Origin of the sequence: Arthrobacter sp. 135MFCol5.1, assembly GCF_000374865.1 — a bacterium.
GTDB lineage: Bacteria > Actinomycetota > Actinomycetes > Actinomycetales > Micrococcaceae > Arthrobacter.
The window spans coordinates 170976-286318 of the sequence record NZ_KB895454.1; the positions used below are offsets into that span (position 1 = coordinate 170976).

Here is a 115343-nt window from a genome sequence, read left to right on the forward strand (position 1 = left end):
GGCCCGGTGGGCAGTCAAAGCAGGGATGCCGAGTGAGGCGCCGGCGTCAAAGGACTCTCCGTCCGGAAGAGGCACAACCTTTCCGGCCGGGACAGTGACGTACTCCTGTGCGGTGCCTTCGTTGCCGCCCCACGCGACATCCCAGAGCCAGACACGGTCCCCGACGCCGAACCTGGCTACCCCGGCACCTACGGCATCGATCACCCCGGCTCCGTCCTGGTTGGGAACCTTGGGCGCGTCCAGTTTCCTGCTCCCGCCGCCGGAGCGTGACTTCCAGTCAGTAGGGTTCACTCCGGACACCAGCAGCCGGACCCTGACCTCGTCCTGGCCGGGGTCCACCAAGGGCCTGTCGCGGAGCTTCAGGACCGCCGATGGGCCCGTCTCTTCGTACACGATGGCCTTCATGTCTTCTCCCTATCCACGTTCGGCTGTAAGTACCGCTCCAACTTACCGCGCCCGCACAGTGCCACTGCAGGTTGTTCGTGCCGCGTGGCCCCCGTTGCGTGGCCCGAAACCTTCCCGCTTCCGGCGCCTAGAACCGGTCTGTGCCGCGGAGGGACCGAGGGCGCCCGTCCGGGTCCACGACAAGCCGGTACAGGGGATCGGCCCAGAGCCGGTGGAGGGGCGGCAGGGGCTCTATGGTGTGGCGCTGCACCTGTCCGGGAGGCCGAGGAGCGCGGCGCCCGTTTCGGTGCCACTGCGCAAGGGCATCGGCAGTGCTGTTCCACAAGTCCAGGCCGGCCGTCGGCTCAAGGAGCCGCGGGTCGTCGGGGTCCAGCCCCAGGTGCTCGGTCCACAGCTGGATCCGTAGCTCCCTGGCCAACGGCCCGGATCGGGCAGGTTGGCCGGCCTCGCCGGGGCTGCCTCTTTCCGGTTGGGAGGTATCGACGACGGCGCACGTCAGTTCGCTGTCAGTGGTCCAGGACCGGCGGTTGAAATTGTCCGATCCGCAGGTAAACCAGGTGTCGTCGATAATGCAGATTTTGGCGTGGACGTAGATCGGCGTGCTGTCGCTGTTCTCCAGGTCGAAGACGCCAACCCGGTCCGGTGCGGCCCGCCGGAGCATGGAGACGGCACGCTGTTGGCCCAGCCGCCTGGGCGGGCCGCCCAGCCGACCGTCAGAGTCCGGATAGCGGGGGACGACGATGATCACCTGGAGCGAAGGGTTGCGCTCCAACGCGGTTGCGATTCCGGCCGCGACATCTGTTGACCACAAATACTGGTCCTCGATGTAGATGAGGGAACGGGCCTGCGAGAAGGCTTTCGCGTAGGCGCGGGCAATGCTGCGCTCGCCGTTGGGAGCGAACGGGAAGGGTGGATGCTTCCGGCCGTACGTACGCAGCAGCTGGACCGCGTGCGGGCCCGCCGGCGGCGGGGGTGGGGCAGCGTCAGGCAGGGGCCGGGGGTGACGGGGCATCCGGGCCAGGCGCTGCAGCAACATGCGGTATGGCGTGTGCCGGTCCAACGGGTGGGGATCGTTCCAGCGTTCAGCGAAGACCGCCAGGACATCAGCCACTACGGGGCCACGCAGCTCCAGCGCGGCGTCGTGCCAGGGGGGCCGCTGACCGTACTTGGGGTCCATCTTCACCGCCTGCGGGTCACCGCCATGGCGGGCGTCATCCCGGCGGCTGTGTGAGAGGTCCAGCCCGCCAACGAAAGCGACGTCCTTCGATGGGTCGTCGCGACGGCGGATCACCACCAGTTTCTGGTGATGGGAACCGAAGAGGCGCACCCGCTGGTCCAGCAGCGCTTCGCCGCCTGAATCGTTGATTCGCCTGCTGAGCAGTTCGTTGGAGCGTCCACTGATGGGGGCCGATATCCGCTCTCCATGGGACCGCCAAACGAGTCCACGGACTTCCACCCCTGCCCGGGCCAGCTCCGCCAGCACCGTGCCAATCGTTGGGCCGTCAGCGGAAAGCCGCTCATCGGCATCCCCCCGCCAGTCCGTGAACCACACCCGGTCACCGGCCTTGAGAGCCGACAATTCCCCGTGCAAGCGGGAAAAGTAGGACGCCCCGTGAATCAAGGGCCGCACCAGGTTTCCCTCCGACCACGCTGGTGATCCGTCGTTCAACGCTTGCACGGCACTGGCAGGATTTCCGCGCTCGGACCTGCTCAAAAACCACTTGCGGGCGATGTTGTCCAATCGGCGCTCCTTGTCGGGGCCCCGGGGCAGGCCGCTTCGTTCCCAAACTAGCCCATGGACGCGGCCCGCGGCGGTATCTCCGGGAGTGGCCGTTTCCTTGTTGTTCCGGGGAAAATTGGGAAAATTGTTACCCCTGTGCAGGTTATTTCGACCGCATCGACAGTACGATGAGCACGTTCCAGTCACTTCTGACACCTGGGGGAAACCTTGAGCTATCCGCAATACCCGTCGCAGCAGCCCTATCCGCCGCAGCAGTATCCGTCCCAGCAGTCCTGGCCCGGCGGGGAACCCCCGCTCTGGGCCCCTTACTATGGCGCCCCGTTCCCGGTGGCGGTCAAGCGGTTCTTCAAGAAGTATGCAGCCTTCTCCGGCCGGGCCAGCAGGAGCGAATACTGGTGGTGGACGCTCGTCGCCATCATCGTCGGCATCGTCCTGAACATCATCATCAGCTCCGGCATGGTGGCGTCAACGTCGACTTACGGCAGCGCTCCGCAGCTGGGTCCTGGAGCAGTTGTCGGACTGATCCTGGTCATGATCTGGGGCCTGGCCACCATCGTCCCGTCGCTGGCCTTGACGGTCCGCCGCCTGCACGACAGCAACAAGAGCGGCTGGCTGATCCTGCTGGGACTCATTCCGTTCGCGGGAGCGATCATCCTGTTGGTCTTCACCCTCATGGGGCCGGACCCGGCCGGGCAGCGGTTCGACCAGCCCACTCAATAACCCAGCTGCCGGCCCGCCGGAAAGGCGGGGGTAAGGAAGAGGGGAAGACCACCATGGTCTTCCCCTCTTTCATGTCTTGGGCCCGTCGCATTCCCGGGTGGCGGCAGGTGCCGGCTGCAGCGTTTGGGATCAGCGATCGGCCGTTGTCCGTGCCAGGTGACCTTGGAGGACATCGCGGACCGAAGTCCACCGGTGCGGCCCGTACCGGTGGTTGTCGACATGGCGGAGTTCGGCCTGGCCGCTGAACATGCTGAAGAAATACTGCATGCCCTGCCAGGCCGGAAAGGTTCCCTCCTTGTCCTTCGAGAAGCGGCGGCCGATCCTGCCCATCGCCGACAGGGTCCCGGTGGTTCCGGCCCACTGCAGCGCAAAGGGCTTTCCCGTGAGTTCGGTCATGCTCCGGGCAACGGAACGGGCAGTGACCCGGTCACCGGCCACTTCGACAACCCGGGGCGCGTCCTTGTCGAGCGCGACAAGCGCGACGACGCGTGCCACATCATCTTTGGTGGTGAAGTCGAGGATTTGGTCGGCTGAGGACCAGTAGAGGACCCGGCGGCGCGAGAACAGGATCATGGGCGCCTGCCCGGTGAGCATGTCCGCAAACGCACCGTTCAGGACGGACGTCACGCGGAGGGGAGCGGCGTCGAGTTCCGCGGCGAAATCACGGCGGAGCTCGAAGTTCCGGTTGCTGCCGGGAGTGACGCGACGGTAGTCGGCGGAGTAATCCGACGGGATGAACCGCGCCACACCTGCCTCGATGGCGGCTGCGAGGAGCGACCTTTGCGCGTCGATGATGACCGGACGCGCCCCGCTGACAGCCGAGATGACCGTGTCGACGCCGGACAGGGCAGAGACGAGGCCGGCGTGGTCCGTGTAGACGGCCTCGCGGACCTGCACGCGATCCGCCCCGCCGAAGACTTTCTGCGCCCTGCCGCTCCCGGGACGGGTAAGGACCCGGACGAGCGTGTCGTGGCGCAGCAGCTCACGAACAATACGTTGGCCGAGATCGCCGGTGGCTCCGGCGACAAGGACGGTACTGGTAGTCATGGCTGCCTTCCCGGTGGGATTGGTGGTGCGACGCCGGGAAGGAACCCCGGGGATCGCCTGGGGTTGCCCGGATACAGAAAAACCCCGGAAAATCATTGATTTTCCGGGGTTTCCCAATGTGCGCGGAGGGGGACTTGAACCCCCACCCCCTTTCGAGGACTAGCACCTCAAGCTAGCGCGTCTGCCATTCCGCCACCCGCGCAGGTGGTATTTCGGGAAGCCGTCCCGCCTTTCAGCGTTTCGCGCCTCTCCGAAGCAGCGAGAAAAACTCTAACATGACTTTTCGGGAAGAACGAATCGGGCCGAATGGGTAGGCTGAGGACAGCGGTTCAGCTCGTGCCACCCAGTCATTCCCTACCAAGGAGATACCAATGCCTGACGTCCTGCCCGAGGATGAAGTTGTCCGGATTTGCCAGGAACTCATCCGGATCGACACGTCCAACTACGGTGACGGATCGGGTCCGGGCGAGCGGGCAGCTGCTGAATACACCGCAGGGCTGATCGAGGAAGTGGGATTGGACGCGGAGATCTTCGAATCCGCCCCGGGCCGCGCCAGTGTTGTGAGCCGCTTGGCGGGGGAGGACCCTTCGGCAAGCGCCCTGGTGGTCCACGGCCACCTGGACGTCGTGCCCGCCCTGCGTGACCAGTGGTCAGTGGACCCGTTCGGCGCGGAACTGAAGGACGGGCTTATCTGGGGACGCGGCGCCGTCGACATGAAGGACATGGATGCCATGATCCTGTCCGTCATGCGCAGCTTCGCCCGGGACGGCAGGAAGCCCAAGCGCGACATCATCTTTGCGTTCTTCGCCGATGAGGAGGCCGGCGGCGTCTACGGCGCCCGGTACGCCGTGGACAACCGTCCCGAACTCTTCGAGGGCGCCACCGAGGCAATCTCGGAGGTGGGCGGTTTCTCCGCCACCATCGGCGGCCAGCGCACCTACCTGCTGCAAACCGCCGAGAAGGGGATCTCCTGGCTTCGGCTGGTGGCCCATGGCAGGGCCGGCCACGGCTCGCAGATCAACACGGACAACGCCATCACCCGACTGGCCGCGGCTGTCACCCGCATCGGCGAGTACAAATGGCCCATCGAGCTCACCCCCACGACCCGCCAGTTCCTTGACGGAGTGACTGAACTCACCGGAGTGGAGTTCGACGCCGACAACCCGGACCTCTTGCTGGACCAGCTTGGCACCGTGGCCCGCTTCGTCGGCGCCACCCTGCAGAACACCACCAACCCCACCCTCCTCAAGGGCGGTTACAAGCACAACGTCATTCCGGAGTCGGCCGAAGCCCTTGTCGACTGCCGCACGCTGCCCGGCCAGGAACAGCAGGTCCTGGAAATCGTCCGCGAGCTCGCCGGCACCGGCGTGGATGTGAGCTATGTCCACAACGACGTCTCATTGGAGGTTCCCTTCGCCGGGAATTTGGTGGACTCCATGATCGATGCCCTCCACAAGGAGGACCCGGGCGCCAAAGTGCTGCCCTACACCCTCTCCGGTGGCACGGACAACAAGTCGCTCAGCCGGCTGGGGATCACCGGCTACGGCTTCGCACCGTTGATGCTTCCGGACGAGCTCGACTTCACCGGTATGTTCCATGGGGTGGACGAGCGGGTCCCGGCCGATTCCCTCAAATTCGGCGCACGGGTGCTGAACACCCTGCTGACCAACTACTAGGGGACGGCTGTGACTCCGGAACAGCTGCTGCCGGACGCTCTCCTGGAGCGGATCCGGCAACGCGCGGCCGGTTACGACCGGGACAACGCCTTCTTCCACGAGGATTTGGAGGAGTTGGCGGCTGCGGGATACCTGAAGCTCTTCGTGCCGGCGTCCGACGGCGGTCCGGGCCTTGGGCTCCGGGCGGCGGCGCAGTGCCAGCGCAGGCTGGCAACGGCTGCCCCCGCCACCGCACTGGCAGTCAATATGCACCTGGTCTGGACCGGCGTCGCATATGTCCTGGCCGCCCGGGGCGACGACTCCTTGTCCTTTGTCCTGGAAGAAGCCGCGCAGGGCGAAGTGTTTGCGTTCGGCAACTCCGAGGCGGGCAACGACTCCGTCCTCTTTGACTCACGGACCATCGCGGCGCCGGCCCCGGACGGCGGGTACACGTTTACCGGAACGAAAATCTTCACGAGCTTGTCGCCTGCCTGGACCCGCCTCGGGATCTTCGGCAAGGACCCTGCGGCCAGGGATGGAGCGGGAGAGCTTGTCCATGGATTCATCCGCCGCGGATCGCCGGGCTACCGGATCCTTGACGATTGGGACACGCTGGGCATGCGGGCCAGCCAGTCCGCCACCACGGTGCTGGAAGGCGCGGCAGTACCGGCGGACCGGATCTTTCGGAAGCTGCCGGTGGGGCCCAACGCCGACCCCCTCATCTTCGCCATCTTCGCCTGCTTCGAGACGCTCCTTGCCGCCGTCTATACGGGGCTGGGGGAGCGTGCCCTGACAGTGGGCGTGGAGACGGCAAAGCGGCGCACATCGTTCAAGAACGGCGGACGCAGCTACGCCCAGGACCCCGACATCCGCTGGAAAGTCGCCGAAGCGGCCATGGCCATGGATGCGCTCTACCCCCAGCTGGACGCCGTGGCGGCGGACGTCGACGCGCTGGCTGATCACGGGTCCCAGTGGTTCCCCAAGCTGGTGGGGCTGAAGGTGAATGCGACCGAAACCGCCAGGCGGGTAGTGGACCTGGCCATCCGGGTCAGCGGCGGATCCAGCTACTTCAGGGGCTCCGAACTGGAGCGGCTGTACAGGGACGTGCTGGCCGGCATGTTCCACCCTTCCGACGATGAGTCAGCCCACAACACCGTCGCCAACGCCTGGCTCGGTCCCCTGGAGGAGTAACCCCGGCGCGGGGCACCTGCTCCTGTTCGTTCCCCCAAGGGCCGCTGGTTCCCCAAAGCCCGCCCTATACGGTGCGTTGGACCTGCATGACCCGGCGGCGCAGCCAAAACCGCCGGCCGCCGCCCATGTAAAGCTTGCTGCGTTCCAATTCCCACTTGCCGTACTCGGAGTGTTCCACCAGGCGGCGCCGCGCCTCCGGCAGGGAATCCTCAGGGCTGAGCGTCAGTACGAGGTATTCGTACTGCCGTAAATAGTCCCGCTCCCGCTGGACTGAGCTGGTGAGAAATTGCTCCTTCATTTGCTCTCCATTTTCGTCCTTTTCCGGCTAACGTGAAGTCATGAGCATCGATCCGCGTGTCGCGCTTTCGTCCCTGACCACCGCTTTGGAAGAACACCTTATAGCAGCATCGAACCGGCGCGGGGACGGTGACCCCTCCGTGGAGGCAGCCTTTTTTGCAGTTGCAGATGCGTTCGAAGTTTATGAAGACGCCCTCTATGAGGCCTACAACGAAGTTACCCCGTTGCAGGTGTTCGACGATGAAGACGACGATGATGAAGCCGACGTGGACGACGACGAAGACCTGGAGATTGTGGAGGAATAGCGCAGCGGGGAAAGACTCTGGAGCCCGCGGGATCCCGGTGGTGGGGCGCTAGGCGGACACGTCTTCCAGCGCCCTGGCAATTTGGGGCGGCAGCGGGGAGAGCTGGGCGTCGAGGATCTCTTTCAACTGCACGTTCGTGCGGGCCCCGGCAACAACTGTGGCGACGCCGTGCTGGGACAGCAGCCAGGACAATGAGACATCATGCGGTGAACGTCCCAGCCCGTTGGCTGCCATGCACACGGCGTCCACGATGCGGGACGGCTTCTCTTCCAGGTAGGGCTCCACGTAATCGGCCTCGCCCGCGGAGGCGCCGCGCGAACCGGCCGGAATGCTGCCCCGGTATTTGCCCGTGAGGACACCCCGGCCCAGGGGACCCCAAGCCATCAGGCCCAGCCCGGCGTCTTCGAGGGCCGGCATGAGTTCCGATTCCGCCGACCTGTTAAGGAACGAATACTCGGCCTGGGCGGCCACGAGCGGAACGCTGCTGATCGCCGCAGCCTTAGCCGCCTGCCAGCCTTTGAAATTGGAGATTCCGGCGTACCGGGCCCGCCCCGACCGGACAGCGAACTCCAGTGCTGCCAGCGTCTCCTCGAGGGGAACGTTTCCGTCCCACTCTTCGGCGAACCAGAGGTCCACGTAATCCGTGCCCAGCCTGGCCAGGCTGGCGTCCAGCCCGGTGAGCATCGCATTCCGTGAGGTATCCACGGCGCGCCGGCCATCCGGCGTCGTCATTCCCGCTTTGGTGGAGATGGAAATTTCCGTGCGGGATACCACGTCGCCCAGCAGCGCGCCCAGGATCGCTTCGGAGCCCCCGCCAGCGTAGGACGCGGACGTGTCCACATGCCGGCCGCCCGCACCAAGGAACGTCCGCAGCATCTCGGAGGCGTCCTGCTCGTCGGTCTCCCGGCCCCAGGAACGGGTGCCCAGGGAGAGGGCTGAAACTCGCAATCCACTGTTGCCGACGTAACGCTGCTGCATAGCAGCAAGCTTACGGGCAGAAGCGCCACCGCCATGCCGTAGGGTCTTAGCGTGAACTGGTTTGAAGCGGCCCTGCTGGGCCTAGTGCAGGGACTGACCGAATTTCTACCGATTTCATCGAGCGCACACCTGCGGATTGTGGGGGAATTCCTTCCCAACGCGCAGGATCCGGGTGCAGCTTTTACGGCCATCACCCAGCTGGGCACAGAAACAGCCGTGCTGATCTACTTCTGGCGTGACATTGTCCGCATCGTCAAAGCCTGGGCAGGCTCACTGGCCGGCAAAGTGCCGCGGCAGGATCCCGATGCCCGCATGGGCTGGCTGGTGATTCTGGGCAGCCTGCCGATCATCGTGCTGGGGCTGCTCTTCCAGGACCAGATCGAATCGGTCCTGCGCAGCATGTGGATCGTTGCCACCATGCTGATTGTCTTTGGCCTCATCCTCGCCGTGGCGGACGCCATCGGCGCCCAGAAGCGGGACCTGGCCCACCTGACCTACAAGCACGGCATCTTTTACGGCCTGGCCCAAGCCATGGCCCTGATCCCGGGCGTGTCACGCTCCGGCGGCACCATTACCGCCGGACTCCTGATGGGCTATACCCGTGAGGCCGCCGCCCGGTATTCCTTCCTGCTCGCCATCCCCGCCGTTTTCGGCAGCGGGCTCTACCAGCTCTACAAAGTGGTCACCAAGGAAGGCATTACGGGGCCGTTCGGTCTGCCGGAGACCGCCCTGGCCACCGTGATCGCACTGGTGGTGGGGTACGTGATCATCGGCTGGTTCCTGAAGTTTGTCTCCACCCGCAGCTACAGGCTGTTTGTCTGGTACCGGATCTTCCTTGGCCTCGCCCTCTACCTCCTCCTCGGTTTCAACGTCATCAGCGCCTAGGACTAGGCTTTACCTGTGAAATCCTGGACTTCCCGCCCCGTTCCCGCCCTGCCCGGAAACATGCCCGCCATCCGGCTGTTCGACACTGCGGCAGGCCGCGAAGTGGCCCTCGAACCGGAGGCCAGGCCCTCCATGTACGTCTGCGGCATCACCCCCTACGACGCAACCCACATGGGTCACGCCGCCAGCTACGTCGCCTTCGACCTGCTGAACCGTTCGTGGCGCGACGCCGGCAGCGAGGTGTCCTATGTCCAGAACGTCACCGACGTGGACGACCCCCTGCTCGAGCGCGCCACCGCCACCGGGGTTGACTGGCGCGATTTGGCCGCACAACAGGTGGAGCTCTTCCAGACCGACATGGAAGCCCTCAACGTCCTGGCGCCGGACCACTACGTTGGCGCTGTTGAGTCCATCGGGCTGATCGTGCCCGAAGTGGAACGGCTGGTGAGCATGGGCCTGGCCTACACAGTGGGCGGCAGCAACGGCGAACCCGACGGAGACGTCTATTACGACGTCGAAGCAGCCGGCAAGCAGTCAACCGCACCTGACGCGTGGGCACTGGGCGCCATTTCCCACCTGGGTGAAAGCGCCATGCTGGAGCTTTTCGCCGAACGTGGCGGCGACCCGGGGCGCGCCGGAAAGCGGCAGGCCCTGGATCCGTTGCTGTGGCGGGTGGCGCGGGACGGCGAACCAAGCTGGCCCGGTGGAAGCCTGGGCCCAGGGCGGCCCGGCTGGCACATCGAATGCACCGTCATCGCGCAGAAGTACCTCCCGTCACCATTCACCGTGCAGGGCGGCGGCTCCGACCTGATCTTCCCGCACCACGAAATGGGCGCCGGCCACGCCTACTCACTGGCTGGAGTCCCCCTGGCGAAGCACTATGCACACGCCGGCATGGTGGGGTTGGACGGCGAGAAGATGAGCAAGTCCAAAGGCAACCTGGTGCTGGTTTCGAAGCTCCGTGCCGCCGGCGAGGACCCGGCTGCCATCCGGCTGGCGATCCTGTCCCACCATTACCGTTCCGACTGGTCGTGGACGGATGAAGGGTTCTCCGCGGCCAAGGCAGACCTCGCGGCATGGCGGACTGCCCTGCAGCATGCCCCCGCAGGTTCGGGGACGGCGCTCCTGGCCGAGATGCGCGAAGCGCTGGCAGCGGACCTCAACGCGCCCGCAGCGGTTGCCGCCGTATCCCGGTGGGCACGCAAAGCCAATGATGCCGGCGCTGCTGCCAGCGCCGCCGACGCCGCCCTGGTCAAGGACGCGGTGGACGCCCTCCTGGGCATCCAGCTGTAACGAACTCCGCTTCGGGCGGCACAAAAAGGGCCTGGCCCGGATTCCTCCGGGCCAGGCCCTTTCCGCGTCCGGCGGGTTTCAGCCCCTGTCCTGGCCCCGCCGCTTCAAATACCGCTCGAATTCCCGGGCAATGGACTCGCCGCTCGCTTCGGGCAGATCGGCGGTGTCCTTGGCTTCCTCCAACTGGCGCACGTAGGCGGCGATCTCCGGGTCCTCCGTGGCCAACTCATCCACCCCGCGCTCCCACGCCTCGGCCTCCTCGGCCAGCTCATGGGTATCCAGGGGCACCTGGAGGAGTTCCTCGATCCGGTGCAGGAGGGCGAGCTGGGCCTTGGGCGAGGGTGCCTGGGCCACGTAGTGCGGTACGGCAGCCCACAAGGACACGGTGGGAATGCCTGCCAGCAGGGACACCTCGGACAGCACGCCGACAATGCCCACTGGCCCTTCGTATTGGGACGCTTCCAAGTCCATCCGCTCCCGGAGCGGGGCGTCGTCGGAGGACGTGCTCACCGGAATCGGGCGGCTGTGCGGGACATCCGCCAGGAGCGCTCCGACGAGGACCACGTAATCCACGTGCAGCGCTTCCGCATGAACCAGGAGCTCAGCGGTGTAGGCGCGCCATTTATAGGATGGCTCGGTGCCCTGCACAAAGATGACATCCACATTGGAATTTGGCGCGCTGGCTTTGTAGATCCGGGTGGAAGGCCACTTGATCTTACGTTCGCCTGCCGCATTCCTGCGGACGGTGGGGCGCGTGAACTGAAAGTCGTAGTACTCGTCAGCATCGATGGAGGCGACTTTCTTGCCGCCCCACAATTTGTTCAGGTAGCGCAACGAATCGCTGGCCGCTTCTCCGGCGTCGTTCCACCCTTCAAAGGCGGCAAGCATCACCGTTACGCGCTGTCCGTCTGCCACCGGCTGGAGGAACCGTTCCCGCTCGGGTCCGGCACCCTCTTCCGCCGTGGCTCCCTCGAAGCTATTCATTTCTTCACCCTACGTCCAAGGTGCTTGGTCGTGCATGGATTGAAGCGCCGCAAATCCCCGTAAACCCGTCCTTGTGGCACCCATGCCGCGTCATATTCGCCAAGGGCGTAGCCCACAGCCTCCGCCCAGCCACGCCCCGTAGACTGGCTATATGTCAATACCTGCCGCCAGTTCACCGCTCAAGGCCGTCCTCTGGGATATGGACGGGACCATCGTGGATACCGAGCCGTACTGGATCGCCGCCGAGCGGGCACTGGTTGAGGCGCACGGAGGAACCTGGAGCCACCAGCAGGCCATGCAGCTGGTTGGACAGTCACTGACTTTTTCTGCCGGACTGTTGCAGCAGGCGGGTGTGGAGCTGGAAATCCGGGACATCATCGACGCCCTGACGGCCCAGGTCATCAGCAACGTCCAGCAGCAGGTGCCGTGGCGGCCCGGTGCCCGTGAGCTGTTGGAAGAACTCCACCAAGCCGGGGTCCGGTGCGCCTTGGTCACCATGTCCGAAGGTCCACTGGCCCGGGAGGTGGTGGCCAACCTTCCCAGGCCCTACTTCGACGTGCTGGTCACCGGTGACACCGTTACCCAGGGCAAGCCGCATCCGGAGGCCTACCTGACGGCAGTGGAGTTGTTGCAGGAAGCCGACCCCGAGCTCGGTATCCACCATTGCGTCGCGCTGGAAGATTCCGTGCCGGGCGTGGCTGCAGCGGTTGCCTCCGGGGTCGCAACGGTGGCAGTGCCGCACATCGTTCCCCTGCCCGACCATGAGAGCTACGAGCTCTGGGACTCCCTGGCCGGCCGGTCACTGGGAGAGCTCGAAGCCCTGCTGGTGGGTGCGGGTTCCCAAGGCCTCGCGGCACCCGCGTCGGGTGATCCCCATGGCTGAGCACAGCACGAAGCCTGGCACCGGCCAGGAGGCCCCCGGGCGCCGCGAAGGGATCCCGCTGGGACGGATCGCCGGCGTCCCCGTGGTCCTGGCCTACTCATGGTTCGTCATTGCGGCCTTCACGGTGATCGTGTACGGGCCGGTACTGGCACGGAACAACCCCGTGCTGGGCGCCAGTGCATACTTCGTCGCTTTCGCCTACGCCGTCCTGCTGTTGATCTCTGTGCTCGTGCATGAACTGGCCCACGCCCTCACCGCGAAAATCTACGGCTGGCCCACCCAGAAAATCGTCCTGAACCTCTGGGGCGGCCACACCCAGTTCGAGAGCTTCACAGCTTCCCCGGGGCGCTCGGTAGTGGTGGCCCTTGCCGGACCGGCGGCCAACTTCGTCCTGGCCGGGGGCGCGTGGCTGGTGCTGGGCACCAACAGCCTGGGGAGCGTCGCCGAAATCCTGACGAACATCTTCATGTGGGCCAACTTCCTCATCGGCGTCTTCAACATCCTTCCTGGCCTTCCGCTGGACGGGGGCCGGATGGTCGAGTCCATCGTCTGGAAAGCCACCGGCAGCCAGGCCAAGGGCACCGTTGCCGCCGGCTGGGGCGGGCGGATCATCGTCCTCGCCATCGCCTACTGGTTCCTGGTACGCCCCTTCCTTGCCGGTGACAGCCCGGACTTCAGTTTCCTGATGATCACCATCCTTGTTGGCGGCTTCCTGTGGATGGGCGCGTCGGCGTCCATCCAACAAGGGACACTGCGCGGCAGGCTCCCACTGGTCAGTGCCGCGGCATTGTCCATGCCCGCTGTCGGCCTGCCTGCGACCGCAACCGCCGGAGACGCCCTGCGCCTCTCGGAGGGAGGGGCAAGGGCAGTGGTGGTCTGCGGACCGGACGGACGGCCGCAAGCCGTGGTGGACCCGGAGGCACTCCAGTCAGTCCCCGCTGCCGCGGCGGATTCGACGCCGGTTGATGCCGTTTCCTTCCCGCTCGCGGGCGGCGCGTACGTTCCCGAGTGGTCCAAGGGACAGGAGCTGGTCCAGTTCCTGTCCCAGGTTGCGGGCCGCCACTATGCGGTGGTGGACCACAATGGACAGGTCACCGGACTGTTGACGCAGGAAGCCGTCCTCGCAACCATCACCGGCAAGAGTCCGCGGAACAATAGCTCCCCTCAGGGCCAGAACCGGTAGAGTTACCTGCCGGTCATGCATTGCCGCCGCCAACGCCAACTGGCGCCCCGAGGGACCAGGGGAGCGCGGCACCACCAGGTTTACAGGAGCGAGGAAAAATCATGAGCAGCGAAACTGCCGTCAACGACGCCAAGGGTGCAGCACCATCCAGTGTTGCCGCCAGCGGCTCGCAGCCGGTGGGAGCCGCCCGTCGCCGCGGCCCTTTCCGCGAGGGCGAACGCGTCCAGCTGACCGACGAACGCGGCCGGATGAACACCATCACCCTGGAGCGTGGCGGCGCTTTCCACACCCACCGCGGCTTCCTTAATCACGACGAGATCATCGGCAAGGTGGATGGCTCCGTCGTGGTGAACAATGTGGGCCAGCAGTACCAGACACTGCGCCCGCTGCTTTCCGACTTCGTCCTCTCCATGCCGCGCGGCGCCGCCGTCGTCTACCCCAAGGACGCGGGCCAAATCGTCACCATGGCGGACATCTTCCCCGGCGCCCGCGTGGTGGAAGCCGGCGTCGGCTCGGGTGCCCTGTCCATCTCGCTCCTGCGTGCGGTCGGCGACAACGGCTACCTCCACTCCTTCGAACGCCGCGAGGAATTCGCCGACATCGCCCGCGGCAACGTGGAAACCATCTTCGGCGGCCCGCACCCTGCGTGGCAGATTTCGCTCGGCGACTTCCAGGAGGAAGTGGTCAAGGCCGAGGCCCCCGGCTCCGTCGACAGGGTGGTCCTGGACATGCTGGCACCTTGGGAATGCCTCGACGCCGTGGCCACGGTCCTCGCCCCCGGCGGCGTGTGGATCAACTACGTCGCCACCGTCACGCAGCTCTCCCGGACGGCTGAGGCCATCCGCGCCGACGGGCGCTTCACGGAACCCGATGCCTGGGAGTCAATGGTCCGCGGCTGGCACCTTGAAGGTTTGGCGGTACGCCCCGACCACCGCATGGTGGCCCACACCGGGTTCCTCCTGGTCACCCGCCGGCTCGCCGACGGGGTCACCGGAATCTCCGTGAAGCGCCGTCCTTCGAAGACCGAATTCAACGAAGAAGACGTCAATGCCTGGACCCCCGGTGCCGTAGGGGAGCGGGCGGTGTCGGACAAGAAACTCCGCCGGGCCGCCCGCGACGCCATTGCCGGCACGAACGTCGTGGACACACCCGAGGTTACGAACTAGTCCATATTTCGGGAGTCTCCATCCCTACCCGCCTTCTTGGGACTAATGTCTTAAGAGAAGCGCAGGAAGGGGCTGATACATCATGGAGACTCCAAACCAGGACTCCGGACGTACACCGGCAGAGCAGTCTGCCGCCAACGACCTCTCGGTTGCTGACCGCCAGGTCAACATACTTCGGGACAAGCTCAGGCACATCGACCGCCAGCTCGCAGCGGCAACCCAGAACAACACCAAGCTGGTCACCATGCTTGAGACCGCGAAAGCGGAAATCCTTCGGCTTAAGAACGCCCTGGACCAGGAAGGACAGCCGCCGTACAGCTTCGGCACCATCCTGCAGATCAATCCCAAACGGCAACCCGCCCCGGGCAGCAGCGGACAGGCCGCCACCGAGGAATCAGTGGACATTTTTAATGCCGGCCGGAAGATGCGGGTGGGCATCAGCCCCCTGGTCAACATCAACCAGCTGGCGGTCGGGCAGGAAGTACTGCTTAACGAGGCGCTCCTGATCGTCGCCGGGCTCGGCTATGAGCGGGCCGGCGAGCTCGCCACGTTGAAGGAGATGCTGGGACGCGACCGCGCCCTGGTGGTGGGCCGTGCGGACGAAGAACGCGTCGTCCGCCTGTCCGGCGCCCTCCTGGCCGAAAAGCTCAGGGTCGGCGATGCCCTTTCCATCGATTCACGCACCGGATATGCGCTGGAAAAGGTTCCGCGTTCCGAGGTGGAGAACCTGGTCCTTGAGGAAGTCCCGGACATCACCTACGAGGACATTGGCGGCCTCGGGCCCCAGATCGAACAGATCCGAGACGCAGTCGAACTGCCGTTCCTGCATCCGGACCTCTACCGGGAGCACGGGCTGAAGGCCCCCAAGGGCATCCTCCTCTACGGTCCCCCCGGCTGTGGCAAAACGCTGATCGCCAAGGCGGTGGCCAATTCCCTGGCCGCCCGGGCGGCAGAGCGGTCCGGGAACGTGGATCTCAAGAGCTACTTCCTCAACATCAAGGGGCCCGAACTCCTTGACAAATATGTGGGCGAAACGGAACGGCACATCCGGCTGATCTTTTCCCGCGCCCGTGAAAAGGCTTCCGACGGCAGCCCCGTAGTGGTCTTCTTCGACGAGATGGACTCGCTGTTCCGTACCCGCGGCACCGGGATTTCGTCCGACGTCGAGACCACCATCGTGCCTCAGCTCCTCAGCGAGATCGACGGCGTGGAACGCCTCGACAACGTGATCGTGATCGGTGCGTCCAACCGTGAGGACATGATCGACCCCGCGATCCTCCGGCCGGGCCGGCTGGACGTGAAGGTCAAGATCCAGCGCCCGGACGCGGAAGCCGCCGCAGACATCTTCAACAAATACATCACACCCGACCTGCCGTTCCACGAATCGGACCTGGCCGAACACAACGGTGACGTCCAGGCGACGGTAGACGCCATGGTCCAGCGCACCGTCGAAGCCATGTACTCCACGGACAAGTCCAACGAGTTCCTGGAGGTCACCTACGCCAACGGTGATACCGAAATGCTCTACTTCAAGGACTTCAACTCGGGCGCCGTGGTCCAAAACGTGGTGGACCGGGCCAAGAAGTACGCCATCAAGGATTTGCTGACCTCGCACCAGAAGGGACTGCGGATCGAACACCTCCTGCGCGCCGTGGTGGATGAATTCCGCGAACACGAGGACATGCCCAACACCACCAACCCTGACGACTGGGCGCGCATCTCCGGGAAGAAGGGCGAACGGATCACCTACATCCGAACCATCGTCCAAGGCAAAGCCGGGCAGGAGCCCGGGAAGTCGATCGAAACCATGCCCACCACGGGACAGTATCTGTGACGGGTGCATCAGGACCCGCCGTCGGGGACGCCCTCCCTGCCGGCGGGGCCATGCGGGTGATGGGAGCGGAAACCGAATACGGCATCCATGCTCCCTCGGCACCCTCGGCCAACGCCACCATGATGAGTGCCCGCGTTGTCCAGGCCTATGCCCAGGTCACCCGGCAGCGGGCCGCCGGGGGAGCGGAAACCCGGTGGGACTACACGGATGAAGAACCCCTGCACGATGCCCGGGGCTGGACGGTAGACCGCGGATCGGCGCATCCCAGCCAGCTGACCGACCAGCCACCGGTGCTTGACGCCGAGTCCGTAGCGTTGGCCTACGGCCGTGAGGAACTTGAGCTCGACGGCCAGGACGAGTCCGGGTCCCTGTTAATGAACATGGTCCTTGGCAACGGGGCACGGCTGTACGTTGACCATGCCCACCCGGAGTACTCAAGCCCCGAGGTCACCAACCCGCGCGATGCCGTGGCCTGGGACGCAGCGGGCGACATGGTCGTCCTGGCCGCTGTCCGGCGCCTGGCAGCCGACCCTGCCCTTCCTCCGGTCAATCTCTACAAGAACAACACCGACAACAAGTCCGTTTCCTATGGGTCGCATGAAAACTACCTCATGCCCCGATCCGTACCATTTGGCGACATTGTCCGTGGACTGACACCCTTCTTCGTCAGCCGTCAGGTGGTGTGTGGAGCCGGACGCTTGGGACTCGGCCAGGACAGTTCCGTCCCCGGTTTCCAGGTCAGCCAGCGGGCCGACTTTTTTGAGGCGGAAGTCGGGCTGGAAACCACCATCCGCAGGCCCATCATCAACACCCGGGACGAGCCGCACGCCACCGCGGACAAGTATCGGCGCCTGCACGTGATCATTGGGGATGCCAACCTCAGCCAGGTGTCCAGCTACCTCAAATTCGGTACCACCGCCCTGGTCCTCAGCCTGATCGAAGCCGGGCTGGCACCAAAAATCGAGGTCTACGAGCCTGTTACCGCACTGAAGACGGTCAGCCACGACACGTCGCTGACCGCCAAGCTGCGCCTCCTGGACGGCCGTCGGGTGACGGCGCTGGACCTTCAGTGGATGTACCACGAGGCCGCCGCAAAACTTGCGCAGGACACCGGCGTGGGTGACGCCGTGGATGGCGACGGCCACACCCACGACGTCCTGGAACGGTGGGCTACCGTCCTGACGCAGCTGGACAACGACCGCACCGCGGCTGCGGGGTCGGTGGAGTGGCTGGCGAAACTCTCCCTGCTGGACGGCTACCGGCAACGCGATGGACTGGAATGGAGTGATGCCCGGCTCGGCTTGGTGGATCTGCAGTGGTCCGACATCAGGCCTGAAAAAGGCCTGTACTACCGCATGCTCGCCAGGGGCCGGATGCAGCGTGTGGTGGACGACTCCGCCATCGCCGCCGCAGTGGCGGAGCCTCCGGAGGACACGCGGGCGTTCTTCCGCGGCAAGTGCATCAGCAGCTTCGGCAAGGACGTCGTGGGCGCCAGCTGGGATTCGGTGATCTTCGACGTGCCGGGTTACGGACGGCTCCAACGCGTGCCCACCCGGGAGCCCTTGAGGGGAACCAAAGAGCTGACCGGAGCGTTGTTTGAGCGCTACCGGGAAGCCGGACCGTTCCTGGGAGAACTGCTGGGACACAACAGCACTCCGCCTGCGGCGTAAACCGCGCCGGAGTGCCCGTCCCGTGGCAGGATGGGGATATCGGAGGATCCGCCGGATCCGCCGGAAGAACGAGGAGGGAAACCGATGGCAGGCCAGGAGCAACAGCAGCCGCAGTCACGTGACAGCCAGGTCGAAGACGACATTCCCGAGGCACCCCCGGCACCGCCCGAGGCGCAGGCATCGGCGTCGACCGAAGGCGTGGACGACCTCCTGGATGAAATCGACGGCGTGCTGGAATCGAACGCCGAAGAATTCGTCCGGGCCTTCGTCCAAAAGGGCGGCCAGTAACCCGGACCCGATGGGTGGCGGAAGCCGCGGCCGGCCGGAATCTGTACCGACGTTGAGGTACCACGTTCAAGGAGTGATGAATGCAGGAATCAACCGCCAACCAGGTAGCCGCCAACGCCACCTCGTCCTTTACCGAGCATCTGCAGCGGGACCGGCCGGAGCTATTACCCTTTAGCCGGTCCTTCTCCGGCAGCGCGTCAGCGGCTGCCCCCGTGCAGGTTCCCCACGCCACCACGATCGTAGCGATGAGCTACACCGACGGTGTCCTGATGGCGGGCGACCGGCGGGCCACCATGGGCAATGTCATTGCCAGCCGGCACATTGAGAAGGTTTTCCCCGCCGACCGCTTCTCGGTCCTTGGCATCGCCGGAACCGCAGGAATTGCTATCGACCTGACCCGGCTCTTCCAGGTTGAACTTGAGCACTACGAAAAGATCGAGGGCACCCAGCTCAGCCTTGAGGGAAAGGCAAACCGGCTGGGCGCCATGATCAGGGGCAATCTGCCCATGGCATTGCAGGGCCTGGCAGTGGTACCGCTCTTCGCCGGCTTCGACACTGGCGCCAACGTGGGCAGGTTGTTCTCCTATGACGTCACCGGGGGCAGGTACGAGGAACACGAGCACCACACGGTGGGCTCGGGTTCAGTCTTCGCCCGCGGGGCCTTGAAGAAGCTTTGGCGGCCCAACCTCACCGCCGCCGAGGCGCTGTCCGTGGCCGTGGAATCACTCTACGACGCGGCGGATGATGACTCCGCCACCGGCGGTCCGGATACCGTCCGGCAGTTGTGGCCGGTGGTCTATACCGTGGACAGGACGGGCGCCCGGCGGGTTCCGGACGCCGAACTATCGGCCGCGTCGCGGAACATCATCGAATCCCGCACCATCGCCGGACGGGAGGCCTGAGATGACGCAGCAGTTCTATGTCTCGCCTGAACAGCTGATGAAGGACCGCGCGGACTTCGCGCGGAAGGGCATCGCCCGCGGCCGCTCGGTGGTAGTGATCAGCTGCGCGGACGGCATCGCGCTGGTCGCCGAGAACCCTTCCCCGTCACTGCACAAGATCGGCGAGATTTACGACAAGATCGCTTTCGCAGCCGTAGGGAAATACAACGAATTTGAAAGCCTCCGCCAGGCAGGTGTCCGCTACGCCGACGTTCGCGGCTACTCCTATGACCGCGAGGACGTCACCGCCCGCGGGCTGGCCAGCGTGTACGCGCAAAGCCTCGGAGCAGTCTTCACCGCCGAGCAAAAGCCCTTCGAGGTGGAGCTTGCCGTCGCCGAGGTGGGCCCCACCCAGGCCGACGACCACCTGTACCGCCTGACCTTCGACGGCTCGATCGCAGACGAACACAGCTTCGTCGTCATGGGTGGGCAGGCCGAGAAAGTCTCCTCCGCCATCGACGCCGGCTGGCAGGCCTCCCTGGGGTTCGCCGACGCCGTCCGCCTGGCCCTGAAAGGGCTGACCCCCGCCGCGGACACGGACCAACCGCCCACCCCGCTGCCCGCAAGCGCCCTCGAAGTGGCGGTCCTGGACAGGCGTTCCGAAAGCTCCCGCGGGACACGGCGCGCCTTCCGCAGGCTGAACGACGCGGACATTACGGCATTGCTGGCCTAGGAGGACCACATGGACAAGAGAATCTTCGGTATCGAAACCGAATTCGGGATCTCGTATTCAAGCCCCGATTCGAGGCCTCTTGCTCCCGAAGAGGTGGCGCGGTACCTCTTCAGGAAGGTGGTCAGCTGGGGACGCTCATCCAATGTTTTCCTCACCAACGGTTCCCGGCTCTACCTCGATGTTGGATCCCACCCCGAGTACGCCACCGCCGAGTGCGATGACCTTGCCCAGCTGATCGCCCACGACCGCGCGGGCGAGCTGATCCTCGACGACCTCGTGGACGAAGCCCAAGCCAGGCTCGCGGCGGAGGGCTTCAATGGCACCGTTTATTTGTTCAAGAACAACACGGACTCCGCCGGGAACTCCTACGGCAGCCACGAGAACTACCTCATCCCGCGGCGCGGGGAATTCTCCCGCCTCGCGGAGATCCTGATCCCTTTCCTGGTGACCCGCCAGCTCATCGCAGGGGCCGGAAAAATCCTCAAGACGCCGCACGGAGCCACCTACGCGTTCTCCCAGCGTGCCGACCACATTTGGGAGGGCGTATCCTCCGCAACCACCCGGTCACGCCCCATCATCAACACCCGGGACGAGCCACACGCGGATGCCGAGTTCTACCGTCGGCTCCACGTCATTGTCGGGGACTCGAACATGTCAGAGGCCACAGCGCTCATGAAGGTGGGCACCGTGGACCTGGTCCTGCGGATGATCGAAGCAGGCGTGATCATGCGCGACATGCGGATGGAAAACCCCATCCGGAGCATCCGCGAAATTTCCCATGACCTCAGCGGCAGGGCACTCGTGCGGCTCGCCAACGGCCGCCAGCTTACCGCCCTGGAGATCCAGCAGGAGTACCTCACCAAGGTCACCGCTTTCGTCCAGGAACATGGCGCGCACAACCCGCACGTTCCAGTAATCCTGGACCTGTGGGAACGGACCCTCCACGCGATCGAGACCGGTGATACCAGGAGCATCGACACCGAAATCGACTGGGCCATCAAGAAGAAGCTGATGGACAACTACCGCGAACGCCATGGCCTGGGCCTGGAGGCGCCACGCATCGCCCAGTTGGACCTGACGTACCACGACATCTCCCGCAGCCGGGGCATCTACTATTTGCTGCAGTCCCGCGGTGCCGTGCGCCGGATCGTTGACGATACCGTCATCAAGGGAGCCGTGGACGCGCCGCCGCAAACCACGCGTGCCAAGCTGCGGGGCGACTTTGTCCGCCGCGCGCAGGAGTTGGGCCGCGACTACACGGTGGACTGGGTGCACCTGAAGCTCAACGACCGTGCCCACCAGACCATTCTCTGCAAGGATCCGTTCCGCAGCGTGGATGAGCGCGTGGATGCCCTGCTCGACTCTATGGGCTGACGTCCAGCTTCAGGGTCTATTCTGGATAAGGTCCTTTTAACGGGACCTGCCACGGCATTGTCCGCTGCCATGCGGAATGCCGTATCCATCTTGCCCCGACGAAAGTTTCCTACGTGCGCCGACTACTAGCAATCCTCCTTCCCGGCCTGCTGCTGCTGACCGCCTGTGGAGGCACAGCTTCACAGCCTGAGCCCACCAGCCAGTCCGCCGGGGAGACTGCAAAGTTCGACTCCCTCAAACTCACGGACAACGGGGACAAGAAGGCCCCGGGCGTGGACTTCGACAAGCCCCTGTCCGTCACTGAACCGACCATCAAGGTCGTTTCCCAAGGCAGCGGCGACGCCGTCAAGGCAAACCAGGTAGCCAAGATTTCGATCCTGGCCCTGAACGGCACCGACGGATCCCAGCTGGAGGACACGTTCCCCAGCGAGCCCGAGAGCCTCGAGCTGACCGACGACCTCAAGACCAGCAGCCCGGTCATCTACAACGCCTTCGTTGGCGCGAAGGTCGGATCCAGCCTGGCCTTGGCCGTCCCCGGCCAGCAAAGTGCCCCGTCAGCCAGCCCCAGCCCGTCCGACGGCGCCAGCCCCAGCCCGAGCGCTGCAGCTGATCCCACCCAGTTGCTGATCATCAAAGTCATTTCCGCTGCCGACTCCACGCCCGTCCTGGACAAGCCCCAAGGCGAGACCGTGACGCCGCCTCCCGGCCTGCCCACCGTGACGGAAAAAGACGGCAAGCCGGAAATCAACGTTGCGGGTGCCCCCGCGCCCACATCCCTCGTATCGCAGGACCTGATCAAGGGCACGGGCGCCACCGTCAAGGAATCCGACACCCTGACCGTGAACTACGTTGGCGTCAACCTCGCCGACGGCACAAAGTTTGATTCCAGCTTCGACCGCGGCCAACCGGCAACCTTCCCGTTGACCGGTGTCATCAAAGGCTGGACCCAGGGCCTGGCCGGCAAGACGGTAGGCTCCCGTGTCCTGCTGGTCATCCCCAAGGACCTGGCTTATGGCGACGCCGGCCAGGGCCAGGCGAAGGGTGACCTTGTCTTCGTAGTGGACATCCTCGGGGTCAAGTAGCAACACTTACAAGGAGGCCGCATCCTTTCGCGGCACCCACCAGTACACTCACGCAGAGGAGCAAACATGTCGTTTGGACAGCGGGAATTCGACCGCCAGAAGCCCGAAATCGATTTTCCGGAAGGCGACGTCCCCACGGAACTGGTCATCACCGACATCATTGAGGGCGACGGCCGGGAAGCCCAGGCGGGCGACACCGTCTCCACCCACTATGTTGGCGTGGCCTGGTCCACGGGCGAAGAGTTCGACGCCTCATGGGGCCGCGGCGCACCGTTGGACTTCCGTGTCGGCGTCGGCCAGGTCATCCAGGGCTGGGACCAAGGCCTGCTGGGCATGAAGGTCGGCGGCCGCCGCCGCCTCGAGATCCCCTCAGAACTGGCATACGGCTCCCGAGGAGCCGGTGGAGCGATCAAGCCCAACGAGGCGCTGATCTTCGTTGTGGACCTCGTCGGGGTCCGCTGACTTTCAGCACACCGCACCAACCACAGGCGCGGCAGCACGGGGATGTTTCCCGGTGCTGCCGCGCTTTCGGTTTAAGGCGGAGGAGTTTAGTAACGTAGCCAAGGTGTCCGTATCCCGCACTGAACGACTCCTCAACCTGTTGATCGCGCTCCTGAATACCCGCTATGGGCTGCGGCGCAGTGAACTGCGGGAGAAGGTCTACCACGACGCCTCCGGCAACGACGTCGCATTTGGACGGATGTTCGAGCGCGACAAAAACGACCTGCGGGCGATGGGCTTCGACGTCGAGACGCTCACGGACACCGGCTGGAGCGAAGACGACCCCGCCACCACGCGCTACCGGATCGGCAAGGAATCCAACAGGCTCCCCGACGTCCAGCTGGCACCAGAAGAATGGACCGTCCTGCTGCTCGCCTCGCAGCTCTGGGAGCGGGCGGCCCTGGGCGCGGCGGCCCAGAGCGCACTTCGCAAAATCCAGGCCTCCGGACAGCTGGCGGACGTTGAACTGCCCGCCGGTGTCCAACCCCGGATCAAGCCCGCCGGACAAGCCTTTGATGACATCGTCACCGCCATGCATGCCCGGCATCCGGTCAGCTTCACCTACCTGGCCGGCAGCACCGGCAAGGAGGAAGAACGGGTGGTGGAACCCTGGGGCCTTGGCAGCCGCTTTGGCCAGTGGTACCTGATGGGGAAGGACCGCATCCGCAACGCGCCCCGGCATTTCCGTCTTTCCCGGTTCACCAGCGCCGTCACGGTACTAAGCAAAGACCAGTACGCCCCGCCCGCGGACTTCAGTATCCGCGCCGCATTGGACCGGCTGCCTGAACTGCCGCTGCGCGCCACCGTCGTGGACGTCAGGAAGGGGCGCCTCCTCGCCTTGCGGAGCCGTGCCGGAGCCGCCGCAACGCAGGTGCCGGGCGGACCGCCCGCCGACGGCTTTGACCGGCTTGTCCTGGAATACCGGGATCCGGAAGTGCTTGCCGAGGAACTCGCCTCCTACGGGCCGGACGCGCTGGTGGTGGACCCGGAAGACCTCGCCGCTGCCGTGCGCCGCCGGCTTAGGGCCGCCGCCGCCTTCAGCGCCGCACCCATCCCCGCCTACACGTTCGTCGACGTCCACGCCCGGGCCGCCCGCAAGCGGACCTCCGAGGACCAGCTCAAGCGCATGCTCCAACTGGTCCCTTTCCTGGTCCACAACCAGGGCCTGCACATCCAGGATGTCGCAAAGCATTTCGGGATCACCCGCGAGGAACTGGAGGCTGATCTCCAGATCCTCATCTGCTCCGGGCTGCCCGAGGGTTACCCGGATGACCTGCTTGATATCCAATGGGAAGACGGCCACGTCTTCATTTCCCAGGATCTGGACTTGAAGCGTCCCGTCCGATTCACCGTGGAGGAAGCCTGCGCACTGCTGACGGGCCTCGAAACGCTCAACGGCCTGCCCGACCTGCCCGGCGGCGGTGCACTGGAATCGGTCACCCTCAAGTTGCTCGCCGCAGCCGGTGAGGAAGGCCTCCAGGCGGCCTCCATTGCCGGACCCCAGGTGGCACCAGCAGACGCCGACACCCATGCCACCATCCGGCAGGCCATTGAAACCCGCTCCCAGCTGCGGCTGACCTACCTCTCGCCCCAGCGGGACGCGGTCACGATCCGGGATGTCGACCCCCTACGGCTCTATTCGCTGGACAACACCTGGTATTTCGAAGCCTGGTGCCACAGCGTGTCAGGACTTCGGAACTTCCGCCTGGACCGGGTGCAGGAGGTGCACCCCAACGGCGCACCTGCAGGCCGCCACGCCACGCCCGGCGGCGGCGTGCCCGCCAAACTCTTCACCCCCAACGACGACGACACCACAGTGATCATCCAGCTCACCCGGCAGGGGAGGGGCCTGGCGGACGACTATTACGCGGAGCGCACCGCGGAATTGCCCGACGGCGGCCTGGTGGCCGAGATCAGGTTTGGCAGCACTGCGTGGCTGCCCATGTTCGTGGCCCAGCACGGGGGCACGGCCAGGATCCTGGCGCCGGCGGAACTTGCCGCGGCGGCAAGCGAGTGGCTCGCGGCGTCGCTGGCAACCTACGACGGATAGACTTCCAGCATGCCTTGGTGGTCCTGGATCCTGATTTGGATAGCGCTTGTTGCGGTGTCCCTGCTGTTCTATGTCCTGTTGGGCATCCGCCTTTACCGCCAGTTCATGGCTACGGTAAGGGACCTCAGCGAGGCTGCCGCCAGGCTGGGAAGCCTGGGTCCGGCCGGATTGCCGGAGGAGCCCGCCGCTCCATTAGGTGTCGCGCCGGGTTCGGCCGTTTTTGCCTCGCCAGCTGTCATGAGACATGATTACGAGGCATCCAAATCGGCCAGGCAGGAAGAACGCCGCCGCCGTCGAGTGCAGCGCAAAAAGGACCGGGGCCAGCCGCAGGCGTTCGGAGATCTCGACTTCACATAGAAGTAGGATGTATTTAGAGGAAAGGATTTCCCGTGGGAAGACTCTTTGATGGCCCCTGGCCAATCGTCATTATCATCGTCGTAGCTTTGCTTCTTTTCGCCGCCCCCAAGCTTCCGGCCATGGCCCGCAGCCTGGGCCAGTCAATGCGGATTATCAAATCCGAGGTCAAGGAAATGAAGAACGACGGAAAAGCCGAGCCCGCCGAGCCCTCCGGGCCGGTGGAAGGCACCATCGTGAACCATCCCAAGGCGAAGCCCGGTGAGCCGACAGACGGCACTGACGTTCCGCCGTCGACCCGCGCCTGACCTCCCGTGGCACTGTCGCGGGCCCGTAAAGCCAACCCAGAGGGACGGATGTCCCTCTGGGAGCACCTCAAGGAGCTGAAGAACCGGCTGATCAAGTCGGCCATCGGCGTCGTTATCGGCGGCATTGGGGGCTGGATACTTTACGATCCGCTGTTGAAGGCGCTGGCCGAGCCGGTCAACAGGATCTCCGATGAAACCGGCGGCCTGGCCGCCATCAACTTCGGGACCATCGCCTCACCCTTTGACTTCAAGCTCCAGATGTCGCTCCTCATTGGGGCAGTGATCTCCAGCCCGATCTGGATCTACCAGCTGTGGGCGTTTATCACCCCCGGCCTGACGTCCAAGGAACGCCGCTACACCCTGGGCTACATGGCCGCCGCCATCCCGCTGTTCCTTGCCGGCATTTGGGTGGGGTGGCTGGTGGTTCCCCAGGTGGTGCATGCGCTGACGCAATTCACCCCCGCGGGCTCCTCAAGTGTGATCGATGCACGCACCTACATCGAATTCGTCACGCGCATGGTGCTGATGCTGGGCCTGGCGTTCCTGGTTCCGGTGGTCCTGGTCGGCGTCAATATGGCAGGCCTTGTGTCCGGCCGCACCATCCTCAAAGCGTGGCGCATCACGGTGTTCCTCGTTTTCGTCCTGGCAGCTATCGCCGCCCCGGGCGCGGATGCCATCTCGATGTTCATGCTCGCCGGGCCCCTGCTGGCGCTGTTCTTTGCCGCCATTGGGATCTGCATCATGAATGACAAGCGGCGTGACCGCCGCCAGGCCAAGCAGGTTGCCGAAACCGAGGCCACCGCAGACGTAGCCACCCCGAGCAGTGAACTCAAGAAGCTCTAGCCTGCCGCTAGGCTTGGGATATGTCTTCCAACACCGGGCCGTTCTCCACCGGGCCCACCGATTCAGAAGAACTGTCTCCCGCTGAAAGGTACCGCGCCAGCGCCGAACGCAGGGCTGAAGCCGCCACGTACCTGGGACAGTTTTCCGGAACCCTCGAGTTCGAGCTTGACGACTTCCAGCGGCAGGCCTGCCGTTCGCTGCAGGAAGGCAGGGGAGTCCTGGTGGCGGCCCCCACCGGCGCGGGCAAAACCATCGTTGGCGAGTTTGCCATCTACCTGGCCCTGCAACGGGGCCTGAAGGCGTTCTACACCACGCCCATCAAGGCGCTCAGCAACCAGAAATTCAGCGAGCTCGCCGCGAAGTACGGCGCGGACAACGTGGGGCTCCTTACCGGCGACACCAGCATCAACGGCGACGCGCAGGTGGTGGTGATGACCACCGAGGTCCTCCGGAACATGCTGTATGCCGACTCTGCCACGCTTGGCGACCTTGGCTACGTGGTCATGGACGAAGTGCACTACCTGGCCGACCGGTTCCGCGGGGCGGTCTGGGAAGAAGTCATCATCCATCTGCCCAGCGAGGTCCAGGTAGCTTCGTTGAGCGCCACCGTCTCCAATGCCGAAGAATTCGGGGCGTGGCTGGACACCGTGCGCGGCGACACAGACATCATTGTCTTTGAGCACCGGCCGGTACCGTTGTGGCAGCACGTCATGGTGGGCCGCCGGATCATGGACCTGTTCGCCGGCGAAACCACCTTCGACGAGATCGCCCCGCCCGGTGGGGACGGGATTGATGAGGCGCCTGCGCAGGCCAAACCCCGCGAAGACGGCAAAGGCCGTGGCTTTGACGTCAACCCTGAACTGCTTGATGTGGCACGCCGCGAAATCCAGCAAAGCTTCCGGAGCCGGCAGGGACCGGGAAAGCGCGGCCAGCGCGGCCGGCGCGGCGATGACCGCCCGGTCCGTGGCAGCGAACCCGCAGGGGTGCGCAGGGCCAGCCGCCCCCAGGTGATCGCCAGCCTCGACCGGATGGACCTCCTGCCGGCCATCACCTTCATCTTTTCCCGTGCCGGGTGTGAGGGGGCAGTCGCCCAATGCGTCGCATCCGGCCTGTGGCTCACCACGGAGACTGAACAGCGGATCATCGCGCAGCGGGTAGACGAAGCCGGGCAGGACATCCCACCGGACGACCTTGATGTCCTGGGCTTTTGGACCTGGCGCGACGGACTGCTCAGGGGTTTCGCTGCCCATCACGCCGGAATGCTGCCCACTTTCAAAGAGGTGGTGGAGAAACTCTTTGCCGACGGACTGGTCAAAGCCGTCTTCGCCACGGAGACCCTTGCCCTCGGCGTGAACATGCCCGCGCGTTCGGTGGTGCTGGAGAAGCTGGACAAGTTCAACGGTGAGGCCCACGTGGACATCACCGCGGGCGAATACACCCAGCTCACCGGCCGCGCCGGCCGGCGCGGCATCGACGTCGAAGGCCACGCCGTGGTGCTGTGGCAGCCCGGGACGGACCCGACGGCGGTCGCCGGCCTCGCCTCACGGCGCACCTACCCGCTGAACTCGAGTTTCCGGCCCACCTACAACATGAGCATCAACCTGCTTGCACAGTTTGGCCGGTCCCGGGCCCGCGAAATCCTCGAATCGTCCTTTGCCCAGTTCCAGGCCGACCGCTCCGTGGTGGGTCTCGCCAGGCAGGTCCGAAGCAGGGAAGAATCCCTTGCCGGTTACGCCAAATCCATGACCTGCCACCTGGGCGACTTCACCGAGTACGCCCGGCTGCGGAGGGAATTGTCGGACGCCGAGAACGCCACGTCCCGGACCAAGTCCCGTGTGCAGAAGTCGCTGAGCGACGACTCGCTGGCCCGGTTGCTGCCCGGAGACGTGGTCAACGTTCCGGGTGGACGCGCGCCAGGACCCGCCGTCGTCCTCAGTTCCGACCACGGCAGCCGCGAACCGCGACCGGCCGTCCTCACGCTGGACAACCAGCTCCGGCGGATCGGCACGGACGACCTTGAGGGTCCCATCGCGCCCGTAACCAGGATCCGGATCCCCAAGTCCTTCAACGCCAAGGTGCCCAAGTCACGCCGGGACCTCGCCTCCTCGGCGCGGAATGCGCTGCGGGAGAACCGCCCACCCGCGCCCGGCCAGAACCGGAACCACGACTTCGGCCGCGGAGCGGCGCTGCCCAACCAGGAAAAGCGCATTGCCGATCTCCGGCGTGCCCTCCGGGCGCACCCCTGCCACGGGTGCAGCGAACGGGAAGACCACGCGCGGTGGTCCGAGCGCTGGTGGAAGCTGCGGCGGGAAACGGATGGCCTGGTCCGGCAGATCCAGGGCCGGACCAACACCATCGCCAAAACCTTCGACCGGGTCTGCGACGTGTTGTCCGCTTACGGCTACCTGGAAGACACGGGAGACGGCCGGCTTGTCATCAGTCCCGACGGGCAGCGGCTGCGCCGGATCTACGGCGAGAAGGACCTGCTCATCTCCCAGTCCCTGCGGCTGGGTGCCTTCGACGACCTTGATGCCACAGAGGTGGCAGCGCTGGCCAGCGTCCTGGTGTACCAGGCCAAGCGGGAGGACCGGGGACTGCGGCCACGGATGCCCAGCGTCTCGCTGGAGACCTCCGTGGACATTGTGGTCAGGGAGTGGTCCGCCCTGGAGGACGTGGAGGAGGAGAACAAGCTTCCGCTGACCGGCGAACCCGAACTTGGACTCGTCTGGCCGCTGTACAAGTGGGCCCGGGGACGGCATCTGCAGGATGTCCTGAGCGGGACGGACCTCGCCGCCGGCGACTTCGTCCGTTGGGTCAAGCAGGTTGTGGACCTGCTTGACCAACTGGCCAAAATTCCCGGCCTTGATCCACGCCTGTCCCGGCTGTGCGTTGAAGCCATCACCCTGATCCGCCGCGGCGTCGTCGCTTACTCGTCTGTTCTCTGATCTTTCTACCCCGCCGGCCGGCGCCGGCCTGTTCACACCCCAGGAGTCCTGCCCACCATGCCCAATCCCGCTGCCACGTCCCGCGCCGCTCCGGTCCTGTACCGCAACGGATCCGTCTACACCGCTGCGGACCCATTCGCGACAGCCATGCTGGTGGATGGCGACACCGTCGCCTGGGTTGGTTCTGAACAGGCGGCTGCGTCCATCGCCGACAGCTCGATGGAGGTCATCGACCTCCGCGGCGCACTGGTGGCACCGGGCTTCGTGGACTCGCACATGCACCTGACGGAAACCGGCATCGCCCTGGACTCCCTGCAACTCGGATCAGCAACGTCTGCCCGGGAGCTCCTGGACGCCGTCGCCGGCGCTAAGGGCGAAGGCACGGTGTTGGGGCACGGCTGGGATGAGACCACATGGGCCGACCCCACGCTGCCCACGGCGGACGAATTGGAGCGGGCGGCCGGAGGCCGGCCGGTCTACCTTTCCAGGGTTGACGTGCACTCGGCGCTCGTCTCACCGTCGCTTGCCCGGTCCGCGGCCCTTCAGGGCCAGGACGGGTTCGACGGCGGAGCCAGGGTCATCCGGGCAGCCCACGCCGCAGCGCGGCTGGCCACACGGAAGCTGCCGGCCGGGGCCCTGAAGCAGCACCAGGCCCGCGCCCTGGCCGAGGCTGCCGCCAACGGGTACGTCGCCCTCGCCGAGATGGGGGCGCCCCACATCGGCGGCCTGGACGATCTCAAGAGCGCCGTCGCATGGAACGCACAGGATGCATCGGCCCGGCCGGTTCCCGAAATCCTGCCGTACTGGGGCGAGGCGGTATCTTCCGAGGAGCAGGCCCGCGCCCTCGTTGCGCAGTTCGGCGGTGGCATCCGCGGGCTCGCCGGGGACCTGAATATTGACGGATCGATTGGCTCCCGGACTGCCGCCCTGCGGGCCGGTTACAGCGACGCCGGCCACGAGCACGGCGCTGCGTACCTTGACGTCGAGCAGGCCGCAGCCCATCTGGCCGCCTGTTCTCTGGCCGGTATCCAAGGCGGTTTCCACGTGATTGGAGACGCCGGGCTGGACGTTGCCCTGGAGGCGCTTGACCGCGCCGCCCAAGCGGTCGGCGCACAGCGGGTGCGTGCCGCCGGCCACCGCTTCGAGCATGTTGAAATGGTGGATGCCGCTGCCGTCGAAAAACTGGCTTCCTATTCGGTGACTGTGAGCGCCCAACCGGCGTTCGACGCAGCCTGGGGCGGACCCGGCGGGCTTTATGAGCGACGACTGGGGGAGCGGAGCCGGTCCATGAATCCGTTCGCCTCGTTCTACTCAGCAGGGGTCCCAGTCTGCTTTGGCAGCGACAGCCCGGTGACCCCGCCGCGTCCTTGGTCCAGTGTCCGCGCGTGCGTGGAGCACCACAACGAGGGCGAAAGAATTTCCGCACGTGCCGCGTTCCTGGGCCACACCCGCGCCGGCTGGAGGGCCGCCCGGCACACCAACCCGATGGCCGGGCAACTCGTCCCCGGAGCCCCGGCAAGTTTCGCCGTATGGGAGGTGGAAGAACTGATGGTCCAGGTGGCTGACGGTCGGGTCCAATCATGGAGCACGGATCCGCGTGCCAGGACCCCGCTGCTGCCGGCGCTGGACACGGGTTCGGATCCCGTGTGCCTCCAAACCGTGAAAGACGGAGCCGAACTGTTTGCCAGCCCGGCCTTGCGTTCCTGAGCCAGGTTTCTACCGCCCTATAATGGGTAGTTGCGCCCACCGCCGGCCAGCCCGGCACCAGGTGCTCCGACCACTTCCACCAGGAAAGGCCCTTCGTGCGCGTCCTTACGATCATTCCCACCTACAACGAACTGGAATCGCTGCCCAAGACGCTCCAGCGCCTGCGGACGGCTGTTCCGGCGTCGGACGTACTGGTGGTCGATGACAACAGCCCCGACGGTACCGGCACCCTGGCCGACGGCTTCGCCGCGGAGGATCCCCAGGTCCACGTCCTGCACCGCAAAGGCAAGGAAGGCCTTGGGGCGGCCTACATCGCAGGTTTCAAGTGGGGACTGGAAGCCGGCTACGACGTCCTCGTCGAAATGGACGCCGACGGCTCGCACCAGCCCGAACAGCTCCCGCAACTCCTTGAAGCCATTGAGCAGGGCGCAGACCTGGCCATGGGCTCGCGCTGGGTCCCCGGCGGCAGCGTGGTCAACTGGCCGCTGTACCGGCAGGCAATCTCCCGTGTGGGCAGCACGTACGCCCGGCTGATGCTCGGCCTCCGGATCAAGGACGTCACCGGCGGCTACCGCGCCTTCCGCCGAAGCACTTTGGAAAAGCTCAACCTGGACCAGGTGGATTCGGTGGGCTACGGCTTCCAGGTGGACCTCGCCTGGCGCGTCGCCAAACTCGGCCTCCGTATCGAAGAACGCCCCATCACCTTCGTCGAACGCGAACTGGGCGCCTCGAAGATGAGCGGCAACATCGTGGTGGAAGCCATGATCAACGTCACCAAGTGGGGACTCGCAGCTCGCTGGAACACGCTCGCCGGCAAAGTGAAAAACACGAACTCGTAGCCCTTACCACGGTTAAAGAAAGGGGGCGTCCCCGCACTGGAAGTGCGGGGACGCCCCCTCGTTTTTGCGTGGCCTAAGCGGAGCGGCGCTCTCCACGGCGTTCGCGCAGAATGGTGAGGCGGTCCTCAAGGATCTGTTCCAGCTCAGGAAGGGACCGGCGTTCCAGCAGCATGTCCCAGTGGGTGCGGACTGCTTTGTCGTTGCTCGTATCCGGCTTTTCGCCGTCTACCAGGAGCGCTTCCTTGCCGGTCTTGGAGACCCATACCGGAGGAATTTCCGCCTCGGAGGAGAACGTGACGAAGACCTGCTCGCCATCCTCGCAACGGTACTCGACCCGCTGGCGCGGAGCCGGCTCAACTCCGGACTCGGTCTCCATGCTCTGCGCACCAAGGCGCATGCCCCGCAGGCTGCGATCGCTCATGATTTCTCCCTCTGGTCGGTTCGCGGATGAAAACTCCGCGACTGCCGGTGGTGACGATGCGCCGCCGGACTCTTGTGTGCACTGTGCTGCATCATTGGATTCAACGCATTGCGAAGCTGTGTTGTTCCAGCTGGTGGTATCCTGCCGGACAAATACACAATTATACGGGCTTTTTGCCGCCGGAACCAAAACAGGGAGGGGCCCGCGGCGCGGGTCCCTCCCTGTTTCAGGGTCTGGTTAGGGCTCGGTCCGCTGGGCCGGAACGTCGTCGAACAGTCCGTTCGCCGCCTGTTCCGGTGCGTTGCCTCCCAAGGCGCTTCCGATTCCCTTCAGGGCCTCACCGATTTCACTGGGGATGATCCACAGCTTGTTTGCCGAGCCTTCGGCCAGTTTCGGCAGCGTCTGGAGGTACTGGTAGGCCAGGAGCTTCTGGTCCGGGTTTCCCTTGTGGATCGCATCGAAGACCTTCTGGATGGCTTGCGACTCGCCGTCTGCCCGGAGGATGGCGGCTTTGGCCTCGCCCTCGGCCTTGAGGATGGCGGCCTGCCGCTGTCCTTCAGCGGTAAGGATGGCGGACTGCTTGGTCCCCTCGGCGGTAAGAATGGCGGCGCGCCGGTCGCGTTCGGCACGCATCTGCTTCTCCATCGAGTCCTGGATGGAGTGGGGCGGATCGATTGCCTTCAGCTCCACCCGGGACACGCGGATGCCCCAGCGGCCCGTCGCCTCATCAAGAACGCCGCGGAGCTGCCCGTTGATCTGGTCACGCGAAGTCAGGGCCTCCTCGAGGTTAAGCCCGCCCACCACATTGCGCAGCGTTGTCGTGGTGAGCTGCTCCACCGCCTGGATGTAGTTGGCGATCTCATAGGTGGCGGCGCGTGGATCGGTGACCTGGAAATAGACCACCGTGTCGATGGACACCACCAGGTTGTCTTCCGTGATCACCGGCTGCGGTGGAAAGGAAACCACCTGTTCGCGCAGGTCCAGCAACGGCAGGAGCCGGTCCACAAAAGGAATCAGGATGGTCAGCCCCGGGTTGAGCGTCCGCTGGTATTTGCCCAGGCGTTCAACGACGCCGGCACGTGCCTGCGGGATGATCCGGACCGACCGGACCAAAACGATGATGACGAACACGATCAGGACCACCAACACAACGGCCAGTGCGGTTCCGCCTGCGTTTTCCATAAAACTCCTTATCCCCCAAATGTCAGGCTGTTTCAGGGCCGGTGGCCGCCGCCGGCGGCACCGAAACCACTGCTGTTGCGCCGTCAATGGCCGAGACGACCACCTTCTGGCCTGCGGGAAGAACTCCCGCCGCGGAGCGTGCGCTCCAAATATCGCCGCCGATTTTCACCAAACCGCCGTCCGAGGTCACGGCCTCCATGACGATTGCGGGTTCGCCGATGAGGCGGTCAACGTTGGTCCGCTGCTCGGACGGGCCCTTCTTCAGGTGCGAGAGTGCCACCGGCCGCACGAACGCGACCATGAGCAGGGATACGATGCAAAAGACCACCACCTGGAGCCAGGGTTCGGCGCCGGCAAAGTCAGCTGCCAGGGCGGCAAGAGCGCCGCCACCGAGCATGATGAAGAACAGGTCAAGGGTGATCATCTCGATCACGGCAAACGCCAGGAACGCCGTGAGCCACAGCGCCCACCAGTTTTCCCCAAGCCACTCGAACATCCTGTTTCCCCCTTCGTCACGGGGGAGCCGCGTCTGCGGACCCGCCTGCAACTGTCTTTTCATCCTAGTCCGGGGACCGGGCAAGCGCGCCGGACGCAGGCGCCGGCCCGGGGATAGTGGCCAAGTCGTTACGCGGCGCCGTGTTTCCTGGGCCGGAACACCATCAGCCTGAACCGTGCGCCGGCCGTCACGGGTTCGGGGCGGCTCTCCAGCCTTTCCGCGATGTGCCCGGGATCCAGGTGGTGTCCCGCCGGTCCCATGAAGGCAAGGTCCGCGGCGGCCGCGCGGGTCAACGTGAGGGCTATGTCGACGTCGGAGGAGCTGTCCAGGTCGAAATAGCCGGCCATGCCCTCCGCCAGGCGGTCATCCTTCCCCTCTTCGATGCCGAGCATCCCGGTGACCGCGGCAAGTTCCGCGAGGTGGCCGGGCCGGGGAGTCACCACCACCAGCGCCCCGGCAGGGCGCAGTACCCGGGCGAATTCGGCCGGGTTCCGCGGGGCAAACACCACCGTGACAGCGTCCACCGAGCCGGTGGCCACCGGAAGGGGCTGCCAGATGTCGCAGACCATGTTGATGGCTTCCGGGTTGAGCCGCGCGGCGCGGCGCAGCGCAAACTTGGATATATCCAGGCCGATGGCCGCCACGTGCCGCCCGCCAGCGTCCGCGGCGTCGAGGATCTCGCGGAGGTAATGGCCGGTTCCGGTTCCGGAATCCAGCACCGCGGCACCTGTTTCCGAGAGATAAGGGACGACGGCGGAAGCTACGGCGCGTGCCAGCGGCAGGTAATGGCCGTTCCCCAGGAAATTGACGCGGGACTGCACCATGGCGGCGCTGTCCGCCTCAAACGACGTTCCCTTGCCAACCAGCAGGTTGAAGTAGCCTTGCCGGGCGGCATCAAAGTGGTGACCGGCAGCGCAAGCCAGCCGGGGTTGCGTCCCGGCGCCGGGTCCGAGGAGTACCAACGGATTCGAGCAGACGGGGCACAGGAGGGGGAGGTCCGCGGATGGCATGGACACCAGTTTATGGTGGCCTGCCCGTCCTGCTGCCCGTTGCTGGGCAGAGGGTGGCCCGCCCGAGGTCAGCCGAGGGATATTCCCGCGGGGCCGGCGTCGAACCCCAACCCGGTGCTTGCCCTGCCGATGCCCGGTTCCGCCCAGTGGGCCGCATATTCCGCATTGCTGCTGAGGGAACGGAGCTGGGCGCGGTCGATATAGAGGATGCCGTTGAGGTGGTCCGTCTCGTGCTGGACGATGCGGGCCTGCCAGCCGGAAAACACGCGCTGCTCCGCCGCGCCGTCGGGCGTCAGGTAGTCCAGCAGCACGGTGTCCGGCCGCGACACCACGGCCTGCAGCCCGTTGAGGGAAAGGCATCCCTCGTAGAACGCTGCCTGCCCGGACCCTTGCGGGGTGTAGCGGGGGTTGAGGATTGCCAGGAATTCCAGCGGGCTCCGGTGCCGCAGCGCTGCGGCGCCGGGGTCGACGTCGTACAGGTCTTCCAGGACCGCGAGTTGCAACGGGATGCCAAGCTGGGGCGCGGCCAGGCCGACACCGGGGGCTTCGTGCATGACCTGGCGCATGACCTCGATGAGGCGGCCAAGCTGCTCCGCCGAAAGTTGGCCGTGGAACTCTGCGGCCTGCTGGCGCAATGCGGGGTGGCCGGCCTGGACGATCGGCGGCAGGGAACCGGTCGACAGGATCCGCTCCACGGCCTCGCGGATTTCGTCGGGTCCGGCAGTCGTCGGGGGAGCACTCTGGATCATGATGACAGCCTACTGGGGGACGGCCTGCGGAAACCTCGGCTAGGGTCGATTGCATGGTTGATGAGTTGGCGCACGGCTCGCCGCTGGCGCGTGTCCTGGAGTTTATCCGTGTCCTTGAAGCGGGAGGTGGCGCCGCTGAAATCCGCCCGTTCCTCTCGGACGGATTTGTCCTCACGGAAGCGCCGCACCTGCTGGCACCGGAGGGATCCACCCGGACGCTGGAGGGCGTGCTTTCCGGTGCTGACCAGAGCCGCCAGGTAGTGGAGGACCAGGAGTTCGTGGTCCGTCGGACGACATGCGAGGGCGGCCGCGTGGCCGTGGAAGCCGATTGGTCGGCCACCCTGCTGATGGATCTGCGGTACTGGGATCGCGGCGAAACCATCCGGGCCAGGACGTCCTCCGTCTTTGAGGTGAAAGACGGCCTTATTGTGAGCCAGGACAGCTACGACTGCTATTTCCGCTAGGCACGCCCCGGCCCACCACTGGTTCATTGCATGGTGAACCGCATGGCTGCCCACCGGTTGACTGCCGGAATGGAGGCGGCAGTACCGAGTGCCGCCGTACGGATTCGAAGCAACGGAGCCGGCAGGGGCCGGCCGAGCGCCATGTTGATTTCGGCCTGGCGGCGCGCACGGACCGCTGCCCTTCGCCGGGCCCTTTCGAAGTCACTGAAGTGGCTGTCCGCAGGGCCGCCGGGGAGGGCCTCGAGAACCAACGGGGCGAGTGCTTCGGCATCAAGCCAGCCCAGGTTCATGCCCTGGCCGCCGATAGGGCTGATTTCATGGGCCGCGTCGCCCAGCAGGATTACCCGTCCGGCCACAGTACGGCCGGCGATGACCGAACTGACGCTGAAGGCGCTCAGCATGGAAGTGGTGGCCGGGTCGAGAACGATTCCGGTCCGCCGGCCCACCAGGCCAGCCAGGTCGGTGGCCGTTGCGGAACCGGCCGGGCAGTCGAGCCGCACCACCCAGCGGCGGATTCCGCCCGGGAGCGGGAACGATTCCACGATGCCCTGCTGCTCGAGGAAGAGGGCAGCCTTTTCACCCAGTCCGCTGTCGTCGTCGAAATCCCCCATGAGGTAATGGTCCTGATACGTCCTGCGGGCGGCAGCCACGCCCAGGGCGCCCCGGAGCCGGGAGCGGGCACCGTCCGCGGCCACCAGCAGCGCGGCCGAGGCCCGGGCCGGCGCGAGCGATGGATGATCCGGGGACTCGAACGCGACGGTGACCCCGGCGCCGTCGTCAGTGAACCCCGTAACGGTTGCGCCCCTGACCAGGGCGTTCGGGTCCAAGGCCAGCACACGGTCCGCCAGGATTTGCTCCGTCTTGAACTGGGGCAGCGCAAGGACGAAGGGAAAGTTGGCGGACACGGTGCCGAAAGCCATGGTGCCGACTGTTCTTCCCCCGCTCAGGGCAACGCCTTCACGGATCCGGACACCCTCCCGAACCAGGGTTGGTACCACGCCGATCCGGCTAAGTGCCTGCAGCGCCGGCGGGTGGATACCGATGGCCCGGGTGTGCTGGTTCCGTGACGTACGCTGTTCCAGCACCTTGACGGTGACGCCCTCCTGGAGCAGGAGCCCGGCAAGGAACAGCCCAACAGGGCCGCCGCCGGCGATGACAACATCGGCAGCCAGCTCAGCCATGTCGCCACGTCAGGACTTGATGGAATGCCGACGACCGTTCCACGAACCAGCCCGGGGGAGCGGCGGCGGACAATTCAGCGGGTTTATAGCTGCGCCGGATGGAGGTCAGGCCGTCCTCGCGGATGAAGGAGTGCCGGAACGGCATTGCGGCAACGCTGAAGAGGGCGAAGGCTGCCGGGCTGCGGATGAGGTCGTTATGCAGCGATGTCCTTTCCGCGAGGATTTCCGAATCTGCCAGCAGGTGCCGGAGCTCTTCGGGAGACAGGTGGTGCAGGACATGGTTGGAAATGACGACGTCGAACCGGGCCTTCTCGCGGACGAGGTCGCTGCTGTGGGCCTGCCGGAAGTCCACACCGGAGGCAGCAGCACGTTGCCGGGCAAAGCGGGCGGCTCGGGGATCCGGGTCGATTCCCGTGATGTGCATCTTCTTCCCGTCCCGGGCGGCCCAGCGGGAGAGCGTGACGGCGAGGTCGCCGCCGCCGCATCCGACATCCAGGATGGTCAGCGGGCGTGGCTGTGGCGGAACGATGGGCCGAAGCTCCCTCGCGTACAGTCCCCGCCACCCGGACAAGACTCTGTTGATGACGCCGAACTGGCGGTAGGTGTTGTCCAAAAGCCGGGCATCACAGTCGGCGCGGTCCATCTGCTCGACGGCAGCAGCAGCGCGGCGGGCCAGCATGAAATCCATCGCCCGGACCCGGTCAGCCGACTGTGGCTGCCTCGGCGGTGGCCGTATCGGACGTCTTTCCGTGTCTTGCAACGGCCTGACGGAGCTTGGTAAACAGGCCTGTTTCCACGGTGAGTCCTGGGCCGAAGGCCATGGAACAAATGCGTTCACCCCCGCCGGTTCCGTCCCGGAGTGGTTGTTCCAGGATGTGCTTGAGGACGAAAAGCACCGTGGCGCTGCTCATGTTCCCGTAGTTGCGAAGGATTTCGCGGGCGGGCACCAGCTGCTCCTCCGTGAGGTCCAGCCGGGACTCGACCTTGTCCAGGATGCTGCGGCCGCCCGGATGGATGGCCCAGTGGGGGATTGAGGTGTAGGGGAGTGCCGCCAGTTCCGGTTCCCGTGCCAGCAGGGGCACCAGGGCGCCCACAATGTGTTCGTCGATGATGTGGGGCACGTAGTTGCCGAGCACCATTTCGAACCCGTTGTCGCCGATGTTCCAGGCCATCGAGTCTTCGCCGACAGGTGTGAGGACCGTTTCGAAGTGGTCCAGGGCGAGCAAAGCGGTGTCGCGGGCTCCGGGCCGGGCCGTGACGACGGCGGCAGCGGCTCCGTCGGCGAACAGCGCTGAACCCATGATGGCATCGGGATCGTTGGACGTGCGCACGTGCAGGGAACACAGTTCCGCGCAGACAACCAGGACGACGGCCTTGGGATCGGCCTCGCAGAACAACTTTGCGGCGCGCAATGCGGGAAATGCCGCGTAGCAGCCCATGAAGCCCAAGTGGTACCGCTGGACGGCCGGGTTCAGCCCCAGCTCCCGGACCACCTTGTAGTCCGGGCCGGGGTTGAAGAATCCAGTGCATGAAACAGTGATGAGGTGAGTTATGTCAAGTAAACCAAGATCCGGGACGGCCGCCAGGGCAGCGCGGGCTGCCTCAATGAAGAGCTTCGTGGCTTCCCGGGCAAAAATATCGTTGCGGACCTTGGTGCTGGGATTCAGCAGGAGTCCGGATTCCTGGTCGTAGAACTGCGGGTTGTCCGAGCGGGATGCGTTCGTCATTTCCTCTACGGCGGTAAACCGTGTCTCGATGGCTGCACCGTCAAAGCAGGTGTTCACCAGCCGGGATCCCAGACGCGACAATCCCGGCTGCGCAGCGAAGACATCGCGGGCTTCGGACTGGATCAGCTTGGTCGTCGGGACTGCAGTTTCCAGGGAACACACGTAGGCCGTCATTGGTTCATTCTTGACGCGCGCCGCACCAAAGACAATGGGCCCCATGCCGATTGACCAGCCGATTCGCGGGATTGGGCCTTGGGGATCCGCCCCGCTCCCGAAGATTCCCAAAGCGCCGATAATCTACATTATGTAAAGTAACGTTTTCGGAGAGCCTGGACTGGAGCGCTTCGCAGCCCTCTCCCGGCTCCCGATTTTGGCGGACGCTCAGTGGCGCCGGCGTATGGAGGCCCCAACCACGCCTCCGAGCGCGAGCCCCACGGCGCAACCCCAGAAAGGGCTCTGAAACAGAGCCAGGCCCAGGCTGAATCCCATAGCGGCCCCGACCAGCGTGCAGATCCATAACGGTTTGTTCACTATCTCTCCGGATGCAGGGAGTGACGTCGATCCCTGCCGACATTACTGCATGCCCCCATAACTGCTTCGAAGAGACAACACCCGCCATTGCAGCAAATAGGTAGCTGCGACTGGTGTGCGGCGGCTCTTTGCGGTCCTATCCTGTTGCACATGGCGGCAAGCCGAAAGGCCTGCTGCGGGCCACACGGTGGAGCGGTTCCTCGGATGCCGTCCTTTTCATGAAGCTGGCGCCGGCGCCCCACACCCCCACGTCTCCCAGGACGCCCGATGCGAGAATTTGCCTGCGTTCAACATTGCCCAGCCTGCCCCGCGAACGGGCAGGCGTGTCATAGCCATTTGCGTGGGGAAGCCCTGAAGCGGGCTCCGGGACGTCCGATCCTGCTACTGCGGCCGGCCCCGGTTAAGGTCCGGTCACTGCGGGCCATCGCCATCGCATAAACAGTCACAGACGTCCTCGTTGAGTGGGATGGTGACGCCGGGTACCAGCTCAGCTGGGAGGCGAGCTGGCTTGTCCGCAGGGTGCGCCGAGCGCCTGCCGGCGACCCCCTTCCGGAGGCACCCTGACCACCCCACTCCCCTGGCCCTGCCTACCAGCCCGGCAGCTGCTCATGCTGCCCCGGACAGCTAGAGTGAAAGCCATGGATTCCCTCAAGACGAAGCCTGCACCATCAGTTGTGGCGCGAACCGTTATCCTTGCCGCCGCGGCTGACCTCATCCTCATCCTGGCATTTGCGGCAATTGGACGCGATGCCCACCACCGGGAAGAACCGGTCCTGGGTGTCTTGCTCACAGCGTGGCCATTCCTTGCCGGCGCAGCCGCCGGCTGGATGGCAGCACGGGCATGGAGGAATCCACTGTCAGCACTCCGTGCAGGAGTTCCCGTATGGGTTGGCAGCCTGGTCGGTGGAATGGTCCTCCGGGCGCTCACCGCCCAGACCGTGGTCCTCCCCTTCATCATCGTGGCCACATTGGCCTTGGCAGTTTTCCTGGTGGGCTACCGGCTGCTGCTTGCCGGCGTGGTACGCCTGCGTCGCAGGTGAAGCCTCAGCTCAACGGGGAAATCCCCAGCCTGGAAGGCATCCGGAAGATGCCCGCCCGTGTAATAGGCTGGCAGCAGGGAAACAGCTGCCGGGCTTAGCCGCGGCGGAACTGATTGAAGGGGTTCAAACGTGGTCACCGCATTTGTTCTGATCAAGACTGACGCCGCACGCATTCCGGAGACGGCCGAGGAAATATCGGCCATTGAGGGCATCAGCGAGGTGTACTCCGTCACCGGGGAATGGGACCTTATCGCCGTGGCGAGGGTGCCAAGGCACGAGGACCTGGCAGACGTCATCGCTGACAAGCTCTCCAAGGTGCCAGCAGTGGTCCACACCACCACGCATATTGCCTTCCGCGCCTACTCGCAGCACGACTTGGACGCCGCATTCTCGCTTGGCTTCGAACAGTAGGCGGACCTAGGCGCGGGACAGCGAAACCCAGCGGTCCAGCACCGCAGCGGCTGCACCGGAATCGATTGAGTCCGCCGCCCGTACGAAAGCCGCCTGCATACGGGCCAGGAACGGACCACTTGCGTCGAGATCGAAGGCGACCAGGCCGGCGGCCGCGTTGACCAGGACCGCGTCCCGGGCCGGACCTGGCTTCCCGGAGAGCACATCCCGGACCACACCGGCATTTGCAGTGGCGTCTCCCCCGCGCAGTTGTTCCACGGTGGCCAGGCTGATGCCCAGGTCTTCAGGTGAGAAACGGAGCTCGCTGACGGCACCGTCGCGGATTTCCCACACGGTCGACGGACCGGTTGTCGTCAGTTCGTCGAGGCCGTCGTTCCCCCGGAACACCAATCCCCTGCTCCCCCGCCGCGCCAGGACGCCGGCCACGAGGGGCGCCATCCTTGCGTTGGCAACGCCGACGGCCGACGCCTGTACGTTGGCGGGGTTCGTCAGAGGCCCCAGGAAGTTGAACGCGGTGGGAATCGCCAGCTCGCGCCGGGGAACGGCCGTGTGCCGGAAGGAGGGGTGGAAGACCTGGGCAAAGCAGAACGTGATGCCGGCTTCCTCCGCATTGCGTGCCACCCGGTCGATAGGCAGGTCAAGGCGGACACCGAGCGCCTCGAGCACATCGGCAGAGCCGGACGACGACGACGCCGCCCGGTTGCCGTGCTTGACGACCTTGGCGCCGGCACCCGCCGCTACCAGGGCGGCCATCGTCGAGATGTTGACAGTGTTAAGTTGGTCACCACCGGTGCCGACGATATCGAGCTTCTCCCCGGAGATTGCCACCGGCTTGGCGTGGGTCAGCATGGCTTCCACCAGGCCGGAGAGCTCGGCCACTGTCTCCCCCTTGGCGCTGAGTGCCACGAGGAAACCGGCGATCTGGGTTGGCGTCGCTTCGCCGGACATGATGGTGTCCATGGCCCACGACGTGTTGTCGGCCGTAAGATCGGCGCCCTTGATCAGCGCCGAGATGAGCCGGGGCCAGGTGTTGCCGGACGCTGCAGATGCCTGTGAAGTCACCTGCTGATGCTATCGAGCGATGGTGCGCGCTGACCAATATGAACGTCGGCCGGAACTTTTCGGGACGAATTCGCGTCTTTGTAGAAAAAGTCCCCCGAAAAGGCGGTTTGCGTTGGGCAGCACGGACTTTTGCAGACATAATGTCTATGTGACATCTGCGACCCATGCCCCCAGTACCCCGGCGCACCCCACGCTGAACCGCCCCAATATGGTTTCTGTCGGAACCGTAGTGTGGCTGTCCAGCGAGTTGATGTTCTTCGCCGGTCTCTTTGCCATGTACTTCACGCTGCGCTCAACGAGCGGTCAGATGTGGGCGGAAGAGACAGCCAAGCTCAACTTCCCCTTTGCGCTCGTCAACACGATCGTCCTCGTGGCCAGTTCCTTCACTTGCCAGATGGGCGTGTTCGCCGCCGAACGGCTGCAACCCCGCCGCGCCGGCGGAGCCCTGCAGTTCGCCCGCTGGGGAATGAACGAATGGTTCACCCTGACGTTCCTGATGGGCGCGTTCTTCGTTGCCGGCCAGACCACCGAGTACGCAATGCTGGTTTCCGAGCACGTCTCGCTCTCCTCCAACGCTTACGGCTCTGCCTTCTACATGACCACCGGCTTCCACGGCCTGCACGTCATTGGCGGCCTGATTGCCTTCCTGCTCATCATGGGCCGGTCCTTCGCCGCGAAGAAGTTCGGACATTTCGAAGCAACGTCCGCAATCGTCACCTCTTACTACTGGCACTTCGTTGACGTCGTGTGGATCGGCCTCTTCCTGGTCATCTACGTACTCAAGTAGCCAGCTTTGATTCTTTTTCTACAAGAGGCAGAATTTCAGGTAGCGGCTCCCGGAGCCGGCGCAGGATCGAATAAAGGAACCACCACGTGAAGGCACTCTCACAAAAGCGGCGTCACCCACTTGCAGCAATAGCGCTGCTCCTGATGGGGCTCCTCATCACTGGTGGGCTCTACGCCGTGGCCACCAGCATGAACGAGGCCAAGGCGAGCACCACCACGGCAAGCGCAAGCGACGTCGAAGAGGGCGGCAAGCTTTTCGCGGCGAACTGCGCCACCTGCCACGGCATGGGTGCCAGCGGTTCCAAGGATGGTCCCTCGCTGGTGGGCGTCGGCGCCGCAGCTGTTGACTTCCAGGTTGGCACCGGCCGCATGCCGATGCAGATGAACGGACCCCAGGCGATGAAGAAGCCTGTCCAGTTCAACGAGCAGCAGACCTCACAGCTTGCAGCCTATGTCGCTTCCCTGGGAGCCGGCCCGGCAATTCCTGCAGACGAGCTGACAAACGGCGGCGGCGACGCTGCTGCCGGTGGAGAGCTGTTCCGCACCAACTGCGCCATGTGCCACAACGCCGCCGCCGCCGGCGGTGCGCTGACCCGCGGCAAGTTTGCTCCTGCTCTTGCCGACGTAACCGGCAAGCACATCTACGAGGCCATGGTCACGGGCCCGCAGAACATGCCGGTGTTCAACGACGCCAACATCACCCCCGAGGGCAAGAAGGACATCATCACCTTCCTGAAGCAGATCGAGTCCACCGGATCCCCGGGCGGAGCCGACCTGGGATCCCTTGGCCCGGTAGCTGAAGGCCTGTTCGTGTGGGTTGCCGGTCTCGGCGTCATCATCGCCTTCACCATCTGGCTGACCTCCAGGACTTCCTGACGTCCCGCAGGACACACAAAACTTCTGCTGCCCTGTCAGCAGCTTGAAATTAGAAACTAACCCGGCAACTGCCGGGACGAGAGAAGGATGAGGCGAATTATGGGCAACCATAGTGACGGCAGTCCGAACCACTCGGGCACCGTAGCTACGGCTGGTCAGAATGAGGTGGAGAAGTTCCAGGATCCTGGGATTCCCCCGCATCGTTTGCGCCTGGCTGACACGGACCCGAGAGCCGCAAAGCGGGCAGAACGGCAGGTCGCCTTACTGTTTGGCATTTCTGTTGTTGGCACCCTGATCTTCCTGGTGGCGTACTTCGCCATCGATCTGGGTGACGACTCCAGCATCGCCACCATCCGGCTCCAGAACGCCCTGCTGGGCATTGGCACTGCCTTTGCCATGTTGGGTATCGGAACCGGCATCGTGCACTGGGCCAAAGCCCTGATGCCCGATCACGAAGTCTCCGAAGAGCGTCACGCGATCCGTTACGAGGAAGACCGCCAGGCTGCGGTCCGCATCGTCGACGACATCGTGGAAGAGACCGGCATCAAGCGCCGCCCGCTGATCCGTAACACCCTCCTGGGTGCGGTGGCCCTGGCTCCGCTTCCTGCAATCGCGATCTTCGGCGACCTCGGACCCCGCCCTGACGACAAGCTTGCACATACCATGTGGGCTCCGCAGGACGGCAAGCGCAAGCGCCTGACCCGCGACCCTGACGGAACCCCTATCAAGGCTTCGGATGTCACCATCGGCTCGGCGTTCCACGTCATCCCCGAGGGACTCAACGAACTCGAGGAAGGCAAGCTCAACGAGAAGGCAAAGTCCGTTGTGTTGCTCATGCGCCTGGATCCCGCCTCGCTGAACCCGTCCAAGGGCCGTGAAGAGTGGGGTTACAACGGCATCGTTGCCTACTCGAAGATCTGCACCCACGTTGGCTGCCCCGTTGCTCTCTACGAGCAGCAGACGCACCACCTGCTGTGCCCGTGCCACCAGTCCACCTTCGACCTCACGCAAGAGTGCAAGGTGATCTTCGGCCCCGCCAGCCGTCCTCTCCCCCAGCTGCCGATCGCAGTTGATGACGAGGGCTACCTCGTCGCTACCAGCGACTTCCATGAACCCGTAGGACCAAGTTACTGGGAGCGTGATTCGCATGAGCGCAGCATCAACAGCTGAGCCGGCTTTCGTCGCCAAAACCAAGACAGGCCGGATCACCGACTTCGTCGACTCGCGTGTCGGCGGTTCGGGGATCCTCCGCGAGTTCGGCCGCAAGGTCTTCCCCGATCACTGGTCATTCATGTTCGGCGAAGTGGCGCTGTACTCCTTTGTCATCCTGCTGCTGTCCGGAACCTTCCTGACGTTCTTCTTCGATCCGTCCATGGCGGAGACCCACTACGACGGGTCCTACGTCCCCCTTAAGGGCGTGGAGATGTCGGTGGCGTACAGCTCGTCACTGAACATCTCGTTCGACGTGCGTGGCGGACTCTTCATGCGCCAGGTCCACCACTGGGCAGCACTGCTGTTCGTGGCGTCGGTGGCCGTGCACATGCTCCGGGTCTTCTTTACCGGCGCGTTCCGCCGCCCGCGTGAGATGAACTGGGTTGTCGGCTGTGTCCTGCTGATCCTGGCCATGGCCGCCGGCTTCACCGGCTACTCGCTTCCCGACGACCTGCTCTCCGGCAACGGCCTGCGCATCATCGACGGCGTGATCAAGTCAATTCCGGTCATCGGCACGTACATCTCGTTCTTCCTCTTCGGCGGAGAATTCCCGGGCACGGCCATCATCAGCCGCCTGTACATGCTGCACATCCTGCTGGTGCCGGCACTCATCCTACTGATGATCGTTATGCACCTCTTCATGGTCGTGGTCCACAAGCACACCCAGTACCCCGGCCCCGGCCGCAACGACAACAACGTCGTCGGCTACCCCCTCGGACCCGTGTACGCCGCGAAGGCCGGTGGATTCTTCTTCATCGTCTTCGGCGTGATCGCTTTGATGGCCGCGTTCTTCACCATCAACCCCATCTGGAACTACGGACCTTATGACCCCTCCCCGGTTTCCGCAGGCACCCAGCCTGACTGGTACATCGGGTTCGTTGACGGCGCCCTCCGGCTCATGCCCGGGACGCTTGGCAACTGGCACGTCGAGCAGATCTTCTTTGGTCACGTGTTCACGTTCAACGTCCTCCTGCCTGCACTGGTACCGGCCGGGATCCTCTTCACCGTGATGTTCACCTACCCGTGGATCGAGCGCTGGGTGACCAAGGACGACCGTGAGCACCACGTCCTCGACCGTCCGAGGAATGCTCCGACCCGTACCGCCATCGGCATGGCCGGCTTCGTCTGGTACTGCGTCATGTGGGCGGCCGCAGGTTCGGACCTCATCGCAACCCACTTCGGTGTCTCCCTGAACGATGTCACCTACTGGCTGCGTGCACTGTTCTTCGTCGGCCCGATCATCGCGTTTATCGTCACCAAGCGCGTGGCTTTGGCCCTGCAGCGCAAGGACCGCGAAATCGCCCTTCACGGCCGCGAGACTGGCCGGATTGTTCGGCTTCCGCACGGTGAGTTCATCGAGGTGCACGCGCCACTGGATGAATACAAGCGGTACAAGCTGGTTGGTTTCGAATCACCCCAGGTACAGCCGGCTGTGCCGAACGAGCACGGCGTGGTCACCCGGAAGGAAAAGCGGCGCGCGCTGCTCTCCCGCTGGTTCTTCGAGGACCGCGTTGCTCCGGCAACCCCCGCGGAGCTGGAAGCAGCACACGGCCACGGCCACGAGGCTGTCGAAGCTGCAGAGGGCACCAAGAGCCTGACGCACTAGGAAACTCCAGCTGTAACGAAGGGCCCGATCCATGCCGGATCGGGCCCTTCGTTTTGTCGTCCGGGCTCTGTACCCTGAACACCGCCGGCAGTACTCCCCCGGGCTGTTTCAGTGGTTGCGCGTCCTGCGGGCACCAGGCCGCTGCAACGGAACCCACAGCTTGTACCGGTCGGCGCGGTAGTACGAAACGGAATAGTCGACCATGGCGCGCGCCACAAACGCATGCCGTTGGATCTTCAACAATGGCGCCCCCACCTCCACGTTCAGCAACCGCGCCGTGGAGGGCGATGCAGCCGTAGCCTCGATCATGTCCTCGCCCCACTCCATCACCAGGCCGAATTGTTCGCTGAGGACGTTGTACAACGACGTGGGAGGTTCGTGGTCAAGCAGGCCAGGGACGCGGTGGGCAGGAATAAAGTTCTCGTCGACACTCATCGGCTCCCCGTCCGCCAGCAGGAGCCGGCGGAACCGTACCACCGGTGTTCCTTCGTCGAGCTGGAGTTCGCGGGCCAGGAAGGCACTGGCTCCTATCTGCTCGAAACTGAGGACTTTTGCCGCGGGAACCATGCCGCGGCGTTGCATCTCTTCGCTGTAGGACGTCAGCTTAACCTGAAGGTCGAGTTTCGGCCGCCGGACGAACGTTCCCAGCCCGACTACACGTTCGATGACCTCCTCCCCCACCAAGGCATCGATGGCTTGCCGGACGGTCATCCGGGCAAGTCCGAATCGTTCGGCAAGGTCACGCTCAGATGGAAGCGCTGAACCCGGAAGGCAGGATTCGGCTATGTACGCCCTCAGGATCTCGCGGAGTTGCACATAGATTGCGGTGCCGCTGGTGCGGTCAATTTCGCCGGTGATAGCGGTGGCGCCAGCTGCCATGGTCCCTCTTCCTGCCGTGGTTGTCTTCCCTCATTTTAGGACGGTCTAGACCAGTGGGTGACCGCTGGCCTTTTTAGTGCCGCGGGTTGCCCGCCCGCTATATTTAGTCAGGAAAATTTGACCGCCGACGGATGGGGCCGTCGTGACGAAGGAGTCCCCTTTGCCAACACTGAAGGCCGTAGTGACAGCACCTCAGGGCCTGCACGCACGCTCTGCCGCCGTGTTCGTCCGTGCCGTTACCGACACAGGGTTTCCCCTGGCCATTCGAAAGGACGGTGGCGGGCTTGTAGACGCACATTCCCTGCTCCAGGTGATGGCGGCCGACTTCCGGCAGGGCTGCGAAGTGGAACTGGTGGTCAGCGACGACGCCTTGGACGGCGCTCAGGACCGCGGGCGGGCGCTGGAAGCACTCAGGGACCTCTGCAGGCTCCTGGAGTCCCAGGGGGCCACCCAGGGCGTCTAGGAAATGCAAAAACGTCGGGCCCCACCGCAAGGTGGGGCCCGACGTCGATATTACTGCAGAGGCCTAGTGCGCGTGGTCACCGCGGCTGTATTCGTAGACCCAGCCGACGAGGGCCACGACGGCAATGCCGCCGGCGATGAAGACGATCCAGAAACCGACTGCCATACCGAGGAAACCGGTGGCGCACGCAATCCCGAGAACCAGGGGCCACCAGCTCCAGGGGCTGAAGTGTCCCTGCTCGCCGGCACCCTCGTGGATCTCGGCATCGCTGCGGTCTTCAGGCCGCAGCCCAACCCGCTTACCGGTGAATCCGAGGTAGGCGCCGATCATGCCTGCCAGGCCGCCGACGAGGAGAATGCCCAGGATGCCGACCCATTCGCTCCAGTTGGTCAGGAAGCCGTAGACCAGGGCGACGGGGACGAAGAAGAAGACTCCAGAGCCAAAGATCCAGGATTCAATTTTCACTGTGCGGTGTCCTTCTGGTCAGCGTTGCCGAGCACTGCGGCTGCGGGGGCAGGCGAATCGACGGTGTGTACCTGTCGGAGTTCCGGGTGGTGGAGGTCCAGCGCAGGACGCTCTGAGCGGATCCGGGGCAGGGACGTGAAGTTGTGGCGCGGCGGCGGGCAGGACGTGGCCCACTCCAGCGACGCTCCGAAGCCCCAAGGATCATCCACCTGGACCTTTTCGGCATTCCGCCACGTGATGTAGACGTTCCAGAAGAACGGAATCAGGGAAGCGCCGAGCACGAAGGATGCCACCGTGGAGAACTGGTTCATCCAGGTGAAGTTGTCCTCAGGCAGGTAGTCGGCGTAGCGGCGGGGCATGCCCATGACGCCGAGCCAGTGCTGGATCAGGAAGGTGCCGTGGAAGCCCAGGAACAGCAGCCAGAAGTGGATCTTGCCCAGGCGTTCGTTGAGCATCTTGCCGGTCCACTTGGGCCACCAGAAGTAGAACCCGGCGAACATGGCGAACACGACAGTGCCGAACACCACGTAGTGGAAGTGCGCAACCACGAAGTAGGAGTCCGATACGTGGAAGTCCAGCGGCGGGGAAGCCAGGATGATGCCTGTCAGGCCACCGAAGAGGAACGTGATGAGGAAGCCGATGCTCCACAGCATGGGGGTCTCGAAAGTCAGCGACCCCCGCCACATGGTACCGATCCAGTTGAAGAACTTCACGCCGGTGGGCACCGCGATGAGCATGGTCATGAACGAGAAGAACGGCAGCAGGACTGCGCCGGTGACGTACATGTGGTGGGCCCAGACGGTCACGGAGAGGGCAGCAATGGCGATGGTTGCGTAAACCAGGCCCTTGTAACCGAAGATCGGCTTGCGGCTGAACACGGGGAAGATCTCAGAGACGATACCGAAGAAGGGCAGCGCGATGATGTATACCTCGGGGTGCCCGAAGAACCAGAACAGGTGCTGCCAGAGGACTGCACCGCCGTTCGCGGGATCGAAGATGTGCGCACCGAACTTCCGGTCCGCGCCGAGGGCGAAGAGGGCTGCGGCCAGCGGCGGGAAGGCCATGAGCACCAGGATCGCCGTGATCAGGGTGTTCCAGGTGAAGATGGGCATCCGCCACATGGTCATGCCCGGGGCGCGCATGCAGATGATGGTGGTGATGAAGTTGACCGCGCCGAGGATGGTGCCGAAGCCGGACAGTGCCAGGCCGAATACCCACAGGTCACCGCCGATGCCAGGGGTAAACGTGGTGTCCGAGAGCGGCGCGTAGGCGAACCAGCCGAAGGACGCAGCACCCTGGGGGGTGATGAAGCCCGACACCGCAATGGTGGAGCCGAAGAGGAAGAACCAGAACGCGAGGGCGTTCAGGCGCGGGAACGCGACGTCGGGGGCACCGATCTGCAGCGGCATGATCACGTTGGCGAACCCGGCAAAGAGCGGGGTGGCGAACATCAGGAGCATGACGGTGCCGTGCATGGTGAACAGCTGGTTGTACTGCTCCTTGGTCTGCAGGATCTGCATGCCGGGCTCGAAGAGCTCGGCACGGATCAGCAGCGCCATCACGCCGCCGAGGCAGAAGAACACAAACGATGCGATCAGGTACATGTACCCGATGGTTTTGTGGTCTGTGGAGGTGATCCAGTTGACGACGATGCGTCCCTTGGATTTTGGTACCACGGGCGCCGACAGGGCTCCCGCGGGTGCGGATTGGGTGTACGTAGCCACGTCGCTCCCCTTACTTGGTTTCGTTCAGGTTCGGGTTGCGGTCGTACTCAGCACCAAGCAGGCCGGTGTTGCCTTCAGCCTTGAGCTGGTCCATGTGTGCCTGGAATTCGGTTTCCGACACCACCTTGACGCGGAACAGCATTTCGGAGTGGTACTCGCCGCAGAGTTCGGCACACTTGCCGTCGTAGGTGCCCTCTTTAGTGGGGGTGAACCGGATGTAGTTGGTCTTGCCGGGGATCATGTCGCGCTTCTGCAGGAAGGCGGGAACCCAGAAGGAGTGGATGACATCGCGGGAATTGAGTTCGAGGTCAACGGACTTGTTGACCGGCAGGTACAGCGTAGGAAGCTGTTCCATGTCGATGTTGTTGCCGGTCAGGTGGGCCTGGACACCGGCCTCGTGGAGGTCTTCCTGGATGACGTCGCCGGACTTGTAGTTGAAGTCCCACGCCCACTGCTTGCCGCGGACGTCGACGACGACGTCGGCAGGCTGCGAACGGTCATCGATCGCCTGCTGGTCACGGTCGGTGAAGTAGAAGAACACCAGGACCATGAAGATCGGGATAGTGAGGTAGAAGACCTCGAGGGGAAGGTTGAAGCTGGTCTGCCGCGGGAAGCCCACGGTTCCCTTGCGGCGGCGGTAGGCCACCAGGCACCAGATGATCAGGCCCCAGGTAATGGTGCCCACCACGAGCGCAGCAATCCATGAGTTGACCCAGAGGTCCATGATGCGGTCGGTGTTGCTGGTGGTGCCACGTTCAGTGGGCATCCACCCTTTCTCTACCTCTGGCGAACATCCGGTCAAAACCAACGCGCCGGCAATAGCCAAGCTTGAGATCGTTGTGATCGTTTTGCGTCGGCTGCCGGTTCGGTTCTGCGAACTCACAGACGGCCCTTCCTACTTGTTGCTGTTGTCCGGGCTGCCATGGGCGCTCCGGGCACACTAAAAGTTTTACTACTCGGTGTAGAGCTTACCGCTCTGCCGGGCGTTTCGCCCACATGTCAGCGCCGAGCCTCCGTGCCGTTTTGGACGGCGGGAAGCTCGGCGCGGACATCGGGCGAAATAACCGGGTTAGTGGAACGAATCACCGCAGGCGCAGGAGCCTCCGGCGTTCGGGTTGTCGATGGTGAAGCCCTGCTTCGAGATGGTGTCCTCGAAGTCGATGCTGGCCCCGCTGAGGTACGGAACGCTCATCTTGTCCACGACGACCTCAACTCCGTCGAAGTCACGGACGGCGTCGCCGTCGAGGAGCCGCTCGTCGAAGTAGAGCTGGTAGATCAGCCCCGAGCAGCCGCCGGGCTGCACAGCCACGCGGAGCCGCAGGTCCGTGCGGCCTTCCTGCTCGAGGAGGCTGCGTACCTTGCCTGCAGCGACGTCGGTCAGGTCAACCTCGTGAACGGGCAGTTCTTCACTGGCCGCAGCGGTGGTCGCGGTGCTGTTTTCGTTGGTTACGGTGCTCATTGGCCTACCTTCTTAGGACGGTCTGGCGGCGCCGCCAGACGGCGCCTGCCCCTACGGATACGGTATGGGCTATAGCTACATGCTACGCGCGGCAGTCCTGTAGCTCTAACTCCTGACGTAACCGTCAAAACCTGCCGGTTGTTCCCTGGGAGCGCCGCCTAGGCCAGGCCTTCGCTGTTGAGCCGGGCCAGCATCAAGGCTTCAGCCAGGACGGCGTTGCGGAAGTCCCCGATGTGCAGGGATTCGTTGGCGCTGTGGGCGCGGGAATCAGGGTCCTCCACACCCGTCACCAGGATCTGCACATCAGGGTAGACCTCCGTCAGGTCGGCGATGAACGGGATGGAACCGCCTATCCCGGTTTCGACGGCGGGAACTCCCCAGGCCTCGCCCAGGGCCCACATGGCCAGCGAAGCGGCGGCCGAAGAGGTGTCGGTGCGGAACGGATTCCCGGCCTCCCCCGGCGTGAAGACCACCTTCGCGCCGAACGGGGCATTCGCTTCCACATGGCGGCGCACCGCTTCCATGGCCTCCGCCGGCGCCTGCCCCGGCGCCAGCCGGAGGCTGAACTTGGCCCGCGCCCGCGGAATCAGGGTGTTCGAGGCGACATCGACGGCGGGCGCGTCGAACCCGATGATTGACAACGCGGGTTTGGTCCACAGCCGTGAGGCGATGCTTCCGGTGCCGGCGAGGCGCACTCCGTCCAGGACCGACGCATCGGCGCGGTAGTCGGCCTCGGGCATCTCGACGGACGCTGTGTCGGCGGCGACCAGCCCCTCGACGGCGACGTTCCCGTCGTCGTCGTGAAGGGTGGCGATCAGGCGGGACAGCAGGGTCGGTGCGTCGAGGACGGGGCCGCCGAACATGCCCGAATGCACGGCATGCTTGAGGACCTGGACCTCGATGACGCCGTCAACCAGTCCGCGGAGGCTGGTGGTCAACGCCGGTATCCCGACTTTCCAGTTGCTGGAATCCGCAACAACGATGACGTCCGCACGCAGCAGTTCGCGGTTGGTCTCCAGGAAGGAACGGAACGTTGGCGAGCCGGCTTCCTCCTCGCCTTCGATGAAGAAGGTCACGCCGAGTCCAAGGGAGTCGGAAAAGACCTCGGAGACGGCAGCATAGGCGGCAATGTGCGCCATGATGCCGGCTTTGTCGTCGGCGGCACCGCGCCCGTACAGCCGGCCGTCCTTTTCGACGGCGGTGAATGGCGCGGTCTCCCACAGGGCTTCGTCACCCACAGGCTGGACGTCGTGGTGGGCGTAGAGCAGGATGGTCGGCTTCCCTTCCGCCGCAGGGCGGCGGGCGACCACGGCGGGGCCGCCGGGGGTGCCGTCCTCCTTGTTAACGGTCAGGACCTGGACCTCGGGCAATCCTGCTTCACGGACCAGGGCGGCGACGGCGTCCGCGCTGCGTTCGAGCGGGGTGCGGTCGAAACTGGGCCAGGCAATGCCTGGAATGGCCACCAGATCCTTGAGCCGGGCGAGGGTCTGGTCGAAGGACCGGTCCACCGCCGAACGGAGATCGTCCGTCCAGCCGGCAGCGCCCTGTCCTGATGTATCTGCAGTGGTGTGCGGGGTCGCCGCAGGTGATGAAGTCATGGCCAAAACATTACCCCCGCCACATTAGGCCGCAGGCCGCCTGCAGCCGGGCGGACAGGCGGCGGGCGTGTTCCCGCAAGGTATTCTTGTCAGGTGTTCGGACGTAGAAAAGAAGCGCCCTCGGCGCAGGAAACAGTAGACCAGCAGGCAGCGGAAGCGGCAGCCCGGCAGAACAGCGCGGTGGGCAAGGGTGCCCCGACCCCCACCCGGAAGGCCCAGGAAGCTGCCCGTAAGCGTCCGCTGGTGCCGGAGGACCGCAAGGCGTCCAAGGCCGCCGAACGCCAGGCTGTCCAGGACCAGCGCTTGAAGATGCGCCGCGCGCTGGACACCGGAGATGAGAGGTTCCTCCCGCTGCGGGACAAGGGGCCGCAAAAGCGTTTTGCCCGGGACTTTGTGGATGCGCGCTTCAATCTCGGCGAATACCTGATGTTCGGTGCGCTGCTCTTCGTCCTGGTGTCCTTGGTGGTTCCGGCCTCGAGCGACATGATGGTCTACGTGCTCGGCGCGTTCTGGGTGATGTTCCTGGCCGTCTTCGTTGACGTTTTCATCCTCTCCCGCAAGCTCCGGAAGAACCTGGCCCAGAAGTTTGGTGAGGTGGAACGCGGAACCGTCTGGTACGGCTCCATGCGCTCCCTGCAGTTCCGCAAGCTGCGCCTGCCCAAACCGCAGGTTGGCCGCGGCCAGTACCCGTCCTGACGCGCGGGACCACTTAAACGCAGGAACCCCGGTGGTCAGCCCACCGGGGTTCCTGCGTTTAACGCTGGGGGTCAGCGGTGCCCGCGCTTCGCCAGCTGCCTGTTGATCCGTGCGGCCCAGAACGGTCCTTCGTACAGGAACGCGGTGTATCCCTGCACCAGGGTGGCCCCTGCGTCGAGCCTGTCCTGGACGTCCTGGGCGGACTCCACGCCACCAACTGACACCAAAGCCAGCGCATCATCAGTGGCGTCTTTGAGCCGCTTCAAGACCTCCAGTGAGCGCTGTTTCAGGGGAGCCCCGGACAGTCCGCCGGCTCCGCACTTTTCCACATCGCCGGCCGCCGAGGAAAGCCCCGTACGGGCGATTGTTGTATTGGTGGCGATGATGCCGTCCAATTTCAGGTCCAATGCAAGCCGGGCAACGTCGTCGATGTCCTCATCGCTTAGGTCCGGGGCGATCTTCACCAGCAGCGGTACGTGCCGCCCGGCGGCCCTGTCGGCTTCCTGCCCCACGGCGACCAGGAGCGGGCGGAGCGTTTCCACGTCCTGGAGCAGCCGCAGCCCCGGAGTGTTGGGTGAACTGACGTTGACCACCAGATAGTCGGCGGCGGGGGCCAGGCTGCGTGCGCTGACGAGGTAGTCGTCCACGGCGTCGGCCAGCTCCACCACCTTCGTTTTGCCGATGTTCACACCGATGACGGGACGAACGTCCGGGTACCGGCGCTGAAGCGCTGCGCGCGCGGCCTTGAGCCGGGGCGCGACGGCTGCGGCGCCGTCGTTGTTGAATCCCATCCGGTTGATCACGGCCCTGTCCTGAACCAGGCGGAAAAGCCGGGGCTTCTCATTGCCGGGCTGTGCCTGGCCGGTGATGGTTCCCACCTCCACGTGGCCGAATCCAAGCTCGCTGAGGGCTTCGATGCCAAGCCCTTCCTTATCGAACCCCGCGGCAAGGCCGAAGGGCGAGGGGAAAGTCACGCCAAACGCGGTGGTCCGCAGTGACGGCGCGGGAGCCGTGAGCTTCTGCAGGACCCTTCCCGCGCCTGTGGCATGCGCGAGCCGGATCCCCTTGAATCCAATTTTGTGGGCGCGCTCGGCGTCCATCCATGAAAAGGCCAGCTTGAAGAAAGTGGGATAAACGCGCATGCCTCCAGTTTCCCGTCTCGTGGCGTCCCACACCAAAACGGAGAAGCGCCCTGGCAGGCGGCCGTACCCGCAGCGCCGGATTAGCATGATGGCATGCACTGGCAGCGGGACATCCTGGGCGGGGACTTCGAGTCCTGTTCCTTCGTGGCGACCAGTGCCGACGGCGTGGAGCGGACGGCAACCTTGGTCCGGCTCCGGCCGGCCGGCGATGTGGCCGCTTCGGATGGCCCGCGACGGTCAGTGCTGTTCCTTCACGGGTGGAGCGACTATTTCTTCAACGCAGACCTGGCCTATTTTTGGGCGCGGGCCGGGTACGACTTCTACGCGCTGGACATGCACAACCACGGGCGCAGCCTGCGGCCGGATTTCCCGGGCGGCTATGTTGGCGACCTGGCCGCCTATGACGCGGAAATACAGGAGGCGTGCAGGCTCATCGCCCGTGCCGGCGGGCCCGGGCCCATGGCACTGATGGGCCACTCCACGGGCGGGCTGGTGGCGGCACTCTGGACGAGCCGCCACCCTGGCGCCGTGTCGCAACTGATCCTCAACAGCCCCTGGCTGGAGATGCACGGGAGTGCACTGGTACGCCGCGCCGCGTCAGGCATGGTGGGGCCGGTGGCCCGGTTCCGGCCCCAGGCGGTGCTCCGGCTTCCCCAGCGGGGCCACTACTGGCGCACCATCAGCAGTGCGGCCGACGGCGAGTGGCCGCTTGACGAGCGGTACCGCCCGCGCATGGCGTTCCCGGTACGTGCCGGCTGGCTGAGGGCTGTCCTCGCCGGCCACGCCCGGGTGGCACGGGGACTGGGGATCCGGGTGCCCATCCTGGTGCTGCTGTCCGCGGGAAGCGCCAACGGGCTCCTCTGGTCGGAGGACATGCGGCGGACCGATGCGGTCCTGGATGTGGCAATCATCGGCGCGCGTGCCCTGACCCTGGGCACCACGGTGACCGTGGAACGAATCGACGGCGCGCTGCACGACGTCTTCCTGTCCCCTGAGGCGGTCCGAACCGACGCCTACGCGCGGCTGGCACGCTGGCTGCGGGCTTACGGCTGAGGCCGTTCCGCTTCTGACCCGGCCGGTGCGGCGGCGTCGACAGCCCCACCGTAGCGGCGGTCCCGGCGCGCATATTCTTCGACGGCGGCCCACAGGGTGCGCCGGTCCACGTCCGGCCAGAGCGTGTCCATGAAGACGAACTCGGCGTAGGCGGACTGCCAGAGCAGGAAGTTGGACAGCCTTTGCTCACCCGAACTGCGCAGGAAGAGATCCACGTCCGGCAGGTCCGGCTCGTCGAGGTACTTCTGGATGGTCCGTTCAGTGATGGAACCCGGTTTGAGCCGTCCCGCGGCCACATCCGCGGCTATCGCCGACACCGCGTCCGTGATCTCAGCACGGCCGCCGTAATTAACACACATGGTCAAATTACAGGTGCTGTTGGCCGCCGTGAACTCCTCGGCTTCCTCCAGTTCGCGGATCACGGACCCCCACAGCCGGGGCCGCCGGCCTGCCCAGCGGATCCGCACGCCCCACTCGTCCAGCTGGTTCCGCTGCCTGCGCAGCACATCCTTGTTAAATCCCATCAGGAAGCGGACTTCTTCCGGAGACCTGCGCCAGTTTTCCGTAGAGAATGCGTAAACACTGACGTACTCGATCCCGAGTTCGATGGCACCGGCCATGACGTCAAGGAGGGCCGGCTCCCCCGCCTTGTGCCCTTCGATCCGGGGAAGGCCCCGCTGGTTGGCCCAGCGGCCGTTGCCGTCCATCACGATGGCCACGTGGCGGGGTATGAACTCCGCCGGGATCTTGGGCGCCACCTCGCCTGAAGGATGCGGGTAGGGTGCCGTTACCGGATGGGTCCGCCTGCGGGCTGCATTGTTCTTCTTACCCAGGGCCACTGTCAGGTACGCTCCACGTGTTTGAGGGATTTCAGGACTCGTTCCAAATGCCATTGCAGGTACGCCGCCACCAGGCCCGCCGCTTCCTTGCGGTGCTGGGCCAACGATGCGTCCGCCGTCGTCCAGTCACCGGTCAGCAGGGCAGCGAGCAGGCCGACGGTCTCGGGCGCCGGGGCAGGGGAACCGGGGGGCCGGCACCGGGCACACACCATGCCGCCAAGGGGCGCCGAAAATGCCGAATGCGGCCCCGGCGCGCCGCAGCGGGAACAATCAGTGAAGCTCGGCGCCCATCCGCCAGTGGACAACGCACGCAGGAGGTAGGAGTCCAGGATCAGGCCGGCAGCATGTTCATCCCGGCTCAACGCAGCCAGGGCACCCACGAGCAGGTTGTACTGCGCCGTGCCGGCCTCGCCGTCGACGTCTGTCAGCTTCTCCGCCGTCTCGGTCATGGCGGCGGCCACCGTGTACCGCCCGTAGTCCGCTGCGATGCTGCCGCCGTAGGCACCCTTGGCCACCGCCTGGGTGACGATATCAAGGGTGCGTCCGGATACCAGTTGCAGGTCAGCCACCATGAACGGTTCAAGCCGGGCACCGAACCGGCTGCTGGTGCGGCGTACGCCCTTGGCCACCGCGCGGACCTGCCCGTGGTGCTTCGTCAGGAGCGTGATGATCCGGTCCGCCTCGCCCAGCTTGTGGGTGCGGAGCACCACGGCGTCGTCCCGGTACGCCCGGGAGGCAAAAGACTGTTGGACCACGCTCTATCTTCCCATTCTGCCCGGCCGTAGGTCGCCAGGACGCGGTTGTGCCGCCGTCGGAACCGGCGGCACAACCTCGCAGGCGTCAGGCCTGGGCGTCGCGGATGGCGCGGTTGACGGCCGAAATGACCGCCTTCAGCGACGACATGCTGGTATTGGCGTCGATGCCGACACCCCACAGGACCCGCTCCCCCACTGCGCACTCGACGTACGCGGCGGCCATGGCGTTGCCGCCTTCGGACAAGGCATGTTCGCTGTAGTCCAGCACCCGGACGTCCACGCCGTCGTCGTGCAGGATGCTCAGCAGCGCGGCGATCGGACCGTTGCCGGTACCGGTGCGCCGGACCTGCGCGCCATCAATGGTGAGCGAGGCGTGAAGCGTCATGCCGCCGTCGTCATCTGTTTCCGTCTTGACGGCACCCAGCGAGTAGCGGCCCCACTGCCCGTCCGCCTGGCCGGAGGGCAGGTACTCGTCCTGGAAGATCTGCCAGAGCTGGGCCCCGCTGACCTCCCCGCCGACAGTGTCGGTGCGCCGCTGGATGACGCCGGAGAACTCGATCTGGGCACGGCGCGGCAGGTCCAGGCTGTGCTCGTTCTTGAGCAGGTACGCAACGCCACCCTTGCCGGACTGGGAATTGACCCGGATCACGGCTTCGTAGCTGCGGCCCAGGTCCTTGGGATCCACCGGCAGGTACGGCACCTGCCAGGTGAAGTCGTCCACGGCCTTGCCGGCCGCAGCGGCATCGCGCTCCAGGGCTTCGAAACCCTTCTTGATGGCGTCCTGGTGGGAGCCGGAGAAGGCGGTGAACACCAGGTCGCCGCCGTAGGGGGACCGCTCCGGGACGGGCAGCTGGTTGCAGTACTCCACGGTCCGGCGGACGTCGTCAATATTGGAGAAATCGATCATGGGATCGATCCCCTGGACGAACAGGTTCAAGCCCAGCGTCACCAGGTCCACGTTGCCGGTCCGCTCGCCGTTGCCGAAGAGGCAGCCTTCGATGCGGTCGGCGCCGGCCATGTATCCCAGCTCCGCGGCGGCGACACCGGTGCCGCGGTCGTTGTGCGGGTGCAGGGACAGGATGATTCCCTCGCGCGGGTGCAGGTGGCGGCTCATCCACTCAATGGAGTCGGCGTAGACGTTGGGCGTCGCCATTTCCACCGTGGCGGGGAGGTTGATAATGACCTGGCGGTCGGCGGACGCCTCGAACACATCGGCGACGGCGTTGCAGACGCGGACGGCGTACTCAAGTTCCGTGCCGGTGAAAGACTCCGGCGAATACTCGTAGGTCACGTGCGTGTCAACGAGCGTTTCCTCATACTTTTTGCAGAGCCTTGCACCCTGCAGGGCGATGTCCAGGATTCCGTCCTCGTCCTGGTTGAACACCACACGGCGCTGCAGGACCGACGTGGAGTTGTACAGGTGCACGATGGCCTGCTTGGCGCCCACCAGGGACTCGTAGGTCCGCTCGATCAGGTGCTCGCGGGCCTGGGTCAGGACCTGGATGGTGACATCGTCAGGAATATGGTTTCCCTCAATGAGCTGGCGGACAAAGTCGAAGTCCGTCTGCGACGCGGACGGGAAACCGACCTCGATTTCCTTGTAGCCCATGCGGACCAACAGGTCGAACATCTTCATCTTGCGCGCCGGGCTCATGGGATCGATCAGGGCCTGGTTGCCGTCGCGCAGGTCCACCGCGCACCAGCGCGGGGCTTTGGTGATGACCTTGTCCGGCCAGGTGCGGTCCGGCAGTTCGACCTTGATCTGGTCCTGGAACGGGGTGTACCGGTGGGCAGGCATTCCGGAGGGCTTTTGTGCGTTACGCATGATGTTCGTGGCCTTTTCTATCGATCTTCAGTGAAAGGGTGGCCGGGCAACACAAACTCCGCAGCGAGGGTGGGCCGTGCGCTAGATAGCGTCTGTGGCCTCGCCGCGGCAGCTAAGGAGAAGGAGCTCTGCACGCACACTTTGAGCGTAACACGGGTGCGTAAGATGAAAGGGCACTACCGTCCGTAAAGTCCAGCATGCAGACGCCTCCGTGTTCGCCCGGCAGCGGCGTCGCAGCAAAAAGGAGTTTCAGTGCCCATTTCGGGGATCGATCTGTCCACCATTGATCACACAGTCCGGCCGCAGGATGACCTGTACCAACATGTGAACGGCGCCTGGTTGAAAGCCACCGAGATTCCCGACGACCGGCCCCTGGAAGGTACGTTCACTGCCCTCCGTGACGGGTCCGAGATCGCCGTCCGGGACATTATCGAGGAAGCGGCGGCCAAGGGCGCGGATGCCACGGGGATCGAACGGAAGATCGGCGACCTCTACAACAGCTTCATGGACGAGGCAACTGTTGAGGGCAAAGGCCTGGAACCCATCCGGGCCCGGCTGGCCGAAGTCTTCGCCACCGCGTCAGTCGAAGAGCTCATGGCGCTGGCAGGCCGGCTCTTCCGCGCCGACGTCGGCGGCCTCTTCTACATCTACCCGGCACCGGACGCGGGTAATCCGGACCGGGTCCTGCTCTACACCGGCCAGGGCGGCCTGGGCCTGCCCGACGAGTCCTACTACCGCGAAGAGAAGTTCGCTCCCATTGTCTCGGCATACACCGGACATCTTGGGAAGATGTTCGAACTGGCCGGCGTGGCTGATCCGAATGGTGCGGCGGACCGGGTGGTCCAGCTGGAAACGAAACTCGCCGCCCACCACTGGGACAACGTCACCCTGCGGGATCCGCAGAAGACCTACAACCTGAAAACGGCAGATGAAGCCACTGCGCTCTTCCCGCTTTTGGGTACCTGGTTTGAGGCAGCCGGGATTGAGCCGGCCAAACGGGCCGAAATCGTGGTGAGCACGCCTGACTTCTTTTCGGGGGCCACCGCGCTCCTGGACGAAGTGCCGCTTTCCACGTGGCAGGAATGGCTGGCGATGCGCGTCGTCAGCGCCGCCGCACCCTACTTGTCCTCGCCTTTCGTGGACGCCAACTTCGCGTTCTACGGCACCACGCTCAGCGGCACCCCGCGGAACAAGGACCGTTGGAAGCGGGGGGTCGCGGTGGTCGAATCCGGTCTGGGCGAGGCCGTGGGCCAGATTTATGTGGCACGGCATTTCCCCGAAACCCACAAGGCCCGGATGCAGACCCTGGTGGCAAACCTGACCGAGGCCTACCGCCGGAGCATCAACGATGTCGCCTGGATGGGTGAGGACACCAAGGCGGAGGCCCTCCGCAAGCTTTCGGCCTTCCGTGCCAAGATCGGCTTCCCGGACGAGTGGATCGACTACTCAGCCGTCGAAATCAAGCCCGATGACCTGCTGGGCAACGTGGAGCGCGCCCACAACGCCGATGTGGACCGGCACCTGGATGAAGTGGGCAAACCCGTGGACCGCAACAAGTGGCTGATGACGCCGCAGACGGTCAACGCCTACTACCACCCGATGATGAACGAAATTGTGTTCCCGGCAGCCATCCTGCAGCCGCCCTTCTTCACGGCCGACGCCGACGACGCCGTCAACTATGGCGGCATTGGTGCGGTGATCGGGCACGAGATTGGCCACGGTTTCGATGACCAGGGTTCCCAGTTCGACGGCGGCGGGGCGCTCCGCAACTGGTGGACGGACGAGGACCGCCAAGCATTCGAGGCCCTGACGGCCCGGCTCGTGGCGCAGTATGACGCCCTGTCCCCCACCGCGGCACCTGGCCACCACGTCAACGGCAGGCTCACGCTGGGCGAGAACATCGGCGACCTGGCGGGGCTCACCATCGCCTACAAGGCTTACCTGATCAGCCTGGACGGTAAGGAACCCGAGGTCCTGGACGGCTTCACCGGGCAACAGCGCTTCTTCGCCTCCTGGGCCGCGGGCTGGCGCCAGGTCATCCGCCAGGAGGAAGCCGTCCGTCGCCTGGCCACGGACCCGCATTCCCCGAACGAATTCCGCACCAACGCGATCGCCAAGAACCTTGACGCATTCCATGAGGCGTTCGACGTGACGGAGGCTGATGGCATGTGGATGCCCGCCGCTGACCGCGTCAGCATCTGGTAGCGGCCGCGCGGGATTCCGGGCGAACAGCAGGCCCCGTCGGTACCGGCGGGGCCTGCTGTTCGTCTGCGGGCGCCTTCGCCTGCTCCGGGCAAAGCGCTGCCTGCTACTGCCGGACGATCAGTGCAGGGTTGGCCTGCTGGCAGACCTTGTCCCCTGCGGTCTGGTTGACGATGTCAGACGGCAGCGCGGGCGCGCCGGAACCGAAGGCAGTGCCGGTGGTGAAGTCACTGCCCACGTACACCTGGACGCCCTGGATGGCCGGCAGCGGAATTACCTGTTCGGCTGGAATGCCCAGCAGGGCGGCGACGTCGGTGGCCACGTCGGCGAAGTTGGGGCCGTAGTAAACGGCCGTCTTGGCCACCGGCTGTGCCTGGAACTGCGACGTTGCGGCGAAGCCGCCGCTGACCAGGGCCTGCACAAGTTCCTGCGCCCTGCCGGGGACGCCACTGCCATTGGCAACGGTGACGGGCTGGATCGCCTTGTTGTACGGGGGTACCGGCGCCGCTGTCTCCGTCGGCGAGGGCGTTGGCGTGGCAGACTCGCCAGGGGCCGGTGCTGTGGTGGTGGGTGCCGTCGGGTCGGTCAGGTCGACGTTCTTCCGGAGCGCGGAGAAAAGCTGGGCGCCCGCAGGTTCGGCGATCACCAGGCGGTTGGGGTCGGTGGGTGCCGGCGTGGTGGGCACGGCCACGAACGCAACCTTGCCGATGTCGATGTTCTTCAACCGGTTGCCGATGGTGAGGAGGGCCGGAACGGAGGCCAGGCCATCGTCCACTGTCAGGTTCTGGGTGACGACGTCAGCGATCTTGAGCATCCTGGCGGGGTCGGACAGCGTCCCCTCGTCCTTGATCTTGCGGGTCAGCGACGACAGGAACCCCTGCTGGGCCTTGATCCGGCCCAGATCGCCGCCGTCGGCGAACGCGTGCCGGGTCCGGAGGTAGGAAAGGGCCATCTCGCCCTGGACGGACGATGTCCCGGCGGGGAGGCGAAGCCCCGAGTCGGGGTCGAAGACGGCGTCGCTGATGCATACCTCCACGCCACCGACGGCGTTGGAGAGTTCCTTGACGGCGTTGAAGTCGGCCATCATGAAGTGGTCCACCTGCATGCCGGTGAGTTTGTTGACGGTATCCACGGCACATCCGATGCCGGCCTCACCCATGGCCTCATTGATCATCACGCCACTGCGGGCAGGGTAGACCTTTTTGGTCTTCTGGTCGGTGCACTGCGGGATGTCGACCAGGAGGTCACGCGGGAAGCTGATGACGTTGACGCGCTTGTTGTCCTCGGAGATGTCCATCAGCATCATCACGTCCGACTTGCCATAGCCGGTGGAATCGTCAGCGGACCCGTACTGGGAGTTCTTCCCGTCCCGGGTGTCCGAGCCGAGAATCAGGATCTGCATCCGGCCCGTGGCATCATTGGCAGGCGATTCGGTACTGCCACCGCCGGCGTTCAATGGGGCCTTGGAAATGTTGCCCTGCAGCCGGAAGAACCAGAAGCCCGCAAAAGCGATCCCGCCCACCAGGACTGCGGCCACCACGCCGGTGAGGATCTTCAGCCACAGGGGCACGGTGCGCAGCGGCCCCAGGTGGCGCGCCGCCCCTGCGGCACCGCCGTCCGCGTGCCGGGATACCGGTCCCGGTCCGGCTGAGAGGTCAGCCTCGTTGTCGCGTTCGTCGCGGCCTCGACCCACGGGGTGAACCTTCCTCTTAGTACAAAGTCCGGTCCATTTTAGTGGTCCAGTCTGGAGATGCGGCAGGACGGCTCCATTGGGCGCCCTGTGGGCTGCTCAGAAACCCAGTTTGACCAGTTGCTTCGGGTCGCGCTGCCAGTCCTTGGCTACCTTGACATGGAGGTCGAGGTAGATGCGGGTTCCCAGGAGCGCTTCGATACCCTTTCGGGCGTTGGTGCCCACTTCACGCAATCGGCTGCCGCCCTTGCCGATAATGATGGCCTTCTGCGAGGGCCGTTCCACGTAAAGGTTGACCCGGACGTCCAGCAGCGGGTTGTCATCGGGACGGTCCTCCCGGGGGACGATCTCCTCGACGACGACAGCCAGGGAGTGGGGAAGCTCATCCCGGACGCCTTCCAGCGCCGCCTCGCGGATCAGTTCGGCCACCATGACGGCCTCGGGCTCGTCCGTGAGCTCACCGTCCGGGTACAGCGGAGGCGACGGCGGCATGTGGCTGATCAGCACGTCGGCCACGGTTTCCACCTGGAAACCGTCAGCGGCTGAGACGGGCACGATGTCTTTCCAGCCGTCCTCCCCCATCACCTCGCGGCCCAGGGCCGCAACGGCGAGGAGCTGCTCAGTCAGAGCCTGCTTGTCCACCAGGTCAGCTTTGGTGACGATGGCGATGACGGGCTTGCGCCCGACGGCGGCAAGCTGTGTGGCGATGAACTTGTCACCGGGGCCGATCTTCTCGTTGGCCGGCAGGCAGAATCCGATGGCGTCAACTTCGGACAGGGTGTCGGCGACGAGGTCGTTGAGGCGCTTGCCCAGCAGGGTGCGTGGCCGGTGCAGTCCAGGGGTGTCCACAAGGATCAGCTGGGCGTCTTCACGGTGGACGATGCCCCTGATGGTGTGCCGTGTGGTCTGCGGTTTGGCCGAGGTGATGGCCACCTTCTTGCCCACCAGCGCGTTGGTCAGGGTGGACTTGCCGGCGTTCGGCCTGCCGACGAGGATCGAAAACCCTGCGCGGAAGCCGCCGAAATCGTCCGGCGCCGCGTCCTTATTTTTCTTGCTCACGTGGAACTCCCTGCTGGGTTGTTTCGGCCTCTTCCAGGAGGCCTTCAAAGTCAGTCTCTACTCTTGGTACGGGCGCCGCAATGATGTGGCTGACCCTGTTGCGCCGGCCTTCCAGCCGCTCAGCGCGAAGGGACACTCCCTGTACTTCCACGCTGCTGCCCACGATCGGGACCCGGCCAAGTGCCTTGGCCAGCAAGCCACCGACGGTGTCCACCTCGTCGTCGTCGAGCTCCAGGTCGAAAAGTTCGCCAAGATCGTCGATGCCCATCCTGGCGCTGACCCGGTAGGAGCCGTCACCCAGCGCCACAGCCTCGGCACTTTCGGTGTCGTATTCGTCCACGATCTCGCCGACGATTTCCTCGATCAGGTCTTCCAGCGTGACCAGGCCTGCGGTACCGCCGTACTCGTCGATCACGATTGCCACGTGGGTGGATTCCTTCTGCAATTCGCGCAGGAGGTCACTGACGGGTTTGGACTCTGGCACGTAGCGCACTTCCCGGGCCAACGCCTCAACGACGGGTGGCTCCTCACCGGTTTCCAGCTGGTGGATGACCGCTGCGACGTCCTTGAGGTAGATGATGCCCAGGATGTGGTCGGTGTTTTCGCTGATCACCGGGATCCGTGAATATCCGGAGCGGAGGAACAGTGACATCGCCTGGTGAAGGCTGGAACCGGCGTCGATGCTGACAATGTCGGTCCGCGGCACCATCACGGCCCTGACCAGGGTGTCGCCGAAGTCGAAGACCGACTGGATCATCTCCGCCTCGGTGTCCTCGATCATGTCCGATTCACTGGCTCGGTCCAAGAGCTCACGGAATTCCTGCTCACTGAAGAATGCGTCATCCCCGCCCGGGGCTCCCGGGGCGGCGGAACTGCCGAGGGCCACGAGCCAGCCGGGAATGGGGCCCAGCACACTGGTGAGGAAACGGACCATCGGGGCGGTGAACCGCACCACGGTCGTGGAGTGCAGTCTCCCGAGCTGTCGGGGTGAGACACCTACGATCACGAACCCGAGAACGGCCATGATGCCGGTGGCTACGAGGCCTGCCAGCCAGACGTTGTCCAGGAGGCTGGCCACCAGGACGGCCACTGCCACGGCCGAGGCCATCTCGAACCAGACACGCCAGAACCGGAGGGCCCGGGTGTGTGCCACCGGCTCCGCGAGGATGCGGCGCATGGCCGTGCCGCGGCTTTTGTGCAGTGCCGCTTCCGCGTCGTGCCGGGGAAGGAAACTGAAGGCGGCTTCGGCCGCTGTCAGCAGGGCCGCGACGGCAAGGAAGACCAGTGCCACCGCGACGAGGAGCAGTTGCGTCACTGGGTCGTCTCGGCGGGTGCTTCTTTGCCGGTGAATCCGGTCAGGAGTTCGCGCTGCAGGCCGAACATCTCCGCTTTTTCCTCCGGTTCCGCATGGTCGTAGCCCAGCAGGTGGAGGATTCCGTGGGTGGTCAGGAGCAGCATTTCGTCCTGCAGCGAGTGGCCGGCGTTCTTGGCCTGGACCTTCGCCACCTGCGGGCAAATTGCGATATCGCCCAGCATGCCCTGGGGCGTCGGCCGACCCGGGGTTCCGGGCGTGAGTTCGTCCATGGGGACCGAGAGCACATCCGTGGCGCCGGGTTCGTCCATCAGTTCAATGTGCAGCTTTTCCATGGCCGGTTCGTCCACCAGGAGGATGGACAGCTCGGCCTGGGGATGGATGTAGAGCTGTTCAAAGATGTACCGCGATAATGCAACGAGTTCGGCTTCTTCGACGTGGACGCCGGACTCGTTGTTCACCTCGATGCTCACGCGTGTTCCCCCCGCTTTTCCCTGTTGACTGAGTGCTTGACGCGGTTCCGCTGGGCTTCGTCCCAGACGCTGTAGGCGTTGACGATGTCGCCGACCAAGCGGTGACGGACCACGTCCGCGGCGTCAAGGACGGAGAAGTTCACGTCCTCGATGCCCTGCAGGATTTCCTCCACGATCCGCAGCCCCGAACGCGTTCCAAACGGCAGGTCCACCTGGGTGACGTCTCCGGTGACCACCATCTTGGAGCCGAACCCGAGACGGGTGAGGAACATCTTCATCTGTTCCGGCGTGGTGTTTTGCGCCTCGTCGAGGATGATGAAGGCGTCGTTGAGTGTCCGGCCGCGCATGTAAGCCAGTGGTGCCACCTCGATGGTCCCGGCGGCCATCAGCCGAGGGATGGACTCGGGATCCATCATGTCGTGCAACGCATCGTAAAGCGGCCGAAGGTATGGATCGATCTTGTCGCTCAGCGTTCCGGGCAAGAAGCCAAGGCGTTCCCCTGCCTCCACCGCAGGGCGGGTGAGGATGATGCGGCTGACCTCTTTTTGCTGCAGGGCCTGGACGGCTTTGGCCATGGCCAGGTAGGTCTTGCCGGTGCCTGCGGGCCCGATCCCGAAAATCACCGTATTGGCGTCGATCGCGTCGACGTAGTTCTTCTGGTTCAGCGTTTTGGGCCGGATGGTCCTGCCGCGGCTGGAGAGGATGTCATGGGTGAGGACGTCCACCGGGTTCTGCAGTGACTGGGTGCGCAGGAGCGCCACGAGCTGCTGCAGCACAGCAGGGGTGATCACCGTGCCGCGGGCCACGAGGCCACGGACCTCCTGGAGGAGCCGCATGATCCGGGGGACGTCGCTGGCCGGACCGCTGATGGAGAGCTCGTTGCCGCGCACGTGGAAGTTGACGTCCGGGAACTGGACTTCGATGAACCGCAACGCCTCATCGTGGCTGCCAAGTGATTGAACCATCTGGTCCGAATTCTCAAACAGGACAACTTCGGTCCTGGTGCCCGGCAGTGAGTGGGGAAACTCCCCCGGGCTGCCGTCGCCTGTGTTGAGCCGGCGCTTACCATTCGCTGATTCAGTCATGGTGCTGGCCCGCAGGCCTGTGGTCCCCTCGAAGTTCTTCAATCCAATTTTCCGTGCCGGAAAGGGGCGCCCGTTGCACGGTGCTCCTTGCCCAGCGATCCCATCATCTTACGCCAGCAGCAGGCGTCTGCGGGCACGGCGGGCTGCTGCCCATCACACAGGCGCGGCCGTTTGGTATCAACTTCATATCGGCCTCATATCGTTCCCGTTGCAGTTGGGGCGTGAGGGCCACAGAACCGCTGCTGGGCTGCACCGCTGTGCAATGCTGGAAATCCAGCAACTGCTGGGACTCCAGGCCGTCAGGGGATCGGCCCGCCACGCCACGAAAGGACAAGGGCAGGACAGTGCCGGATACCTCTGTGCCCAAAAGGGCAGGCCGAACGATGGGCCCCTTGCGCCCGGCGGTCCTGGCAGGCGTCCTGGTGCTCGTTCCCATACTGGCAGGCTGCACCGCTGAGGGCGGCCCATCGCCCACCGGCACCCTCGCCTCGGTCCCGGCGTCCGGCGGGACCATGCCGGACGCACCGTCCACCAGCGCTCCGCTGGAGACCACCCAATCCTCCAACAAGGCGCCCGTGTACTGGATCGGCCGCAGCGGCGGCAACATTTTCCTGTACCGCGAATTCCGCGATGTCCCGGAGCAGGACAACCCGGTAACGCGTGCGTTGCGGGCCATGATGTCGGAGAAGCCGCTCGACCCCGATTTCTTCACGCCATGGCAGAATCCGGATAAGTTGGCCACCTCGATTTCAGGCAAAGACGTCATTACGGTGGACGTTTCGGCTGACGCGTTCAACAGCAACCTCGACGCCGACATGGCTGCCCGCGCCATCCAGCAACTGATTTATACGGCCACCGCGGCGGCCGCCAGTTCGGGGCTGATCGACACCAGCCAGCAGGTCCGGGTCCGGATCCTCGTGGACGGGCACACCGACTACGTCGCTTTCGGGAAGGTCCAGCTGGGCGCCCTGATGACCCGTGCTGCCGGCCTGGTGGCGCCGGTCTGGATCACTGATCCGCAGGAAAATACCGAAGTCCCGGCAGGAACCGTGAAGATCACGGGCCGCAGCACGTCGCCGGGAGCCAAGCTCCACTGGCAAATCCTGCAGGTTGCGGACAACGGTGGCGGCAAGACGCCTTTCCTGAGCGGCGAAACGACGGCGGCCGCGGAGCAGGGCCAGGCGGGGGTCTTCACACTGGCCCTTAACCTGCCGGCCGGTGACTATGAACTCCACGTGGCGCAGGCCGGATCCGGTGGAGAACCGGACCGGAACGAGGACACCCGGTCCTTTAGGGTGCGGTAGCCCAGCGTCCCAGGATATCGCTGGCCAGCACGACGGCGGCCGGGCCGGCAGTGGAGGACCGCAGGACGTGGTGCCCCAGCAGGGCCGTCACCGCGCCGTTGTCACAGAGCTTCGTCACCTCGCGGGGACTGATGCCGCCTTCGGGGCCAACAATCAGCAGGATCTCGCGGGGCCCGGTGCCCGCGCTCCCCTGCCATCCTTCCAGGACGGTGCGCAGGGGCCTGACAGCGTCTTCGTGCAAGATCACGGCCAGGTCCGCGGCGGCCACGGCGTTGCAGAGCCCGGACGTTTCAACGGCGTCCCGGACCTCGGGAATCCAGGCGCGGCGGGCCTGCTTGGCGGCAGCGGCAACCGCCGACTGCCACTTGGCATGGGCCTTGGCGGCCCGGTCCCCCTTCCAGCGGACGATGGACCGTTCCGACTGCCAGGGTATGACGGCATCGATGCCCAGTTCCGTTGCGGTCTCAATGGCCAGTTCGTCCCTGTCGCCCTTGGCCAGCGCTTGCGCCAGCACCAGCCGGACCTCGGGCCTGTCTTCGGCCACCACGGTCCCGCACTCCACTTCCAGCGCGGAGGACGATGCTGATGCCACCTTGCCGGTCATGCGCGCGCCGGCGCCGTCCACGATGTCCACGGCCTCCCCCGGCGACAAGCGCTTCACGGTGACTGCGTGCCGGGCTTCAGGGCCTTCCAGGACAAAGACCTGGCCGGGCGCCAGGCCGTCCAGCGAGCCGGGGCTGGCAAAGAATACGGGGTTGCTCACCGCTACAGGTTACCGAGCCGGTCCCGGAGCTTGGCGAACATCCCGCCGCTGGCAGCGAGCTTACCCTCGGTGATCTGTTCCCCACGGAGCTTGGCCAGCTGGCGCAGCAGGTCCTCTTGCGCGGCGTCGAGTTTGGCGGGAGTGTCCACTTGGAGGTGGACCTTCAGGTCTCCGCGCCCGTAGCCCCTCAGGTGGGTGACGCCCAGACCGCGGAGGGTAATGACCTCGCCGGACTGGGTGCCGGGCTTGACGTCGATCTCCTGGCTGCCGTCGAAGGTTTCCAGGCTGACGTCGGTGCCGAGGGCAGCCGCTGTCATGGGGATGTGCAAGGTGGCGTGCAGGTCATCGCCTTCGCGGACATAGGTGGCGTCGTTGTTGACCCGGATCTCCACGTAGAGGTCGCCTGCGGGGCCACCGGCGGGGCCGGCTTCGCCTTGCCCCGAGAGCTGGATGCGGGTTCCGGTGGCAACACCGGCAGGGACCTTGATGGTCAGTGAGCGGCGGCTGCGGATGCGGCCCTGGCCGGTGCATTCGTTGCAGGGATCCTTGATGACCGTGCCGAAGCCTTCGCAGGTGCCGCAGGGGGCCGCCGTCATGACCTGGCCAAGAATGGAGCGGACAGCACGCTGGACCTGGCCGCTGCCGCCGCAGATATCGCAGCGTTCGGGGTGTGTGCCGGGGCGGCAGCACGATCCGTCGCAGGTGGGGCAGACGACGGCGGTGTCCACTTCGAGCTTCTTGTTGACGCCAAAGACGGCGTCGCGGAGGTCGATCCGGACGCTGATGAGCGCGTCCTGGCCCCTGCGCACCCGGGACGCCGGACCGGACGTGCCGCCGGCGCCGAAGAAGGTGTCGAAGATGTCCTGGAACGCGAACCCTTGGCCCGCGTAGCCCGCACCGCCGAAGCCGTTGTCTGTTCCGTTCTCATTGCCGGTGGTGTCGTAGATGCGGCGCTTCTGGGGGTCGGAGAGGACCTCGTAGGCGTGAGTGACTGCCTTGAAGCGTTCCGACGCGTCCGCCCCGGGGTTTACGTCCGGGTGGAGGGTGCGGGCCAGTTTGCGGTAGGCCTTTTTGATCTCTTCGCCCGTAGCTTCGGGGGAGACTCCAAGGACGTCATAGTGGCTGCTCAAAGTTCGTATCTCTTCCTTGTTGTACTGCGTGCCGTTGGGCCCGGTGTCCGGTCCCGTTGCAAGACGTGGTCCGGCAACGGAGGATCAGGGCCCCAAAATCCTGGAAAGGTAGCGGGCCACGGCCCTGACGGCGGCCATGGTGGTGGGGTAGTCCATCCGTGTGGGGCCAAGGATCCCTACCTTCGCGGCGCTGTCAGGTCCGTAGCCTGTGGCCACCACCGATGCCTCCGCGAGGCCGTCGTAAGGGTTCTCCCGTCCGATGCTGACGGCCACGCCGCGGTGGTCCTGTGCCATTTCGCTCAGCAGCCGCAGCATCACCACCTGCTCCTCGAGTGCTTCGAGCACCGGGCCGATGCTGAGTGGAAAGTCTACGTTGGACCGGGCCAGGTTGGCCGTTCCGGCCATGACCATCCGGTCTTCCCGGCTGTTCTGGGCCAAAACCTCCAGCCCAAGCGCGAGTGCGTGCGCGGCCTGGCGCTGAGGGTGCGGCGCGGCGGCGACGACGGCGGGCAAGGCCTGCGCGAGGTGGCTCAGCGACGTGCCGCCCAAGGCCCCGAGGAACCGGGTCCGCAACTCAGCCAGCGCCTCGTCACCGAGGTCCTGGCCGACGTCGATCACGCGCTGCTCGACTTTGCCGCTGTTGGCAATCAGCACCACCAGTACTTTGCGCGGTGCCAGCAGCACGAATTCGATGTGGCGGACCAGGGCCCTGCTCAAGTGCGGGTACTGGACCACGGCCACCTGGTTGGTCAGCTGGGACAGGAGGCGGACCGTGCGGTCCAGGACGTCGTCGAGGTCGTCCGCTCCTTCCAGGAGTGATTGGATGGCCCGCCGCTCTGCGGCCGACAGGGGCTTGACCGCCGAGATCTGGTCCACGAACAGGCGGTAGCCCTTGTCCGTGGGTATCCGCCCTGCGCTGGTGTGCGGCGCGGTGATCAGGCCCTCATCCTCCAGCGCCGCCATGTCGTTGCGGATCGTGGCGCTGGACACACCGAGATGATGGCGCTCCACCAGCGCTTTTGAGCCGACCGGCTCGCGGGAGTGGACGTAGTCCTCCACGATCGCCCGCAGCACTTCCAGTTTGCGTGGCTCGCTCACTCTCCACCTCCATCCACGGTCCGGGGCGCGTGCCCCGTCCGGTGCCGCCCAGGGGTTAGCACTCGACATGCCTCAGTGCTAACAGTCTATTATGCCTCGGCCCGTTGTTAGCATTGGTACCGCTCCGGGCGAAACTCCGGGGGTGAGGACCTAATGCGAGGCGGATCGAATCCATGGACTACCAGAACTGGGGCCCCCGCGGGATTTCCGCCCCTGCCCGGACCGAACTGCCGGAGGTTCCCGTGGAGCGCGGCATGGTGCTTGAGGAAGTCCAGTCCGGCTGGGTTGGGGCTGTCACCCGGGTGGAGAAGTCCGGCGGAATGCACGTGGTTGCCCTCGAGGACCGGCGCGGAAAATCGCGATCCTTCCGGCTGGGCTTCGGCTTCCTCCTGGAAGGACAGCCGATCCGCCTGATGCCGCCGGCGCCCGCCCGCGCTGGGGCCGGTCCCGCCGCAGGGCGGACCGCGTCCGGGTCGGTTCGGGTGGCAGGGCAGCGCGCCCAGGTCGCAAAGGCGAGCCGGATCTGGGTGGAAGGCAAGCATGACGCTGAACTGGTGGAGAAGGTGTGGGGAGACGACCTTCGGGTGGAAGGCATCGTCGTCGAACCCCTGCACGGCATCGACGACCTCACGGCCGCCGTGGCGGACTTCAGGCCGGGACCTGGGCGCCGCCTTGGGGTCCTCGTGGACCACCTGGTGCCCGATTCAAAGGAATCGCGCATCGCCGAGGCTGTGATGGCCTCCCCTGGTGCCGCCGGAAATGTCCTGATCGTCGGCCACCCCTACGTGGATGTGTGGCAGGCCATCCGCCCCGCGGTGCTGGGCATCCAGCAATGGCCGGCGATTCCCCGCGGCCAGGACTGGAAGACCGGCATCCTGAAGGCCTTTGGCTGGCCGCACTCCACCAAGGAAGATATCGGGCTGGGGTGGCAAAAGCTCCTCGGCGCCGTCCGCACGTACGCCGACCTGGAACCGTCGCTGCTGGGGCGGGTTGAGGAAGTGATCGACTTCCTCACCGTGCCCTGAAAGCCGCTCCCGCCCCGCGACCCAGTATTCTGGATACTGCGATGCCTTGCTTTTCACAGCATGTCACCGAGTCCTTATTAGTCGTCAGCACCACTTGCACCCCAGAAGGAAAACAGACTGTGGCAGAAAACGCACGTGATCACAGGGATGGCCAAGGCCGTTCCGAGTACCATGGCGTCCCCGCCAATGCGCTGCCGCTCACGGCCAGCGAAGACCGCCAATGGGCCACGCTGGCCCACTTCGGCGGGATCCTGGGGTGCATTCCGTCCCTGCTGATCTACCTGATCTTCCGGGACCGCGGACCATTCACCGCGCAGGAGTCGAAGGAAGCGCTGAACTTCAGCCTGCCGCCCACCATCGCCGCGGTCCTGGCCAACATCCTGGTGTTCATTCCCTACGTGGGCAACATCTTCGCCGTGATCGCCACGCTGATCTGGGTGGCGCTGACCTGCTTCTCGGTGGCCGCAGGGATCCATGTCAACCGGGGCCAGCCGCACCGCTACCCGTACAACCTGCGCTGGATCAAATAGTCCCCAGCGGCTCCCAGCGGCTCCCAGCGGCTCCCAGCGGCTCCCAGCGCAATCAAGCCCCCGCAAGCCCGGCCGGGTTCGTGCTGCGGTTAGTCGGGCAGGATCCTGCGGACCACGGCGTCCGCCAGGAGCCGGCCCTTCAGGGTGAGGACCAGCCGTCCGTGGAACGCCGCGGCCGGTTCCACCAGTTCGTCCGCGATCAGGCCCGCCACCTCATGGCGGCCCAAGGTGCTGAGCGTCGAGACGTCGAGCCCTGACTGCAGCCGCGCCTCCAGCATCACCCGCTCCAGTCGCCTGGTGTCCGAATCCAGGGTTTCGCGGCCCGCAGCCGGCGAATAGCCCTGCGCGAGCCGGTTGGCGTAGGCCACAGGGTGCTTGACGTTCCACCAGCGCACGCCGCCCACGTGTGAGTGTGCGCCAGGCCCTATCCCCCACCAGTCGTCGCCCCGCCAGTAGGCCAGGTTGTGCCTGCAGGCCTGGTCCGGGGTCCGGGCCCAATTGCTGACCTCGTACCAGCCCAGCCCGGCTTCGGTGATCAGCTGGTCGGCGAGCTCGTACTTGTCGGCGTGGTCGTCGTCGTCGATTCCCGGGACCTCGCCGCGCCGCATCTGTGCGGCGAGCTTGGTGCCCTCCTCGACGATCAGCGCATAGGCGCTGATGTGGTCGGGCTCGTAGGACAAGGCTGTTTCGAGGGAGTACCGCCAGTCGGCAAGGGATTCACCGGGCGTGCCGTATATCAGGTCCAGGCTGACGGCAAGTCCCGCCTCCCGGGCCCACCGGACCACCTGCGGAACCCGGCTCGGGGTGTGGGTGCGGTCCAGGACCTTCAAGACGTGCGGGACAGCGGATTGCATGCCGAACGACACCCGGGTGAAACCGGCTTCCTTGAGGATGGCGAGGGATTCGGGCGTGACTGAGTCGGGATTGGCCTCCGTGGTGACTTCCGCGTCCTCTTCGATTCCCCACTGGTCGATGGCGGCACGAAGAATCATGGCGAGGTCGCCGGCCGGCAGGAGCGTAGGCGTGCCGCCGCCGAAGAAAACGGTGCTGAGCTTGCGTGCCGGGACGCCTGAACGCTGCAGTACCCGCGCGGCCAGCCCCACTTCCGAGACGGCCGTGCCCGCATAGGCATCCTGGGAAGCTCCGCCGCCGAGTTCCGTGGCCGTGTACGTGTTGAAGTCGCAGTACCCGCAGCGCACGGCACAGAACGGGATGTGGACGTACAAGCCGAAAGCCCGGGCCGCCGCACCGTCCGCTGCCTGAGCAGGCAGCAGGCCGTCCGACGGCGCCGGGTCGCCAAGGGGAAGAACGCTGGGCATCAGCGGGTCCCCCGCTGCGCGGTGGTCACTTCTTCTTGGCCTTGTCCTTTGAATCGTCAGTGGTGAGGGCGGCGATGAACGCTTCCTGCGGAACTTCCACCGTGCCCACCATCTTCATGCGCTTCTTGCCTTCTTTTTGCTTTTCCAGCAGCTTGCGCTTACGGGAGATGTCGCCGCCGTAGCACTTGGCCAGGACGTCCTTGCGGATGGCGCGGATGCTTTCACGGGCGATGATCCTGGAGCCGATGGCCGCCTGGATGGGCACCTCGAACTGCTGCCGCGGGATGAGTTCGCGCAGCTTGCCGGTCATCATCACGCCGTACGCGTACGCCTTGTCCCTGTGCGTGATGGCACTGAACGCGTCCACCTGTTCGCCCTGGAGCATGATGTCGACCTTGACCAGGTCGGCTGCCTGGTCACCGTCGGCCTTCCAGTCCAGAGACCCGTAGCCGCGGGTCTTGGACTTCAGGATGTCGAAGAAGTCGAACACGATCTCGGCCAGCGGGAGGCGGTACCTGATCTCCACCCGGTCCTCGGACAGGTAGTCCATCCCGCCCAGCACGCCGCGGCGGGCCTGGCAGAGTTCCATGATGGCGCCGACGAACTCGTTGGGGGCCAGGATGGTGGCGGACACCATGGGTTCGCGCACCTCCGCGACCTTGCCTGTGGGGTACTCGCTGGGGTTGGTCACCTGGACCACCTTCTTGTCCTCCAGGGTGACCTCGTACTCAACGTTCGGTGCGGTGGAGATGAGTGCCAGGTTGTATTCGCGTTCCAGGCGTTCGCGGGTGATCTCAAGGTGGAGCAGGCCGAGGAATCCGACACGGAAACCGAAACCAAGGGCTGCGGAGGTTTCCGGTTCGTACACCAGGGCTGCGTCGTTGAGCATGAGTTTCTCAAGGGCGTCGCGGAGTACCGGATAGTCGGCCCCGTCCAGCGGATACAGGCCGGAGAACACCATGGGCTTGGCGTCGGCGTAGCCGGGCAGTGACTTTGCGGCCGGCTTGGCCAGGTTGGTGACGGTGTCGCCCACCTTGGACTGGCGCACGTCCTTAACGCCGGTGATGAGGTAACCCACTTCACCGACGCCGAGGCCCTTTGACGGCGTGGGTTCCGGGGAGCTGACCCCGATTTCCAGCAGCTCGTGCGATGCCCTGGTGGACATCATCTGGATGCGCTCACGGGGGTGGAGCATGCCGTCCACGACGCGGACGTAGGTGACGACGCCACGGTAGGTGTCATAGACGGAATCGAAGATCATGGCACGGGCCGGTGCATCCGGGTCGCCCGTCGGGGCGGGGAGGTCGCGGACAATCTTGTCCAAGAGCGCCTCCACACCGACGCCGGTCTTGCCGGACACGCGCAGGACGTCCTCCGGATCGCCGCCGATGAGGTTGGCGAGTTCGGCTGCGTATTTCTCCGGCTGCGCTGCCGGAAGGTCGATCTTGTTCAGCACCGGGATGATGGTGAGGTTGTTCTCCATGGCCAGGTACAGGTTTGCCAGTGTCTGCGCCTCGATACCCTGCGCTGCGTCCACCAGGAGGATTGCCCCCTCGCAGGCGGCCAGCGATCTGGAGACCTCATAGGTGAAGTCCACGTGGCCGGGCGTATCGATCATGTTCAGTGCGTAGCTGACCCCGTCCACTTCCCATGGCATGCGCACGGCCTGGGACTTGATGGTGATGCCCCGCTCACGCTCGATGTCCATCCGGTCCAGGTACTGGGCCTTCATGTCGCGCGCCTGGACAACCCCGGTGGACTGCAGCATCCGGTCAGCCAGCGTGGACTTGCCGTGGTCAATATGCGCGATGATGCAAAAGTTCCGAATAATGGCCGGATCTGTCGCGGCGGGCACCGGTGCGGTGCGGGCCATGGGAGACACGCAGGGTCCTTACTGTTGGCATTGTTCGCAGCCAGCCGGCAGGCAACCCCGAAGGTGCCGGGCGGTATGGCCGCACATCTTGAACTCCCAGTGTCCCACGTCCCGGGCCGCGGCACCGCATCCTGCCGCGCCACAGTGGGGCGTTCCGCCGGCCGCGCAGGGCGATAGGGTTTCAGCATGGCTATCGACCTCCGCTCCGTGGCTAACGCCGTCCGCCGCGGCCTGCGCATGCTGCAGTTGCGAGGCCCCGTCGAGGGTGCTCCCAAGTCCGCCTATCCGGGTGACTTCACCGGCCGGTCTGCCGTGCGGTATGCACCCCGGCCCGACGGCGATCCGGACCCCGGTGAGGTGGTGTGGACCTGGGTCCCTTACGAGGAGGACCACAGCAGGGGCAAGGACCGCCCCGTGCTGCTGGTGGGACATCATGGGACATATCTCCTGGGACTGATGATGACCAGCAGGGACCGGGTGGCGCCGGGTACGGCCTCCGACCTCTACGTGGACCTGGGCTCCGGCGCCTGGGACAAGCAGGGCAGGGCCAGCGAGGTCCGGCTGGACCGGGTCCTGCAGATCAGGCCGGACAGCGTTCGGCGGGAGGGCGCCGTCCTGGACAAGGCGCGTTTTGAGAAAGTTGCCTCCGGACTGCGCCGGCGGCACGGTTGGACATAGGCACCGGAAATGGCCAGTCCCGTCCCTGACCTGCTATTCTTTATTGCTGTGTGTCCGTGCAGGTCGACGGTCACTGATGGTTGGCCGCCATAGGTATCCCCACGCCGCTCAGTCAAGGCCAGCCGGAAAGCCCTCTAGACCATTTCCGCATTACAAAGAGAGTTCACACGTGGCGAATATCAAGTCCCAGAAGAAGCGCATCCTGACCAACGAGAAGGCCCGCCTGCGCAACAACGCAGTCAAGTCTGAGCTGAAGACGGCCATCCGCGCCGTCAACACCGCCGTTGAGTCCGCTGACAAGGAAGCTGCTACTACTGCGCTCGTTTCTGCCAGCCGTAAGCTGGACAAGGCTGTCAGCAAGGGTGTTCTGCACAAGAACAACGCAGCGAACCGCAAGTCGGCGATCTCCAAGAAGGTCAACGCACTCTAAGGTTTCCAGTTCCCGCGAACTGATGGTGTGGCCGGTACCGGAAGGTGCCGGCCACACGCGTTTAAGCGGCGGCCTGCCAGGCAGCGGGCACAGTGGTACGCAGCCGACCCTGGACGCCGGCAGCAGGATGCCCCGGGCGCCTCGCCGGCAGTCGCGTCTGCCGGCGTTACCTGCCCTGGACCGACATGGCGATCACCGTCACGGCATGTTCGACGGCGTAAACCGGATCCCGTGACAGGCCCTTCACTTGGGCGTCAGCCTCTGCCGTGGCCTGGATGGAGCGCACCAGGCCCTCGGGGGTCCAGCGGCGGACGTCCCGCTGGGCCTGTTCAACCAGCCAGGGCTGCATTCCGAGTTCCGCCGCAATCTGGGCGGACGATCCTGATGCGCCGGCCACCCGCGCCACCGTCCGCAGCTTTGCGGCGAGGGCGGCAACCAGGGGTACCGGATCCGCGCCCGTGGCAAGGGCGTGGCGGAGGGTGGACAGCGCCAGCGGCGCGTTTCCCGCCATGGCGGCGTCCGCCACCTTGAAGGCCGTGGCTTCGATGCGCCCTCCGTAGTACCGGTCCACAGTCTCGGACGTGACGGTAGTGGTGGCGTCAGCGATCAGCTGGCTGCAGGCGGCAGCGAGTTCGGACAGGTCTGCACCCACGGCGTTCACCAGGGCCTGGACGGCGTCCTGGTTGATCCGGCGTCCGGCCGCCTTGAATTCCGAGGTGACGAAAGAGATTTTGTCAGCGTCCTTCTTCAAGGGCTGGCAGTCAACGACTGGCCAGCCGCCCTTCTTGACGGCGTCGAGCAGCTTTTTTCCGCGGGCGCCGCCGGCGTGTCGAAGCACGACGACGGCATCCGGCTCGGGGTGCTGCACGTAAGCCAGCGCGTCGGCCAGGAAGGCTTCGTTCATGGCTTCCACAGATTCGACTTCAATGAGTTTGCTCTCGCCGAACAGCGAGGGGCTGACCTGCATGGTCAGGGCCCCCGGCTCATAACCGGCGGCGTTGATGCGGCTGAGTTCGACGTCCGGCGCCGCCGTCCGGACTTGCGCCCGGACCCTGTCCATGGCCCGGATGCCAAGGTATTCCTCCGGCCCGGTGACCAGCACGATCTGCGCCGGGGTCACGTCCCGCCAGGAGGCAGCGTTCGACGCCGGAGAGCGGGTTTCACGCTTTTGCGCAGCGGCCATCGAAGGTCCCTTCCGGAGGTTTTGGTGCAGTATCCCAGCCTGCCATGTCCGCGCCCGGGCTCCAAGCTGCCCGCAGCGCGGACCCGATGCATCCGGATCTCGAGCAGTTCGATCAATGCTTCAGTCCCCGTGTGCGCCTCCTGGATCCGACGGAGGAGGTGCCTTGGCCGGGCAGTCGCCCACACCACGGCGAACGTGAGGACTGACAGCAGCAGCATGGAGAGCAGGCCGAGTACCCCTTCCGGCCATGGCAAAGCGGACCCGGGCAGCTGCGCCGCGAACCTCGCCGTGGCGGCAACCGCTGAACTGAAGGCTCCCGCCACGGCAATCAGGACCGTGGCGGCGCAAGGAATGAGGGCCAACAGGGGCACTGCGGCGGTCCCCAGCAGGGTCACAGGCGCAACCAGGGGCGCGGCCACCACGTTGGCCGGCAGGGCATATGTGGCGAACTGTGGCTGCAACAGGACGATGACGGGCCCGCACAGCAGCTGGGCGGACAGCGGGACGGCTACCGAAGCGGCCAGCCACCTCGGCACCACCACGGGAATCCAGTCGATAATCGGCCGGCCCAGGAGGATGATGCCCAGCGTAGCCAGCACTGATAGAAGAAAGCCGAAACTGGTGCCAAGTGCTGGATCTGACAGCAGGAGACCGATAACGGCCAGGCAGAGGAAGCTCAGCCCACGTCCCGAGCGTCCCCCGGCGAGGCTTGCAACCCCGATGGCTCCCATCAGGGCCGCACGCAGGACGCTGGCATCCGGACCCACAAGGACCACGAACAGCGCCAGCCCGGCAAGGGCCACTCCCGCAGCGGGCGCACGGGGCAACCGGAACCGCCGGCACAACACCAGCAAAGCCCCCAGCACCAGGCTGCAGTTTGCCCCGCTCACCGCGGTCAGGTGTGTCATGCCCACCGCTTTCATGGCGTTCCCCAATCCCTGGTCCAGGGCGCTGGTGTCTCCGGTGACCATTCCCGGCAGGAGACCGCGGGCGTCCGGCTCCAGGAAGGACGCAGCCGATACGAACCGGTCCCGAAGCTCCCGTGCAGCCTCCTGCAGGACTGGACCGGCCGTTGTCCGTGCGGGCGCAGTGGAGGCCGCGAGGCTTCCCGCTTCCGTGTGTCCCGGTTCGGCCGGCCGCAACGTGCCGGCCGCGCGCACCGTTTGTCCCGGGACCAACGAGCCCCAGTCCTGTCCGCCCATGACAACCAGCGGGGCATGCGTGCGAACTCGCGCCCCGCCGGTCGAGACTTCCTGGGTCACCACTGGCACCGACCATCGTTCCGCCGCTCCCCCTGGTCCCGTCACCGCCCGTGGACTTCCGGCTACCTCCACGATGGCCACGACCGACCTGCCTGCTGCGATCGCCTCTGCCAGGGGTCCGTCGAAGCGCTGAGCTGAGCCCGCCGCCGACTGCGCGGCAGCGGCAGCGGCAAGCATCAGGGAGACCCCGACAGCAGCCATGAAACTCCTGGCCCGGGCCTTCCGGCCTGGTGTGGCCCGCGGCCCTTGGACGGGTTCACGTGTTCCCCGGCGGCTGCCTCTGGCGGCGCCGGAAATGAACGCTGCCGCGGCGGCCGCCAAGACGGCGCACAGCAATCCCAGGGACGGAGGCGGCAACCAGATCCCGGCCACGGCGCCTCCCCACACCAGTGCTGCCGGAAGGGCGAGACGGAGATCGGTGCGGCGCCGGGGCGCAGTAACAGGAGAATCCGCCGCTGCCGGGGCGTCCGGCGCTTCCGCCGCGTGCTTGCGCACAAAGCCGGCGCACCATATCAGGCAGCCCTGGAGGAGCCGGCGTTGACGTGAACCAAGCGGAACCGTTCGTGAGTGTCCCGCGGTTCTTGAGGGTACCGGACCCTGCCCGTTCCCTGGCCGCCCGGGTGCTTCTCCCCGGACCGCTGACTCCACGAATTTGCTCCATGAGTTCTGCTGCGGGCCCCGGGCATGGCGGTCCTGCTCAGGCAATCCAGGCCCGGTGTCACCACCACGCGGCGCCATCTCAGACCGTCACCAGGGGCAGCAGGGACTCAAGCATCTTGGGCCCGACGCCATCCACCGCGTCCAGTTCCTCAACACTCTTGAAGGGGCCATGGTCTTTTCGCCAGTCGACGATCCGCTGCGCGAGCACGGGGCCGACCTTGGGAAGGGTGTCCAGTTCCGCCACACTTGCGGTGTTGAGGTTGATCTTCCCGCTTGGCTGGCCTGATCCGGCAACCGGACCGGCGGTGTCCGGGCCACCAGCGCTTCCTGTCCCTTGGGCGGACGGAAGCGGCTCCCCCACCTTCGGGACCTGGATCTTCTGTCCATCTTCCAGGACAAGTGCGAGATTGAGCCGGTCCACGTCAGCATCGGCTGCAGGACCGCCCGCTGCAACAATGGCGTCGTCAACGCGGCTGCCCTGCCGCAAACGGATGACCCCGGGGCTGCCCACGGCCCCGGTCACATGCACCACCACCTGGCCGCCGCCGGACACGGGCTCCCCCTGGGCCTGGCCGGAATCCGCTGGCGAGTCCGGGCGGCCCTCTGCTGCACCGGCAACCGGGTCCTTGGAGGACGCATGGATGCCACCGGAAATGCCTGTGCCGCCCAGTGGCAGGATTTCGGGGGCGCCGGCCCCCGCCTGCCACCAGAACCAGGCTCCGGCAGCCAACGCCAGCGCGGTGAGCAGCGCGGCAACGCGCAGTCCCATCCGCCACCGGAGTCGCAGGCCCGCATCTTTCCTGCCATCCGCGGCGGCCCCCATGCCGGCCTCGTCCGGTTGTCCCGGGCCATGGTACTCAAAGCCACCCGGGCCCGGACCGTCCAGCAGGAGGCCCGGGCGTCCCCCGCCCAGCGTGGACTGGAGCCGGTCCCTCGCATGCCGCGCCTGCTGACCTGCTGCTCCAGCATCCCGGCGTGACATAGCTCCACCCTAGGTAGCCCTGCCACCGGTCGACAGGCAGCGAGGCTCCTATGTGGAAAGGCTGGCGCCGCCGGTTCCCCTGCCGACGATGACGGCAAGCACTCCGAGCCCGGCGTGGGCCGCAAGGACAGCGGGCAGGGCGCTGATCTGGGCAGGAGGGCAGTCGGGCAAAGCCGCTGCCAGCCTGGCAGCCAGGCCGTCCGCTTCCGCCTGGTTTCCAAAGTGGTGTACGGCCAGGCGCACGGTTTCTCCCGGGCGGGGCACCGCTTCTGCCGCAACGATCTCTTCCAGCCGGGCCACGGCTCGCGCCGCGGAACGCACGCGTTCCAGCGGAACGATCCTGCCGCCGTCGACCGCCAGGATGGGTTTGATGGCGAGCATGGTGCCCACCAGCGACGCTGCGGCGCCGATCCGGCCGCCGCGGCGCAACTGTTCCAGGCTGGGAACGTAGAAGTAGACCCTGGTCCGGGTTGCCTGGGCGTGGGCGGCCGCGGCGACGTCGGCGCAGCCTGCACCGGCTGCCGCGGCTGCGACTGCAGCTTGGACGGCCATTCCCTGGGCCATGCCGACAGTTTCCGTGTCCACCACCTCGACCGGGATTCCAACCCGTGCCGCAGCGAGCCTTGCGGCGTCCGCCGTACCGGAGAGTTCACCGGAGATGTGGACTGACACCACCGCCTCGAAGCCGCGCTGCTGGGCCGCGCGGTACGCCTGCTCGAACTGCCCGGGTGAAGGCCGGGACGTTTTGACGGCGGTTCCCGAAGCGAGGGCCACGGCGATGGTTTCCAGGATGTCGTCTTCGCCTTCGCCATAGATCTCCGCGCCCACCATGACGGGCATCGGCACTACGGTGAGGATTCCGTCGTGCGGAAGCCCCGCCAGATAGCTGGCCGGCAGGGCGGCTGCAGAGTCTGTGACGACGGCGGTGCGGACCGCGGCGCCGGGGCCCTGCCGCGTGGTCCCCGGACGGGCAGAGGGCCTGAGCGCCGAGAGCCGGGACCGTACCCATGGCCAGGCGGCGGCGTTACTGTCAGGCAAGGGGCCTCCTGGATACGGTGTCCGGCTCAGGCGGCACCGACCGCCGGAAAATATCCGACGGCCGGTGGATACTGCGGGTGCAGCGGTCAGGCCGGAACGATGTTGACCAGCTTAGGCGCACGGACAATCACAGTCCGGATGCCGCGGCCGTCGAGGGCACGCTGGACATTTTCGGAGGCCAGGGCCAGCTCACGCAACTGGTCCTCGGAAACGTCCGGAGACACCTCCAGGCGGTCGCGCACCTTGCCCTGCACCTGGACAACGGCGGTGACCGTGTCCTGGACCAGGAGGGCGGGATCGTGTGCCGGCCAGCCCGCATTGGCCACCGATGCCGGGTGGCCCAGCAGGTTCCACATGTCCTCGGCCGTGTACGGGGCGAACAGGCTGAGGATCACGGCTACAGCCTCTGCGGCCTCCCGGACGGCCGGGTCCGCGGCGCCGGCCCCGGAATCGATGGTCTTGCGGGTGGCGTTGACCAGTTCCATCAGCTTGGCCACCACCACGTTGAACTTGTTGGCATCCAGCAGTTCGGCGGCGTCGGCAATGGTGCGGTGCGTTACCGAACGCAGGGCACGGTCACCGGCTGCGGCGTCCACCCCGGGGTCGCTGGCAACATCCTGTGCGAGGCGCCAGGCGCGGGCCAGGAACTTGGCCGAACCCGACGGCGACACGTCGGCCCAGTCCACATCGTCCTCGGGCGGGGAGGCGAACACCATGGTCAGGCGGACGGCGTCCACACCGTACTTGTCCAGCTGTTCACCGAGGTCCACACCGTTGCCCAAGGACTTGCTCATGGCCTTGCCGCCGTTGAGCACCTGCCCCTGGTTGAGGAGGGCACTGAACGGTTCGTCGGCGTCGATCATGCCCAGATCGTGGATGACCTTGGTGAAGAACCGGGCATACAACAGGTGCAGGATGGCGTGCTCCACGCCGCCGACGTACTGGCCAACAGGCATCCAGTCGTTGATCTTCTGCGGGTCGAAGGGGCCCTCGGTGAACTGGGGGGAGACGAAGCGCAGGAAGTACCAGGACGAGTCCACGAAAGTGTCCATGGTGTCCGTGTCGCGCTTTGCCGGGCCGTGGCAGGAGGGGCACTCGACATTGACCCACGCTTCGGCAGCCGCCAGCGGGGACGTGCCCTTCGGCGACAGGTCCTCGCCACGGAGGTCGGACGGCAGCGTCACCGGCAGCTGCTCGTCCGGAACGGGCACTTCCCCGCAGGACGGGCAGTGGATGATGGGGATCGGGGTGCCCCAGAACCGCTGGCGGCTCAGCAGCCAGTCGCGGAGCCGGAAGTTGACGAACTTCTCGCCAGTGCCCTGCTCTTCGAGGATCTTGATTGCGGCCGGGATGGCCTCGGCCTTGGGCAGCCCGTCCAGGGCCCCGGAATTGATCAGGGTGCCCTCGCCGGCAGTCGCCGTGCCGGACACGGCCGGATCCTCCTCGCCGGTGTCCAGGACCGCCCGGACAGGCAGGTCAAAGGTCTTGGCGAAGTCCAGGTCGCGCTGGTCGTGGGCGGGCACGGCCATGATCGCGCCGGTGCCGTAGTCGGCCAGGACGTAGTCTGCGGCCCAGACCGGGAGTTTCTCCCCGTTCAGCGGGTTGATGGCGTACCGGCCGGTGAAGACACCGGTTTTCTCCCGTTCCGTTGACTGCCGTTCTATTTCCGAAAGGGCCTTGACCTTCTCCCGGTAGTCCTCCAGGGCGGCGGCGTGTTCGTCGGTGACGAGTTCGACGGCGAGCGGCGCGTCAGCGGCCACCACGAAGAACGTTGCCCCGTACAGCGTGTCCGGACGGGTGGTGAAGACCGTGACGTCCTTGGCGGGCTTGCCGCCGTCGGCCTCGATCACGAAGGTGACGTGGGCGCCCTCGGACCGGCCGATCCAGTTCTTCTGCATGGCCAGCACGCGCTCGGGCCAGTGCCCGCGGAGCTCGTCCATGTCGTCCAGCAGCCGGTCGGCGTAGTCGGTGATCTTGAAGTACCACTGGTTGAGGGACTTCTTGGTGACGGTGGTGCCGCAGCGCTCGCAGGCACCGTTGACCACCTGTTCGTTGGCCAGCACGGTCTGGTCCTTGGGGCACCAGTTGACCGGCGAGTCCTTGCGGTAGGCCAGGCCGCGCTCGTAGAAGCGCTTGAACAGCCACTGCGTCCAGCGGTAATACTCGGGGTCGGACGTATGCAGGCGGCGCGACCAGTCGGCGGAGATCGCGTACCGCTTGAATGAGGCTGCCTGGGTGTCGATGTTGGCGTACGTCCACTCACTGGGGTGGGCGTTGCGCTTGATGGCTGCGTTTTCCGCGGGCAGGCCGAACGAGTCCCACCCGATCGGGTGCAGGACGTCGTAGCCCTTTTGGCGGAGGTAGCGGGCCACCACATCGCCCATGGCGAACGCTTCGGCGTGACCCATGTGCAGGTCGCCCGAGGGGTACGGGAACATGTCAAGCACGTAGCGGCGTTCCCGGGACCCGTCGTCCACCGGGGTGAAGACCTTGAGGTCCTCCCACACCTGGGGCCATTTGGCCTCCATGGCGGTGAAACTGTAGGTGCCCTCTTCGGGCCCTGCCGATACTGTTGCTGTTCCGGTCTCTGTCTCCGGCTGAACGCCCACTGCTGGCCTCTTCTATTCTTTTCGATCTTGTCCGATCAGGACGGGTCGCGCCTGATCCTTCGGTCCCCTGCTCCGGGCCCGCACTTCGTCCCGGACACACAAAAGCCCCTCACACGGAGGGGCTGCCGCTCGACAATCCGGGAGTCTGGCCGGGATGCCGGGCGGCTAGCTAAGAAGGAGGATCGCACGCATACCACCACTTTAGCGCACGGCTTGCCAGCGTTACGTAAGTCGCCACGAGCGGCTGAATCGGCCGGCCCGGAAATGCCGAACTGTTGAGGGGGCCCGGGAGCGGCTTCGGGCGTCCGCGAAGCGGGCGGGGCCCCCTCAACAGTGAAGGCATCGGCTCGTCGGCCTACTTCACGTCCTCGTCGACCCAGTCCATGGACTTGGTCACGGCCTTCTTCCAGAGGCGCAGCTGGCGCTCCTGCTCCGCCTTGTCCATTTGCGGCTCCCACCGCTTGTCCTCGGACCAGTTGGCGGACAGTTCGCCCAGGTCCTTCCAGAAGCCCACGGCAAGGCCGGCCGCGTAGGCGGCGCCCAGCGCCGTGGTTTCCACGACCTTGGGCCGGATCACCGGAACGCCCAGGATGTCGGCCTGGAACTGCATGAGGGCATCGTTGGCGACCATGCCGCCGTCGACCTTCAGCTCGCTCAGCGGAACGCCGGAGTCCGCGTTGACGGCGTCCAGCACCTCGCGGGTCTGGAACGCGGTGGCTTCCAGGGCCGCACGGGCGATGTGGTTCTTGTTGACGAAGCGGGTCAGGCCGACGATCGCGCCACGGGCATCCGAGCGCCAGTAGGGAGCGAAGAGACCGGAAAACGCGGGGACGATGTACACGCCGCCGTTGTCCTTTACGGCCGCGGCCAGGGTCTCCACCTCCGGCGCGCTGCTGATCATGCCCAAGTTGTCCCGCAGCCACTGGATGAGGGAACCCGTGACGGCGATGGATCCTTCAAGGGCGTAGTGCGGCTTGGCGTCGCCGAGCTTATAGCCAACGGTAGTCAGAAGCCCGTTCTTGGAATGGACGATCTCCTCGCCGGTGTTGAAGATCAGGAAGCAGCCGGTGCCGTAGGTGTTCTTGGCTTCGCCGGTGTCGAAGGCTGCCTGCCCGAAGGTTGCCGCCTGCTGGTCGCCCAGGATCCCTGCTACCGGTGTCTCGCGGAGCAGCTGGGATCCGTGGACCTCGCCGTAGACCTCGGAGGAGGACTTGATTTCCGGCATCATGCTGCGCGGCACGCCGAAGATGCCAAGGATTTCGTCATCCCACTGGAGGGTGTCAAGGTCCATGAACAGCGTGCGGGACGCGTTGGTGACATCGGTGACGTGAACGCCGCCGTCCACGCCGCCTGTCAGGTTCCACAGGACCCAGGCGTCGGTGTTGCCGAACACCAGGTCCCCGGCCTCTGCCTTTTCGCGGGCGCCGTCGACGTTGTCCAGGATCCATTTGATCTTGGTCCCGGAGAAGTAGGTTGCCAGCGGGAGCCCCACTTTTTGCTTGAACCGGTCTCCGCCGCCGTCGTTGGACAGTTCATCGACGATGTCCTGGGTCCGGGTGTCCTGCCACACGATGGCGTTGTAGACCGGCTTGCCGGTGGTCTTGTCCCACACCACGGCGGTTTCGCGCTGGTTGGTGATGCCGACGGCGGCAATATCGTGCCGTGTCAGGTTCGCCTTGGAAAGCGCGGAGCCGATGACCTCACGGGTGTTGTTCCAGATTTCCGTGGCGTCGTGCTCCACCCAGCCGGCTTGCGGGAAGATCTGTTCGTGTTCCATCTGGCCGGAGGAGACAATGGCGCCGCTGTGGTCGAAGATGATGGCGCGGGTGCTGGTGGTGCCCTGGTCGATAGCGATTACGTACTGGTTCATGATGACGTCCTTGTCCGGTTTGTTGATCTGTCGTGTGGGTTCAGGATGCTGCTGTGACGATGATGGGGACAACGCGGGCCACGAGGCCACCGAGTGCGCCGCCGATCAAGGGTCCGACGACGGGCACCCAGGAGTAGGCCCAGTCGCTGGAGCCCTTGCCCTTGATGGGAAGCAATGCGTGGGCGATGCGGGGTCCAAGGTCCCTGGCAGGGTTGATGGCGTAGCCCGTCGGGCCGCCGAGGGAAACACCGATGCCTACCACGAGCAGGGCAACGGCGAGCGGGCCGAGCCCGGAGGGGGTTCCGCCGAGGGTCAGGATGACCAGCACCAGCACGAAGGTGCCAATGACCTCGGTAATGACGTTCCAGGGCGTGGACCGGATGGCCGGCCCGGTGGAAAACACGCCGAGCTTGCCGGCGGGCTCAGGTTCGTCGTCGAAGTGCTGCTTGTATGCCAGCCAGCAGACCACGGCGCCGAGGAACGCGCCCAGCATTTCGCCGCCAAAGTAGGTCAGGGTGGAGGCGAAATCCACGGTGACTCCCGGGGCGTACTCGGCTTTGCCGTTAAGCAACAGGCCGAGCGTGACGGCGGGATTCAGGTGCGCGCCCGACTTGGCGGCAACGAAGACACCCGCGAAGACGGCTATTCCCCACCCCCATGTGACCATGAGGAACCCGCCGTTGTTGCCTTTTGTTCCCCGCAAAGCCACGTTGGCAACGACGCCGCAACCCAAGAGGGTCAGCATGCCGGTACCAAAGACTTCGGAGAGGAAAACTATTCCTAGAGACATCTTTGACTCCTTCTGTTTTTAGTTGTCGGCCCTCCGCGGGTGGAGGGCCGTTGGGCCGGGGTAACTCGCTCCCCCGGCCCCGCCCGGCCTCAGGAGACCAGGCTGTGCGTTTCCACCCGGTGGAAACGCTGCAGCACGTCCTGGGCGTGCTTGATCTCTGCGGTGCGAGTCGCAGCGTCCCAATTGAGCGGTCCGGAGAGCACCTCGGCGAGCTCGTTGAGCAGCTCGCCGGTGACGAGTCCCCGGAAGGCCAGGGAGGTGCGCCGGATCAGGACATCCACCAGATGGCCCACTTGTTCGTGTGCCGCCATGTATTCCAGTTCCCGGACGCTGAGCTCACGGGTGGAACGCAGCGCCTGGTCAGGGGCGGCGTCGAGGTACCCGATCACTTCTTCGGCCCGCGTTCCGTAGCGGGTCAGCAGGCCCGCCGTGCGGTCCGCGTCCCGGCCGGCCGACATGTGCGCCTTGATCCACTGCTGGACGCCGTTATCGTCAGCGGGGAATCCGGCACCGCCGCCGATGGGCATCTGCGCGGTTGAAACCTTGCGCTGCATGCCGAGTTCGGCGAGGACGTCGTTGGCGAGGTGCTCTGCGAGGGCGCGGAACGTTGTCCACTTGCCGCCTACCAGGCTCAGGACGACGGCGGAGCCCGCGTCCTGTCCGGAGGTGCGGCGTTCGATGCGGTAGTCGCGGGAGACGAAGCCGGGCTGGGTGGCGTCATGGCGTGGCAGGGGGCGGACCCCGGAGAACGTATACACGATGTGTTCAGGAGTCACGTCGACGGACGGGAAAACGTGCCCGATCAGGTCGAAGAAGTACGCAATCTCGTCGTCGGTGCAGACGGCGTCCTCGGACATGTCGGCGTCGACGTCGGTGGTACCCACCAGGACCCGGTCACCCATCGGGTAGATCAGGACGATCCGGCCGTCAGTGTGCTCAAAGAAGATTTCGCGGCCCCGGCACGCGGCAAGGAGGCCCGGGTGGTCAAGCACGATGTGCGAGCCCTTGGTGCCGCCCATGAAGGATGACGCGGCACCCATGGCTCCGTTGGTGAGGTCCACCCACGCGCCGGTGGTGTTTACGATGACGTCCGCCGTGAAATCGAACTCCTCGCCGGTGAGTTCGTCACGGAGCCGGACGGTGCTGCCCCGCCCGGTCCCCGGGTTGGGTGCCGGAGACATGGACTGCAGGGACAGGTAGTTGCTGGCACGCGCCGTGTTGCCCTGTGCGTTGTGGGCCTGCTCCGTCCCCGCGGGGCGGCCGGCCTTCACGCCGTCCTGCAGGACGTCGAGGGTGAGCCGCTCCGGGTTGTGCACGGAGGCATCAAAGTAGGTGGCAGTGTATTTGACGTCCGGACGGAGGGCAGGCAACTCCTTGAGGGCGGACTTGTGCGTGCGGAACTGGTGCCGCGGCACGGTGCCACCGTCGCGGGAGAACGAATCGTAGAGGCTCAGCCCGACTTTGATAAGGAACGCACCGCGCTCCTTCGGCTTGCCCTGCTGCTTGTGGGTCAGGAAGCGCATAGGCGCGGACAGGATGCCCGAGAACGTGCTGAAGATGGGAATGGTGGTCTGCAGCGGCTTGACGTAATGCGGCGCGATCTTCAGCAGCCGGTTGCGTTCCACCACGGATTCGCGCACCAGGCGGAACTCGCCGTTTTCGAGGTAGCGGATCCCGCCGTGGATCATGTGCGAGGATGCGCCGCTGGCCCCCTGGCAGTAATCTCCGCGTTCCACGAGCGCGACGTCGACGCCCTGCAAAGCCAGGTCGCGGAACGTACCTACCCCGTTAATGCCGCCGCCCACCACGAGTACTTTGGCGTGCGGCCTGCGCCGGAGGCTGTGTACCGATGAGCGTTCGGCTCCGGCCCGGGGCGCGCCGGCAGACAGTTGGACAGTTGGTTCCTTGGGTCCCAAAACAAACTCCCTTGGGGCTTTGAGTGATGCGGCTGCCACCTTGGCGTGCCGCCGTTCTGCTCTATTCTTTGGAGATATGGAAAATGGAGTCAAGCACTATGCACAAACGTGCAGATGGGAAATGAGATGACTCTCTCCAGGGACGCAGATGCCCTCCGAGCTGCACAAATGTACTATCTGCAGGACCTCACCATGGATGCGATCGCACGCGAACTGCGTACCTCCCGGTCCACCGTTTCACGCCTCCTGTCCGCCGCCAGGGAATCGGGGCTGGTGCAGATCCAGATCCGCAATCCGCTCGATACCGGCCCGGAGTTGGAAGGCATGATCCGGCGCAGGTACAACCTTGACGTGCACGTTGTACCGGTCCTGGGGACGCTCAACGAAGCCGAAACCCTGGACCGCGTGGCCATGCAGGCCGCACGCACCATCGGTCCCCTGGTGGACTCCAATGCCATCATCGGCGTTGCCTGGGGATCCACCCTCAGCGCGGTCAGCCGGCACCTCACCCGGAAGATCACCCACGACAGCGTTATCGTCCAGCTCAACGGCGCAGGAAACATGCACACCACGGGCATTACCTACGCCAGCGACATCATGCGAAGGTTTGGCAGCGCCTACGGCGCACGGGTGGAGCAGTTTCCCGTCCCGGCATTCTTCGACCACGCCGCCACCAAGACGGCCATGTGGAATGAACGCAGCGTGCAGCGCGTCCTGGAACTCCAGGCCAAGATGAGCATTGCCATCTTCGGTGTCGGTTCGGTGCACGCCGACTACCCCAGCCACGTCTACGCGGGCGGATACCTCGACGAGGAGGACCTGAACGCGCTGGCCAACTCGGACGTGGTGGGCGACGTAGCCACCGTGTTCTTCCGGGCCGACGGTTCCTCCAACGGGATCGTCCTGAACGAACGCTCCACCGGGCCGGCACTTGCCCAGTTGCGCCAGGTGCGCCGGAGGATCTGCGTGGTCTCAGGTGTCTCCAAGATCAACGGCCTCCGCGGGGCCTTGGCCGCGAGGCTGGCCACGGACCTGATCCTGGACGAAGCCACCGCCCGCCGGCTGGTCGATTACGAGGGCCTGACAAGCTGAAGTGGGTAGAGTCGTTTCCATGAGAACCTCACCCCGGCTCAGCCTGAACAACGGCGTGCTGATCGACCAGCTTGGCTTTGGGCTGTATAAGGTGCCGGCGGCGGACGCAGAAGGCCTGGTGGCCACGGCGCTCGCGGCAGGCTACCGCCACTTCGACACCGCGGCCATGTACGGAAACGAGACCGGCGTCGCGCGCGGCATCAGTTCCCAGCTTGGCGACGGAACCGGAAGCGGCGGGTCCGGGGAGCTGTCCCCTTCCCTGACCCGGGAGGACGTTTTCATCACCACCAAGGTATGGAACGACCATCACGGCTACGACTCCACGCTGCGTGCCTTCGACGACTCCATGGTCAACCTGGGACTGGACTACGTGGACATGTACCTGATCCATTGGCCATGCCCGCGGCGCGGGCTGTTCCCGGAAACGTACCGCGCACTGGAGACCCTCTACCGCGAAGGCCGCGTCCGCGCCATCGGCGTCAGCAACTTCCAGCCCGCCCACCTTGACCGGCTCCTGCAAAGCGCCGAAGTGGTTCCTGCCGTGAACCAGATCGAACTGCACCCCTGGCTGCAGCAGGAAGAACTGCGCAGCAAGCACGCTGACCTGGGTATCCGGACCGAAGCATGGAGCCCGCTGGGCCGCGGCCAGGTGCTTGCGGATGCGGTCATCGAAGCCTGCGCCGCCGAGCACGGCAGGACCCCGGCGCAGGTAATCCTGCGCTGGCACATGCAGCTGGGCAACATTGCCATCCCCAAGGCAAGTTCGGAGGCCCGCATCCGGGAGAACCTGGACGTCTTCGGGTTCGAGCTATCCGAACGGGACCTGGCCGCGATTACTGCGTTGGACCGCGGGCAGCGCACCGGTTCGCATCCGGACAACGTCAACTAGGCGCGGGCATGGATACCGTGAACCCGGGGACCTCCACTGCGCCGGCATACGTGAGTGCCGCACTGGCAGCGCGGACTTCGGCCGGCACCGTAACCCTCGACGGCGGCAGCGTGGCGTTCTGGACCTACGAGCCGCTGGAGGAAACACCGGAAACCCGCACCATCCTGGTGATCCACGGTTTCCGGGGCGACCATCACGGGCTCCTGCGCGTCGCGGACCAATTGCCGGACATGCGCATCATCATGCCCGACCTGCCGGGCTTTGGCAGGTCCGACGCCTTCGGGCAGGACGAGCATTCGGTGGAACGCTACGGACAGTTTGTCAGCGACTTCATGGCGGCCCGCGGGCTGGGACCGGACACCGTCCTGCTGGGCCACTCTTTCGGTTCGATCGTGGCAGCGCACTTTGTGGCCGGCCACCCCGGCGCAGTCCGTCCCCTGATCCTCATCAACCCCATTGCTGCCCCGGCGCTGGAGGGGCCCAAAGGCGTGATGACGCGGCTGGCAGTCCTGTACTACCGGCTGGCGGCAAGGCTCCCCCGCAAACCGGGGCTGGCCCTGTTGCGCAACCGGCTGATTGTGCGCGTCATGAGCGAGACCATGGCCAAGACACGCGACAAGGAACTGCGGGCATTCATCCACGGCCAGCACCACGCGTACTTCAGTTCCTTCGCCGACCGCGACAGCCTGCTGGAGTCCTTCACGGCGTCGGTCAGCAACCACGTGGCCCAGGTGGCCGGCCGGCTGGAGCTCCCCGTGCTGCTGGTGGCCGGCGAAAGGGACGAAATAGCCACGCTTCCCAGCCAGCAGCGCCTCCTGGCACTGCTGCCGGACGGGGAGCTGAAGGTGATTCCCGGCGTCGGACACCTGATCCATTACGAAACGCCGGAGCCCGCCGCCCGCCACATCCGCAGCTTCCTGAAGGATCATCCCGCGTGAAGATAGTTATCGACGCCCGCTTTACCCGCACCGACCACCATGACGGCATCAGCCGCTACGGGGCCAGCCTGATCGCCGCCACGGCGAAAATCGCAGACGTCTCCATGCTGGTCTCCGACGTCCGCCAGCTCGCCCTCCTGCCGGATGTTCCGTACACGCTGATCAACAGTCCGCTCTCACCGCTGGAGCTGTTCGTGGCCCGCAAGGTCAACGGCCTCGGCGCCGATGTGGTGGTGTGCCCCATGCAGACCATGGGCACCTGGGGCAGGAAGTACGGCCTGATCCTGACGCTGCACGACCTCATCTACTACGAGCACCCCGCTCCCCCGGGATTCCTGCCGGCCCCGGTCAGGCTGCTCTGGCGCCTCTACCACAAGGCGTTCTGGCCCCAGCGGCTGCTGCTGAACCGGGCCGACACGGTGGCCACCATCAGCCGGACCACGGAGGCGCTCATCGCCAAGTACCGCCTGACCCGCCGGCCGGTGCGCATCATCGCCAACGCCCCCCAGCCGGCCCAGGTCCACCGCACCCCGGGTGACGGCGCGGACAAGACGCTCATCTACATGGGCTCGTTCATGCCCTACAAGAATGTGGAAACCATGGTGGCCGGCATGTCCGGGCTGCCCGGCTACACCCTGCACCTGCTGAGCCGGATCAGTCCACAACGGCGCGCGGAACTCGAAGGCCTGGTGCCGGCGGGCGCCGCCGTGGTGTTCCACAACGGCGTCACCGACGAGGAGTATGACGGGCTGCTGCGGCGGGCCACCGCACTGGTAAGCCTGTCCAGGGCCGAGGGCTACGGGCTCCCCCTGGTGGAAGCCATGGCTGTGGGGACGCCGGTGATCGCCAGCGACATCCCGATCTTCCGCGAGGTGGGCGCGGACGCAGCCCTGTACGTGGACCCGGGCTCCCCCGAACAGTTCGCGCACGCGGTGGCGCAGTTGCAGGATGACGGGCATTGGCAGGACATGTCCCGGCGTTCCGTGGCGCGGGCCGCCGAATTCAGCTGGGACGAATCGGCGAGGCAACTGGTGGATGCGGCACACGAAGTGGTGGCGAACAGGCGGCGCTGAGCGCGTCTCCAGTCCGGTGACGCAGGCGAGGCAACAAGCACCGTGCTGCCAACCCGTTACAGGACGTCCACGCCGTCCAGGCGCAACTGTACCGGCTCCACGGTCCGCTTGGCGGCCGCGGCTGCCCGGGTGGCCCGCAGGACACGGACGACGGCGGCCGCCTGGCCATACGGGAAGAACAGCAGGGTCCGGACGTCCTCGGCCGAGCGCCTCCCGGACGGCGGAGCGGTCAGCACCAGCGGCGCCGGGCCTGCGGTGCGCACCGTTATTCCGGCGCTGCCGAGCCCGGCCTCCACGGCGGCCGTGAAGTGTTCGACGGCGGGTCGCGGCCCGGTGACGGATGCGATCCGGACCGCCGGGGGCAACTGGAGTTCCACCCTCAGGGCCAGCTCCCGCTGGGCATAGCCGGCAGGATCCCAACGGAGCAGGGCGCCTGTGGCAGCGGTGTCCGTGGCCGTCACCACCACCAGTCCGCCGTCCGGGGCAGGGCGCACCAGTGCCGCGGCGTTCAGCCACCGCCTGACCGTGTCCTCGCCGGCGCGGAGGGTTTCCCGCCGCAGCAGGGAGTCGCCGTCCAGGAGCAGGGCCGCTGCATAGCCGCCGGCCGCGACCGGCTCCGCCCCCACCGTGGCCACCACCAGGGCCTTTGCCTCCCCCACCCTGGCCTTTACCTGGTCACCGGAGGAGGTAACGACGGTTTTGCCGGGAAAAGCCCTCCCCAGCTCCTCCGCAGTACGCAGGACCCCGGTGGCCCCTTTCCGGAGCCGCCGGCCGCCGCAGTGGGTGCAGCTCCAGTCCGGTGCCGGCGTCGAACACCAGCGGCACTGGGGAAGCGCCGACGTGCCTGCCAGCGCCAACGGCCCCTGGCAGGTTCCGCAGCGTGCCGGCTCGCGGCACGTTTCGCAGACCAGTGACGGCGCGTAGCCGGACCTGGCCACCTGCACCAGGACAGGTCCGCGCTCCAGGCCTTCCTTGGCGGCCTGCCAGGCCGCGTGCGGAAGCCGGGCGACCGTTGCGAGCGGGTCGCGGGCCTGCTCGAAGGTGTCGGCGGTGCTGACGACCCGCGGAACGGTGGCCCGCAGGGTGTTACGCGGGGTGCTCACGGGGATGGCCCACCCGGACTCCACCAGCCGCTGGACCTCCGTGCTGCGCGAGTGCCCGGCCAGGAGGCAGGCGGCGCCTTCCTGTTCCGCCCGCAGGAGCAGAACTTCCCGGGCGTGCGGGTAGGGTGCGCGTTGCTCGATGTGGAGGTCGTCCCCGTCGTCCCAGCAGGCGACCAGGCCGAGGTCCGGTACCGGTGCGAAGGCGGCAGACCGGGTGCCGATGGCCACTTTGGCGGTGCCGGCCAGCAGGCGAAGGTAGTTGCGGTACCGGGGCGTGGGGCCGTCGTCTGCGGTGAGCCGTGCCACGGCGTCATCCGGCAGCACATCCTTGAGTGCTGCCTCGAGGCGGTCAAGGTCGCGGTAGTCCGGCACCACCAGCAGGGCGCCGCGGCCCGACGTGTAGGCGGCGGCAGCGGCTTCGGCGAGGAGGTGCGGCCACCCGGCGTGTCCGTAGCCCTGGAGCGGGTTGACCACCGCGCGCGGCGCTCCACCGGCGGCCAGGTGCCGCAGGAAGGCCGCACCGGTGCGGTAGTCCGCCCAGGCTGAGGGGCCGGCGGCGGGAGTGGTTCCGGCTTCCGCTTTCGCGTAGGCGCCCGGGTAATCCTTCTCCAGCCTGGCGACGCGGGGTGGAACGGCGAGTCGGAGGACATCGCTGACAGTACCGGCGTACCGGGCGGCGACTGCGGTGGCCAGGTCCCGGACGGCGGGCGTGAGGACCGGAACCGGTGAAACGACCTTGGCCAGGGGCACCAGGGCATGTCCGGCGTCGGACTCCGCCACCCGTTCGAGGAGGAAGCCGTTGAGGTCCTGGCCGTTGAACTTGACCTTGACCCGCACCCCGGGCCGGGCCTCCCGGTCAAGGGAGGCCGGGACGGCGTAGTCGAAAGGCCGGTCCAGGTGCGGGAGGGAGGACTCCACGAGGACCCGCGCCACCGGCAGCTGTGCTGCCATGGCTCCGGCGGACGGAGTCCGAACCGGAAATCCCTGCAGCAACGATGGCTGGACGGAACTGTCAGCAACCATGGCGGTTACCTCCGTTCAGGTACCGGGTTGGACAAGGACAGCCAAGCACCGGGCACTGACATTGGTCTTCCGGACGCCTCACGGGGACTGTCAGGCGTTGAAGAATGCCTTCAGGTCATCAACCCGGTCCAGGCGTTCCCAGGTGAAGTCAGGATCGTCGCGGCCGAAGTGCCCGTGCGCGGCGGTCTTTGCGTAGATGGGCCGCTTCAGGTCAAGGGCGTCAATGATGGCGCGCGGGCGCAGGTCGAAGATCTCGGCGATGGCGGCGCTGATCCTGGCCGGGTCCACGGTCTCGGTGCCGAACGTCTCCACGTACGTTCCCACGGGCCGGGCCTGGCCAATCGCATACGCGATCTGGATCTCGGCGCGCTTGGCCAGTCCTGCGGCCACCACGTTCTTGGCCACCCAGCGCATGGCGTAGGCAGCAGAGCGGTCCACCTTGGACGGGTCCTTGCCGGAGAAGGCGCCACCGCCGTGGCGGGCCATGCCGCCGTAGGTGTCCACAATGATTTTGCGGCCGGTGAGTCCGGCGTCCCCAACCGGTCCGCCGATAACGAACTCACCGGCAGGGTTGAGGATGTTCGCGGTGCGCGAGAGGTCCAGGTTGGCGCCGGCAAGCACAGGTTCGATCACGATGGCGGCGAGGTCCGCGCGGAGCTGCTCGAGGCTTGCGCCGTCGGCGTGCTGGCTGGAGATCACTACTGTCTCCACGGAGACGGGGACGTCTTTGTCGTAGCCGACGGTCACCTGGGTCTTGCCGTCCGGGCGGAGGTAGGCCAGCTGGCCCGTCTTGCGGACCTCGGTGAGTCGTTCGGACAGCCGGTGGGCGAGCCAGATCGGCGTCGGCATGTAGGAAGGGGTCTCGTCGCTGGCGTAGCCGAACATCAGGCCCTGGTCCCCTGCGCCCTGGAGGTCGTAATCGTCCTCCTGGCGGCCCTCGCGCGCCTCGAGTGAGTTGAACACACCGCCGGCAATGTCGTTGGACTGCTGTCCGATGGAGACGGAGACGCCGCACCGGGCGCCGTCGAAGCCGTTGGCCGAGGAATCGTAGCCGATTCCCAGGATGGTCTCACGGACGATCTGCGGGATCTCGACGTAGGCGTCGGTGGTGACTTCGCCTGCCACGTGCACCAGGCCCGTGGTGGCCATGGTTTCCACGGCCACGCGCGACTCGGGGTCGGCTGCCAGCAGCGCGTCCAGGATGGCGTCGCTGATCTGGTCGCAGATCTTGTCCGGATGGCCCTCGGTGACCGACTCGGACGTGAAGAGCCGGAGCGCGGCGGGCGTGGCCCCGTGGGCCTGGGGAAGGTGCAGCGGTAAAGTCACTCAACTACCTTACTGGTTGGTGTTGGTTGCCAGGCGGGAGATGTCCCCGTGCTAAGCAAACGTGGCCTGAAACACTTCAGGCGCGGGGCGAAACGTGGTTCAGTTCAAAGCTGATGCGCCTGACGATGGCTTCCGAAACCTCGGTTTTGGTCCCGGACGCCTCCTGTGGTTCGGAGCCGGCCCGGGAGAGGATGACCACGGCGTTGGAGTCCTGCCCAAAGACCTTGTCCATCCCCACGTGGTTGACCACCAGCAGGTCGCAGCCCTTGCGCTGCAGTTTGGCTTCGGCGTAGGCCAGGACGTCGCCCTGGCTGTCTCCCGTTTCGGCGGCGAAACCGACCACGAGCTGGCCGCTTCCGGCACGGGATGCGTTGCGCTGCTCCACGAGTTCCTGCAGGATGTCCGGGTTGCGGACCAGGGTGATCACGGGGTCGGCGGTGTCGTCCCGCTTCTTGATTTTGGTGTCCGAGACTTCTGCGGGCCGGAAATCGGCCACGGCAGCGGACATGATGATCACGTCGGAATCGGCTGCTGCAGCCAGTGCGGCCTCACGGAGCTCCAGGGCCGTCTCCACACGTTGCACCTCAACCCCTGCCGGCGCCGGGACCTCCATGTGGGCTGCCAGCAAGCGCACGGTGGCCCCGGCATTCCGCGCGGCAACGGCCAGCGCCACGCCCTGCTTGCCGGAGGACCGGTTGCCGAGGAACCTGACCGGGTCCAGGGGTTCCCGGGTTCCGCCGGCGCTGATGGTGACGGTGCGTCCCGCCAGCGGAAGCTGGTAATCGGACCGGCCCTGCACCAGCGCCATGGCGGCGTCGAAGATGGCCTGGGGTTCCGGGAGCCTGCCCGGTCCCGAGTCTGCCCCTGTCAGCCTGCCGGAGGCGGGTTCAAGGACTGCAGCACCACGCCCGCGGAGAGTTTCCACGTTGGCGCGCGTGGCGGCATGTTGCCACATCTCCGTGTGCATGGCCGGGGCAAAGAGCACCGGGCCGTGGGCCATAAGCAGCGTGTTGGTCAGGAGGTCGCCGGCCTGGCCGGTGGCTGCCTTGGCAAGGAGGTCGGCCGTGGCGGGTGCGACGACCACGAGGTCGGCCTCGTGGCCCAGCCGTACGTGGTTGACCAGGTGCACGTCATCGAAAACGCTGTTGCTGACCGGGTTCCCGGACAAAGCCTCCCAGGTGGCGGTACCGACGAACCGGGTGGACGCCTCGGTGGGGATCACCGAGACGTCATGGCCGGCTTCAGTAAAAAGCCGGAGGAGCGACGCCACCTTGTAGGCGGCAATCCCTCCCCCGACTCCGAGGACTATGCGCACGTGACCTCCGTCAACAGCAAGTCAGTTCGGCTGCAGGACTACTCTGCGGCTTCGATCGGCGTGGAAACCAGCTTGCCTTCGTTGATCTCGCGCAGGGCGATCGAGAGCGACTTCTCGTTCAGCTTGGTATCGACCAGGGGGCCGACATATTCGAACAGGCCCTCGTGCAGCTGGGCGTAGTAGGCGTTGATCTGACGAGCACGCTTGGCACCGAAGATCACCAGGCCGTACTTGGAATCCGCTACCTTCAGCAGATCGTCGATCGGCGGGTTGATGATGCCTTCAAGGTTCGTAGACACGAATTTCTCCAAATTCCTAGCGGGCTGACGGTTCCGGCAGATGTGGATGCGGGGTCAGCCCCATGAGTGAAACAAGCTCGTCCGCTGCCCGGCGGACGTCATCATTGATGACGGTGTGGTCGAACTCCGGTTCAGCAGCAAGTTCCAGTTTAGCGGTTTCCAGCCGGCGCTGCTGTTCCTCGGGGGTTTCGGTCCCCCGGCCCACCAGCCGCCGGACCATCTCGTCCCACGTCGGCGGCGCCAGGAAGACGAACTGCGCGTCCGGAACTGCCGCCTTGACCTGCCGGGCGCCCTGCAGGTCGATCTCCAGCAGGACTGAGCGGCCCTCGGCGATAGCCCGGTTCACGGTGCTCTTCAACGTGCCGTAGGTGTTCTGGCCGTGGACCACGGCCCATTCCAGCAGTTCACCGTCGGCGATGAGCTGCTCGAATTCTTCCTTGGACTTGAAGAAGTAGTGGACGCCATCCTCTTCCCCGGGCCGGGGGGCGCGGGTGGTGGCCGAGACGGAAAGCCAGACTTCGGGGTAGTTGTCCCGGATGTAGGTGGACACGGTGCCTTTGCCAACAGCCGTCGGACCTGCGAGGACTGTCAGTCCGGGTTTCTTGCTCACGTATTCCTTTTGCTGGAGGTGGGGAAGCGCAGGCGGCCGGCCTGCGCTAATGCTCGTCTATAAAATCTACCAGCGCCCGCCGCTGGTGGACGCCCAGCCCGCGGACCCGGCGGGAGGCCGCAATGCCCAACTGCTGCATGATGGCCGCGGCCCGCACCTTTCCGATGCCGGGAAGGGCTTCGAGGAGTTCGGACACCTTCATCCGGGCCAGGGCGTCGTCCTCAAGGGCTGAGCCAATGATGTCCGCCGCGGACCTGTCCCCGTTTCGAAGGCTTTCCTTGGCCGCTGCCCGGGTGGCCCTTGCCGCCGCCGCCTTGCCCAGGGCCTCGGCCCGTTCAGTCGCAGATAAAGGTCGCAGGACCATCACGGACACCCCCGGAGTCGGCGGATTTCATCCAAGGGCGGCCGCCCTTGGACCTGTCCTGAAAATACCCTTTGGTGCAGCCTGAAGCAATGCATCCGGGGAATTGGCGGACTATTGTCCCCGCAGCCCGTCCAAGGTGCGCTGGGCAGCTTCCCGCAATCCGCCCGGCCGGGGTCCCGCCGAGAGGATGTCCCGGCTGGAGGTTCCCAGGACCAGCGGGTACGCGGCGCCGAACGTGGCCCGGAGGTCGGCAGGGGTAGCTCCCTGGGCGCCAAGGCCTGGCGCCAGGATGGGGCCGCGGACTGCTGCGAGGTCCAGCTCGAGGTCCGTCAGCGCTGTGCCAACGGTGGCGCCCACCACCAGGCCCACGGACCCCAGGTTTCCTGCGTAGCGGGCGTTCTCCGCGGCTGCGGCGGTGGTGATCCTGCGCGCCACCGAATCGCTGCCGCCAACGTGCTGGACGGAGGCGCCTTCCGGGTTGGACGTCAGGGCGAGGACGAACACGCCCCGGCCTGTGTCCGCGGCAAGGTCCAGCGCCGGCCGCAAGGACTCGAACCCGAGATAGGGGCTGAGGGTGACCGAGTCCGCCGCCAGCGGGGAGCCGTCACGGAGCCACGCGTCGGCGTAGGCGGCCATGGTGGATCCGATGTCCCCGCGCTTGGCATCGGCGATGCTGAGCACCGACTGCTCGCGGGCCCCGGCCAGGACCTCTTCCAGCACGGCAATGCCGGCGGATCCATGCCGTTCGTAAAGGGCCACCTGGGGCTTCACCGCGGCAGCGAGCGGAGCCACGGCCTCGAGGACCGTCAGCGAAAACCGCCTCAGCCCGGCGGCGTCGTCGTCCAGGCCCCAGCTTTCCAGCAGCGCCGGGTGCGGGTCGATGCCTACGCAGAGCGGACCGCGGGATGCCATAGCGGCGCCCAGCCGGGAGCCAAAGGACTCCCGGCCGGCGCCCGGTACCTGCTCAGGCATGCTGCAGGGCCGCCTTCTGCTGCGACTCGGCAAGGGCGGCCGCGTGCTCCTGCAAGCTGGTGACGGACCACTCGTAGGTGCGCATGGCTTCGATGGCCTGGACGGCGGCGTTGAACTCGGCCACCGTGGTGATGCACGGAATGCCGATGGACGTGGCCGCGGCCCGGAGCTCGTAGCCGTCGCTGCGGGCTTCGCCGCCGGACGGGGTGTTGAAGACCATGTCGATCTCTCCCGCGACGATGAGGTCGGCGATGGTGCCTTCCCCTTCGGCGCTGCTGCCCTCGGCCACCTTGCGTACCGGGGTGGCCTGGATGCCGTTGCGGCGCAGGACATCGGCGGTGCCGCCGGTGGAGACGATCTCGAAACCGAGGTCCGAGAGCCGCTTGACGCCCATGATCACCGAGCGCTTGTCCCGGTCGGCCACGGACACGAAGACCTTGCCTTCGGTGGGCAGGGCGTTGTTCGCGCCCGCCTGGCTCTTGGCGAAGGCGGTGTCGAAGTGCTTGTCGATGCCCATGACTTCGCCGGTGGAACGCATCTCGGGCCCGAGCAGGGAGTCCACCACCTTGCCCTCGAGCGTCCGGAACCGGCTGAACGGCAGTACGGCTTCCTTGACGGCCACGGGCGCGTCCAGCGGGAGGGTGGATCCATCGCCGGTTTCGGGCAGCATCTTGTAGGCGCTGCGCAGCTGGTTGATGGTCACGCCGGTGCCGATCAGCGCGGCGGCCTTGGCCATCTGGACGCCGGTGGCCTTGGACACGAACGGCACGGTCCGGGAGGCGCGCGGATTGGCTTCCAGGACGTACAGGACGTCCGAGGCCAGCGCGAACTGGATGTTGATCAGTCCGCGCACGCCCACGCCCTCGGCGATGGCGCGGGTGGCCACGCGGACCCGTTCTATGACGTTGCTGCCCAGGGTGATGGGCGGCAGGACGCAGGCGGAGTCACCGGAGTGGATGCCGGCTTCCTCGATGTGTTCCATGATGCCGCCCAGGTACATGTCGGTGCCGTCGAAGAGGGCATCGACGTCGATCTCGACGGCGTCTTCCAGGAACCGGTCGATCAGGACCGGGTGGTCCGGGGTGATCTCGGTGGCGTTGGCGATGTAGCGCGAGAGGTTCGGCTCGTCGTAGACGATTTCCATGCCGCGGCCGCCCAGCACGTAGGACGGGCGGACCAGGACGGGGTAGCCAATCTCATCGGCAATCTTCTTGGCGTCCTCGAAGGAGACGGCCGTACCGTTCTTCGGCGCCACCAAGCCGGCCTTGTCCAGCACGCGGGAGAAGGCGCCACGGTGCTCGGCGAGGTCGATGGCCTCCGGTGAGGTACCCAGGATGGGCACGCCGGCGTCGGCGAGCTGCTGCGCCAGCTTCAGCGGGGTTTGGCCGCCGAGCTGGACGAACACGCCCATGACGCCGCCCGTGCGTTCCTCGGCCGCGATGACCTCGAGGACGTCCTCCAGCGTAAGGGGCTCGAAGTACAGCCGGGTGGAGACGTCGTAGTCGGTGGAGACGGTTTCCGGGTTGCAGTTGACCATGACGGTCTCATAGCCGGCCTTGCGGAGCGCCATGGACGCGTGGACGCAGGAGTAGTCGAACTCGATGCCCTGGCCGATGCGGTTGGGGCCTGAGCCGAGGATCAGGATGGACGGCTTGGAGTGCAGCGCGACCTCGTCCTCCTCGTCATAGGCCGAGTAGTGGTACGGCGTGTAGGCGGCGAATTCGGCGGCGCAGGTGTCCACGGTCTTGTAGACGGGGCGGATGCCGAGGGCCTGGCGGACGCCCCGGACCACTGCCTCAGGGTTGTGCGTGAGGGAGCCGATCTGCTCGTCCGAGAAACCGTGGCGCTTGGCGCGCTTGAGCATGTCCGCTGTCAGAGCACCGGCCTGGCGGATTTCGCGGGAGATCTCGTTGAGCAGCTGGAGCTGGTCAAGGAACCAGGGATCGATCTTGGTGGCCTCGAAAAGCTGATCCACGGTGGCGCCGCCCAGGAGGGCGCGCTGGACCTGGTGCAGGCGCTCGGTGGTGGGGCGTTTGGCCTTTTCGATGAGTTCGGCCACTTCCCATTCAGGGACGCTGCTGAAGTCCAGCTGCGAGCCCTTCTGTTCCAGGGAGCGCAGTGCCTTCTGCAGTGCTTCGGTGAAGTTGCGGCCCATCGCCATGGCCTCGCCCACCGACTTCATGGTGGTGGTAAGGGTGTTGTCCGCCGCAGGGAACTTCTCGAAGGCGAAGCGCGGCACCTTGACCACCACGTAGTCGAGGGTGGGTTCGAAGGACGCCGGGGTCTTCTGGGTGATGTCGTTGGGGATCTCGTCCAGGGTGTAGCCCAGCGAGAGCTTGGTGGCGATCTTGGCGATCGCGAAGCCGGTGGCCTTGGAAGCCAGTGCGGAGGAGCGGGAGACGCGCGGGTTCATTTCGATGACCACCACACGGCCGGTGGCGGGGTCGATGGCGAACTGGATGTTGCAGCCGCCGGTATCGACGCCCACCTCGCGGATGACGGCGATGGCGACGTCGCGCAGCTTCTGGTACTCGCGGTCAGTGAGGGTCAGCGCCGGAGCAACGGTGATGGAGTCGCCGGTGTGCACGCCCACGGGGTCGAAGTTCTCGATGGAGCAGACGACCACCACGTTGTCGTTCTTGTCCCGCATCATTTCGAGCTCGTATTCCTTCCAGCCCAGGATGCTCTCCTCGAGCAGCACCTCGCTGGTGGGGCTGTACTGCAGGCCCTGGCCGACAATGCGGCGCAGGTCGTCCTCGTTGTAGGCCAGTCCGGAGCCCAGGCCGCCCATGGTGAAGGAGGGGCGGACCACCATGGGGTAGCCCAGGTCGTCGGCTGCCGTGAGGGCTTCATCCATGCTGTGGATGATGTGGCTGCGGGCGGATTCCGCGCCGCAGCGCTCCACGACGCCCTTGAACTTTTCCCGGTCCTCGCCCAGCTCGATAGCGGCGATGTTGGCACCGATCAGCTCGACGTTGTACTTCTCCAGTACACCGTTCTTGTCCAGGGCGATGGCGGTGTTCAGCGCGGTCTGGCCGCCCAGGGTGGGCAGGACGGCGTCCGGCCGTTCCTTGGCGATGATCTTCTCCACCACCTCAGGGGTGATGGGCTCAACGTAGGTGGCGTCGGCGAACTCGGGGTCGGTCATGATGGTGGCCGGGTTGGAGTTCACGAGGATGACGCGAAGGCCCTCCTCCTTGAGGACACGCAGGGCCTGCGTGCCGGAGTAGTCGAATTCGGCGGCCTGGCCGATGACGATCGGGCCGGAACCAATGACGAGGACGCTTTTGAGGTCTGTACGTTTTGGCATTACTTCTTGTCCTCGGTCTTGTTGTCGTTGGCAGTCTTGGTTTCAGCGTCCTTGGTGTCCGCCATCAGGTCGATGAAGCGGTCGAACAGGTACGCGGCGTCGTGCGGGCCGGCGGCAGCTTCGGGGTGGTACTGCACGGAGAACGCAGGGATATCCAGGCAGGCGAGGCCTTCCACAACATCGTCGTTCAGGCTGATGTGGCTGACTTCCACCCGGCCGTACCGTGATTCCGGCGCCTGGGTGGCGCCGTCGAGCGGGGCGTCCACGGCGAAGCCATGGTTCTGGGAGGTGATTTCGACCTTCCCGGTGCGGCGGTCCATCACGGGCTGGTTGATGCCGCGGTGTCCGTAGCGGAGCTTGTACGTGCCAAAGCCCAATGCCCGGCCCAGGATCTGGTTGCCGAAGCAGATGCCGAAGTACGGCAGCTTTTCGTCCAGGACTGAGCGGAGCAGCTTGACCTGGGCGTCTGCGGTCGCTGGGTCGCCAGGGCCGTTGGACATGAAGAAACCGTCCGGGTTGACGGCCTTGACATCCTCAAGGGTGGCGGTGGCCGGCAGCACGTGGACGCGGACGCCCCGCTCGGCGAACCGTACCGGGGTCATGGCCTTGATGCCGAGGTCGATCGCCGCGATGGTGAACCGGGGTTCACCTTCCCAGCCGTGGTCCTTCGGTTCCACGACGTAGGCTTCGTCGACGCTGACCTCCTCGGCCAGGCGGGAACCTTCCATGGGCGCACTGGCCAGGACGGCGTCGAGCAGTTCCTTGTCCGTGGCCCCTGCCGCCCCGCCGGAGAAGATGCCGGCGCGCATGGTCTTGTGCTCGCGCAGGTGGCGGGTGATGGCTCGGGTGTCCACGCCCTGGATGCCGACGATGCCCTGGGCCACCAGTTCCTCGTCAAGGGAGCGCTCGGAGCGCCAGTTGGAGGGCCGGCGGGCAGCGTCCCGGACAATGTAGCCGGCCACCCAGATCCGCCGGGACTCGGCGTCCTCGGTGTTCACACCGGTGTTGCCGATGTGGGGTGCCGTCTGTACCACAAGCTGGCGGGCATAGGACGGGTCGGTAATGGTTTCCTGGTAGCCGGTCATGCCGGTGGCGAAGACGGCCTCGCCCAGGGCGGTGCCGGTGGCGCCATAGCTGGTGCCTCGGAAAATGCGGCCGTCTTCGAGAACCAGCGCAGCGGGGGCTGACACAGGAGCGGAGGTGGTTGCTGTCAATGTATTCGCTTTCACTGTCTTACTTTCCACTGGTGGCACCAGCCGCTGGGGCTGACGAAATCAATTCCTGAAGGGCCTGGTAAAGCACTTCTTTGTCGGCGGCGCGGCGGGTCCGGAAGCCGGTGTCAAGCTCATGCGCGCCGAGCATCCAGGCCAGCACGAGCAAGCCGTCTTTCTCGACGAACTTCCCGGCCATGCCGCTGTCCTGCCGGACACCTGTCAGGGAAGCGGCAGGGATGTAGAGCGCCGGCGCTCCGGCCCGTTCGTAGAGGACGCCGTGCGGGTAGACCGCGAGGGTTGCGTTGGTGCGGATCCCGAGGCCGTGGACGGCGATCCGGTCGAGCCAGTCACCGGCGGTGGTGGTGGCAACGTACTGCCCTTCGGCGACGGCGGCGGGTTCACCGGGTGCCGCAGGCACCTCGGGCAGCTGTTCGACGTCGGCCTGGCGCCTGAGCCGGTTGCGCCAGCCGATGCCCAGGAGGACAAAGACGACGGCGACGACCGCCAGCATGGCAAGTCCGGGGAGGATTTTGTCCATCAGGCAACGCCCGCCGTGGTGGCTGCGGCGTCGGGGTGGGGCGTGTTCAGTGCACCCTCGAGCACCGTGGGGTGTCCCTTGTAGAAGGTGGCCACCACCTTGCCCGGCAGTTCCCGGCCCTTGAACGGCGAGTTGCGGCCCATGGTGGCCATCGTGGACGGATCGACGGTCCAGCGGGCTGCCGGGTCCACCAAAATGAGGTTGGCGGGCTCACCGGCTTCGATGGGCCGTCCCTGGTCGGACAGCCGCCCGATCTTCGCCGCGGCCGTGGAGGTGACGCGGGCGAAGTCCGCCCACGTCATCAGTCCGGTTTCGATCATGGCGTGCTGCACGACTGAGAGGGCCGTTTCAAGTCCGGTCATGCCCATGGCGGCCTGCGCCCATTCACATTCCTTGTGCTCGCTGGGGTGCGGTGCATGGTCGGTACCCACAACGTCGATCGTGCCGTCTGCGAGCCCGGCACGCAATGCCTGGACGTCGGCATCGGTGCGCAGCGGCGGGTTGACCTTGAAGACGGGGTCGTAGCTGCGCACGAGGTCATCGGTCAGCAGCAGGTGGTGCGGGGTCACCTCGGCGGTGACGTCGATGCCCCGTTCCTTGGCCCAGCGGATGATTTCCACGGAGCCTGCCGTGGATACGTGGCAGACGTGCAGCCGCGAGCCGACATGCTGGGCCAGCAGGACGTCGCGGGCGATGATGCTTTCCTCGGCGACGGCAGGCCAGCCGGTCAGGCCGAGAACCGCGGAGACGTCGCCCTCGTTCATCTGTGCCCCGGCGGTGAGGCGGGGTTCCTGCGCGTGCTGGGCCACGACGCCGTCGAACGCCTTGACGTATTCCAGCGCCCGGCGCATCAGGACGGGATCGTGGACGCAGATGCCGTCGTCGGAGAACATCCGGACCCGGGCGCGGGAGTCGGCCATGGCGCCAAGTTCCGCCAGCTGCTCCCCCGCCAGTCCGACCGTGACGGCCCCGACCGGACGCACGTCCACCCAGCCTGCGGCCCGGCCCAGGGTGTAGACCTGCTCGACGACGCCGGCGGTGTCGGCGACGGGGGTGCTGTTGGCCATGGCATGGACAGCCGTGTAACCACCCAAGGCCGCTGCGCGGGTTCCGGTTTCGACGGTTTCGGCGTCCTCGCGGCCGGGTTCGCGCAGGTGGGTGTGGACATCCACCATGCCGGGCAACGCCACGCAGCCGGCGGCGTCGATCACCGTGGCTCCGCCGGCATCCAGGCCGTGGCCGATCTCGGCGATGATGCCGTCACGGATCAGCACGTCCGAGGCTTCGCCGCCCAGGATGGAGGCGCCCTTGATGAGGTAGGTTCCGGTGGTGGTCGTCATCAGATGCTCTCCTTGATGGGCGCGGCGGTGGTGTAGGCCGGGGCCCGGGTTGCGGCTGGTTCGCGGGAATCCCCGGAGAGCAGCAGGTACAGTGCGGCCATCCGAACGGACACGCCGTTGCGGACCTGTGCCAGGACGGTGGACCGGGGTGAGTCGGCTGCGGCGGCGCTGATTTCCAGGCCCCGGTTCATGGGACCTGGGTGCATGATGATGGTGTCTGTCATGCCGAGGTCGTCCAGGGCGCGGAGCCGGTTGTCGTCGAAGCCCCAGCGGCGGGAGTATTCCCTGGTACTGGGGAAGAACGAGGCGTTCATGCGTTCGCCCTGGACCCGGAGCATCATGACGGCGTCCACGCCGTTTGCCAGGGTTTGGTCGAGGTCATAGCTGACACTGCAGGGCCATTGTTCGACGCCGACCGGCAGCAGGGTGGGTGGCGCCACCAAGGTGACCTCCGCGCCCAGGGTCCGGAGCAACCAGACGTTGGACCGTGCCACGCGTGAGTGCAGGACATCGCCGACGATCGCGACGCGCAGGCCTTTGAGGTCTGTTCCCTCCGACGCCGTTCCGGCCAGCCGCGCCCAGTGCCGGCGCATGGTGAAGGCGTCCAGGAGGGCCTGGGTGGGGTGTTCGTGGGTGCCGTCACCGGCGTTGATGACGCCGGCGTCGATCCAGTCCGTTGCGGCGAGCCGATGCGGCGCGCCGGAAGCCCAGTGGCGGATGACGACGGCGTCGGCCCCCATGGCGGACAGCGTCTGGGCGGTGTCCTTGAGGGATTCTCCCTTGGATACCGAGGACCCCTTCGCGGCGAAGTTGATCACATCGGCAGAGAGCCGCTTGGCTGCGGCTTCAAAGGAGATCCGGGTCCGGGTGGAGTCCTCGAAGAAAAGGTTGACCACCGTGCGTCCGCGCAGGGCCGGGAGTTTCTTGACCTCCCGCTCGCCCACGGCAGACATTTCCTCGGCGGTGTCCAGGATGCGGATGGCATTTTCAAGGCTGAGGTCCTGGGTGGACAGGAGGTGTTTCATGCGCCGCCCTCGATCACGACTTCGTTGACCGGTGATCCGCCTTGGGGTGTGTCGGTCTCCTCGAGCCGGACCCGTACCTTTTCGGCGGAGGAGGTGGGCAGGTTTTTGCCCACATGGTCAGCACGGATGGGAAGTTCGCGGTGGCCCCGGTCGATCAGGACGGCCAACCGGACGATGCGCGGGCGGCCGAGGTCAACGAGGGCGTCCAGAGCGGCGCGGATGGTGCGTCCCGAGTACAGGACGTCGTCAATCAGCACCACTACCTTGTTGTCGATCCCCGTCCGGGGCAGTTTGGTGGGGTACGGCGGCCGGGTCCCCTGGTGGGAAAGATCGTCGCGGAACATGGTGACGTCAAGCTGGCCCACGATGGCGGCGGCGTCCACGGTGGCGTCGGCAGCCGCGATTTTTTCGGCCAGCCGGACAGCCAGCGGGTATCCGCGGCGGGGAATGCCCAGCAGGACCAAGTCCCGGGATCCCTTGTTGGCTTCGAGGATCTCGTGGGCGATACGAGTGAGTGCCCGGTCGATGTCCGCCTGGCTGAGGACAACCCTGGCTGGAACCGGTGCGCTGGTGACAGAAGTCAACGCTCGTCTCCCCTTTCCCCGCCTCACAGGACGGAATTAAAAAAGGAACATTTGCTGTTCAAAATTACCACATCGCCTCGCCGTGCCTGCGCCCGGGAGACGCGTTGCTGGTCACATCGGCTGGCGCGGATTCGTGGTTCCTTGGCGCTCCGGCGCCCCCCGCCTAGGCTTTCCGTTATGCCGACGTATCCGCAGCAACCAACACCAGGGCTCCCCGAGGACCCCTACCGCGAAGCACCCGGGCCGGTCCCCCGGCAGGCCAACCCCAGCTGGATGGGCCAGGTCCATCCAGGACACTACCGCCCGGCACCGGGGCACGGCGGCCAGCCCCTGGCCACGGTCGGTCCGCACCTCCCGGGGACTGCGCTGCGGGTATCCCGGGCACGGACCGGACTGGCGGGACTGTCCATCGCAGGCGGTGTGCTCGCGTTCCTGAGCCTGTTCCTGGTGGTCCCGTTCCTGCTGTCCAATACCGGCGCCGGCGGATTCCTGATCGGGTTCCTCGCGTCCCTGGTTCCTTTGTCAGTGGTCCTGGCGGCGGTCCACATTATCGACAGGTGGGAACCGGAGCCGAAGCGGCTGTTGTTGTTTGCCTTCGTGTGGGGTGCTGCGGTATCCGTTGCGGTGACCCTGCTCATCCAGCCGTTCTTTGTGATCGCGTTCCAGTTCACGGACCAGGCGGACCTGCAGACGTATATGGCCACCGTGCAGGCGCCCGTGGTCGAGGAATTTGCCAAGTCCCTGGGCCTGCTGATCATCCTGCTGGCAGCGCGACGGCAATTCGACGGGCCCGTTGACGGCGTCGTTTTTGCCTTCACCATCGCCGGCGGGTTCGCCTTCACCGAGAACATCCTCTACTTCGGCAGGGCCGTGGCCGAATCGGCTTCCCCAGCCAGCGACCTCGCCCAGATCTTCTTCCTCCGCGGCGTGATGTCGCCCTTCGCGCACGCGATCTTCACCGGAACCACGGGACTGGTGATGGGGTTCGCCGCGCGGAAGTGGCATACCGGAGCGTCCGTGGGAGCCTTCCTGGCAGGGCTGCTGCCGGCCATGTTCCTGCACAACAGGTGGAACAGCATGGGCAGGGGCTTCCTGCTGGACTACATCATGGTCCAGGTTCCGATCTTCCTGCTGGCGGTGGCAGGCATCATCTTCCTTCGGGTTGCCGAGAAGCGCCTGACCCGGCAGCGGCTGCTGGAGTATTCGGCCGCGGGCTGGTTCACGCCGGACGAGGTGCAGCTCCTGGCGACCCCCGCCGGAAGGCGCACGGCGTTGTCCTGGGCCGCCACCGCGGGCCGGAAACCGCAGATGAAGCAGTTCCTGAAGGCGGCCACACAGCTCGCGAATATCCGCCAGCGGATCCTGAGCGGGCGGGACGTGCCTCTTCACCAGGCCGAGGAGCGGCACCAGCTCCAAAGGATCCTGGAGCTCCGGGCGGCCATCGCCCGTTGAGAACGCAGAAGGGGCCCGCCGGATGTCCGGCGGGCCCCTTGGCGTTCGGCTGACGCCGCAAACCTGGGCTCTTCGCTAGGCGAGCAGCGAAGGCTTCAGCTGTTGCAAGCGCCCGAGCAGGCCGTTGATGAACTGCGGAGACTCATCCGTGGACAGCGTCTTGGCCAGTGCAACGGCTTCGCTGACCGCCACTCCGTCGGGGACGTCGTCGTTGTACAGGAGCTCCCAGGTACCGATGCGGAGGATGATGCGGTCCACTGACGGCATCCGTTCCAGGCTCCAGCCCTGCGAGTAGGTCTCCAGGAACTCATCAATGGCTGCCTGCTGGGACACTACGCCCTCAACGATTTCCAAGGTGTAGGGGTTGACCACCTGGTCGGTCTTTTCCCGGCGTGCGCGGAGCACGTCAAATGCCGAAACAGAGCGTTGCTCCGCCTCGAAAAGAACATCCAGTGCCCTGTTGCGGGCTTTACCGCGGGCGCTCACTACTCGGTGACCCGGCCCAGGTAGCTGCCGTCGCGGGTGTCCACCTTGACCTTGGTGTTGTTCTCGATGAACAGCGGCACCTGGATCTCGTAACCCGTTTCCAGGGTGGCAGGCTTGGTGCCGGCGGACGAGCGGTCGCCCTGCAGGCCCGGCTCGGTGTAGGTGATTTCGAGGACGACGCTCGGCGGCAGTTCGATGTAGAGCGGGTTGCCGTCGTGGATGGCGATGTTCACCATCTGGTTCTCCAGCATGAAGTTGGTGGCGTCCCCCACCGTGGCCCCGGAAACGGTGATCTGGTCGTAGTCGGAGGTGTCCATGAACACGAAGTCCGCGCCGTCCTGGTACAGGTACTGGTAATCGCGGCGGTCGACGGTGGCCGTCTCAATCTTGAGGCCGGCGTTGAAGGTCTTGTCGACAACCTTGCCGGACATCACGTTGCGCATCTTGGTGCGGACAAAGGCGCCGCCCTTGCCGGGCTTGACGTGCTGGAACTCGATGATGTTCCACAACTGGCCCTCAAGCTTCAGGACCGTTCCGTTCTTAATGTCGTTAGTGGTTGCCACTGGTTTCCTCTGGTTCCTTTATCCGGCCGTGTGGGCCAGGTGCTGTATGCCGGGCGGGCAAACCAAAGCGGCCCGCCTGCACGTGTTTGTCAAAAATCGCGTGGATGCAAAAATTCCACAACCATTCTACCGGTAAATACCGGGCAGCTTGTCCGCTGCCGCCGCCTACCTCCTCAGCAGGCCAATTCCAGGATGTCCCGTGCACGCTGGAGCGCCACGGTGGAGGAATAGATTTGGGCAGCATCCGCGGACTGCGCCACCCGCAGGTCCAGCGCCTTGGAGAACGACTCAACGGCGGCCGAGGTCTGGCCGGCTGCGTACTGGGCCTTGCCCAGGAACTGCAGTGCCAGCGCTTCGCGGGGCGTGCCGTGCACCTCGGCCAGGAGTTGCCGGAACAGCTCTATGGCGCGGTCCATCCGGTGGGTGACGCTCAATACCTCGGCTTCGAAAACGCGCAGCCGGAACGATTCCGGGTCCTTGAACCGTGCTTCGGCCAGCAGTTCAGCCGCTTCGGAGGCATGGCCCTCGACCAACAGGACGAAAATGTGGTCCGCGGGGTCGGTGGAGGCCGACAGGGCTTCCCGGACAGCGTCCTCGTTGACGATCTGGGGCATCAAGGTATCCGGGTTTATGCGGATGCCGGGAAATCCGGCCTGGGGCCAGTCGGCGGTGCCATTCATGTCGCCCTGCATCAGGACGCAATTTCCTGGTACGCGGCGAACAGCAGCGAGGTGTCCGGCACATCAAGGATGCCCGGCTTGGCGATTCCGTCCAGCACCACGAAACGCAGCAGGTCGCCGCGGGACTTCTTGTCGCGGCGCATCCCATCCAGCAGACCCTGCCAGCGGTCCCGGCGATAGGTGACCGGCAGCCCAAGGCCGTCCAGGATGCTTCGGTGCCGGTCGGCGTCGGCATCGCTGAGCCTGCCCACGCTGCGGGCAAGTTCGGCCGCAAACATCATGCCCACGGACACGGCTGCGCCGTGCCGCCACGAGTAGCGTTCCACCAGCTCGATGGCGTGGCCCAGGGTGTGTCCGTAATTCAGGATTTCCCGGAGCCCGGATTCTTTGAGGTCCTCGGAAACCACCTTCGCCTTGACGGCGATGGCGCGTTCAATCAGCTCGCGCAGCGCGTCGGAGCGGGGGTCCACCACTGCGGCCGGGTCTTTCTCCACGAGATCGAGGATGGCGGGGTCGGCAATGAAGCCGCACTTGATGACCTCGGCAAGCCCGGAAATGATCTCGTTCTTCGGCAGCGTTTCCAGCGTGTCCAGGTCGGCCAGGACGGCCGCGGGCGGGTGGAACGCCCCCACGAGGTTCTTTCCTTCCGCGGTGTTGATGCCGGTTTTGCCGCCTACCGAGGCGTCCACCATGCCCAGCAGGCTGGTGGGCATGTGGATGACCTTGACGCCGCGCAGCCACGTAGCGGCAACGAAGCCGGCGAGGTCGGTGACTGCTCCCCCGCCCACAGCCACGATGGCGTCCGAGCGGGTGAAGTCGTTCTGGCCCAGGACCTGCCAGCAGAATGCCGCGACCTGGATGTGCTTGCCTTCCTCGGCGTCCGGGATTTCCGCCGTAAGCGAGGTGAAGCCGGCCTCGGCCAGCTCGTCGCGGACGGTGTCTCCGGTGAGGCGCAGCGCGCGGGGGTGGATCACCAGCACCCGGCGGACGCGTTCACCCAACAGGGCGGGAAGTTCTCCAAGCAGGCCGCGCCCCACGACGACGCCGTAGTTGTTTCCAGCACCTTCGCCGGTGACGTTGATGACTGTTGATTGAGTGTTCACTTCTCAACTTCCTGTTTGGCAGCTGCGTGGTGCCGCAGTGCTGCTTCCAGCCGTGCGCCGAGCTCGGGTATGGAGCCGTGGCGGACGTCCAGGGTGATGTCGGCCAGCCTCTCGTAGACCGGCCTGCGGGTGGCAAACATTGCTGTCCAGCGGCCCATGGCGTCGCCGGCGAGGAGTGGCCGGCCCGAGTTCCGGGCGATCCTGCCTGCCACCGTATCAGCGTCGCATTCGAGGTAGACCACGGTGCAGCGGCCCATGAGCTGCTGGGTCCCGGAGTCCAGTACGGCCCCGCCGCCCAGGGAAATCACCGTGGTGGTCCCGGCCGCGTCCTCAACGGCGTCGGCGACGGTCCGGGCTTCGATTTCGCGGAACGCGTGCTCCCCGCGGCCCGCGAAGATATCGGCGATGGAACCGTGGCCGGCAACGATGACGGCGTCGGTGTCAATGAAGCGGGCGCCCAGCTGTTGCGCCAGTTGCTGGCCGATGGCCGATTTGCCGACGGCCATGGGGCCGATGAGCACGATCGGCCGGCCGCCTGCGGGGCCGGTACTGCTGTGATGGAGCACTACTGGCCGATCGAGTCCAGGGAAGCCGGGATGTTGTCCAGGTAACCCTTGATGTTGCGGGCGGTTTCCGGCACGGAGTCACCACCGAACTTTTCCATGACAGCTTCGGCCAGGACCAGTGCCACCATGGCCTCGGCCACGACGCCCGCAGCCGGGACGGCACAGACGTCGGAGCGCTGGTGGTGGGCCTTGGCCGGTTCGCCGGTGCTGACGTCGATGGTGCGCAGGGCGCGCGGCACGGTGGCGATCGGTTTCATGGCGGCGCGGACCCGGAGGACGTCGCCGATGCTCATGCCGCCTTCGATACCGCCGGCCCGGTTGCTGGCACGGCCGATCCGGCCCTTGCCGTCACGGACAATTTCGTCGTGGGCGGCTGAACCCCGGCGTGCAGCGGTCAGGAAACCGTCGCCCACCTCCACGCCCTTGATGGCCTGGATGCCCATGAGCGCTGCGGCCAGCCGGGCATCGAGCCGGCGGTCCCAGTGCACGTAGCTGCCAAGTCCCGGCGGAAGCCCGTAGGCGAGGACCTCGACCACGCCTCCCAGCGTTTCGCCTTCTTTGTGCGCGGCGTCGACCTCCGCAACCATCGCGTCGGAGGTTTCGCGGTCGAAGCAGCGCAGCGGATCCGTGTCCAACGCGATGACATCGCCGGGCAACGGCAGCGGCCGGCCTTCGGGCACGGTGACGCTGGCGATCGAGACGGTGTGGCTGACCAGTTCGATGCCGAGGTGCCGGAGGAACCGGGCTGCCACGGTGCCGAGGGCCACCCGGGTTGCCGTTTCGCGGGCGCTGGCGCGTTCCAGGACAGGACGCGCTTCATCAAACCCGTATTTCTGCATGCCGGTGAAGTCGGCGTGGCCCGGACGGGGCCGCGTCAGCGGTGCGTTGCGGGCCTGGTCGGCGAGGAGTTCAGCGTCAACGGGGTCGGCAGACATGATCTGCTCCCATTTGGGCCATTCGGTGTTGCCCACCTGGATGGCGACGGGACCGCCCTGGGTGCGGCCGTGCCGTACACCGCCAAGGATGGTGACCACGTCCTGCTCGAATTTCATCCGTGCGCCGCGGCCGTAGCCGAGCCGGCGGCGGGCCAGGGAGTCTGCGATGTCCCCGCTGGTGATTTCCACACCAGCCGGGACGCCCTCAATAATTCCCATCAAAGCCGGGCCATGGGATTCACCGGCAGTCAACCAACGCATAATTTCCATCCTGCCACGTAGGGCGGTCAGAACGCCCGTCGGGCAAGGCCGACTGCGTCACACATCACATCTATGACAGCTGCGTTAACGTCTTCCCCGCGCCGGGTGAAAAGCCGCACCTGCTCCACCGCCTGGTACAACAGCATCTCCAGGCCGGGCACCACGCGGCCGCCTCCGGCCTGCCACACAGAGGCCACCAGGCTGGGC

General features: G+C 65.8%; 108 protein-coding genes and 1 tRNA gene (2 of these 109 cut by a window edge). 45 read left to right on the forward strand and 64 right to left on the reverse strand.

Features of this window, described 5'->3' with window-relative positions; genetic code table 11:
• Both C563_RS0106990 and C563_RS0106995 read right to left on the reverse strand, forming a co-directional pair.
• Window positions 1-405, reverse strand: the beginning of a protein-coding gene (locus C563_RS0106990; protein ID WP_018761326.1) for an NADPH:quinone reductase. Its footprint begins 615 nt before the window's first position; 405 of the gene's 1020 nt are visible here — the first part of the coding sequence; its start codon is at window positions 403-405; the stop codon falls past the left edge of the window.
• Window positions 406-532: 127 nt separating this feature from the next.
• Entirely contained in the window at window positions 533-2035 is a 1503-nt protein-coding gene (locus C563_RS0106995) for a phospholipase D family protein (protein ID WP_231369856.1), read from the reverse strand.
• 318 nt (window positions 2036-2353) lie between these two features.
• Between C563_RS0106995 and C563_RS0107000 the strand changes: the two genes are divergently transcribed.
• Window positions 2354-2866, forward strand: coding sequence for a DUF805 domain-containing protein (locus C563_RS0107000; protein ID WP_018761328.1), 513 nt, complete (start codon window positions 2354-2356; stop codon window positions 2864-2866).
• A 129-nt stretch (window positions 2867-2995) separates the two neighbouring features.
• On the opposite strand, the gene C563_RS0107005 is transcribed toward C563_RS0107000, so the two are convergent.
• Window positions 2996-3913: an NmrA family NAD(P)-binding protein gene (locus C563_RS0107005; protein ID WP_043423909.1), complete on the reverse strand. Its 918-nt coding sequence runs from the start codon at window positions 3911-3913 to the stop codon at window positions 2996-2998.
• Window positions 3914-4032: 119 nt separating this feature from the next.
• Window positions 4033-4115: transfer RNA gene (locus tag C563_RS0107010), tRNA-Leu, on the reverse strand.
• 169 nt (window positions 4116-4284) lie between these two features.
• Here C563_RS0107010 and C563_RS0107015 point away from each other — a divergent pair.
• Both C563_RS0107015 and C563_RS0107020 read left to right on the forward strand, forming a co-directional pair.
• Window positions 4285-5589 carry a M20/M25/M40 family metallo-hydrolase gene (locus C563_RS0107015; RefSeq protein WP_018761330.1) on the forward strand — a complete coding sequence of 435 codons (1305 nt, stop codon included), beginning with the start codon at window positions 4285-4287 and terminating at the stop codon, window positions 5587-5589.
• Window positions 5590-5598: 9 nt separating this feature from the next.
• Window positions 5599-6759, forward strand: a complete 1161-nt coding sequence (locus tag C563_RS0107020; RefSeq protein ID WP_018761331.1) for an acyl-CoA dehydrogenase family protein — start codon at window positions 5599-5601, stop codon at window positions 6757-6759.
• A 64-nt stretch (window positions 6760-6823) separates the two neighbouring features.
• On the opposite strand, the gene C563_RS0107025 is transcribed toward C563_RS0107020, so the two are convergent.
• A complete protein-coding gene (locus C563_RS0107025) occupies window positions 6824-7057 on the reverse strand; it encodes a DUF5703 family protein (protein WP_018761332.1) in 234 nt (77 codons plus the stop codon).
• 40 nt (window positions 7058-7097) lie between these two features.
• Here C563_RS0107025 and C563_RS0107030 point away from each other — a divergent pair, with 40 nt between their 5' ends.
• Complete coding sequence (locus tag C563_RS0107030) at window positions 7098-7361, forward strand: hypothetical protein (RefSeq protein ID WP_018761333.1); 264 nt, start codon at window positions 7098-7100, stop codon at window positions 7359-7361.
• A 48-nt stretch (window positions 7362-7409) separates the two neighbouring features.
• Here C563_RS0107030 and C563_RS0107035 read toward each other — a convergent pair whose 3' ends face one another.
• The gene (locus tag C563_RS0107035) at window positions 7410-8339 is read right to left on the reverse strand and encodes an aldo/keto reductase (RefSeq protein WP_018761334.1); all 930 of its coding nucleotides are present in this window, start codon (window positions 8337-8339) and stop codon (window positions 7410-7412) included.
• Window positions 8340-8390: 51 nt separating this feature from the next.
• On the opposite strand from C563_RS0107035, the gene C563_RS0107040 reads away from it, so the two are divergent.
• Window positions 8391-9224, forward strand: a complete 834-nt coding sequence (locus tag C563_RS0107040) for an undecaprenyl-diphosphate phosphatase (protein WP_018761335.1) — start codon at window positions 8391-8393, stop codon at window positions 9222-9224.
• 15 nt (window positions 9225-9239) lie between these two features.
• Complete coding sequence (gene mshC, locus C563_RS0107045; protein WP_018761336.1) at window positions 9240-10517, forward strand: cysteine--1-D-myo-inosityl 2-amino-2-deoxy-alpha-D-glucopyranoside ligase; 1278 nt, start codon at window positions 9240-9242, stop codon at window positions 10515-10517.
• Window positions 10518-10595: 78 nt separating this feature from the next.
• Here the strand turns inward: mshC and C563_RS0107050 are convergent, their stop codons facing one another.
• Window positions 10596-11501 carry a PAC2 family protein gene (locus C563_RS0107050; protein WP_018761337.1) on the reverse strand — a complete coding sequence of 302 codons (906 nt, stop codon included), beginning with the start codon at window positions 11499-11501 and terminating at the stop codon, window positions 10596-10598.
• 199 nt (window positions 11502-11700) lie between these two features.
• Here C563_RS0107050 and C563_RS0107055 point away from each other — a divergent pair, with 199 nt between their 5' ends.
• The 18 genes from C563_RS0107055 to C563_RS0107140 all read left to right on the forward strand — a co-directional run bounded on the left by C563_RS0107055 (window position 11701) and on the right by C563_RS0107140 (window position 32142).
• Window positions 11701-12384 carry an HAD family hydrolase gene (locus tag C563_RS0107055; RefSeq protein ID WP_018761338.1) on the forward strand — a complete coding sequence of 228 codons (684 nt, stop codon included), beginning with the start codon at window positions 11701-11703 and terminating at the stop codon, window positions 12382-12384.
• Window positions 12377-13567 carry a site-2 protease family protein gene (locus C563_RS0107060; protein WP_018761339.1) on the forward strand — a complete coding sequence of 397 codons (1191 nt, stop codon included), beginning with the start codon at window positions 12377-12379 and terminating at the stop codon, window positions 13565-13567. The genes C563_RS0107055 and C563_RS0107060 overlap by 8 nt, the downstream gene beginning before the upstream one ends.
• 101 nt (window positions 13568-13668) lie before the next feature.
• Entirely contained in the window at window positions 13669-14733 is a 1065-nt protein-coding gene (locus C563_RS0107065; RefSeq protein ID WP_018761340.1) for a tRNA (adenine-N1)-methyltransferase, read from the forward strand.
• Window positions 14734-14815: 82 nt separating this feature from the next.
• Complete coding sequence (gene arc, locus C563_RS0107070; RefSeq protein WP_018761341.1) at window positions 14816-16567, forward strand: proteasome ATPase; 1752 nt, start codon at window positions 14816-14818, stop codon at window positions 16565-16567.
• Between the two features lie 50 nt (window positions 16568-16617).
• Complete coding sequence (gene dop, locus C563_RS0107075) at window positions 16618-18237, forward strand: depupylase/deamidase Dop (protein WP_196803318.1); 1620 nt, start codon at window positions 16618-16620, stop codon at window positions 18235-18237.
• 84 nt (window positions 18238-18321) lie between these two features.
• Entirely contained in the window at window positions 18322-18525 is a 204-nt protein-coding gene (locus C563_RS0107080; protein ID WP_018761343.1) for a ubiquitin-like protein Pup, read from the forward strand.
• Window positions 18526-18605: 80 nt separating this feature from the next.
• On the forward strand, window positions 18606-19427 hold the full coding sequence (prcB, locus tag C563_RS0107085; RefSeq protein ID WP_018761344.1) for a proteasome subunit beta: 822 nt from the start codon (window positions 18606-18608) through the stop codon (window positions 19425-19427).
• 1 nt (window position 19428) lies between these two features.
• Complete coding sequence (gene prcA / locus C563_RS0107090; protein WP_018761345.1) at window positions 19429-20139, forward strand: proteasome subunit alpha; 711 nt, start codon at window positions 19429-19431, stop codon at window positions 20137-20139.
• 9 nt (window positions 20140-20148) lie between these two features.
• On the forward strand, window positions 20149-21513 hold the full coding sequence (pafA, locus tag C563_RS0107095; protein WP_018761346.1) for a Pup--protein ligase: 1365 nt from the start codon (window positions 20149-20151) through the stop codon (window positions 21511-21513).
• A gap of 113 nt (window positions 21514-21626) precedes the next feature.
• Window positions 21627-22595: an FKBP-type peptidyl-prolyl cis-trans isomerase gene (locus C563_RS0107100; RefSeq protein WP_018761347.1), complete on the forward strand. Its 969-nt coding sequence runs from the start codon at window positions 21627-21629 to the stop codon at window positions 22593-22595.
• A 66-nt stretch (window positions 22596-22661) separates the two neighbouring features.
• On the forward strand, window positions 22662-23057 hold the full coding sequence (locus C563_RS0107105) for an FKBP-type peptidyl-prolyl cis-trans isomerase (RefSeq protein WP_018761348.1): 396 nt from the start codon (window positions 22662-22664) through the stop codon (window positions 23055-23057).
• A 103-nt stretch (window positions 23058-23160) separates the two neighbouring features.
• Entirely contained in the window at window positions 23161-25146 is a 1986-nt protein-coding gene (locus C563_RS0107110; RefSeq protein WP_018761349.1) for a helix-turn-helix transcriptional regulator, read from the forward strand.
• A 9-nt stretch (window positions 25147-25155) separates the two neighbouring features.
• Window positions 25156-25503: a hypothetical protein gene (locus C563_RS0107115; RefSeq protein ID WP_018761350.1), complete on the forward strand. Its 348-nt coding sequence runs from the start codon at window positions 25156-25158 to the stop codon at window positions 25501-25503.
• A gap of 32 nt (window positions 25504-25535) precedes the next feature.
• The gene (gene tatA, locus C563_RS0107120) at window positions 25536-25808 is read left to right on the forward strand and encodes a Sec-independent protein translocase subunit TatA (protein WP_018761351.1); all 273 of its coding nucleotides are present in this window, start codon (window positions 25536-25538) and stop codon (window positions 25806-25808) included.
• 48 nt (window positions 25809-25856) lie between these two features.
• Entirely contained in the window at window positions 25857-26651 is a 795-nt protein-coding gene (gene tatC / locus C563_RS0107125) for a twin-arginine translocase subunit TatC (RefSeq protein WP_018761352.1), read from the forward strand.
• 20 nt (window positions 26652-26671) lie between these two features.
• Window positions 26672-29596 (forward strand): DEAD/DEAH box helicase, encoded by a 2925-nt coding sequence (locus C563_RS0107130; protein ID WP_018761353.1) that lies wholly within the window; start codon window positions 26672-26674, stop codon window positions 29594-29596.
• A gap of 57 nt (window positions 29597-29653) precedes the next feature.
• On the forward strand, window positions 29654-31303 hold the full coding sequence (locus C563_RS0107135; RefSeq protein WP_018761354.1) for an amidohydrolase: 1650 nt from the start codon (window positions 29654-29656) through the stop codon (window positions 31301-31303).
• A 95-nt stretch (window positions 31304-31398) separates the two neighbouring features.
• The gene (locus tag C563_RS0107140; RefSeq protein ID WP_018761355.1) at window positions 31399-32142 is read left to right on the forward strand and encodes a polyprenol monophosphomannose synthase; all 744 of its coding nucleotides are present in this window, start codon (window positions 31399-31401) and stop codon (window positions 32140-32142) included.
• A 73-nt stretch (window positions 32143-32215) separates the two neighbouring features.
• Here the strand turns inward: C563_RS0107140 and C563_RS0107145 are convergent, their stop codons facing one another.
• The 5 genes from C563_RS0107145 to C563_RS0107165 form a co-directional block, all read right to left on the reverse strand.
• Window positions 32216-32563 (reverse strand): RNA polymerase-binding protein RbpA, encoded by a 348-nt coding sequence (locus C563_RS0107145; protein WP_018761356.1) that lies wholly within the window; start codon window positions 32561-32563, stop codon window positions 32216-32218.
• A gap of 237 nt (window positions 32564-32800) precedes the next feature.
• Window positions 32801-33745, reverse strand: a complete 945-nt coding sequence (locus C563_RS0107150; protein ID WP_018761357.1) for an SPFH domain-containing protein — start codon at window positions 33743-33745, stop codon at window positions 32801-32803.
• Between the two features lie 22 nt (window positions 33746-33767).
• Window positions 33768-34241 (reverse strand): NfeD family protein, encoded by a 474-nt coding sequence (locus C563_RS0107155; RefSeq protein ID WP_018761358.1) that lies wholly within the window; start codon window positions 34239-34241, stop codon window positions 33768-33770.
• A 128-nt stretch (window positions 34242-34369) separates the two neighbouring features.
• On the reverse strand, window positions 34370-35251 hold the full coding sequence (locus C563_RS0107160) for a putative RNA methyltransferase (protein ID WP_018761359.1): 882 nt from the start codon (window positions 35249-35251) through the stop codon (window positions 34370-34372).
• 68 nt (window positions 35252-35319) lie between these two features.
• Entirely contained in the window at window positions 35320-36000 is a 681-nt protein-coding gene (locus C563_RS0107165; RefSeq protein ID WP_018761360.1) for a peptide deformylase, read from the reverse strand.
• Window positions 36001-36053: 53 nt separating this feature from the next.
• Here C563_RS0107165 and C563_RS0107170 point away from each other — a divergent pair, with 53 nt between their 5' ends.
• The gene (locus tag C563_RS0107170) at window positions 36054-36464 is read left to right on the forward strand and encodes a nuclear transport factor 2 family protein (protein WP_018761361.1); all 411 of its coding nucleotides are present in this window, start codon (window positions 36054-36056) and stop codon (window positions 36462-36464) included.
• 23 nt (window positions 36465-36487) lie between these two features.
• On the opposite strand, the gene C563_RS0107175 is transcribed toward C563_RS0107170, so the two are convergent.
• The 3 genes from C563_RS0107175 to C563_RS0107185 are packed head-to-tail and all read right to left on the reverse strand — an operon-like array spanning window position 36488 to window position 39546.
• The gene (locus C563_RS0107175; RefSeq protein ID WP_018761362.1) at window positions 36488-37645 is read right to left on the reverse strand and encodes an FAD-dependent oxidoreductase; all 1158 of its coding nucleotides are present in this window, start codon (window positions 37643-37645) and stop codon (window positions 36488-36490) included.
• Window positions 37638-38324, reverse strand: coding sequence for a class I SAM-dependent methyltransferase (locus C563_RS0107180; protein ID WP_018761363.1), 687 nt, complete (start codon window positions 38322-38324; stop codon window positions 37638-37640). The genes C563_RS0107175 and C563_RS0107180 overlap by 8 nt, the downstream gene beginning before the upstream one ends.
• 22 nt (window positions 38325-38346) lie before the next feature.
• On the reverse strand, window positions 38347-39546 hold the full coding sequence (locus tag C563_RS0107185; RefSeq protein WP_018761364.1) for a type III polyketide synthase: 1200 nt from the start codon (window positions 39544-39546) through the stop codon (window positions 38347-38349).
• Between the two features lie 995 nt (window positions 39547-40541).
• Between C563_RS0107185 and C563_RS0107190 the strand changes: the two genes are divergently transcribed.
• Together C563_RS0107190 and C563_RS0107195 are read left to right on the forward strand one after the other, a co-directional pair.
• Window positions 40542-40943: a DUF3054 domain-containing protein gene (locus C563_RS0107190; RefSeq protein ID WP_051083435.1), complete on the forward strand. Its 402-nt coding sequence runs from the start codon at window positions 40542-40544 to the stop codon at window positions 40941-40943.
• 129 nt (window positions 40944-41072) lie between these two features.
• On the forward strand, window positions 41073-41354 hold the full coding sequence (locus C563_RS0107195; RefSeq protein ID WP_018761366.1) for an Lrp/AsnC family transcriptional regulator: 282 nt from the start codon (window positions 41073-41075) through the stop codon (window positions 41352-41354).
• A 6-nt stretch (window positions 41355-41360) separates the two neighbouring features.
• Here the strand turns inward: C563_RS0107195 and trpD are convergent, their stop codons facing one another.
• Window positions 41361-42416, reverse strand: a complete 1056-nt coding sequence (gene trpD / locus C563_RS0107200) for an anthranilate phosphoribosyltransferase (protein ID WP_018761367.1) — start codon at window positions 42414-42416, stop codon at window positions 41361-41363.
• A gap of 148 nt (window positions 42417-42564) precedes the next feature.
• On the opposite strand from trpD, the gene ctaE reads away from it, so the two are divergent.
• The 4 genes from ctaE to qcrB all read left to right on the forward strand — a co-directional run bounded on the left by ctaE (window position 42565) and on the right by qcrB (window position 46896).
• A complete protein-coding gene (ctaE, locus tag C563_RS0107205; protein ID WP_196803315.1) occupies window positions 42565-43203 on the forward strand; it encodes an aa3-type cytochrome oxidase subunit III in 639 nt (212 codons plus the stop codon).
• Between the two features lie 86 nt (window positions 43204-43289).
• The gene (gene qcrC, locus C563_RS0107210) at window positions 43290-44078 is read left to right on the forward strand and encodes a cytochrome bc1 complex diheme cytochrome c subunit (protein ID WP_018761369.1); all 789 of its coding nucleotides are present in this window, start codon (window positions 43290-43292) and stop codon (window positions 44076-44078) included.
• Between the two features lie 99 nt (window positions 44079-44177).
• Window positions 44178-45248 carry a cytochrome bc1 complex Rieske iron-sulfur subunit gene (qcrA, locus tag C563_RS0107215; protein WP_026264469.1) on the forward strand — a complete coding sequence of 357 codons (1071 nt, stop codon included), beginning with the start codon at window positions 44178-44180 and terminating at the stop codon, window positions 45246-45248.
• Window positions 45226-46896: a cytochrome bc1 complex cytochrome b subunit gene (qcrB, locus tag C563_RS0107220; protein WP_018761371.1), complete on the forward strand. Its 1671-nt coding sequence runs from the start codon at window positions 45226-45228 to the stop codon at window positions 46894-46896. Before qcrA ends, qcrB begins: the two co-directional genes overlap by 23 nt.
• A gap of 108 nt (window positions 46897-47004) precedes the next feature.
• Here qcrB and C563_RS0107225 read toward each other — a convergent pair whose 3' ends face one another.
• Window positions 47005-47775 carry a GntR family transcriptional regulator gene (locus C563_RS0107225; RefSeq protein WP_018761372.1) on the reverse strand — a complete coding sequence of 257 codons (771 nt, stop codon included), beginning with the start codon at window positions 47773-47775 and terminating at the stop codon, window positions 47005-47007.
• A 160-nt stretch (window positions 47776-47935) separates the two neighbouring features.
• Here C563_RS0107225 and C563_RS0107230 point away from each other — a divergent pair, with 160 nt between their 5' ends.
• Entirely contained in the window at window positions 47936-48238 is a 303-nt protein-coding gene (locus tag C563_RS0107230; protein WP_026264470.1) for an HPr family phosphocarrier protein, read from the forward strand.
• A 63-nt stretch (window positions 48239-48301) separates the two neighbouring features.
• On the opposite strand, the gene C563_RS0107235 is transcribed toward C563_RS0107230, so the two are convergent.
• The 5 genes from C563_RS0107235 to C563_RS0107255 form a co-directional block, all read right to left on the reverse strand.
• The gene (locus C563_RS0107235; RefSeq protein ID WP_018761374.1) at window positions 48302-48703 is read right to left on the reverse strand and encodes a cytochrome c oxidase subunit 4; all 402 of its coding nucleotides are present in this window, start codon (window positions 48701-48703) and stop codon (window positions 48302-48304) included.
• Window positions 48700-50427, reverse strand: coding sequence for an aa3-type cytochrome oxidase subunit I (gene ctaD, locus C563_RS0107240; protein ID WP_018761375.1), 1728 nt, complete (start codon window positions 50425-50427; stop codon window positions 48700-48702). The genes C563_RS0107235 and ctaD overlap by 4 nt, the downstream gene beginning before the upstream one ends.
• A gap of 10 nt (window positions 50428-50437) precedes the next feature.
• Complete coding sequence (gene ctaC, locus C563_RS0107245; RefSeq protein WP_026264471.1) at window positions 50438-51310, reverse strand: aa3-type cytochrome oxidase subunit II; 873 nt, start codon at window positions 51308-51310, stop codon at window positions 50438-50440.
• Window positions 51311-51496: 186 nt separating this feature from the next.
• Complete coding sequence (locus C563_RS0107250) at window positions 51497-51886, reverse strand: HesB/IscA family protein (RefSeq protein WP_018761377.1); 390 nt, start codon at window positions 51884-51886, stop codon at window positions 51497-51499.
• A 158-nt stretch (window positions 51887-52044) separates the two neighbouring features.
• Entirely contained in the window at window positions 52045-53484 is a 1440-nt protein-coding gene (locus tag C563_RS0107255) for a dipeptidase (RefSeq protein ID WP_026264472.1), read from the reverse strand.
• Window positions 53485-53577: 93 nt separating this feature from the next.
• On the opposite strand from C563_RS0107255, the gene C563_RS0107260 reads away from it, so the two are divergent.
• The gene (locus C563_RS0107260) at window positions 53578-54180 is read left to right on the forward strand and encodes a DUF3043 domain-containing protein (protein ID WP_018761379.1); all 603 of its coding nucleotides are present in this window, start codon (window positions 53578-53580) and stop codon (window positions 54178-54180) included.
• 71 nt (window positions 54181-54251) lie between these two features.
• Here the strand turns inward: C563_RS0107260 and C563_RS0107265 are convergent, their stop codons facing one another.
• Window positions 54252-55322 (reverse strand): quinone-dependent dihydroorotate dehydrogenase, encoded by a 1071-nt coding sequence (locus C563_RS0107265; RefSeq protein WP_018761380.1) that lies wholly within the window; start codon window positions 55320-55322, stop codon window positions 54252-54254.
• Window positions 55323-55415: 93 nt separating this feature from the next.
• On the opposite strand from C563_RS0107265, the gene C563_RS0107270 reads away from it, so the two are divergent.
• Window positions 55416-56375 (forward strand): alpha/beta hydrolase, encoded by a 960-nt coding sequence (locus tag C563_RS0107270; RefSeq protein ID WP_018761381.1) that lies wholly within the window; start codon window positions 55416-55418, stop codon window positions 56373-56375.
• Here C563_RS0107270 and C563_RS0107275 read toward each other — a convergent pair.
• The 3 genes from C563_RS0107275 to leuA form a co-directional block, all read right to left on the reverse strand.
• Complete coding sequence (locus C563_RS0107275) at window positions 56366-57214, reverse strand: isoprenyl transferase (protein ID WP_018761382.1); 849 nt, start codon at window positions 57212-57214, stop codon at window positions 56366-56368. The genes C563_RS0107270 and C563_RS0107275 overlap by 10 nt on opposite strands.
• Before the next feature lie 2 nt (window positions 57215-57216).
• The gene (recO, locus tag C563_RS0107280) at window positions 57217-57969 is read right to left on the reverse strand and encodes a DNA repair protein RecO (RefSeq protein WP_018761383.1); all 753 of its coding nucleotides are present in this window, start codon (window positions 57967-57969) and stop codon (window positions 57217-57219) included.
• Window positions 57970-58054: 85 nt separating this feature from the next.
• Window positions 58055-59794: a 2-isopropylmalate synthase gene (gene leuA / locus C563_RS0107285; RefSeq protein ID WP_018761384.1), complete on the reverse strand. Its 1740-nt coding sequence runs from the start codon at window positions 59792-59794 to the stop codon at window positions 58055-58057.
• A gap of 252 nt (window positions 59795-60046) precedes the next feature.
• On the opposite strand from leuA, the gene C563_RS0107290 reads away from it, so the two are divergent.
• Window positions 60047-61999, forward strand: coding sequence for a M13 family metallopeptidase (locus tag C563_RS0107290; RefSeq protein WP_018761385.1), 1953 nt, complete (start codon window positions 60047-60049; stop codon window positions 61997-61999).
• A 103-nt stretch (window positions 62000-62102) separates the two neighbouring features.
• On the opposite strand, the gene C563_RS0107295 is transcribed toward C563_RS0107290, so the two are convergent.
• From C563_RS0107295 to C563_RS0107315, 5 genes are all read right to left on the reverse strand, one after another.
• Window positions 62103-63689 carry an LCP family protein gene (locus tag C563_RS0107295; protein ID WP_018761386.1) on the reverse strand — a complete coding sequence of 529 codons (1587 nt, stop codon included), beginning with the start codon at window positions 63687-63689 and terminating at the stop codon, window positions 62103-62105.
• 96 nt (window positions 63690-63785) lie between these two features.
• The gene (gene era, locus C563_RS0107300) at window positions 63786-64745 is read right to left on the reverse strand and encodes a GTPase Era (RefSeq protein ID WP_018761387.1); all 960 of its coding nucleotides are present in this window, start codon (window positions 64743-64745) and stop codon (window positions 63786-63788) included.
• The gene (locus tag C563_RS0107305; RefSeq protein ID WP_018761388.1) at window positions 64729-66060 is read right to left on the reverse strand and encodes a hemolysin family protein; all 1332 of its coding nucleotides are present in this window, start codon (window positions 66058-66060) and stop codon (window positions 64729-64731) included. Before C563_RS0107305 ends, era begins: the two co-directional genes overlap by 17 nt.
• A complete protein-coding gene (gene ybeY / locus C563_RS0107310; protein WP_018761389.1) occupies window positions 66057-66530 on the reverse strand; it encodes an rRNA maturation RNase YbeY in 474 nt (157 codons plus the stop codon). The genes C563_RS0107305 and ybeY overlap by 4 nt, the downstream gene beginning before the upstream one ends.
• Complete coding sequence (locus C563_RS0107315; protein ID WP_026264475.1) at window positions 66527-67615, reverse strand: PhoH family protein; 1089 nt, start codon at window positions 67613-67615, stop codon at window positions 66527-66529. Before C563_RS0107315 ends, ybeY begins: the two co-directional genes overlap by 4 nt.
• Window positions 67616-67998: 383 nt before the next feature.
• Between C563_RS0107315 and C563_RS0107320 the strand changes: the two genes are divergently transcribed.
• Window positions 67999-68919 (forward strand): GerMN domain-containing protein, encoded by a 921-nt coding sequence (locus C563_RS0107320; RefSeq protein ID WP_018761391.1) that lies wholly within the window; start codon window positions 67999-68001, stop codon window positions 68917-68919.
• Here C563_RS0107320 and C563_RS0107325 read toward each other — a convergent pair.
• From C563_RS0107325 to hrcA, 3 genes are all read right to left on the reverse strand, one after another.
• Window positions 68906-69682 (reverse strand): 16S rRNA (uracil(1498)-N(3))-methyltransferase, encoded by a 777-nt coding sequence (locus tag C563_RS0107325; protein WP_018761392.1) that lies wholly within the window; start codon window positions 69680-69682, stop codon window positions 68906-68908. The genes C563_RS0107320 and C563_RS0107325 overlap by 14 nt on opposite strands.
• Window positions 69683-69684: 2 nt before the next feature.
• Window positions 69685-70812: a molecular chaperone DnaJ gene (gene dnaJ / locus C563_RS0107330; RefSeq protein WP_018761393.1), complete on the reverse strand. Its 1128-nt coding sequence runs from the start codon at window positions 70810-70812 to the stop codon at window positions 69685-69687.
• An 84-nt stretch (window positions 70813-70896) separates the two neighbouring features.
• Window positions 70897-71910, reverse strand: coding sequence for a heat-inducible transcriptional repressor HrcA (hrcA, locus tag C563_RS0107335; RefSeq protein WP_018761394.1), 1014 nt, complete (start codon window positions 71908-71910; stop codon window positions 70897-70899).
• 173 nt (window positions 71911-72083) lie between these two features.
• On the opposite strand from hrcA, the gene C563_RS0107340 reads away from it, so the two are divergent.
• Entirely contained in the window at window positions 72084-72935 is an 852-nt protein-coding gene (locus C563_RS0107340) for a DUF3097 domain-containing protein (RefSeq protein WP_018761395.1), read from the forward strand.
• A 119-nt stretch (window positions 72936-73054) separates the two neighbouring features.
• The gene (locus tag C563_RS0107345; protein WP_018761396.1) at window positions 73055-73465 is read left to right on the forward strand and encodes a DUF4870 domain-containing protein; all 411 of its coding nucleotides are present in this window, start codon (window positions 73055-73057) and stop codon (window positions 73463-73465) included.
• 89 nt (window positions 73466-73554) lie between these two features.
• On the opposite strand, the gene hemW is transcribed toward C563_RS0107345, so the two are convergent.
• On the reverse strand, window positions 73555-74784 hold the full coding sequence (gene hemW / locus C563_RS0107350; RefSeq protein WP_018761397.1) for a radical SAM family heme chaperone HemW: 1230 nt from the start codon (window positions 74782-74784) through the stop codon (window positions 73555-73557).
• Between the two features lie 25 nt (window positions 74785-74809).
• Window positions 74810-76666, reverse strand: coding sequence for a translation elongation factor 4 (lepA, locus tag C563_RS0107355; RefSeq protein WP_026264477.1), 1857 nt, complete (start codon window positions 76664-76666; stop codon window positions 74810-74812).
• 177 nt (window positions 76667-76843) lie between these two features.
• Between lepA and C563_RS0107360 the strand changes: the two genes are divergently transcribed.
• Together C563_RS0107360 and rpsT are read left to right on the forward strand one after the other, a co-directional pair.
• Window positions 76844-77335, forward strand: a complete 492-nt coding sequence (locus C563_RS0107360; protein WP_018761399.1) for a type II toxin-antitoxin system PemK/MazF family toxin — start codon at window positions 76844-76846, stop codon at window positions 77333-77335.
• Window positions 77336-77504: 169 nt separating this feature from the next.
• Complete coding sequence (gene rpsT, locus C563_RS0107365) at window positions 77505-77765, forward strand: 30S ribosomal protein S20 (RefSeq protein ID WP_018761400.1); 261 nt, start codon at window positions 77505-77507, stop codon at window positions 77763-77765.
• Between the two features lie 166 nt (window positions 77766-77931).
• On the opposite strand, the gene holA is transcribed toward rpsT, so the two are convergent.
• The 8 genes from holA to C563_RS0107405 all read right to left on the reverse strand — a co-directional run bounded on the left by holA (window position 77932) and on the right by C563_RS0107405 (window position 90075).
• A complete protein-coding gene (gene holA, locus C563_RS0107370) occupies window positions 77932-78948 on the reverse strand; it encodes a DNA polymerase III subunit delta (RefSeq protein ID WP_018761401.1) in 1017 nt (338 codons plus the stop codon).
• Entirely contained in the window at window positions 78882-80411 is a 1530-nt protein-coding gene (locus C563_RS0107375) for a ComEC/Rec2 family competence protein (protein ID WP_018761402.1), read from the reverse strand. Before C563_RS0107375 ends, holA begins: the two co-directional genes overlap by 67 nt.
• A gap of 538 nt (window positions 80412-80949) precedes the next feature.
• On the reverse strand, window positions 80950-81852 hold the full coding sequence (locus C563_RS20960) for a helix-hairpin-helix domain-containing protein (RefSeq protein WP_026264479.1): 903 nt from the start codon (window positions 81850-81852) through the stop codon (window positions 80950-80952).
• 48 nt (window positions 81853-81900) lie between these two features.
• The gene (locus C563_RS0107385) at window positions 81901-82890 is read right to left on the reverse strand and encodes a DegV family protein (RefSeq protein ID WP_018761404.1); all 990 of its coding nucleotides are present in this window, start codon (window positions 82888-82890) and stop codon (window positions 81901-81903) included.
• 86 nt (window positions 82891-82976) lie between these two features.
• Complete coding sequence (gene leuS / locus C563_RS0107390) at window positions 82977-85499, reverse strand: leucine--tRNA ligase (RefSeq protein ID WP_018761405.1); 2523 nt, start codon at window positions 85497-85499, stop codon at window positions 82977-82979.
• A gap of 355 nt (window positions 85500-85854) precedes the next feature.
• A complete protein-coding gene (gene glpK / locus C563_RS0107395; RefSeq protein ID WP_018761406.1) occupies window positions 85855-87369 on the reverse strand; it encodes a glycerol kinase GlpK in 1515 nt (504 codons plus the stop codon).
• Window positions 87370-87409: 40 nt separating this feature from the next.
• Entirely contained in the window at window positions 87410-88159 is a 750-nt protein-coding gene (locus C563_RS0107400; protein WP_026264481.1) for an MIP/aquaporin family protein, read from the reverse strand.
• 89 nt (window positions 88160-88248) lie between these two features.
• Window positions 88249-90075 (reverse strand): glycerol-3-phosphate dehydrogenase/oxidase, encoded by a 1827-nt coding sequence (locus tag C563_RS0107405; protein WP_018761408.1) that lies wholly within the window; start codon window positions 90073-90075, stop codon window positions 88249-88251.
• 126 nt (window positions 90076-90201) lie between these two features.
• On the opposite strand from C563_RS0107405, the gene C563_RS0107410 reads away from it, so the two are divergent.
• Genes C563_RS0107410 through C563_RS0107425 form a run of 4 tightly spaced genes read left to right on the forward strand, consistent with a single transcriptional unit; the run spans window position 90202 to window position 94067 of the window.
• Window positions 90202-91167 carry a sugar-binding transcriptional regulator gene (locus C563_RS0107410; protein ID WP_026264485.1) on the forward strand — a complete coding sequence of 322 codons (966 nt, stop codon included), beginning with the start codon at window positions 90202-90204 and terminating at the stop codon, window positions 91165-91167.
• A gap of 19 nt (window positions 91168-91186) precedes the next feature.
• Window positions 91187-92056: an aldo/keto reductase gene (locus C563_RS0107415; protein ID WP_018761410.1), complete on the forward strand. Its 870-nt coding sequence runs from the start codon at window positions 91187-91189 to the stop codon at window positions 92054-92056.
• A gap of 8 nt (window positions 92057-92064) precedes the next feature.
• The gene (locus C563_RS0107420; protein ID WP_018761411.1) at window positions 92065-92994 is read left to right on the forward strand and encodes an alpha/beta fold hydrolase; all 930 of its coding nucleotides are present in this window, start codon (window positions 92065-92067) and stop codon (window positions 92992-92994) included.
• On the forward strand, window positions 92991-94067 hold the full coding sequence (locus C563_RS0107425) for a glycosyltransferase family 4 protein (RefSeq protein WP_018761412.1): 1077 nt from the start codon (window positions 92991-92993) through the stop codon (window positions 94065-94067). The genes C563_RS0107420 and C563_RS0107425 overlap by 4 nt, the downstream gene beginning before the upstream one ends.
• A gap of 56 nt (window positions 94068-94123) precedes the next feature.
• Here the strand turns inward: C563_RS0107425 and C563_RS0107430 are convergent, their stop codons facing one another.
• From C563_RS0107430 to pyrR, 13 genes are all read right to left on the reverse strand, one after another.
• On the reverse strand, window positions 94124-96193 hold the full coding sequence (locus C563_RS0107430; protein ID WP_018761413.1) for a primosomal protein N': 2070 nt from the start codon (window positions 96191-96193) through the stop codon (window positions 94124-94126).
• 90 nt (window positions 96194-96283) lie between these two features.
• Window positions 96284-97519, reverse strand: a complete 1236-nt coding sequence (gene metK, locus C563_RS0107435; protein WP_018761414.1) for a methionine adenosyltransferase — start codon at window positions 97517-97519, stop codon at window positions 96284-96286.
• A 76-nt stretch (window positions 97520-97595) separates the two neighbouring features.
• Window positions 97596-98834 carry a bifunctional phosphopantothenoylcysteine decarboxylase/phosphopantothenate--cysteine ligase CoaBC gene (gene coaBC, locus C563_RS0107440; RefSeq protein WP_018761415.1) on the reverse strand — a complete coding sequence of 413 codons (1239 nt, stop codon included), beginning with the start codon at window positions 98832-98834 and terminating at the stop codon, window positions 97596-97598.
• Window positions 98835-98872: 38 nt separating this feature from the next.
• Entirely contained in the window at window positions 98873-99133 is a 261-nt protein-coding gene (gene rpoZ, locus C563_RS0107445; RefSeq protein WP_026264487.1) for a DNA-directed RNA polymerase subunit omega, read from the reverse strand.
• Window positions 99134-99149: 16 nt separating this feature from the next.
• The gene (gene gmk, locus C563_RS0107450; RefSeq protein WP_018761417.1) at window positions 99150-99743 is read right to left on the reverse strand and encodes a guanylate kinase; all 594 of its coding nucleotides are present in this window, start codon (window positions 99741-99743) and stop codon (window positions 99150-99152) included.
• Window positions 99744-99789: 46 nt separating this feature from the next.
• Window positions 99790-100107 carry an integration host factor, actinobacterial type gene (mihF, locus tag C563_RS0107455; RefSeq protein WP_026264488.1) on the reverse strand — a complete coding sequence of 106 codons (318 nt, stop codon included), beginning with the start codon at window positions 100105-100107 and terminating at the stop codon, window positions 99790-99792.
• A 111-nt stretch (window positions 100108-100218) separates the two neighbouring features.
• Complete coding sequence (pyrF, locus tag C563_RS0107460; protein WP_018761419.1) at window positions 100219-101079, reverse strand: orotidine-5'-phosphate decarboxylase; 861 nt, start codon at window positions 101077-101079, stop codon at window positions 100219-100221.
• Window positions 101072-104389: a carbamoyl-phosphate synthase large subunit gene (gene carB / locus C563_RS0107465; protein WP_018761420.1), complete on the reverse strand. Its 3318-nt coding sequence runs from the start codon at window positions 104387-104389 to the stop codon at window positions 101072-101074. The genes pyrF and carB overlap by 8 nt, the downstream gene beginning before the upstream one ends.
• Entirely contained in the window at window positions 104389-105642 is a 1254-nt protein-coding gene (gene carA, locus C563_RS0107470) for a glutamine-hydrolyzing carbamoyl-phosphate synthase small subunit (RefSeq protein WP_026264490.1), read from the reverse strand. Before carA ends, carB begins: the two co-directional genes overlap by 1 nt.
• Window positions 105623-106141, reverse strand: a complete 519-nt coding sequence (locus tag C563_RS0107475) for a PH-like domain-containing protein (protein ID WP_018761422.1) — start codon at window positions 106139-106141, stop codon at window positions 105623-105625. The genes carA and C563_RS0107475 overlap by 20 nt, the downstream gene beginning before the upstream one ends.
• Window positions 106141-107481 carry a dihydroorotase gene (locus C563_RS0107480; RefSeq protein ID WP_018761423.1) on the reverse strand — a complete coding sequence of 447 codons (1341 nt, stop codon included), beginning with the start codon at window positions 107479-107481 and terminating at the stop codon, window positions 106141-106143. Before C563_RS0107480 ends, C563_RS0107475 begins: the two co-directional genes overlap by 1 nt.
• Window positions 107481-108506, reverse strand: coding sequence for an aspartate carbamoyltransferase catalytic subunit (locus C563_RS0107485; protein ID WP_018761424.1), 1026 nt, complete (start codon window positions 108504-108506; stop codon window positions 107481-107483). Before C563_RS0107485 ends, C563_RS0107480 begins: the two co-directional genes overlap by 1 nt.
• Window positions 108503-109090, reverse strand: a complete 588-nt coding sequence (pyrR, locus tag C563_RS0107490; protein ID WP_018761425.1) for a bifunctional pyr operon transcriptional regulator/uracil phosphoribosyltransferase PyrR — start codon at window positions 109088-109090, stop codon at window positions 108503-108505. Before pyrR ends, C563_RS0107485 begins: the two co-directional genes overlap by 4 nt.
• A gap of 177 nt (window positions 109091-109267) precedes the next feature.
• On the opposite strand from pyrR, the gene C563_RS0107495 reads away from it, so the two are divergent.
• Window positions 109268-110542 carry a PrsW family intramembrane metalloprotease gene (locus tag C563_RS0107495; RefSeq protein ID WP_018761426.1) on the forward strand — a complete coding sequence of 425 codons (1275 nt, stop codon included), beginning with the start codon at window positions 109268-109270 and terminating at the stop codon, window positions 110540-110542.
• 75 nt (window positions 110543-110617) lie between these two features.
• On the opposite strand, the gene nusB is transcribed toward C563_RS0107495, so the two are convergent.
• The 7 genes from nusB to C563_RS0107530 form a co-directional block, all read right to left on the reverse strand.
• The gene (gene nusB, locus C563_RS0107500; RefSeq protein WP_018761427.1) at window positions 110618-111028 is read right to left on the reverse strand and encodes a transcription antitermination factor NusB; all 411 of its coding nucleotides are present in this window, start codon (window positions 111026-111028) and stop codon (window positions 110618-110620) included.
• Entirely contained in the window at window positions 111028-111591 is a 564-nt protein-coding gene (gene efp / locus C563_RS0107505) for an elongation factor P (RefSeq protein WP_018761428.1), read from the reverse strand. Before efp ends, nusB begins: the two co-directional genes overlap by 1 nt.
• Window positions 111592-111764: 173 nt before the next feature.
• Complete coding sequence (locus tag C563_RS0107510; protein WP_018761429.1) at window positions 111765-112283, reverse strand: tetratricopeptide repeat protein; 519 nt, start codon at window positions 112281-112283, stop codon at window positions 111765-111767.
• Window positions 112283-113374: a 3-dehydroquinate synthase gene (gene aroB / locus C563_RS0107515; protein WP_018761430.1), complete on the reverse strand. Its 1092-nt coding sequence runs from the start codon at window positions 113372-113374 to the stop codon at window positions 112283-112285. Before aroB ends, C563_RS0107510 begins: the two co-directional genes overlap by 1 nt.
• Complete coding sequence (locus C563_RS0107520; RefSeq protein WP_018761431.1) at window positions 113371-113940, reverse strand: shikimate kinase; 570 nt, start codon at window positions 113938-113940, stop codon at window positions 113371-113373. The genes aroB and C563_RS0107520 overlap by 4 nt, the downstream gene beginning before the upstream one ends.
• Window positions 113940-115139 (reverse strand): chorismate synthase, encoded by a 1200-nt coding sequence (gene aroC / locus C563_RS0107525; protein ID WP_026264491.1) that lies wholly within the window; start codon window positions 115137-115139, stop codon window positions 113940-113942. The genes C563_RS0107520 and aroC overlap by 1 nt, the downstream gene beginning before the upstream one ends.
• A gap of 23 nt (window positions 115140-115162) precedes the next feature.
• Window positions 115163-115343: the 3' portion of a shikimate dehydrogenase gene (locus C563_RS0107530; protein ID WP_018761433.1), read on the reverse strand. The gene runs 680 nt beyond the window's last position; the window shows 181 of its 861 coding nt (coding positions 681-861); the start codon falls outside the window, past its right edge — the gene reads right to left on this strand; its stop codon occupies window positions 115163-115165.

What these genes read in the sequence shown, in the direction of transcription:
- C563_RS0107005 (WP_043423909.1), bottom strand. Translation starts at nt 3,913, where the DNA reads ATGACTACCAGTACCGTCCTTGTCGCCGGAGCCACCGGCGATCTCGGC.
- C563_RS0107015 (WP_018761330.1), top strand. Translation starts at nt 4,285, where the DNA reads ATGCCTGACGTCCTGCCCGAGGATGAAGTTGTCCGGATTTGCCAGGAA.
- C563_RS0107025 (WP_018761332.1), bottom strand. Translation starts at nt 7,057, where the DNA reads ATGAAGGAGCAATTTCTCACCAGCTCAGTCCAGCGGGAGCGGGACTAT.
- C563_RS0107030 (WP_018761333.1), top strand. Translation starts at nt 7,098, where the DNA reads ATGAGCATCGATCCGCGTGTCGCGCTTTCGTCCCTGACCACCGCTTTG.
- C563_RS0107035 (WP_018761334.1), bottom strand. Translation starts at nt 8,339, where the DNA reads ATGCAGCAGCGTTACGTCGGCAACAGTGGATTGCGAGTTTCAGCCCTC.
- C563_RS0107050 (WP_018761337.1), bottom strand. Translation starts at nt 11,501, where the DNA reads ATGAATAGCTTCGAGGGAGCCACGGCGGAAGAGGGTGCCGGACCCGAG.
- C563_RS0107055 (WP_018761338.1), top strand. Translation starts at nt 11,701, where the DNA reads ATGGACGGGACCATCGTGGATACCGAGCCGTACTGGATCGCCGCCGAG.
- C563_RS0107060 (WP_018761339.1), top strand. Translation starts at nt 12,377, where the DNA reads ATGGCTGAGCACAGCACGAAGCCTGGCACCGGCCAGGAGGCCCCCGGG.
- C563_RS0107065 (WP_018761340.1), top strand. Translation starts at nt 13,669, where the DNA reads ATGAGCAGCGAAACTGCCGTCAACGACGCCAAGGGTGCAGCACCATCC.
- arc (WP_018761341.1), top strand. Translation starts at nt 14,816, where the DNA reads ATGGAGACTCCAAACCAGGACTCCGGACGTACACCGGCAGAGCAGTCT.
- dop (WP_196803318.1), top strand. Translation starts at nt 16,618, where the DNA reads ATGCGGGTGATGGGAGCGGAAACCGAATACGGCATCCATGCTCCCTCG.
- C563_RS0107080 (WP_018761343.1), top strand. Translation starts at nt 18,322, where the DNA reads ATGGCAGGCCAGGAGCAACAGCAGCCGCAGTCACGTGACAGCCAGGTC.
- prcB (WP_018761344.1), top strand. Translation starts at nt 18,606, where the DNA reads ATGCAGGAATCAACCGCCAACCAGGTAGCCGCCAACGCCACCTCGTCC.
- prcA (WP_018761345.1), top strand. Translation starts at nt 19,429, where the DNA reads ATGACGCAGCAGTTCTATGTCTCGCCTGAACAGCTGATGAAGGACCGC.
- pafA (WP_018761346.1), top strand. Translation starts at nt 20,149, where the DNA reads ATGGACAAGAGAATCTTCGGTATCGAAACCGAATTCGGGATCTCGTAT.
- C563_RS0107105 (WP_018761348.1), top strand. Translation starts at nt 22,662, where the DNA reads ATGTCGTTTGGACAGCGGGAATTCGACCGCCAGAAGCCCGAAATCGAT.
- C563_RS0107115 (WP_018761350.1), top strand. Translation starts at nt 25,156, where the DNA reads ATGCCTTGGTGGTCCTGGATCCTGATTTGGATAGCGCTTGTTGCGGTG.
- tatC (WP_018761352.1), top strand. Translation starts at nt 25,857, where the DNA reads ATGTCCCTCTGGGAGCACCTCAAGGAGCTGAAGAACCGGCTGATCAAG.
- C563_RS0107130 (WP_018761353.1), top strand. Translation starts at nt 26,672, where the DNA reads ATGTCTTCCAACACCGGGCCGTTCTCCACCGGGCCCACCGATTCAGAA.
- C563_RS0107135 (WP_018761354.1), top strand. Translation starts at nt 29,654, where the DNA reads ATGCCCAATCCCGCTGCCACGTCCCGCGCCGCTCCGGTCCTGTACCGC.
- C563_RS0107145 (WP_018761356.1), bottom strand. Translation starts at nt 32,563, where the DNA reads ATGAGCGATCGCAGCCTGCGGGGCATGCGCCTTGGTGCGCAGAGCATG.
- C563_RS0107150 (WP_018761357.1), bottom strand. Translation starts at nt 33,745, where the DNA reads ATGGAAAACGCAGGCGGAACCGCACTGGCCGTTGTGTTGGTGGTCCTG.
- C563_RS0107155 (WP_018761358.1), bottom strand. Translation starts at nt 34,241, where the DNA reads ATGTTCGAGTGGCTTGGGGAAAACTGGTGGGCGCTGTGGCTCACGGCG.
- C563_RS0107160 (WP_018761359.1), bottom strand. Translation starts at nt 35,251, where the DNA reads ATGCCATCCGCGGACCTCCCCCTCCTGTGCCCCGTCTGCTCGAATCCG.
- C563_RS0107165 (WP_018761360.1), bottom strand. Translation starts at nt 36,000, where the DNA reads ATGATCCAGAGTGCTCCCCCGACGACTGCCGGACCCGACGAAATCCGC.
- C563_RS0107170 (WP_018761361.1), top strand. Translation starts at nt 36,054, where the DNA reads ATGGTTGATGAGTTGGCGCACGGCTCGCCGCTGGCGCGTGTCCTGGAG.
- C563_RS0107175 (WP_018761362.1), bottom strand. Translation starts at nt 37,645, where the DNA reads ATGGCTGAGCTGGCTGCCGATGTTGTCATCGCCGGCGGCGGCCCTGTT.
- C563_RS0107180 (WP_018761363.1), bottom strand. Translation starts at nt 38,324, where the DNA reads ATGCTGGCCCGCCGCGCTGCTGCTGCCGTCGAGCAGATGGACCGCGCC.
- C563_RS0107185 (WP_018761364.1), bottom strand. Translation starts at nt 39,546, where the DNA reads ATGACGGCCTACGTGTGTTCCCTGGAAACTGCAGTCCCGACGACCAAG.
- C563_RS0107190 (WP_051083435.1), top strand. Translation starts at nt 40,542, where the DNA reads ATGGATTCCCTCAAGACGAAGCCTGCACCATCAGTTGTGGCGCGAACC.
- qcrA (WP_026264469.1), top strand. Translation starts at nt 44,178, where the DNA reads ATGGGCAACCATAGTGACGGCAGTCCGAACCACTCGGGCACCGTAGCT.
- qcrB (WP_018761371.1), top strand. Translation starts at nt 45,226, where the DNA reads ATGAGCGCAGCATCAACAGCTGAGCCGGCTTTCGTCGCCAAAACCAAG.
- C563_RS0107225 (WP_018761372.1), bottom strand. Translation starts at nt 47,775, where the DNA reads ATGGCAGCTGGCGCCACCGCTATCACCGGCGAAATTGACCGCACCAGC.
- C563_RS0107250 (WP_018761377.1), bottom strand. Translation starts at nt 51,886, where the DNA reads ATGAGCACCGTAACCAACGAAAACAGCACCGCGACCACCGCTGCGGCC.
- C563_RS0107255 (WP_026264472.1), bottom strand. Translation starts at nt 53,484, where the DNA reads ATGACTTCATCACCTGCGGCGACCCCGCACACCACTGCAGATACATCA.
- C563_RS0107265 (WP_018761380.1), bottom strand. Translation starts at nt 55,322, where the DNA reads ATGCGCGTTTATCCCACTTTCTTCAAGCTGGCCTTTTCATGGATGGAC.
- C563_RS0107270 (WP_018761381.1), top strand. Translation starts at nt 55,416, where the DNA reads ATGCACTGGCAGCGGGACATCCTGGGCGGGGACTTCGAGTCCTGTTCC.
- leuA (WP_018761384.1), bottom strand. Translation starts at nt 59,794, where the DNA reads ATGCGTAACGCACAAAAGCCCTCCGGAATGCCTGCCCACCGGTACACC.
- C563_RS0107315 (WP_026264475.1), bottom strand. Translation starts at nt 67,615, where the DNA reads ATGACTGAATCAGCGAATGGTAAGCGCCGGCTCAACACAGGCGACGGC.
- C563_RS0107320 (WP_018761391.1), top strand. Translation starts at nt 67,999, where the DNA reads ATGGGCCCCTTGCGCCCGGCGGTCCTGGCAGGCGTCCTGGTGCTCGTT.
- C563_RS0107340 (WP_018761395.1), top strand. Translation starts at nt 72,084, where the DNA reads ATGGACTACCAGAACTGGGGCCCCCGCGGGATTTCCGCCCCTGCCCGG.
- hemW (WP_018761397.1), bottom strand. Translation starts at nt 74,784, where the DNA reads ATGCCCAGCGTTCTTCCCCTTGGCGACCCGGCGCCGTCGGACGGCCTG.
- C563_RS0107360 (WP_018761399.1), top strand. Translation starts at nt 76,844, where the DNA reads ATGGCTATCGACCTCCGCTCCGTGGCTAACGCCGTCCGCCGCGGCCTG.
- holA (WP_018761401.1), bottom strand. Translation starts at nt 78,948, where the DNA reads ATGGCCGCTGCGCAAAAGCGTGAAACCCGCTCTCCGGCGTCGAACGCT.
- C563_RS0107375 (WP_018761402.1), bottom strand. Translation starts at nt 80,411, where the DNA reads ATGGCTGCTGTCGGGGTCTCCCTGATGCTTGCCGCTGCCGCTGCCGCG.
- C563_RS20960 (WP_026264479.1), bottom strand. Translation starts at nt 81,852, where the DNA reads ATGTCACGCCGGGATGCTGGAGCAGCAGGTCAGCAGGCGCGGCATGCG.
- glpK (WP_018761406.1), bottom strand. Translation starts at nt 87,369, where the DNA reads ATGAACCAGTACGTAATCGCTATCGACCAGGGCACCACCAGCACCCGC.
- C563_RS0107400 (WP_026264481.1), bottom strand. Translation starts at nt 88,159, where the DNA reads ATGTCTCTAGGAATAGTTTTCCTCTCCGAAGTCTTTGGTACCGGCATG.
- C563_RS0107410 (WP_026264485.1), top strand. Translation starts at nt 90,202, where the DNA reads ATGACTCTCTCCAGGGACGCAGATGCCCTCCGAGCTGCACAAATGTAC.
- C563_RS0107415 (WP_018761410.1), top strand. Translation starts at nt 91,187, where the DNA reads ATGAGAACCTCACCCCGGCTCAGCCTGAACAACGGCGTGCTGATCGAC.
- C563_RS0107420 (WP_018761411.1), top strand. Translation starts at nt 92,065, where the DNA reads ATGGATACCGTGAACCCGGGGACCTCCACTGCGCCGGCATACGTGAGT.
- C563_RS0107430 (WP_018761413.1), bottom strand. Translation starts at nt 96,193, where the DNA reads ATGGTTGCTGACAGTTCCGTCCAGCCATCGTTGCTGCAGGGATTTCCG.
- mihF (WP_026264488.1), bottom strand. Translation starts at nt 100,107, where the DNA reads ATGGTCCTGCGACCTTTATCTGCGACTGAACGGGCCGAGGCCCTGGGC.
- pyrF (WP_018761419.1), bottom strand. Translation starts at nt 101,079, where the DNA reads ATGCCTGAGCAGGTACCGGGCGCCGGCCGGGAGTCCTTTGGCTCCCGG.
- carB (WP_018761420.1), bottom strand. Translation starts at nt 104,389, where the DNA reads ATGCCAAAACGTACAGACCTCAAAAGCGTCCTCGTCATTGGTTCCGGC.
- C563_RS0107475 (WP_018761422.1), bottom strand. Translation starts at nt 106,141, where the DNA reads ATGGACAAAATCCTCCCCGGACTTGCCATGCTGGCGGTCGTCGCCGTC.
- C563_RS0107480 (WP_018761423.1), bottom strand. Translation starts at nt 107,481, where the DNA reads ATGACGACCACCACCGGAACCTACCTCATCAAGGGCGCCTCCATCCTG.
- C563_RS0107485 (WP_018761424.1), bottom strand. Translation starts at nt 108,506, where the DNA reads ATGAAACACCTCCTGTCCACCCAGGACCTCAGCCTTGAAAATGCCATC.
- C563_RS0107495 (WP_018761426.1), top strand. Translation starts at nt 109,268, where the DNA reads ATGCCGACGTATCCGCAGCAACCAACACCAGGGCTCCCCGAGGACCCC.
- C563_RS0107510 (WP_018761429.1), bottom strand. Translation starts at nt 112,283, where the DNA reads ATGCAGGGCGACATGAATGGCACCGCCGACTGGCCCCAGGCCGGATTT.